This window comes from Salmonella sp. NW177, from assembly GCF_051811585.1.
GTDB lineage: Bacteria > Pseudomonadota > Gammaproteobacteria > Enterobacterales > Enterobacteriaceae > Salmonella > Salmonella enterica.
Genome location: NZ_JAMMZV010000001.1, coordinates 400,904 through 514,346, shown reverse-complemented (window position 1 = coordinate 514,346; position 113,443 = coordinate 400,904). Strand labels below are relative to the sequence as shown.

Below are 113,443 nucleotides of genomic sequence, written 5' to 3'. Positions count from 1 at the left end.
CGGGCGGCGCGGTGGTCAATGGCGACTTTAAAAATGTCATGCCGGTAGATTTGGCCGATCCGCAGCAGATACAGGAGTTTGTGGATCACGCCTGGTACCGCTATCCGGACGATCGGCTGGGGCGTCATCCTTTTGACGGCATTACCGATCCCTGGTACAACCCGGGTGATGTCAAAGGCAGCGATACGCATATCCAGCAGCTCAACGAGCAGGAACGCTACTCCTGGATTAAAGCGCCGCGCTGGCGGGGTCATGCCATGGAAGTCGGCCCGCTTGCCCGAACGCTTATCGCGTACCACAAAGGGGACGCTGCCACCATAGAGTCGGTAGATCGCATGATGTCCGCCCTTAAACTGCCGCTCTCCGGTATCCAGTCTACGCTTGGCCGTATTTTATGCCGCGCGCACGAAGCGCAATGGGCCGTCGGTAAGCTGCAGTATTTTTTCGACAGGCTTATGACCAACCTGAAAAACGGCGACCTGGCCACCGCCAATACCGAGAAATGGGAACCGGCCAGTTGGCCGCAGCACTGCCGCGGCATCGGTTTTACCGAAGCGCCTCGCGGAGCGTTGGGGCACTGGGCGTCAATACGCGATCAGAAGATTGAACTCTATCAGTGCGTGGTCCCCACCACCTGGAACGCCAGCCCGCGCGATCCTAAAAAACAGATCGGCGCCTATGAAGCGGCATTGATGGGAACACAAATGGCGATTCCCGACCAACCGTTAGAAATCCTGAGGACGCTGCACAGCTTCGACCCCTGCCTCGCCTGCTCAACCCACGTGCTCGGCGACGACGGCAGCGAACTGATTGCCGTCCAGGTACGCTAAGCGTTAAGGAAAAGAACGATGACTGGAAAGCTATCTCCACGCGTCGGGGAGGCGCGTGATACTGCCGTCAGCCACTATGTGTTTGAAGCGCCGGTACGCCTGTGGCACTGGCTAACGGTGGCCTGCATGTTGGTACTGATGGTAACAGGCTACTTCATTGGCCGGCCCTTGCCGTCGGTGAGTGGCGAGGCGACCTATCTGTTTTACATGGGCTATATCCGGCTGATCCACTTTGCCGCCGCGATGATCTTTACCGTGTTACTGCTGGGGCGAATTTATTGGGCCTGTGTCGGCAACCGCTATTCGCGAGAGCTGTTTATCGTCCCGGTCTGGCGTCGCAGTTGGTGGCAAGGCGCTTTCTCCGTGGTTCGCTGGTATCTGTTTCTGGAGAAAAAACCGGGGAGCGACATCGGACATAACCCTGTCGCGCAGGCCGCGATGTTCGGCTATTTCCTGTTATCGGTATTTATGATCCTCACCGGTTTCGCTCTGTTTGGCGAGCATAGCCAGTACGCGATCTTTGCGCCGTTCCGCTATGTGGTTGAATTTTTCTACTGGACCGGCGGCAACTCCATCGATATTCACAGCTGGCACCGACTGGGCATGTGGCTGATCGCCGCCTTCATCGTCGGGCACGTTTACCTCGCTATCCGGGAAGACATTATGTCCGACGATACGGTGATCTCCACCATGATCAATGGCTATCGCAGCCATAAATTCCCCAAACCGCACGACAAGGAGCCCTCATGAATGCGCAACGCGTAGTGGTGATGGGGTTAGGAAACCTGCTGTGGGCCGATGAAGGATTCGGTATCCGGGTCGCGGAGCGTTTGTATGCCCGATATCACTGGCCTGAAGAGGTGGAAATTGTGGACGGCGGTACGCAAGGGCTAAACCTGTTAGGTTATGTAGAGCAAGCCAGCCATCTCCTGCTCCTTGACGCGATCGATTACGGCCTGGCGCCGGGCAGCCTGCGAACCTATGCCGGCGAGAAAATCCCCGCGTATCTCAGCGCCAAAAAAATGAGTCTGCATCAAAACAGTTTTTCCGAAGTTCTGGCGCTGGCCGACATCCGCGGGCATCTGCCCTGTCACATAGCGCTGGTCGGTCTGCAACCGGCGCAACTGGACGACTATGGCGGTAGCCTGAGCGAAATAGCTCGCAGCCAGCTACCGGCGGCGGAACAGGCCGCCCTGGCGCAACTGGCCGCCTGGGGGATCGTACCGCAGGCAAACGAGGTCGCACGCTGCCTGAACTATAAATGCCTGTCGATGGAAAATTATGAGGGAGTGCGCATACGTCAATATCAGACACGTCTGGAGGGCAAAAGAAGTGGCGAATGACACCCCGTTCTCTGCGCTATGGCAACGCCTGTTAACCCGGGGATGGCAACCGGTAGAGGCTTCCACGGTAGACGACTGGATCAAACTGGTTGAAGATGGCGTCATCCTGTTAAGTAGCGATCCGCGGCGTACGCCGGAAGTCAGCGATAACCCGGTGATGATTGCCGAACTCCTGCGTGAGTTCCCGCAGTTTGACTGGCAGGTGGCGGTGGCCGACCTTGAACAAAGCGAAGCTATCGGCGATCGCTTTAATGTTCGTCGGTTTCCGGCGACGTTGGTTTTTACAGACGGCGAGCTACGCGGCGCGCTCAGCGGCATTCATCCCTGGGCTGAACTGCTCACGCTGATGCGTTCGATGGTTGACACTCCCGCAGCGCAGGAGACAGTACAATGAGCAACGCCTTTTTTCATCTGCTGGGGCCAGGTACGCAGCCTGATGACGCTAGTTTCTCGATGAATCCCTTACCGCTCACCTGTCAGGTCAATGGCGACCCAAGTATGGCGGCGCTGGAGCGCTGCGCTCACAGCCCGGCGGTGATGGCATTGTTGACCGATCTGCGAGGTCAGCTTGCCCGGCGCATCCCGGAAGTCGGCGACGTGCTGGGATGGGAGTTATCTCCCCTGAATGCCGATGATCTCTCATTCCTCAATACGCTATTGGGCGAAGGCGAAGTCTCGGTACGCATTCAGCATCCGGACGGGAGTGAAAGCGAGATCCAGGAGACCATCTTCTGCGGCCTGTGGCGGGTACGCCATCTGCATAACCGACGTCTGCTGACGGATCGTCTGGAAGCGGGTAGCGCGCCCCTGACATTGTGGCAAGCGGCGACTGCCGATACGCTGCCTGACGACTCTCTGCTGCCTCCGCCTGTCGCTGGCCTGATGAATGGACTGCCGCTGGCCCATGAGTTATTGGCGCACGTACGCGATCCGGCGTTGCAACCTCACAGCATCAATTTGACCCAACTGCCGCTCAGCGAGGCCGATCGTCTTTTTCTGGCGCGTTTATGCGGACACGGGAACATCCAGATTCGCATCTCCGGGTATGGCGAAAGCCAAATCAACGCCACAGCATTGCGCCATCTCTGGTATGTGCGCTGTCTGGACGCCCTTAAAGGGCCGTTGCTCGATAGCTATGAGATTTGTCCTTTGCCGGAGCTGGTACTGGCGGCCCCGGAAGATCTGGCCGATTCGCGCCAGCGCCTGGATGAAGTCTGCCGATGGCTGGAGACGCGCTAACGCTCTCAACAGGAACGTAACCGGTATCCGGTACTGATTAGCTTTTTACTCTCTTTCTGCCTACAGGAGTTAGCATGTGGGATGTCATTGACTTATCGCGCTGGCAGTTTGCGCTGACCGCGCTGTATCACTTTTTATTTGTTCCTCTTACGCTTGGGCTGATTTTTTTGCTGGCCGTCATGGAGACGATCTATGTGGTGACGGGGAAAACCGTCTACCGCGATATGACGCGTTTCTGGGGCAAGCTCTTCGGGATCAATTTTGCTCTCGGTGTGGCTACCGGCCTGACCATGGAATTTCAGTTCGGGACTAACTGGTCGCTCTATTCCAACTATGTGGGCGATATTTTCGGCGCGCCGCTGGCGATGGAAGCGTTACTGGCCTTCTTTCTCGAATCCACTTTTGTCGGCCTGTTCTTTTTCGGCTGGCAGCGGCTGAATAAATACCAACACCTGCTGGTCACCTGGCTGGTGGCCTTCGGCTCCAATATTTCAGCATTATGGATTCTGAATGCCAATGGCTGGATGCAGTATCCTACCGGCGCTCATTTCAACATCGATACATTACGGATGGAAATGAGCAGCTTCAGCGATCTGGTCTTTAACCCGGTGAGCCAGGTGAAATTCGTCCATACCGTCATGTCCGGTTATGTCACCGGCGCCATGTTTATTATGTCCATTAGCGCCTGGTATCTGCTACGTGGCCGCGAGCGTGAGGTGGCCTTGCGCTCGTTTGCTATCGGCTCAGTATTCGGCACCCTGGCCATTCTGGGAACCCTGCAACTGGGGGACAGTTCGGCCTACGAGGTCGCCCAAATTCAGCCGGTGAAACTGGCGGCGATGGAAGGCGAATGGCAAACCGAACCCGCGCCCGCGCCGTTTCATCTGATTGCCTGGCCGCAGCAGGAACAGGAGCGTAATGCATTTGCCGTGAAGATCCCTGCTCTGCTGGGTATTCTGGCCACCCATTCGCTGGATACGCCGGTTCCGGGGTTAAAAAACCTGATGGACGACGCTCTGCCGCGCCTGAAGCGTGGCCGGGAGGCCTGGTTACTCATGCAGGAGATAGCGCAAGGCAATCGCTCGCCGCAGGTACTGAATGCGTTTCACGCCGTTGAGGGCGATCTGGGGTACGGCATTCTGCTGGCGAAATATGCCCCGGATATGAACCATGTGACGCCGGAGCAGTATCGTGCGGCCCAGCGTGGCGCTATTCCTCAGGTGGCGCCGGTGTTCTGGAGTTTCCGTATTATGGTCGGCTGCGGTTCGCTGCTGTTAGTAGTGATGTTGATTGCGTTGATACAGACGCTGCGAATGCGTATCGACCAGCATCGCTGGGTATTGCGTATGACGCTGTGGAGCCTGCCGTTACCGTGGATTGCCATTGAAGCCGGTTGGTTTATGACGGAGTTTGGCCGTCAGCCCTGGGCGATTCAGGACATTCTGCCGACCTGGTACGCTCACTCCGCGCTGACGCCGGGCCAGTTGGCCTTCTCAATGGGGCTTATCCTCGGACTTTACACCCTGTTTTTAATCGCGGAAGTCTATCTGATGCAGAAGTACGCGCGTCTTGGGCCGAGCGCCATGCAACATCAACAACAAGCGCAACAACAGGGATAAAGGAGACAATCATGTTGGATTATGAAACGTTGCGGTTCATTTGGTGGCTGCTGATCGGCGTCATCCTGGTGGCATTTATGGTAACTGACGGGTTTGATATGGGTGTCGGTTGCCTGCTCCCGCTGATAGCGCGCAACGATGACGAACGCCGGGTATTGATCAATAGCGTCGGCGCCCACTGGGAAGGAAACCAGGTATGGTTGATTCTCGCGGGCGGGGCATTATTCGCCGCCTGGCCACGGGTCTATGCCGCCGCGTTTTCCGGTTTTTATGTGGCGATGATCCTGGTGCTGTGTGCCCTCTTCTTTCGCCCGCTGGCCTTTGATTATCGGGGTAAAATCGCCAATGCCCGCTGGCGCGCGCTGTGGGATACCGGTCTGGTTATCGGCAGCCTGGTTCCCCCCGTTGTATTCGGCATCGCGTTCGGCAACCTGTTTTTAGGCGTGCCGTTTGCCTTCACGCCGCAGCTTCATGTTGACTATTTTGGCACCTTCTGGCAGTTACTCTCGCCCTTTGCCCTACTGTGTGGATTATTGAGCCTGTCGTTGGTGATTATGCAAGGAGGCGTCTGGTTACAGTTGAAAACGGAGGGCGTTATTCGTCAACGGGCTCTGTCGGCCACCCGCCACAGCGCGCTGCTGATCGTGATCTGCTTCCTGCTGGCCGGTTACTGGCTATGGGCAGGCGTTGATGGCTTTGTCTTGCTCACGCAGGATGCCAACGGCCCTTCCAATCCGCTCTTAAAAGGCGTGGCGATACTCCCAGGCGCATGGATGAACCACTTTATACGCTCGCCGCTACTGCTCATCATCCCGTTGCTCGGTATGATCCTGCCGATTCTGGCTTTCTATGCCTGCCTTCGCGGTCAGACTATTCGTGGATTTCTGTTCGCTTCCCTGACCCAGGCCTGCGTCATCTTTACCGCCGGCATAACGCTATTTCCTTTTGTGATGCCGTCGAGTGTTAGCCCTCTCTCCAGCCTGACGGTGTGGGACAGCACCTCCAGCCAGATGACGCTCGAAATCATGCTGGTGATTGTGCTGATTTTTCTGCCGATCGTACTGCTCTATACGCTATGGAGCTATTACAAAATGTTGGGGCGTATCAACCTGGAGACCCTCCGCCGCAACGATCATGAACTTTATTAGGGAGCGGGAGCGATGTGGTATTTACTGTGGTTTGTCGGCATTCTGCTGATGTGCTCACTGTCGACACTGGCGCTGGTATGGCTTGAGTCGCGTCAACAATAAAGAGGTAAACCGGGGCCAGCGCCGTCTGACTCCGGTTATTTTTATCTTTTTACGCGCCTGGCGAAGACGTTTCCCCGCCGACAGGACGACATAACATTGATACATTTCGTTATCATAACGTTTACTTTTAGAGGTGCGTCATAATTATGACAAATAGCCGCCTTGCACATATCACGCATATTTAAGCAAATAATTGCATAATTAGCGACATATCACCTCTTACAGCGGATAGTTAACCACTTCCCATCCAAAATCATAACGAAAATCCAACTGCCTGCCATTTTTGATCTGAGTTAATTGTTTAAAAAAGTGTTAAATTTATCGCTACATGGTGTGATCTACTATGTACCACGGTCAATTAAAGAACATATTACTTTTATCACTAAGGTTTATCATGGATAAGTTATCTTACGCTTCAGATAGCAGCACATCTGCCTGGAATACCTACCTGCAACAAATCGAGCGTGTGGCCCCTTATCTGGGCGAGTTATCCCCCTGGGTGGATACTCTGCGCCACCCAAAACGCGCTCTGATCGTCGATATTCCGGTACAAATGGATGATGGCACTATTCGTCATTTCGAAGGATATCGCGTGCAGCACAACCTCTCCCGAGGTCCGGGTAAAGGCGGTGTTCGCTACCATCCTGACGTTGATCTCAATGAAGTGATGGCCCTGTCAGCATGGATGACCATCAAATGTGCCGCGCTGAACCTGCCGTACGGCGGCGCCAAAGGCGGCATCCGCGTCGATCCGTTCTCGCTGTCGGAAGGTGAACTGGAGCGTTTGACCCGCCGCTATACCAGCGAGATCGGCATTATCATCGGGCCGCAGAAAGATATTCCTGCGCCGGATGTCGGCACCAACGGTAAAGTGATGGCCTGGATGATGGATACGTATTCCATGAATCATGGCACGACGGTCACTGGCGTCGTCACCGGTAAGCCTATCCATCTTGGCGGTTCGCTGGGCCGTGAAAAAGCGACGGGACGCGGCGTTTTCGTCAGCGGGCTGGAAGCCGCGCGTCGGGCGAATATCGCCGTTGAAGGCGCTCGCGTTGCGGTTCAGGGTTTTGGTAACGTCGGCAGCGAAGCCGCGCGTCTGTTTGCAGGCGCTGGCGCCCGTGTCGTGGCGATTCAGGATCATACCGCAACGCTGTTTAACGCCACCGGTATTGACATGAAAGCGCTCACGGCATGGCAGACAGAACACAAACAGATAGCCGGTTTCCCGGGCGCGGAAACTATCGCCAGCGATGCGTTCTGGCGTCTGGAGATGGATATTCTGATCCCGGCGGCGCTTGAAGGCCAGATAACTCGTCAGCGCGCGGAAGCCCTGACGTGTAAGCTGGTGCTGGAAGGGGCTAACGGCCCGACCTATCCGGATGCTGATGATGTTCTGGCCAGCCGTGGTATCCTTGTGGTGCCTGACGTGGTCTGTAACGCAGGCGGCGTAACCGTCAGCTACTTCGAATGGGTCCAAGATATGGCCAGCTTCTTCTGGAGCGAAGAAGAGATCAACGCGCGCATGGACAAAATCATGACCGACGCGATCGTCCATGTCTGGGAGAAAGCGGCTGAGAAATCCTGTTCTCTGCGCACCGCAGCCTATATTGTCGCCTGTGAGCGCATTCTGCTGGCCCGTAAAGATCGCGGTATCTATCCGGGTTAAGGCGACAAATCATTACGCTAAAATCCACGTCCCGGCGTGGATTTTTTGTCTGTATACCCCGTTTTCCACGCGCGCACCGATAAATTCTGTCTCAATAAAATGTCTGTTTGTTCGCAAAATAGCGGTTCAATCACGCGTATCTGGTCATCGTAGACTAAGGTTTTGTCATGGTAAATGCCGTTGGCTTTGGCTCACCGCTAAGGAGATAACTTGATGATACCCCCAGAGATTCGCCGTTCTGTTCTACTACAGAAAGCCATAAAACTGGCGCTGGCAGGGACGCTGCTGACGTTTGCATCGTTTTCGGCGACTGCCGCAGACCCGTCTTCCGACACTGAAACTCCGCAGCCGCCGGATATTTTGCTTGGCCCGCTCTTTAATGATGTCCAGAATGCAAAACTCTTCCCCGATCAGAAAACCTTTGCTGACGCCATACCTAATAGCGATCCGCTCATGATTCTTGCGGATTATCGTATGCAGCGGAACCAGTCCGGCTTCGATTTGCGTCATTTTGTTGATGTTAACTTCACCCTGCCGAAAGCGGGTGAAAAATATGTCCCGCCGGCCGGACAGTCATTGCGTGAACATATTGATGGCCTGTGGCCGGTGCTGACCCGTTCAACTAAAAACGTCGAAAAGTGGGACTCGCTCTTGCCGTTGCCTGAATCCTATGTCGTACCGGGTGGGCGATTCAGAGAGATTTACTACTGGGACAGCTACTTTACGATGCTGGGGCTGGCGGAAAGCGGGCACTGGGATAAGGTGGCGGATATGGTAGCGAACTTTGGTTACGAAATTGACGCCTGGGGGCATATTCCTAACGGCAACCGTACCTACTACCTGAGTCGTTCGCAGCCGCCTTTCTTTGCGTTTATGGTTGAGTTACTGGCGCAACATGAAGGTGACGATGCGCTGAAAGAATACCTGCCGCAACTGCAAAAAGAGTACGCCTACTGGATGGAGGGCGTTGAGACATTGCAGCCAGGGCAACAAAACCAACGCGTCGTCAAACTGGAAGACGGCAGCGTTCTCAACCGCTACTGGGATGATCGAGATACGCCCCGCCCTGAATCCTGGGTTGAAGATATCGCTACCGCCAAAAGCAACCCCAACCGCCCGGCAACGGAGATCTATCGGGACCTCCGATCTGCCGCCGCCTCCGGCTGGGATTTCAGCTCCCGCTGGATGGATAATCCGCAGCAGCTCAGTACCATTCGTACCACCACGATTGTCCCTGTCGATCTTAACGCTCTGCTGTATCAGCTGGAGAAAACCCTCGCCCGCGCCAGCGCTGCGGCGGGCGATCGGGCCAAAGCCTCGCAATATGACGCGCTGGCCAACGCGCGGCAAAAAGCCATTGAAATGCATCTGTGGAATAACAAAGAGGGTTGGTATGCCGACTACGATCTGCAGAACAATAAAATCCGTGACCAACTCACCGCTGCCGCGCTGTTCCCGCTCTATGTAAACGCCGCCGCGAAAGATCGCGCCGCGAAAGTGGCGGCGGCGGCCCAGGCGCATCTGCTACAGCCTGGGGGGCTGGCTACCACCTCGGTTAAAAGCGGACAGCAATGGGATGCGCCAAACGGCTGGGCGCCGTTACAATGGGTCGCTGCCGAAGGATTGCAAAATTATGGGCAGGATGACGTGGCAATGGAAGTCACCTGGCGCTTTTTAACCAATGTGCAGCACACCTACGATCGCGAGAAAAAACTGGTCGAAAAATATGATGTCAGCAGTACCGGAACCGGCGGTGGCGGCGGCGAATATCCCCTTCAGGACGGCTTTGGCTGGACCAACGGCGTGACGCTGAAAATGCTCGATCTGATTTGTCCGCAGGAAAAACCGTGCGATAGCGTACCGTCTACTCGTCCGGCATCGTTAAGCGCAACGCCGACAAAAACGCCGTCTGCAGCGACGCAGTAACGCGTGTTTATAGTAGGTTGACCCGGTGCTGACCGGGTCAACGCTTACACGTTCTGCAGCGGTTAGCCGCGTCGCAGAAGGCGGAAAATCACCAGCACCACGATCGCACCCACCACGGCGACCAGGAAACTGTGCAGATTAAAGCCGCTGATACTGCCGCCAATACCAAACATCGTCGCCAGCCATCCGCCAACGACCGCCCCGACGATACCGAGAATACAGGTCAGGATAAATCCCCCGCCATCGCGCCCCGGCATAAGCAATTTGGCGATAACGCCGGCAATCAAACCAAAAACAATCCAGGCGATAATTCCCATTTGCAAACCCTCTTTCCAGTAAAAACGTTTTAAGTATAGGCAAAGTCGAGCGTCGCATTTCTGAACACTGATTTATCTCGCGGACATAAAAATTTATTTATCGCTATTAAGTTCTTTCTACCAATGCCGATAACCCAACGATAGTCTGCGTATCAGGGGTTATTTCGTGTGAGTGGTTACAATGAGCAGTTCCTGAAAAAAAATCCATTAGCGATATTAGGCGTGCTACGGGATTTAAATAAAAATCAGGTTCCACTGCGTATTTCATGGGCGCATGGTCAATTCATCAGTAAAATTTTGGCGGTAGACCCGGAAAAACTCATCGTGGATTACGGCAGCCAGGAATATGAAAATAGCGCCGTATTACGTGCCGGGCAGGTAGCCATTATCGCAGAAACGCAGGGCGCAAAAGTCGAGTTCACGTTGCCGCAACTCGTTACAGGTGAATATCAGCGGCTGCCAGCCTTTATCACGCCCCTGCCGTCGTCACTGTGGTTTGTCCAGCGCCGGGAGTATTTTCGCATTGGCGCGCCGCTGTATCCGCCTTATTACGGCGTCACCACGCTACCGGACACCCGTACGTTACGTTTTCGCCTGTTTGATCTTTCCCTGGGCGGCATGGGCGCGCTACTGGAATCCGCCATCCCCGACGGACTAATCGAAGGCGCACGCTTTTCGCAGGTTGAACTGAACATGGGGCCATGGGGGATTCTTCACGTTGACGCCCAGCTTATCGCCATCAGCGAGCGTAAAGTGATTGATGGGAAAAATGAAACGATCACCACTCCCCGCCTGAGCTTTCGTTTCCTTAACGTTAGCCCGGCGGTGGAGCGGGAGTTGCAGCGGATTATTTTTTCGCTTGAGCGCGAGGCCCGAGAAAGAGCGAATAAAGTGCGAGAATAATCTTCACGCTAAACTACATGGCGTCCAGCGCCTGCTGAAGCTTCCAGATATAGCGCGGCGCCTGCGGCGCGGGATGATTATCAACAACATGTTCAAAAAACTCGTCAGCATCCAGATCGTTAATTTTTTCTATCGCCTTCTTCCTGTCGGATGAAAAAGTACGCAATAACGCGCCTGCGCCGTTAGCATAAGAGACGACCAGCGCATATTGCATCACCTGCGGATCTTTGATGCCGGCCAGCGGCCCATTTTCCAGAATGCTCAGATACGCCGCGCCCATTGAGATGTTACGCTCAGGGTTTTTCAGCTCGCTGGTGGTCGGTTCGCCACGCCAGCCCATACGACGGTAAACGTCGCGCCCGGAGGTCGACGCCTTTAACTGCATCAGGCCAATCGCATTGGACTTACTGACCGCGTTAGGGTTGCCGCCGGATTCAATGGCGATAATCGCGGTGATTAAATGTGGATCAACCCCCCATGCCGCCCCGGCTTTTTCACTGATGGGCATCCACTGCATCGCACGCTTTACAGGCACTTCGGCATTCCACGGCGGATTCCTGTAATCCTGTTTTGAGCTACAGCCAGCCAGTATTACTACCAAAAAAGCAAACCATCTTAATTTCACGTCATCTATCCTTATAGCCGTAACTTATCTGCCGAAGAGGTCATACCGCCCCGGCCAGGTACTTAGGTTGCCTCCCTGGTGCGCATCCAGAAACGTCGCACAACGAGGGACATCGCCTAATATATGCGGCATGATATACATTTGCATTCTATTGTCAGCAAGGAATTACCATGTCTCTGTTTCATTTAATCGCCCCCTCGGGCTACTGTATTAACCAACAGGCCGCGTTACGCGGCGTTCAGCGCCTGACTGACGCGGGTCATCAGGTGGAGAATGACGAGGTGATTCGTCGCCGCTATCAGCGTTTTGCCGGTACGGACGCGGAACGGCTGGCCGATGTTAATTCGCTGGCCTCGCTAACTTCGCCGGATACGATCGTCATGCCGGTTCGAGGCGGCTATGGCGCCAGCCGCTTGCTGGATCGTATCGACTGGCAGGCGCTCGCCTCCCGGCAACAGCGCGATCCCTTACTGATTTGCGGTCATAGCGATTTTACGGCGATTCAGGCTGGACTCCTGGCACAGGCCAATGTCACCACCTTTAGCGGTCCTATGCTGGCGGCAAATTTTGGCGCCGAAACGCTGAATACGTTCACCGAGCAACATTTCTGGCTGGCGCTACGCAAGGCGCAATTTACCGTAGAGTGGCAAGGCGACGGCCCTCAGTGCGACGTACAGGGCACCTTATGGGGCGGAAATCTGGCGATGTTGATTTCCCTTATCGGTACGCCCTGGATGCCGACTATCGATAAAGGAATTTTAGTGCTGGAAGATGTCAATGAGCATCCTTTCCGGGTGGAGCGTATGCTTTTGCAACTGGAGTACGCCGGAATTCTAAACCGTCAGAGCGCCATCGTTCTCGGCAGCTTTAGCGGCGCGGCGCCCAACGAGTATGACGCCGGCTATTCTCTGGAGAGCGTCTACGCGTTTTTACGTTCCCGTCTGTCCGTTCCGCTGATTACCGGTCTCGACTTCGGGCATGAACAGCGTACGGTAACGCTCCCTATCGGGGCAAACGCGACGCTTAAAAATACGCGCCAGGGGACTCAACTCACTTTATCTGGTCATCCTACGCTGCAATTGTAAAAAAAGTCCCCGACAGGCTAAGTAAAACGCTGCCCTGGCCGTTATTATGTTAATGTTAAATAATACGAAGTCGTGTGAGTCAGGAGATATAAAACGTTGGATGCTGCAACAATTATTAGTCTATTTATTTTAGGTTCCATCCTTGTAACCAGCAGTATCCTGTTAAGTTCATTCTCATCGCGACTGGGTATCCCGATTCTGGTCATTTTTCTCGCCATTGGGATGTTAGCGGGTGTGGATGGCATTGGCGGTATTCCTTTCGATAATTATCCTTTCGCTTATATGGTCAGTAACCTGGCGCTGGCGATTATTTTACTCGATGGCGGCATGCGCACCCAAGCCAGCTCTTTCCGGGTAGCGCTGGGCCCCGCGCTGTCGCTGGCGACGCTCGGCGTACTGATCACGTCGGGGTTAACAGGTATGATGGCCGCCTGGCTGTTTCATCTGGATCTTATCGAAGGTCTGCTTATCGGCGCGATAGTCGGTTCCACTGACGCCGCAGCGGTCTTTTCTCTGCTTGGCGGCAAAGGGCTAAACGAACGTGTAGGCTCCACGCTGGAGATCGAATCGGGAAGTAACGACCCGATGGCCGTTTTTCTGACCATTACATTAATTGAGATGATCCAGAAGCATGAAACCGGCCTGGACTGGATGTTTGCCGTCCATATTATCCAGCAGTTCGGTCTCGGTATTGTTTTTGGCCTCGGCGGCGGTTACCTGCTACAGCAGATGATCAACCGTATTTCTCTGCCCAGCGGCCTGTATCCGATGCTGGCGCTCAGCGGCGGTATTCTGATTTTTGCTTTGACGACCGCGCTTGAAGGCAGCGGCATTCTCGCGGTCTATCTGTGCGGATTCCTGTTAGGAAACCGCCCGATTCGCAACCGTTACGGCATCCTGCAAAACTTTGACGGACTGGCCTGGCTGGCGCAGATCGCGATGTTCCTGGTTCTGGGGCTGCTGGTGACGCCTTCCGATCTGTGGCCGATTGCCGTCCCTGCGCTTATTCTCTCCATCTGGATGATTTTCTTCGCCCGCCCACTGTCGGTGTTTACCGGCCTGCTGCCATTTCGCGGCTTCAATCTTCGGGAGCGCATTTTCATCAGTTGGGTCGGACTGCGCGGCGCAGTGCCGATTATTCTCGCCGTTTTCCCGATGATGGCCGGGCTTGAAAACGCTCGCCTGTTCTTTAATGTCGCTTTCTTTGTGGTACTGGTGTCGCTGCTCCTGCAGGGAACATCGCTGTCATGGGCGGCGAAAAGAGCCAAAGTGGTCGTGCCTCCGGTTGGCTGGCCAGTATCGCGCGTGGGGCTTGACATCCATCCTGATAATCCGTGGGAGCAATTCATCTATCAGTTGAGCGCCGACAAATGGTGCGTCGGCGCGGCGTTGCGCGACCTGCATATGCCGAACGAAACCCGCATTGCCGCGCTATTTCGCAATAATGAACTGTTTCACCCCACGGGTAGCACTCGCCTGCAGGAAGGCGACGTACTCTGCGTGATTGGCCGGGAGCGCGATCTGCCAGCGCTGGGCAAATTGTTTAGCCAGTCGCCGCCGGTTTCGTTAGATCAGCGTTTCTTTGGCGATTTTATCCTCGAAGCGAATGCGAAATTCGCCGACGTGGCGCTTATCTACGGGCTGGAAGAAGGAACGGAATACCGGGATAAACAACAAACCCTGGGTGAAATCATACAGCAACTGCTGGGCGCTGCGCCGGTCGTCGGCGATCAGGTGGAGTTTGGCGGCATGATTTGGACGGTAGCTGAAAAAGAAGATAACGTGGTACGCAAGATTGGGGTACGCGTCGCCGAAGACGAAGCAGAATAAGGTCGCCGGACAACGTCGACCCGCCCCCGGTGGACCGGTCGACGCCTTAGCCTGAATTAGGTTACGTTGTCACAAACGGCACGCGCGGCGCTACGGCGCACAGTAGCTCATAGCCCAGCGTGCCTGCCGCAGAGGCGACATCATCGACCTTAATTTCTTTGCCCCATAATTCAACCGGCGTGCCGATTCCCGCCTGCGGACACGGCGTCAAATCCACCGCCAGCATATCCATTGAAACGGTGCCTACTGTTCTGGTACGGATACCGTCCACCAGCACGGGCGTCCCGGTCGGCGCATGGCGTGGATAGCCATCGGCATAACCCGCCGCGACGATGCCAATGCGTTGTTCCTGAGTCACAGAATACCTTCCGCCATAGCCTACCCTTTCACCCACGCTCAACGTCTGCACGCCAATAATTTCGCTACTCAGCGTCATCACGGGTTTTAGTCCGGTATCGGCAATATCCCGCCACTGTCCTGACGGCGACGCGCCGTACAAAATAATGCCCGGCCTGACCCAGTCATAATGCGCCTGGGGATGCCACAGTGTCGCTGCCGAATTTGATAACGAGTATGCACACTGCAGGCCTTCTGTCGCCAGCGCAATACGTCTCATCGCCTCCCCGATACCTTCCGGATGATCGGCCTGAGCAAAATGTGACATCAGGGTCATTTCACCGACATTGCGCATTGCCCGCAATTGCTGCCAGACGGTCTGCGCCCGCTCAGGCTGAAAACCGAGTCGGTTCATGCCGCTGTTGACTTTGACATAGATATCCAGCGGCGCGTTAAGCCGCGCATTTTGCAGCGCTTTCAACTGCCAGTTACTGTGGATGCAGGTGGTCAGCCGATAAGTGTCATACGCCTCCAGGTCTTGCGCATGGAAAAACCCCTCCAGCATTAATATCGGCCCTTTCCACCCGCGCTCACGCAGGGTAATCGCCTCTTCAAGGTTGAGCATAGCGAAACCATCTGTGGCGCCCAGCGCGCTCCAGACGCGTTCAATACCGTGGCCGTAGGCGTTGGCTTTCACTACCGACCAGACGCGCGCCTCTGGGGCCGCCCGGCGCACAATAGCCAAATTTTGTTTCATTACCTGTAAATCAAGGCTGGCCTGTATAGGGCGGGTCATTTCACTTCCTTTATCAGTTATGCGCGCTATGCAAACGTTGCGGGCGGGTGGGCGTAAAATCGGAACGGTATCGCGCCACGCTCAGATCGTCGTAGGGTATCGCTGGCGTACGACCCGACAAGATATCGCTTAACAACTGGCCTGAACCGCAGGCCATCGTCCAGCCTAAGGTACCGTGTCCAGTATTAAGCCACAGATTTTTATAACGGGTGCGTCCTACTACCGGCGTGCCGTCCGGCGTCATGGGGCGCAGGCCGGTCCAGAATGTGGCCTGCTCAATATGACCGCCGCGCGGAAAAAGATCGCGCACAACCATCTCCAGCGTCTCGCGGCGTGGTTGCAGTAAGTCGGTATTAAAGCCCACGATTTCCGCCATTCCCCCCACGCGAATACGCTTATCAAAACGCGTAATAGCGATTTTGTAGGTTTCATCAAGAATCGTCGATACCGGCGCGCCGTCTGGCTCGACGATTGGGATGGTTAATGAATAGCCTTTCAGCGGATACACCGGGATATCAACAATGCCTTTAAGCATCGCCGTCGAATACGATCCAAACGCCATGACATACGCATCTGCTTTAATGATCTCATCGGCGCATTTCACGCCGTAAATCTGATCATTTTCGTACAGTAATTTTTCCACGGGAGTATTAAAGCGAAAGGTTACGCCCGCCTGCTCCGCCATGCGCGCCAGACGCTGGGTAAAGAGCTGACAGTCCCCGGTTTCATCATTCGGTAAGCGCAGTCCGCCGGTTAATTTATGCGCAACCTCAGCCAGAGCGGGTTCAACTTCCGCCAGTCGGCTGGATTCCAGGAGCTGATACGGCACCCCGGCATCTTCCAGCACGGCGATATCACGGGTGGCGTTCTCATACTGTTGCGCGGTGCGGAAGAGTTGTAGCGTTCCCCCCTGGCGGCCTTCATATTCGATACCGGTCGCGGCGCGTAGCGTTTTCAGGCAGTCGCGACTATATTCCGCCAGACGCACCATGCGGCCTTTATTTTCCATATAATGCCGGGTATCGCAGTTACGCAGCATTTGCCACATCCACTTCAGTTGAAACGGGGTGCCATCCAGACGCACCGCCAGCGGCGCATGGCGCTGAAACATCCATTTTATCGCCTTCAGCGGTACGCCAGGGGCCGCCCAGGGCGCCGCATATCCCGGTGAAATTTGTCCGGCATTCGCCGCGCTGGTTTCTTGCGCCGGGCCGGATTCGCGATCGATGACGGTGACATCATGCCCCGCCTGACTCAAATACCAGGCGCTGGTCACGCCAACTACGCCACTCCCCAGGATGACAACTCGCATAGCCACTCCGTTAATAGTAAAAGAACAATCTTCTGATTACATCTTGATAACCCAGATGAAAATATTATTCAACATATGACTTTTTTATGGTGACGTGCTTCACATATACCCTAAAGACAAGCGATCCCACTGGTTTGGGATCTCCTGCTACGCGGCATGGCTATACAGCATAAAATGATGCCAATACCCGTTTTTTTGCCGTTCAGAGTGGAGGAAATCGCAAAGAAAAGTTTTCACGATCAAGTCGTTTTTTAACATGGTGTTCTATGCTTGAAAGGAGGCGCTCCATACAGAGAGCGTCGCCAACAATGAGGGTGCGCGAATGGCAACGATTGATTCCATGAACAAGGACACCACACGTTTGAGCGATGGACCCGACTGGACATTTGATCTGCTGGATGTCTATCTGGCAGAGATAGACCGCGTGGCGAAACTCTACCAACTGGATACTTACCCGCACCAAATTGAAGTCATCACTTCCGAACAGATGATGGACGCCTACTCCAGCGTCGGGATGCCGATCAACTATCCGCACTGGTCGTTTGGCAAAAAGTTCATTGAGACGGAACGTCTGTATAAGCATGGTCAACAAGGACTGGCTTATGAAATTGTGATCAACTCTAATCCCTGCATTGCCTACCTGATGGAAGAAAACACCATCACCATGCAGGCGCTGGTCATGGCGCACGCCTGTTACGGCCACAACTCCTTTTTTAAAAATAATTATCTCTTCCGGAGCTGGACGGATGCCAGCTCTATCGTCGATTACCTGATTTTCGCCCGGAATTACATTACCCGCTGTGAAGAACGCTACGGAGTGGATGAAGTAGAAAAACTGCTCGACTCCTGCCACGCGCTGATGAATTACGGCGTCGATCGCTATAAGCGCCCGCAGAAAATCTCGTTGCAGGAAGAGAAAGCGCGACAAAAAAGCCGGGAAGAGTATCTACAAAGCCAGGTGAATATGCTGTGGCGCACGCTGCCAAAACGCGAGGAAGAAAAAACGGTCGCCGAAGCACGCCGCTTTCCCGCTGAACCACAGGAAAACCTGCTCTATTTTATGGAGAAAAACGCCCCGTTGCTCGAGCCGTGGCAGCGCGAAATTCTGCGCATCGTTCGTAAAGTCAGCCAGTATTTTTATCCGCAGAAACAGACGCAGGTCATGAACGAGGGCTGGGCGACCTTCTGGCACTACACCATCCTGAACCATCTGTATGATGAAGGCAAAGTGACGGAACGCTTTATGCTGGAGTTTTTACACAGCCATACCAATGTCGTATTTCAGCCGCCCTATAATAGCCCCTGGTATAGCGGAATTAACCCCTATGCGCTCGGCTTTGCCATGTTCCAGGATATCAAACGTATTTGTCAGTCGCCCACGGATGAAGATAAATACTGGTTTCCGGATATTGCCGGTTCCGACTGGCTGGAAACGCTGCACTTCGCCATGCGCGATTTTAAAGATGAAAGCTTTATCAGTCAGTTCCTGTCGCCAAAAGTGATGCGTGATTTCCGTTTCTTCACGGTACTTGATGATGACAGGCATAATTATCTGGAGATCTCCGCCATTCATAATGAAGAAGGTTATCGGGAGATTCGATCAAAACTGTCGTCACAGTATAACCTGAGCAACCTGGAGCCGAATATTCAGGTCTGGAATGTGGATTTACGCGGCGACAGATCGCTGACGTTGCGTTATATCCCGCATAACCGCGCACCGCTGGATAAAGGCCGCAAAGAGGTGCTGAAACATGTGCATCGGTTATGGGGCTTTGATGTGATGCTGGAGCAACAAAATGAGGATGGCAGCGTAGAACTGCTGGAGCGTTGTCCGCCGCGCATGAACACGCTGTAATCGAGATGCTGCCCGGTAGTGTTTGCGCTTACCGGGCATCGCGGGATTATCGTCCCTGAATCGCTAAATCGCCGGGCAGATTTTTCTGCATCCGATGCCAAATCTCGCCGCTGTCATGCCCGTAACGTCGCACCGTTTCATACACCTGGTCGTGCGCGCCCTGCTCGCATAACGACGATAATTTATGATAGAAACCCAGTGCCAGACTGCGCGCTTCCGGATTGGCGAAATAGTGGCGACCAATGCGGGTGTATAACCCTTTCATGCCGTTCAGGATCAAGCCGTAAATAGGATTGCCGGAGGCGAATGCCAGACCACGAAAGATGTTATAGTCCAGATCGGCGAATGCATCGGCATGGTCGGCCACTTCGTGGGCAGTGGCCAGTACTTCCTGCGCCTTATCCGGGTGTTGACGCAACGCGGTACGAATAAAGATAGTAGAAATATTGGTACGCACCGACAACAAATTGTCGATCAGTTGCGGAACGCTTTCATGATCAAGGCGGGCCAGCGTTTCAAGGATATTCAGCCCTGACGTTTCCCAAAAATTATTAACCTTTGTCGGTTTGCCATGCTGAATGGTCAGCCAGCCATCTCGCGCCAGCCGCTGTAACACCTCGCGTAATGTCGTGCGCGTCACGCCGATCAGTTCGGAGAGTTCTCGTTCTGCCGGTAAGATCGTGCCAGGAGGAAAGCGGTTATTCCAGATACTTTCAATAATATACTCTTCCGCGAAACCCGCCGGGCTCTGCGCCTTAATGACCATAGTGAGATTTCCATTACACAGCAAAACATAGTTGTACTCATCATACCAGACGGGCGTAACACCTGATAGCGGACGCAATGAAGAAAAAGGGGATCAAGGCACCATTTCTGATATCGCCTGCCAATATCGTTAAGGACTTGCTTGCATTCGTCGCGCTCGCTACTCTCTGTGTTTAAACATAAAAACGCTATTTCATTTTTCTAGGTAAGGAAAAATTTCATGGAGATCTCATGGGGTCGCGCCATGTGGCGCAACTTTTTAGGCCAGTCGCCCGACTGGTACAAACTGGCACTACTTGTCTTTTTAATTGTTAACCCATTTATTTTCTTAGCTAATCCCTTTGTTGCCGGTTGGCTGCTGGTGGCAGAGTTTATCTTCACCCTGGCGATGGCGTTAAAGTGTTACCCCCTGCTGCCCGGCGGGTTACTGGCCATTGAAGCCGTCATCATCGGCATGACCAGCGCCGCCCATGTACGTGAAGAGGTTGCCGCCAACCTGGAAGTCTTGCTGCTGCTGATGTTTATGGTGGCAGGCATCTACTTTATGAAGCAGTTATTGCTGTTTATTTTTACCCGTCTGTTACTCAGTATCCGCTCGAAGATGGTTCTGTCGCTGGCCTTTTGCGTCGCCGCCGCGTTCTTGTCGGCTTTCCTTGACGCGCTTACCGTCGTTGCGGTGGTGATCAGCGTCGCCGTCGGTTTTTACGGGATTTACCATCGTGTGGCCTCATCGCGCGGCGAAGAGAACGATATGCTGGACGACAGCCATATCGATCCGCATTACAAAACGGTGCTGGAGCAATTCCGCGGATTCTTGCGTAGCCTGATGATGCATGCAGGCGTGGGGACGGCGCTGGGCGGTGTCATGACCATGGTCGGGGAGCCGCAAAACCTGATCATCGCTAAAGCGGCTGGCTGGCATTTCGGCGACTTCTTTTTGCGGATGTCGCCTGTCACCGTCCCGGTACTGGTATGTGGACTGTTAACCTGTATGCTGGTCGAGAAAATGCGCTGGTTTGGCTATGGCGAAACGTTGCCCGAAAAAGTCCGCGACGTTTTACAGCAATTCGACGATCAAAGCCGTAAGAAGCGCACCCGCCAGGATAAAATTAAACTAATAGTCCAGGCGATTATTGGCGTCTGGCTGGTTACCGCCCTCGCCCTCCATCTCGCGGAGGTGGGACTGATTGGTCTGTCGGTCATTATTCTGGCCACCGCGTTAACGGGTGTAACCGATGAACACGCCATCGGCAAAGCGTTTACCGAGTCGCTGCCGTTTACTGCGCTGTTAACCGTTTTCTTCTCCATTGTGGCGGTTATTATCGATCAACATCTTTTCGCGCCGATTATTCAGTTCGTCTTGCAAGCCTCTGAACACGCGCAGCTAACGCTGTTCTATCTCTTTAACGGCCTGTTGTCTTCCATCTCAGATAACGTCTTTGTCGGCACCATTTATATCAACGAAGCGAAGGCGGCAATGGAAAACGGCGCAATCAGCTTAAAACAGTTTGAGCTGCTAGCTGTGGCCATCAATACCGGTACTAACCTGCCATCGGTAGCGACGCCAAATGGTCAGGCGGCATTCTTATTCCTGCTGACCTCCGCGCTGGCGCCGTTAATCCGTCTCTCCTATGGCCGTATGGTCTGGATGGCGTTACCGTACACTATCGTACTGACCCTGATAGGGCTACTGTGCGTCGAATTCACTCTTGCGCCGGCCACCGAATGGATGACTCAGGCAGGATGGTTAGCAACGCTTTCGTAACGTTTGGCCGGGCAATACACCGCCCGGCTCCGATTTTTGCCTGATAATTATCCAATTACACATTATTTCATTTCCCGCTAGTGGCGCACGAATTGAATTGGTTTACACTGCGGTCTCTACGCATGTTGCAGGGAAATTATTATGTTGCGATTTTTAAACCAGTGCTCACGGGGTCGGGGCGCATGGTTACTGATGGCGTTTACCGCCCTGGCGCTGGAAATGGTGGCGCTGTGGTTCCAGCACGTCATGTTACTTAAACCTTGCGTGCTATGTATTTACGAACGTTGCGCCCTGTTTGGCGTGATGGGCGCGGGTCTGGTCGGCGCAATAGCGCCGAAAACGCCGCTGCGATACGTGGCAATGGTTATCTGGATTTACAGCGCCTGGCGGGGTCTACAACTGGCGTATGAACATACGATGATTCAGTTGCATCCCTCGCCGTTCATGACCTGTGACTTTATGGCGCGCTTTCCAGACTGGTTGCCGTTGGGTAAATGGCTGCCACAGGTGTTTGTGGCATCCGGTGATTGCGCCGAACGCCAGTGGTCGTTTTTAACGCTGGAGATGCCGCAATGGCTGTTGGGGATCTTTGCCGCTTACCTTGTGGTGGCGATAGCCGTCGTCATAGCCCAGGCATTTAAGCCTAAAAAACGCGACCTGTTCGGTCGTTGATACACACGCTCCTTCGGGAGCGTTTTTTTTGCCCGAAGCGTTGTTTGCCAGTGATTAAAAGGTGTATATTAAATACATCTTTTAATCACCACATCAGGGAGATGTCTTATGTCCCACTTACGCATCCCGGCAAACTGGAAAGTTAAACGCTCTACCCCCTTTTTCACCAAAGAGAATGTTCCGGCGGCACTGCTCTCTCATCACAACACAGCGGCAGGCGTTTTCGGACAACTCTGCGTGATGGAAGGCACCGTGACCTACTATGGCTTTGCGAATGAAACCGCGACAGAACCAGAAGTGAAAGTGGTGATTAATGCCGGGCAATTCGCCACCAGTCCGCCGCAATACTGGCATCGGGTAGAGCTGAGCGATGATGCGCGGTTCAACATTCATTTTTGGGTAGAGGAAGACCATCAGGGCGAGGAAATGTATCAACAGAAAAAAGCCTGACATCGGTAAACCAGTCACCACTGGGCGGCGTCCCGCCCAGTAGCCAGGTGATTAATGGCACTAATTAAACGCTAGAGTAGTTTAATTTTAACGTGGTATCCCTCAAGCCCTTTCATCGTTTCTCGCGGCGCGAACTCTATTTCGGAAACCTCTTGCCCGGTTTTCTTCCGTAGTTCGGCGACCTTTTTGCTAATGAGTGCCGCGATTTCCTCTTCTGCTTTATGTGTCAACTCTTCGCTGTTCATTGATTTCCTCCTTTGAACTCGCAAACGGCTAAGCGCAATAAGACAGTGTCGTCATGGACGCGCTACTATTTTAACGTACAAAAAATTATAGGCTATCTTTCTGAGGATTATCAGGATGTTTCGCTTTAGAAGATGTAAAAAAACCGCCTGGCACAGACGGTGCATCAGGCGGTTGGTTAATAGCACAAGACGCTATCTACGAGGATCTTCAACCTCATTCTGGGTATCCGGGTCGAGAGGATCGTCTCCCTCTGGTGTATCCGGAATATTTTCACCAGGAAGCGGCTCATCCTCTGGTAATGGATCGACTAAATCAGGACGTTCAGACATAAAGCCTCCAACGAACCATAGTTATTAAAGATACCCTACAGCACTACTTTTGGTTTTTCTTTGGATTTTTTCCTTCGTCTTCGGGTGTCTTATCAGGCTTCCTGGGCTGATCCTTTGAAACGCGCAACGGTTGGTTATTCATGGGGTAACTCCTCAGGATAGGCAGCGATATACTGCTTTGAAAGTATAGAGTCGCCGCCATACGTGCGCGAGCGCAGCGACAAGGCGCGTCAGGGAAGAATAGAAGGCAGTGATAACGCCAGGTGACGGAATTTGCACGCAATTCCTGATTTCAGGGGCCGCCCGGCGTAAATTAAAGAATTGTAAACAATCAGCCGTTTTGCCGAAGACTTATTCTGCCCACGACGGTTTATTTAAAATATGATCCTGCCAGTCCCGTACTTCAGATTCTTTAACCGCGATATGACGGACAGAAATTCGCTCGCCATGCATAGCGGCTTTCGATCCAGTCAGCAGCGGATGCCACGTCGGCAAGGGCTTACCTTCCGCCAACAAACGGTAGGCGCAGGTCATCGGCAACCATTCAAAGTCTGGCAAGTTTTCGCGAGTGAGTTTGATACAGTCGGGTTCAAATTCAAAACGGCGTTCATAATGACGGCACTGGCACGTTTTGATATTTAATTGCCTGCACGCCACGTTAGTGAAGTAGATTTCATCTGTATCTTCATCCATCAGCTTATGCAGGCAGCATTGACCGCAGCCATCGCACAGCGACTCCCACTCGGCATCGGTCATTTCATCCAGGGTTTTACGTTGCCAGAAAGGTGTATCGCTCATTAAAGTATCCGCCATTGCACTAAAGCTGCACCTTATAACCAGTCTGGCCTGCAGATGCAAGTTTTACCGCCGCTGAAGGCGGCAAGCAGATTTTACAGAACGCGGGTAGACAACGTTTCGCCATTAAAACGAATGTCCAGCTCATCGCCGCTTAATAATGGCCCCACGCCTGCCGGCGTGCCGGTTAGCACCACGTCCCCGGCTTTGAGCGTAAAATAGCGGCTCATATAGGCGATAAGGGGCACAATAGGATGAATCATATCCGCGGTCGACCCTTGCTGGCGAACCTCGCCATTAACATTAAGCCCGATAACCGTATTTTGCGGATCTCCGCAGAAGGCCGCGACAGGGATGAAGCCTGAAATCGGACATGCGTTATCAAAACCTTTGGCTTTTTCCCAGGGCTGTCCGGCCTTTTTCATTTTCCCTTGAATATCGCGCAGGGTTAAATCAAGCGCCACGCCATAACCGGCTATCGCTTTACGTACATGATCTTCGGTCGCCTGGCGGAGCGTTGCGCCAATCAGCACAGCAAGCTCAACTTCATGATGAACAGCGCCCATATCCGCCGGAATCGCCAGCGGCTGGCGAATATCACACAATGCGGTTTCCGGCTTGATAAAAAGCACGGGTTCTTCCGGCGTCGCGCTGCCCATCTCCTTGATGTGATTTGCGTAATTACTGCCCACGCAGACCACTTTACTTACCGGGTAATCAAGCAAGGCGCCTTGCCAGTTACGATGTTGATACATATTTTCCCCTAAGATCATGATGGAATTCAGGCGCGGCGCCGAATACCGTTTAACGGTCAGCGGGCGACGTATTTTGTCCCACCGAAGAAAGATGTTGTTTCAGCAAATCTTCCGGCGGCGGCGGCAATTGTAAATAATAGCCCTGCTCGCTTAACGCCTGTTTTACTTTTTCGAGCTCGGCATTGACTAATTTTTTACGTCCATCAAGCGGCAGCATCATCGCTAACTGCGGCTGACCGAATCCTTTCATCAACGCTTCAGGCACTCGCGAAAAATCGTCTTTTTTTTCGACATACAAATAGGTTTGATCGCGCTTGCTACTTCTATAGATCACACAAAACATACTTTTACTCTGAATTAACGGGATGGTGACTTGCCTCAATATAATACTGACTATAACATGCCTTCTGGACTTCGGAATATCACTCCGTATCGGAGATGATAAATAGCAAATTGAGTAAGGCCAGGATGTCAAACACGCCAATCGAGCTTAAAGGCAGTAGCTTCACCTTATCAGTGGTTCATTTGCATGAAGCGGAACCAGAGGTTATTCGTCAGGCGTTAGAAGACAAAATAGCGCAGGCTCCTGCGTTTTTAAAACACGCCCCTGTCGTTATTAACGTTAGCGGTCTCGAAAGCCCGGTAAACTGGCCGGAACTGCATAAGATCGTGACCTCAACCGGCTTACGCATTATCGGCGTGAGCGGCTGTAAAGACGCCAGCCTGAAAGTAGAAATCGATCGGATGGGTCTTCCTTTACTGACTGAAGGTAAAGAGAAAGCGGTTCGGCCTGCGCCCGTTGAGCCGGCAACGCCCAGCGAGCCGCCGCAAAACGCTAATCCCATCACAAAAACGCGATTAATTGATGTTCCGGTTCGTTCCGGTCAGCGCATTTATGCTCCACAATGTGATCTGATTGTTACAAGTCACGTCAGCGCTGGCGCAGAGCTTATCGCTGACGGCAATATCCATGTCTATGGCATGATGAGAGGTCGCGCGCTGGCAGGGGCGAGCGGCGATCGGGAAGCGCAAATTTTTTGTACCCATCTGACGGCAGAACTGGTCTCTATCGCAGGTGTTTACTGGCTGAGTGATAAAATCCCGGCAGAATTTTATGGCAAAGCGGCGCGCCTGCGTTTAGCAGACAACGCTTTGACAGTTCAACCGTTGAATTGATCCCTTTTTAACAAGGAATTTTTATGGCACGCATTATTGTTGTTACTTCGGGTAAAGGGGGCGTTGGCAAGACCACCTCCAGCGCGGCCATCGCTACAGGTTTGGCCCAGAAGGGAAAGAAAACTGTCGTCATTGATTTTGATATCGGACTGCGTAACCTCGATCTGATTATGGGGTGCGAACGTCGTGTCGTTTACGATTTTGTAAACGTCATTCAGGGCGATGCGACACTGAATCAGGCGCTGATCAAAGATAAGCGTACTGAAAATCTCTTCATTCTTCCGGCGTCGCAGACCCGGGATAAAGACGCGCTAACGCGCGAAGGCGTCGCTAAGGTACTGGACTCACTGAAAGCGATGGACTTTGAGTTCATCGTTTGCGACTCGCCGGCGGGTATCGAAACCGGGGCGCTGATGGCGCTCTATTTTGCCGATGAAGCGATCATCACGACTAACCCGGAAGTCTCTTCTGTCCGTGACTCGGACCGTATTCTGGGTATTCTGGCATCGAAATCTCGTCGCGCAGAAAATGGCGAAGAACCGATTAAAGAACATCTCCTGTTGACGCGCTACAATCCAGGCCGCGTCAATAAAGGCGACATGCTCAGCATGGAAGATGTACTGGAGATTCTGCGTATTAAACTCGTCGGGGTGATCCCGGAAGATCAATCCGTACTGCGCGCATCGAACCAGGGCGAACCGGTGATTCTTGACGCCACTGCGGATGCGGGTAAAGCCTATGCAGATACCGTAGATCGTCTGTTGGGAGAAGAACGTCCTTTCCGCTTCATTGAAGAAGAGAAGAAAGGTTTCCTCAAACGCCTGTTCGGAGGATAAATTATGGCATTACTGGATTTTTTTCTCTCGCGGAAAAAGAGTACCGCTAATATTGCAAAAGAGCGGTTGCAAATCATTGTCGCGGAACGTCGCCGTAGCGATGCCGAACCGCATTATTTACCGCAGTTACGTAAAGATATTCTTGAGGTCATTTGTAAATACGTACAAATCGATCCGGAAATGGTTACCGTCCAGCTTGAGCAAAAAGATGGTGATATCTCCATCCTTGAACTTAACGTAACGCTGCCGGAAGCCGAAGAGTCAAAATAAGCTCTTTTATGGGAAAATTCCTGGATTAAAAAAGGCAGAAGAATCTGCCTTTTTTATTTTTTTACATTATTCCGAATACGGACATTTATTTCACTGGCCGTTTTCCCGGCAATTACCGTCGTTAACGCGGGTACTCCTGCAACAGAAGAGTTAACTTCTCCGCCATCAGTTCGGCGCGCCAGCCGGAAATCAATTCCGGTTGCCCATTTTGCGGTTTTAATTTCCAGTGCCAGTTAAGCAACTGATTAATCTGCCGACGCGATGCCAGTAGCTCGCCGCTGACGTGATGCGACGCGCTCACCTCCGCCACCAGCGCTTTGATGGCCTTAAACGCTTTGCGATAGCCCGGCATGTCCATCAGATTCAACAGGGGTTCCGGCAATGCCTCTTCCGGTAACGCCTGTGCTTTCGCCACCAGCGATATCAACGTCTTGCCGTGAAAACGAATCTCGCTGCCGGAAAGCCCCAGGCTATCCAGCTCACCGAGACTGCCCGGCATATAACGCGCGACCGCCCACAGGTTTTCTTCACGCACAACAAAGTTCACCGCCATATCGCGCTCACGCGCCTTACGTAGCCGCCAGTCAGCTAAAAGTTGCAGACAGGCTAACTGGCGGGTACGCAGTTGCCAGGCATTAGTGATATCCCGCCATGCTTCTTCCGGCGCCTGAATCTCCTGACGACGCTGCTGCATCAATCGGCATTCATCAAGCGCGGCAGGCAGCCATCCTGCGGCTTCAGTTTCAATCATCAGCTTTTTGGCGATCGGTAACAGATACCAGACATCCGCCGCCGCGTATTCACACTGACGTTCGCTTAAAGGCCGGGCTAACCAGTCGGTACGAGACTCGCTTTTATCCAGCGCCACGCCCGTATACTCTTCTACCATCGCCGCAAACCCCCACGACAGCGGGCGCCCGCAAAACGCCGCCAGAATTTGCGTATCAATCAGGGGTTCCGGCAGTTCGCCAAACGCATTCAGAAATACTTCCAGATCTTCGCTACCCGCGTGCAGAAATTTGGTGATTCCCGTATCGCGCAGCACCGCTTTTAACGGCGACCAGTCGCTGATGCCGAGCGGATCGATCAGGGCGACATTTGCCCCGTCAAATAACTGTATCAATCCTAACTGCGGGTAATAGGTGCGGGTACGGACAAATTCCGTATCTAAAGCAATAGCCGGACATGCGCGGACAGCCTCACACAGGCTCGCCAGCGCATCGTCCGTTTCAATCATTTGGTAATTCAAATCGTGTTCTCTTTGGTTCGCGCCAAAAAAAACGCCGGCTTAACCGGCGTCTCTCGTTAGCTGACTTAACGCTCAGGCTTTATTGTCTACTTTGCCACGGGCTTCGTCACGCAGTTCTCGTCGTAAAATTTTCCCAACGTTAGATTTTGGTAATTCCTCGCGAAACTCTACCTGTTTGGGCACCTTATATCCGGTCAGATGGCGACGGCAGAAGGTGATCAACGCATCGTCAGTCAATGCCGGATCTTTCTTAACCACAAAAAGCTTCACCGCTTCGCCGCTACTACCGGAAGGCACGCCAACCGCCGCGACTTCCTGCACGCCAGAATGCTGCATCACCACATCTTCAATTTCGTTTGGATAAACGTTGAAACCAGAAACCAGAATCATATCTTTCTTACGATCGACAATCCGCAGAAAGCCCTCTTCATCCATAACCGCAATATCGCCCGTATGCAGCCAGCCATCTTTAATGATTTCATCCGTCGCGTCAGGACGCTGCCAGTATCCCAGCATAACCTGCGGGCCTTTCACGCAAAGCTCTCCGGCCTCACCCGGCGCGACTTCGTTATCATCGTCATCCACCAGTTTGGCTTCTGTTGAAGGCACTGGCAGGCCGATACTGCCGCTGTGATAATCAATATCATGCGGGTTGACGCTCACCAGCGGGGCGCACTCGGTCAGCCCGTAGCCTTCCAGCAGGTATTGCCCGGTCAGCTTTACCCAACGTTCCGCAACGACGTTTTGCACCGGCATCCCGCCGCCGGCTGACAGATGCAGCGAAGAAAAATCCAGCTGTTGAAACTCTTTATTATTGAGCAGAGCGTTGAATAGCGTATTAACGCCAGTCATCGCCGTAAATGGATATTTCGCCAGCTCCTTGACCAGGCCGGGGATATCACGCGGATTGGTAATCAGCAGGTTTTGCCCACCCAGCTCGATAAAAAGCAGACAGTTCATGGTTAAGGCAAAAATGTGATACAGCGGCAGCGCGGTCACTACCAGCTCTTTCCCCGGGTGCAGCAGCGGCCCATAGGTCGCTTTCACCTGCTCCAGATTCGCCAGCATATTGCGGTGGGTCAACATCGCGCCTTTCGCCACGCCCGTCGTACCGCCGGTATATTGCAGGAAAGCCAGATCTTCAGCGACAACCTCGGGTTTTACATACTGCATACGGTAGCCATGCTGTAGCGCGCTGCGAAACGAGATCGCATCTGGCAAGTGGTATTTTGGCACCAGACGCTTGATGTATTTCACGACAAAGTTAACAACCGTACCTTTGGCGGTAGAAAGCTGGTCGCCCATCCGCGTCAGAATAACGTGCTGTACCGACGTTTTCTCGACCACTTTTTCCAGCGTATGGGCAAAGTTAGAAACAATAATGATTGCCGCCGCGCCGCTATCGTTAAGCTGATGCTCAAGTTCGCGCGGCGTGTAAAGCGGATTAACGTTCACCACAATCATGCCGGCGCGTAAAATACCAAATAGCGCGACGGGATACTGCAACAGGTTTGGCATCATCAGCGCCACACGGTCGCCTTTTTTGAGTCCCAGCCCTTGTTGTAAATAAGCCGCAAATGCCCGACTACGTTCTTCTAATTTGCGGAAGGTCATTACCTCCCCCATATTGACGAACGCAGGCTGATCGGCATAGCGCGTCGCCGCATGTTCAAACAGTTCAACCAGGGATTGATAACGGTCAGGGTTGATCTCCGCCGGAACATCAGCAGGATAACGGTTAAGCCAAACCTTCTTCAATGCATCACCTCTAAAATGAGTGTTCGTCGTCATCACAACCCCAGTTAATAAACAAGTCGTTAACATTATATTAACTCAGCGTACCAGTTTATTAATTACGCAACTGAAAGGTTGCGAAGCGCGTCACTATTTATTTTTATTATGTCTCTATGAATGCAGAAACAGCGGACCAGCCGCTGTTTCTTTTATTGATAAAACAAAGAGTTACTCTGTTACTATCGTCTGAACCTCTGCGGGTCCAGGGTTATACCACCCCCAACCGCCATAGCCATAAGGCCAGGCGCGTCCGCCGTAAAACCACGGATCGATCGGCTGTGGAGGCATGACGACCTGCTGAACAAGATGCCAGCGTTTATAGCCGGTAGCCTGCATCAGCATAAATTTATACGGCGTATTGCCGATTTTACCGTCAACCGTGCCGGTTATCGGGCCGACAACGGTAACTAACTGGCCACGGAAGTCCACCGGGTCCAGAAAACCGTTCACATCGGCAAAAATTCTGCCGCGCGAGGCTTCGCCCAGAACAGGACGCGCGCCGCTGTCGAGCGGTACGGTCGCGATTTCAAGCCGGGTTTTTCCCTGCTGATTTTGTACCGCCACAACTTTGCCGCCCAAACGCGCCTCTTGCCCGATATAGAGCTGTGGCGCATTCATCACCCGCACCAAATCCTGCTGCGGCGTCGGACTCGAACCTTTAATGGCATCCGGGATAGTCACGCAACCGCTCAGCATAAGCGCAAAAGCGCACGCCAGCGCCCCTTTTATTAACCGTTTTTGAACCGCCATGATGCGACTCCTTTTTCTCGACCTCTATTCCACCCCACAGCATAAAGTATGGGGGGTAATAGTAGTGAGAGTCATTCTTTGCCGGGAAGTTTCTTCCACGCCACTTCGTTACGCAAATAAACCGGCTCGGCATGTTCCACGGCAACGGTCTCTCCTGCCGCCAGCTTTTGACTGGCGATGGGTAACATATCTTCCGCTGCCGGGAGCGACACCTCCCCATAATGAAGCGTCAGGCCGCACTCCTTCGCCAGATCGGGCCACGCGGACCAACCCGTTCCTACGGTCGCCCACTCGCCGGAAAGCTGTTTCAACCGCTCGCCGACCCGTTCCGGTTTCAGCACCGCTTCCGTCTCTTCGCCCTGCCAGACGCCCTGCGCATCACGCTGGTATTCCGCCCAGTACACTTCGCCCATCCGCGCGTCAATCGCAGCGAGTACGCGGGTCGCGCCAGTTTTACGCCATGCGCCCTGCGCCATCGTGGCAAGCGTCGAAACACCGATCATCGGCAGATTTGCCCCTAACGCCAGCCCTTGCGCAATACCAATACCGATACGCACGCCGGTAAAGCTGCCCGGACCGCGCCCAAACGCCAGCGCATCTATCTCATTGAGCGAGGCGCCGCTGGCGGCCAGAATCTCCTGCACCATGGGCAGGATACGTTGAGTGTGTTCTCGTGGACAAAGCTCAAAGTGAGCATTGATAGTACCGTTGTTCCACAGGGCGACAGAACAGGCCTCTGTGGCGGTATCGATAGCCAGAATTCGCATGAGGTTTCGTGCTTAGATCAATAAAATAGCGCGCATCTTACCATACTCCGTAACAAATTACTCGGCGGATGGAATCGCAAGAAAGCGAACGGCACGGGCGATATCACGCGTGCGCGGCGCAGGAGGCAGGCTGGCGAGAAACGTGGCGCCATAGGGCCGCATCACCAGCCGGTTATCACAAATCACTAACACCCCGCGATCGTCCGCATCGCGAATTAGCCGCCCCACCCCCTGCTTCAGCGTAATCACCGCATCGGGCAGTTGAACCTCATCAAACGGATCGCCACCGCGCAAACGACAGTCTTCCATTCGCGCTTTTAACAACGGGTCGTCCGGGGAAGTAAACGGCAATTTGTCGATAATCACCAACGATAACGTATCGCCGCGCACGTCCACCCCTTCCCAGAAGCTGCTGGTGGCGACGAGCAGCGCGTTTCCGGCGCTAACAAATTGCTGTAACAGTTGGCCTTTACTGGTTTCCCCTTGCAATAATACTGGCAGCGTCATGGTGGCGCGAAACTGCTCCGCCAGATCGCGCATCATGGCGTGCGAGGTGCACAGCATAAAACATCGCCCGTTATTGGCTTCGATAATCGGCCTGAGCATAGCCGCCAACTGTCGCGCCGCGCCGGGCTGGTTGGTTTGCGGTAGGTTACGCGGTACGCAGAGTAACGCCTGGCGCGTATAGTCGAATGGGCTGGGCAGTAGCATGGATTCTGCCTGTTCAATTCCCAGACGGGCGGTAAAGTGGTGAAGATCATCATTTACCGACAACGTGGCCGAGGTAAAAATCCAGCTACCGGGCTTCTGTTCCATCACCTCTTTGAATTTGTCCGCCACGGTGAGCGGCGTCAGCGCCAGGGTGAAATGGCGCGAGGTGCACTCATACCAGTAGCTGTATCCCGGCTGATTGATCTCTTTTAAGCGTTTCAGCCGTGAACGGTATAGCGTGGCGCGTTCAAAAGCCGCATCCAGCAGCGCTGAACGACCCAGCGACAGCTTCGCCACGTCGTAACAAAGCTCCAGCGTATCATCCAGCATTAAAAATGCCCGTTGGATACGTGGGTCGGCTAACAGTTCACGCAAATTTCCCCGGTAGCCGGGCTCCCCCAGTTGCAGACGAAAATCCTGGGCGCTCTGGGCAAGGCGATCGGCGCATTTTTGCAACTGTTGAGTGTCTTTCAGTTCCGTCCGGTAGGCGATGGTGATGTCTTTTGCTAAATCCAGCAACTGACGGCTGGAGAGCGATTGTCCGAAATACTGGCTGGCGATGTCAGGCAGTTGGTGGGCTTCATCGAAGATCATTACTTCAGCCTGAGGGATAAGTTCGCCAAACCCGCTCTCTTTAACCACCATATCCGCAAGAAAAAGGTGGTGGTTTACAATCACCACATCCGCGTCCATCGCCTTTTTACGCGCTTTCACCACAAAGCACTCTTTGTAGAGCGGGCAATCGCTGCCAAGGCAGTTGTCGTTGGTACTGGTGACCAGCGGCCAGGCCTGGGAATCCTCCGCCACGCTGACGCAGGTGCTGATATCGCCATCCCGCGTCTGATTTGACCAGGAGCGCAGCAATATCACGTCGCTTAACGTTTGTACCGGTAAATCGCCGCCCGCCAGCGCTTGTTGTTCCAGCCGCTCCAGGCAGAGGTAGTTTGAACGTCCTTTCAACAGGGCCGTCTTACCGGTAAATGCCAACGCTTTTGCTACCGTCGGCAGATCGCGGCTGTAGAGTTGATCCTGCAACGCTTTCGACCCGGTCGAAATAATGACTTTTTTCCCGGCGCGCAACGCCGGAGCGAGGTAAGCATAGGTCTTCCCGGTTCCGGTGCCGGCTTCAACAACCAGAGGCTGCGCATTTTCAATCGCTTGTGTTACGGCAACCGCCATTTGCCGCTGTGGTTCGCGCGGTTTAAAGCCAGTTATCGCTTTGGCCAGTTGGCCATCTGCTGCAAAATCGTCCGTCACACTGCCCCCTGTTAATTTGCACAGGGATTATGTCAGGGTAGAAAGGCTTACGCCAGTTACAGAGGTGACGGCGGCGCCACATTGTGGCAGTCTTGAGCCATTCAAATGGAAAGCAAATGAGGAATAAGTAATGTCTATCGTGCGTATTGATGCCGAAGATCGTTGGTCAGACGTGGTGATCTACAATAATACGCTGTGGTATACCGGCGTGCCGGAAAACCTGGACGCCGATGCTTTTGAGCAAACGGCGAATACTCTGGCGCAAATTGATGCGGTGCTGGAAAAACAGGGCTCCAGTAAGTCACGTATTCTGGATGCCACTATTTTCCTGAGCGATAAAGCGGATTTTGCCGCCATGAATAAGGCGTGGGATGCGTGGGTCGTCGCAGGCCATGCGCCGGTACGCTGTACCGTACAGGCCGGGTTGATGAATCCGAAATATAAAGTTGAGATTAAGATTGTCGCGGCGGTATAAGCCGGTTATTCGTCTTCATCCTCAAAACGCGCCACTATCCGTTCGCCGGTATGGTTGGCGCGAAGTTCGCCCGCCACCTGGGCAATCGCTTCTCCGCTACTCATACCTTGCGACATCAATTCCTGGATACGTTCTACGGCTTTTTGCTGTTGTTCATGACTGAGTGAAGGTAAACCTGCAAACATGATTAACTCCTGCTAAATTGTTAGCGCTAATTATTTCACGCTACCCGGCGGTAAGCCAGTAGTGTTGTAACGAGTCAGGAATGATGAAGACGTTATCTCCCACTGTTATCACCTTACCCTGGCGTCCGGACGCCGCTGAACACTATTTTGCGCCCGTAAACCATTTGCCCTGGGCGATGCTGCTGCATTCAGGTGATGCTATTCATCCCTATAACCGCTTTGATATTCTGGTCGCCGATCCTGTCACCACGCTGACCACGCGCGCGCAGGAAACCACGGTATGTACTGCGCGCACGACTACCGTCACTCTCGACGATCCGTTACACGTTTTGCAGACTCAACTGGAGGCGCTGCCTTTTCATCCTCAGCCTGACCCTGACTTACCCTTTCAGGGCGGCGCGCTGGGTCTGTTTGGTTATGATTTAGGGCGGCGTTTCGAAATTCTGCCCGATACTGCCGCGCGCGATATCGCTTTACCCGATATGGCGATTGGCCTTTACGACTGGGCGCTGATTGTCGATCACCAAAAACAGGTGGTGTCGCTGATAAGCTATCACGATGCAGACGCCCGATATCGCTGGCTCACCAGCCAGCGCGCGCCAACCCGAACGCCCTTCAGGCTTACCTCGGCCTGGCAATCCAATATGACGCGTTGCGAGTATGGCGAGAAGTTTCGTCAGGTGCAGGCCTGGCTGCACAGCGGGGACTGCTATCAGGTCAATCTTTCCCAGCGTTTTCAGGCGAGCTACGAGGGTGATGAGTGGCAGGCATTCGAACGCCTTAACCGCGCAAATCGCGCCCCGTTCAGCGCCTTTCTTCGTTTACATGACGGCGCCATATTGAGCCTTTCTCCCGAGCGTTTTATCCAACTGGAGAATGGTCATATCCAGACGCGCCCGATCAAAGGTACGCTTCCACGGCTTAACGATCCGCAGGCGGATCGTCAGCAGGCGCAGAAACTGGCCAACTCAATGAAAGATCGCGCTGAAAATTTGATGATCGTCGATTTGATGCGTAACGATATTGGCCGGGTCGCCGTACCTGGTTCGGTGAAAGTGCCGGAACTGTTCGTCGTCGAACCATTTCCTGCCGTTCACCATCTGGTTAGCACCATTACCGCCCGTTTACCGGACTCGCTTCATGCTACCGACCTGCTGCGCGCCGCTTTCCCCGGCGGCTCCATTACCGGCGCGCCTAAAGTGCGGGCAATGGAAATTATCGACGAACTGGAGCCGCAGCGACGCAACGCCTGGTGCGGTAGCATCGGTTATCTGAGTTTCTGCGGCAAGATGGATACCAGTATTACTATCCGCACCGTCACGGCAACGCAGGGCCAACTCTATTGCTCAGCCGGCGGCGGTATCGTGGCCGATAGCAAGGAAGAAGCGGAATATCAGGAAACTTTTGATAAAGTTAATCGTATCCTGCACCCACTGGAGAACTAATACGTGGATACCAGCCGTCTGACGCTCGATCATTTCTTATCGCGCTTTCAGCTTTTGCGCCCGCAGATAACTCATGAAACGTTAAACCAACGTCAGGCCGCCGTACTGATCCCTGTGGTTCGCCGCCCCCAACCGGGGCTGCTGTTGACCCAGCGGGCTATTCATCTGCGCAAACACGCCGGACAGGTCGCCTTTCCCGGCGGGGCCGTGGACAGTACCGATGCTTCGCTTATCGCCGCAGCGCTTCGCGAAGCGCAGGAGGAAGTCGCCATCCCGCCGCAAGCCGTGGAAGTGATTGGCGTTTTACCGCCGGTAGACAGCGTGACCGGTTTTCAGGTCACCCCGGTGGTCGGCATTATTCCGCCAAATCTCCCCTGGCGCGCCAGTGAAGACGAAGTGTCTGCGGTGTTTGAAATGCCGCTGGCGCAAGCGTTGCAACTGGGTCGATATCATCCGCTTGATGTTTACCGTCGCGGCAATTCGCACCGCGTATGGCTCTCCTGGTATGAGCATTATTTCGTCTGGGGCATGACCGCAAACATTCTTCGTGAGCTGGCGCTGCAAATCGGCGTAAAGCCCTGACTGTACACAACGCCATTCACGTTGCCTCAAGGCGGTAACAATCGCCTCCCCCAAAGAGGCAGCCTGAAGGGCAACGTGTATATACTTAACTTTACGCGCGCAAGACACGACTTGAGATTACTGTCGCAATATTAGTAAAAACGCGGTTATTCATTAGTTTAATTCATGTGAATAGTTAAGCTGATGCCAGCGTTCCCTCTTACACTATGCGCAGTTATAACATCGTAACCGGAAGCCCCGGTTGCCCTGTCAGGAGTATTATCGTGATTAGCCTATTCGACATGTTTAAGGTAGGGATTGGTCCCTCCTCTTCCCACACTGTTGGCCCGATGAAGGCCGGTAAACAGTTCGTCGATGACCTGGTCGAAAAAGGATTACTGGATAACGTTACCCGCGTCGCTGTCGATGTCTACGGCTCGCTGTCGCTGACGGGGAAAGGTCACCATACCGATATCGCCATTATTATGGGTCTGGCGGGTAATGAACCCGCTACCGTGGATATTGATAGTATCCCCGGTTTTATTCGCGACGTCGAAACGCGCGAGCGTCTGTTACTGGCCCAGGGACGTCACGAAGTCGACTTCCCGAAAGATGACGGAATGCGTTTTCACAACGGCAATTTGCCGCTGCATGAAAACGGGATGCAGATCCACGCCTGGCATGACGACACGGTCATTTATAGCAAGACGTACTATTCCATCGGCGGCGGCTTTATCGTTGATGAAGAGCATTTCGGCCAGGAAGCGACGAATGAGGTTACTGTACCTTATCCGTTTAAATCGGCGAAAGAAATGCTGGAGTATTGCAACAGTACCGGCCTTTCACTCTCCGGCATGGTGATGCAAAACGAACTGGCGCTGCATAGCAAGAAAGAGATTGAAGAGTATTTCGGTCACGTCTGGCAGACCATGCAGGCCTGTATTGATCGCGGTATGAATACCGAAGGCGTGCTGCCGGGGCCGCTGCGCGTACCGCGTCGCGCCTCCGCGCTGCGTCGTATGCTGGTTTCCAGCGATAAGCTTTCCAGCGATCCGATGAACGTCATTGACTGGGTGAATATGTTTGCTCTGGCGGTGAACGAAGAGAACGCCGCAGGCGGCCGCGTCGTGACGGCGCCAACCAATGGCGCGTGCGGCATCGTTCCTGCGGTACTGGCTTACTACGACCATTTTATTGAATCAGTCAGCCCGGATATTTACACCCGCTACTTCCTGGCGGCAGGCGCTATTGGCGCGCTGTATAAGATGAACGCGTCTATTTCCGGCGCGGAAGTCGGCTGTCAGGGAGAAGTCGGGGTCGCCTGTTCGATGGCGGCGGCAGGCCTTGCTGAATTGTTGGGCGCCAGCCCGGAACAGGTTTGCGTTGCCGCTGAAATCGGCATGGAGCATAACCTGGGGCTGACCTGCGACCCGGTTGCCGGTCAGGTGCAGGTGCCGTGTATTGAGCGTAACGCCATTGCTTCGGTTAAAGCGATCAACGCTGCGCGTATGGCCATGCGTCGAACCAGCGCGCCGCGTGTCTCGCTGGATAAAGTCATCGAAACGATGTACGAGACCGGAAAAGACATGAACGCCAAATACCGTGAAACGTCGCGCGGCGGGTTGGCCATTAAAGTCCAGTGTGATTAAACGCCATTTCCCCTCCCTTCGCCCATCTGCTACGGATGGGCGAAATTTTTATCTCTTCCTCGTCGACTCCACATTTCCCCACTACACTTGCTGTGTCGCGGTTGGCTTTTGTCGCCAACGCTTATTGGGCGGCCCGCATGCAAACAGCACAACGGATCATCAATCATTATCGCCGTAATCGTTTCATTGTTTGCACGATTTGTGCACTGGTCACGCTCATTCTTACGCTGAGTATCCGATTTATTTCGGAGCGGAACTTAAATCACCATCGCACGGTTGCATTCGCGAATCATGCCGTTGATGCGCTGGATAATGTGCTGCATCCTCTCCTGGTCGGACGAAACATACTGCTACCCTTGCTTGAGCTTCCGTGCGCGACCGCGCATTTGCCGTTGCGTAAGCAAGCCGCCCGCCTGCAAACCATTCGTTCTATCGGGCTGGTAAAAGAGGGAATTCTCTACTGCTCAAGCATTTTTGGCGCCCGTAATACTCCCATACGCCAGCTTCAACCCGATCTTCCCGCAGCTGGCGATCTGCTGCTACTTTCCACGGATCAATCGTTACTCAAGGGAAGCCCGATCCTCATTCAGTGGTATCCCGCCTCTGCCGATGGCCAGGATGGCGTGATGGAAATTGTGAATATTGACTTGCTGGCGACCATGCTACTTGAGCCACAGCAGCCGCAAATTACCAGCGCCAGCCTGACGGTCGGCAAACGGCACCTGTTATATGGTCGGGGCGTGGTCGATACTCTTCCAGAATTAAAAAAAGATGAAGAGCGTTACCAGCTTTCATCGCGGCATTTCCCTTTTACTATCAGCGTCAGCGGGCCGTCGGCAGGCGTACTGGCGTTCAAACATCTCCCGACGCAGTTACCGCTGGCCGTATTGCTTAGCCTGTTGATCGGTTATATCGCCTGGCTGGCAACGGCCAGCAGAATGAGCTTTTCCTGGGAGATTAATTTGGCCCTTGCCGAACGGGAGTTTGAGCTATTTTGTCAGCCGTTGCTTAATGCCCGCACGCAGCAGTGTACCGGCGTTGAGATCCTGTTACGCTGGAACAACCCGCGCCAGGGCTGGATCTCTCCGGATGTTTTTATTCCTATCGCCGAAGAGCATAACCTGATAGCGCCGCTGACCCGCTATGTGATTGCGGAAACCATTCGGCAGCGGCACTACTTCCCCATCAACCATCAGTTTCATATCGGCATCAATGTGGCGGCAAGCCATTTCCGACACGGCGTGCTTCTCAAGGATCTTAATCAGTACTGGTTTAGTGCGGAACCTGTTCAGCAACTGGTGCTGGAGCTCACGGAACGCGACGCGTTGCTTGACGTTGATTACCGCCTGATGCGCGAGCTGCATCGTAAAGGCGTGAAGTTAGCCATCGATGATTTTGGCACAGGAAACAGCTCGCTCTCCTGGTTGGAAAAACTGCGGCCGGATATTTTGAAAATCGATAAATCCTTCACCGCGGCCATCGGTACCGATGCGGTCAATTCAACGGTGACCGATATTATTATCGCGCTAGGGCAGAGACTGAATATTGAACTGGTGGCGGAAGGGGTCGAAAACCAGACGCAGGCACAGCATTTGCGCCAGCATGGCGTGCAAATGTTACAGGGCTATCTCTATGCGAAGCCGATGCCCATTAGCGAATTTCCACAGTGGCTGGCGGGCAGCGCGCCGCCGCCCACCCGGCATAACGGACAGATTATGTCCGCGATGCCGCATCTATAGACTTGATTCCTGCGTGTGACGTTATTCCTCTTCGTCGTGGGCAGGCTGTTCTTTAACAATCCGAACCAGATCGACACGGTAGTCGTTGGCCTCGACAATGGTGATCCGCAGTGGCGGAACATCAATGACATCGCCTACACGAGGAATATGACCATTAGCGGCGATCACTAACCCCGCGACCGTCGCAATATCGCCCTCTTCGTTCACCAGATGGTCAACTTCCAGCGCCTGCTGTAGCGCATGGAGATCGGTGCCGCCCTTCACTATCCAGCCCTCGGCATCGGCAACGATTTCCGGCGTTTCATCGGCATCCGGGAACTCACCGGCAATCGCTTCCAGCACATCCAGCGGCGTAACCAGCCCCTGCACCACGCCGAACTCGTTCGTGACGATAACGAAACTGCCGCGCGCGCGACGCAAAACGCCTAACAGATTGATAGGATCAAGCGTTTCCGGCACCACTATCGCCGGAGAAGACGCGGCGATAGCCGCAACGTCCGCGCCCTCTTCCAGCGCCACCAGCAACTCTTTCGCCCGAACGATACCGATAATTTCATCCAGCTCGCCCCGACATACCGGGAACAGGCTATGCGGAGAAGAGAGTAACTGCTGACGGATTTCAGCTACGCTGAGATTCGCATCCACCCAACTAATTTCGCCTCGCGGCGTCATAATGCCGCGCAGGGAGCGCGACGCCAGAGTCAGTACGCCGTTAATCATGTAGCGTTCTTCTTCGGCGAAGGCGCCTTCCGACACCGATATCGCGGCCGGGCTATCCGTCTCATGTTGCGTACTCGCCTGGCGTTTACCGCCCATCAGACGCAGGATAGCGTCCGCAGTACGCGCGCGCAGCGGCAACGTGGACTGATGACGAATAAAGTTGCGGCGCGCAATCTGGTTAAACACCTCGATAACGATCGAGAAACCAATTGCCGCGTACAGGTAGCCTTTCGGAATATGGAAACCAAACCCTTCCGCCACCAGGCTCAAGCCGATCATCAGCAGGAAACTCAGACAGAGCACCACCACCGTCGGATGCTGGTTGACAAAACGGGTCAGCGGTTTTGACGCCAGTAGCATCACCGCCATCGCAATCACCACCGCCGCCATCATAACCGGCAGATGGTTTACCATACCTACCGCCGTAATCACGGCGTCCAGCGAGAAGACCGCATCCAGGATGACAATCTGCGTGACTACCACCCAGAAGCTCGCATAGCCTTTACCGTGTCCGGTGTCATGCTCGCGGTTTTCCAGACGTTCATGCAGCTCGGTGGTCGCTTTAAACAGCAGGAATATACCGCCCAGCAGCATAATTAAATCGCGGCCGGAGAAGGTAAAATCCCAGACGGTAAAGAGCGGCTTTGTTAAGGTCACCAGCCACGAAATAATGGACAGCAGCGCCAGACGCATAATCAGCGCCAGCGAGAGCCCGATAAGACGCGCTTTGTCACGCTGCTTTGGCGGCAATTTATCGGCGAGGATCGCGATAAAGACCAGGTTATCGATACCCAGGACAATTTCCAGGACGACGAGCGTGAGTAAACCCACCCAAATTGAGGGATCCATTAATAATTCCATGACAAGCTCCTGCTTAAGGAATGACTAAACGGCGCCCACAACATCTCAAAGGATGCAGGCGGTAACGCAATAAACAAAGTAAGGCTATGGCAAGATATGCCAGATTGACAGGCGCAAAACGGCCAAAGAGTGAAATGACGTCGGTGACGATCCATACAACGGGCTGCTGCCCTATACCCCATTCTAATTAAACGGAAGCTAAACATAACAGAGACAACTGGTTTTTGGCAAAGATTTACCTTCCTTTGCAAAGAGATGTAACCGGGATATTTTACACTTCGAAATTTCTCATTATCGAAAACAAAATTACGGATCTCCATCACACAAAATATTTTTTTCGATATCTAAAATAATTCACGAAAATCATGCGTTTTTCGTTGTAACCCTCATCTGAATCGATTCGCTTGCGGACGGCGATTCAAAAAATACATCTGTCAAGTTGATGTGTTGACAATAATAAAGGAGGTAGCAAGTGACCATTGCTATTGTTATAGGCACACATGGTTGGGCTGCAGAGCAGTTACTTAAAACAGCCGAAATGCTGTTAGGCGAGCAGGAAAACGTCGGCTGGATCGATTTCGTTCCAGGCGAAAATGCCGAAACGCTGATCGAAAAGTACAACGCTCAGTTGGCTAAACTCGATACCAGTAAAGGCGTGCTATTTCTCGTTGATACATGGGGAGGCAGTCCGTTTAATGCTGCCAGCCGCATTGTCGTCGATAAAGAGCGCTATGAAGTTATTGCCGGCGTCAACATCCCGATGCTGGTCGAAACGTTTATGGCTCGTGACGACGATCCGAGCTTTGACGAGCTGGTCGCACTGGCGGTAGAAACCGGTCGTGAAGGCGTAAAAGCGCTGAAAGCGAAACCGGTAGAAAAAGCCGCGCCAGCGCCAGTCGCCGCCGCGCCAAAAGCGGCCGCACCGGCAAAACCGATGGGCCCGAATGATTATATGGTTATCGGGCTTGCCCGTATTGATGACCGCCTCATTCACGGTCAGGTCGCTACCCGCTGGACCAAAGAGACCAATGTCAGCCGTATTATTGTTGTGAGCGATGAAGTCGCGGCGGATACCGTACGTAAAACGCTGCTGACGCAAGTTGCGCCGCCGGGCGTTACGGCGCATGTGGTTGACGTCGCGAAAATGATTCGCGTCTACAATAACCCGAAATACGCCGGTGAACGCGTGATGCTTCTGTTTACCAATCCTACCGACGTCGAGCGCATCGTTGAGGGCGGCGTGAAAGTCACTTCCGTGAACATTGGCGGTATGGCCTATCGTCAAGGTAAAACGCAGGTGAACAACGCCGTTTCCGTCGATGAAAAGGATATCGAAGCCTTTAAAAAGCTCAACGAGCGCGGCATCGAGCTTGAGGTGCGTAAAGTTTCCACCGATCCGAAACTGAAAATGATGGATTTAATTGCCAAAGTGGCGAAATAACCGCCGGCATTTAATTAGCTTTCACACTTAAGATAGCAATAGGAGAAGTACAATGGAGATTACCACTCTTCAGATTGTGCTGGTGTTCATCGTCGCATGTATCGCAGGTATGGAGTCGGTACTTGATGAATTTCAGTTCCACCGTCCGCTGATCGCCTGTACCTTAATCGGCGCCGTTCTGGGGGACATGAAAACCGGTATTATCATCGGCGGTACTCTGGAAATGATCGCTCTGGGCTGGATGAACATCGGTGCTGCCGTTGCGCCTGATGCCGCACTGGCGTCCATCATCTCTACCGTTCTGGTCATCGCCGGGCATCAAAGCATTGGCGCCGGTATCGCGCTGGCGATTCCGCTGGCGGCGGCAGGCCAGGTACTGACCATTATCGTTCGTACCATCACCGTGGCATTCCAGCACGCGGCGGACAAGGCGGCTGAAAACGGCAACCTGACGGCGCTCTCCTGGCTGCACGTTTCTTCTCTGTTCCTGCAGGCAATGCGTATCGCCATCCCGGCGGTTATCGTTGCCATCTCCGTAGGCACCAGCGAAGTACAGGGAATGCTGAATGCGATTCCTGAAGTCGTCACAGGCGGTCTGAACATCGCCGGCGGCATGATCGTCGTGGTTGGTTATGCGATGGTTATCAACATGATGCGCGCAGGCTACCTGATGCCGTTCTTCTACCTCGGTTTCGTCACCGCGGCTTTCACAAACTTCAACCTGGTCGCACTGGGTGTCATCGGCGCAGTGATGGCTATTCTTTACATCCAGCTGAGCCCGAAATACAACCGTGTAGCGGGCGCGCCTGCAGCGGCTGCTGGCAATAACGATCTCGACAACGAACTGGACTAACAGGTGAGCGAAATGGTTGATATGACTAAAACTACCACCGAGAAAAAACTCACTCCGAGCGATATTCGCGGCGTATTTCTTCGTTCTAACCTGTTCCAGGGGTCATGGAACTTCGAACGTATGCAAGCGCTGGGCTTCTGCTTCTCTATGGTGCCGGCGATTCGTCGCCTGTATCCGGAGAATAATGACGCGCGTAAACAGGCGATTAAGCGTCACCTGGAGTTCTTTAACACTCATCCTTACGTTGCGGCGCCGGTACTGGGCGTGACCCTGGCAATGGAAGAAAAGCGTGCGAACGGCGCAGAGATTGACGATGGCGCTATCAACGGTATCAAAGTCGGTCTGATGGGACCGCTGGCAGGCGTCGGCGACCCTATCTTCTGGGGTACCGTCCGTCCGGTATTCGCGGCGCTGGGCGCAGGTATTGCAATGAGCGGCAGCCTGCTTGGTCCGCTGCTGTTTTTCATCCTGTTTAACCTGGTGCGTCTGGCGACCCGTTATTATGGCGTGGCTTATGGCTACCGCAAAGGCGTCGATATCGTTAAAGATATGGGCGGCGGCTTCCTGCAAAAACTGACTGAGGGGGCGTCAATCCTCGGCCTGTTTGTCATGGGGGCATTGGTTAACAAGTGGACGCATGTGAATATCCCGCTGGTGGTCTCCACCATCACCGGTCAGGATGGTCAGACACGCGTTACCACCGTGCAAACCATTCTCGACCAGCTGATGCCGGGTCTGGTTCCGCTACTGTTGACCTTTGCCTGTATGTGGCTGCTGCGTAAGAAAGTTAACCCGCTGTGGATTATCGTGGGCTTCTTCGTCATCGGTATCGCCGGCTACTCCGTAGGGCTGCTGGGCCAGTAAGGCTGTTGTACACTACCGGGGCCAAACGGCCCCGTTTTTTTATTTCTCTGGAGGATAAATGACTATCACGGACCTGGTGCTGATTCTCTTTATTGCCGCATTATTGGCTTACGCTCTCTACGATCAGTTCATCATGCCCCGTCGCAATGGCCCCACTCTGCTTTCTATAGCCCTGCTCCGCCGCGGTCGCGTAGACAGCGTTATCTTCGTTGGGCTGGTCGCCATCCTTATTTATAACAACGTAACCAGCCACGGAGCGCAGATGACCACATGGTTATTAAGTGCGCTGGCGTTAATGGGGTTTTATATATTCTGGATCCGCACGCCACGGATCATCTTTAAACAACGTGGCTTTTTCTTCGCCAATGTCTGGATAGAATATAACCGTATTAAAGAGATGAATTTATCGGAAGACGGCGTACTGGTGATGCAATTAGAACAACGACGCTTGCTTATCCGTGTACGCAATATCGATGATCTCGAAAAAATATATAAACTTCTTATTGAAAATCAATAATCTAAGATATAGCCTCAACTATGTTTTTCGAATTTTATTTCGAATCATAATATAGCTAAGGCTATATTTTCTATTGACCAATTGTTATTTAATTTAACGTTTTATTGATGAATAAATCTAAATGAAAATCGTTTTCAATTAGAAGGCAAATAATATTTTATCGCTGTTGTTTTATATTCTAAAAATATGTTAATGTTGCGCCGTCAATTGGGGAGTAGCCGATTTCCAGACTCCGGAAATGTACGCGTCAACATACTCGTTGCAAAACGTGGCGCGTACGGACCAGCCGCCGCTGGTCAGGCGAGACCATAGGCGCATCAACTGCTGTGTATTTCGTCACAGAATGGCGACATGCATGTTTGCTGGGGGCAGTGATGTGTTTAATGGATACCCCGGTCAGGACGCTGTCATGCACTTTACTGCTACTGTTCTTCTCGCTTTCGGCATGTCGATGGATGCTTTCGCGGCATCAATTGGCAAAGGCGCCACCCTACATAAACCCAAATTCTCAGAAGCGTTGCGTACCGGCCTTATCTTTGGCGCGGTTGAAACGCTGACCCCGTTAATCGGCTGGGGGCTGGGGATATTGGCGAGTAAATTCGTTCTGGAATGGAACCACTGGATAGCCTTTGTTCTGCTGATCTTTCTGGGCGGACGCATGATCATCGAAGGTATCCGCGGCGGTAGTGATGAAGATGAAACACCGTTACGTCGCCACAGCTTTTGGCTATTAGTCACGACGGCTATCGCGACCAGCCTCGATGCGATGGCGGTTGGCGTCGGTCTGGCGTTTTTGCAGGTAAACATCATCGCTACCGCATTAGCTATCGGTTGCGCCACGCTTATCATGTCCACCCTCGGAATGATGATCGGTCGCTTTATCGGCCCAATGCTGGGTAAGCGTGCTGAAATTCTCGGCGGGGTCGTACTGATAGGAATTGGCGTCCAGATCCTCTGGACGCATTTTCACGGTTAACGGTTACGCTGCCAGAGATGAAGGTTGAAATCCGTCTGGCAGCTAAGTCCGGCGCTGGCGGCCAGTTGTTCCCACACGTCTGGCCTGGCGCGCCAGGCAAATGGCGTCATTTGCAACAGTGCTACAGCCGCTTCGGCGGTGAGCTGCATGTGATAAGCAAGGCGGGTACTCTGCAGCAATGTGAATCCGTCGAGCTGCTCGGTATACGGCGCATGTAAACGCACCTCATCATAAATGAGCCCTTTTAGTTCCATCAGATGATGAGGTCCCGGCGTGGCGGTAACGACCCAACCACCAGGTTTCACCACACGCGCCAATTCCTGCGCCTTACACGGGGCGTAGATTCTGATCACCGCATCCATTGACGCATCGGCAAAGGGCAGTCGATGGCTTGACGCCACACAAAACTTCACCTGCGAATAGCGCTTCGCCGCCGCTTTGATCGCCGTTTTAGCAACGTCCAGTCCAAACGTGGTGACTCCCGGCAACGCCTCGGCAAAAGCATGAGTGTAATACCCCTCGCCGCAGCCGATATCCAGAATCGCCGTGGCCGACTGATCCAGCCGCTCGCGCAACAGGTTAATCACGGCATCGCGCAGCGGCTGATAATGGCCTGCATCAAGAAACGCTCTCCTCGCCTGCATCATTTCGGCGCTGTCGCCCGGATCGCGCGAACGTTTATGCTGTACCGGCAGCAGATTGATGTAGCCCTCTTTCGCCACATCAAACTGATGGCGCTGTGGACATATAACGCTGTTATTAATCTGCGTAAGCGGCTGATGGCAAAGCGGACAGGTAAACGACATGACAACAACTCCGGACTGGGGCGCTAAAGGGCGCAAGTGTAACGCGAATTGCGCCCCGGGAAAATCCTTTACGAGCCCGGAACCGCAACGTGGCTGCCATGCATCACCAGAAGGTGATCTGAATCGGCTGGCATACCGTCTGGCTCAACATTTTCCAGCCGCAGCACATCGCCCATGATCTGGCTGAATACGGGCGCAGATACCGCGCCGCCATAATAAGCCCCATTTTGTGGATTATTAATCACCACCACCAGCGCAAACCTGGGGTTACTTGCCGGCGCGACGCCTGCGGTATATGCCACATACTTATCGACGTATTTACCATCATCGCCAATTTTTTTCGCCGTCCCGGTTTTGACCGCAATACGGTAGTCTCTTACTGCGGCTTTTGTTCCGCCGCCGCCAGGCAACGCGACGCTCTCCATCATATGTTCCACCTCGTGCACCAGTTCTTCCGGCATTACTCGCGTGCCGATCACGGGTGGATCAACTTTGGTGATCGATAACGGACGGTAGATACCAAAGCTGCCAATCGTGGCATAAACATGCGCCAGTTGCAGCGGCGTCACCATTAATCCATAGCCAAAAGCGAAGGTAGCGCGATCTAAATCACTCCAGTAACGGCGTTTCGGTAATAACCCGCTGCTCTCTCCGGTGAGACCCAGTCCGGTAGGCACGCCGAAACCAAAGCTTTTATAAGTATCCATTAATTTCTGCACCGGCATCGCCAGAGAAAGGTGAGAAACGCCGGTATCGCTGGATTTTTGCAAAATGCCGGTTAATGTCAGTTCCGGATAGTAACCGACGTCGCGGATACGGTGTCCATCGAGAGTAAAAGGATGGGTATCGATAACGCTGTCCGGCTGCACGATGCCCTGCTGTAACGCAGTCATAATGACCAATGGCTTCACAGTAGAACCGGGTTCGAAAGTGTCGCTAATCGCGCGGTTACGAAAATCGTCCAACTGCGCGCCTTCACGGTTGTTCGGGTTGAAATCCGGATAGCTCGCCATCGAGAGAATTTCACCCGTTGGGATGTTAATCAATACGGCAGCGCCGGATTCCGCTTTGTTCCAGATGACGGCGTTATCCAGCGCATCTTCGGTAACCGTTTGCAGACGTTCATCAATGCTAAGCTGAAGTTCATGAGCAGGAACCGGATTCACTTCCGTAATGTTCTCAATAACGTGACCAAATTTATCTTTACGCACCAGTCGGGAGCCCGGTTTTCCCGTCAGTTGCGCGTTAAAGCTCTTTTCAATACCTTCTATTCCCTGCCCGTCGATATTGGTAAAGCCGATCAAATTGGCCGCTACGTGTCCGGCAGGGTAAAAACGGCGCGACTCTTCCCGCAGGTTAATACCCGGTAGATTCAGTTTATCTATCCATTCGGCTTGCTGGGGTGAAACCTGGCGCGCGAGGTAGATAAAACGGCCAGCCGGGTTACTGTTTACCCGTTCCGCAAGCGTACTGAGAGACAGATGTAAGGCGCTGGCCAGCGCCTGCCAGCGCTCATTGTAGCCAACGCCGCCTTTGCTTATGATAGTCTTCGGATCGGCCCAGACAGCATTAACCGGAACGCTCACCGCTAAGGGCCGCCCTTCTCTGTCGGTGATCATGCCGCGTGGAGAGGCCGTGGTCACTTCACGAAGCGAGCGCATATCTTCTTGTTTCACCAGTTTCGACGGCGTAACAATTTGCAACCATGCCACCCGCCCTAACAACAATGCCATACTGAGCAGAATGGCAGTGCAAAGTAGTGCAAAACGTATGGGCGTAAAATTACGGGTATCGCCGTCGCTTTTCTTTTTCACCTGATCTCCAGCCGAATCATTTTTCAGGTGATTGATTTAACGGGAAACGGCCGGAAAAACCAGAAAAAACAATGCTAATAACATCGCGCCTTTGCAACAAATCGCTAACGAGAGCGCATCCAGACACATTTTGAAGGATATTGAATTAAAAAGCCCCGCTTTTAGCGAGGCTTTATATCTGAGGCTGACGCGACAAACGCATCAAATCAGTGGTGTCGATCAGATAGCTGTTACGTTAACAGCAGCCGGACCTTTCTGGCCGTCCTGAATTTCGAACTCAACATTCTGGCCTTCAGCCAGAGTTTTGAAACCATTGCCCTGGATAGCGGAGAAGTGTACGAATACATCTTTGCTGCCGTCAGCCGGAGTAATGAAGCCAAAACCTTTGGATTCGTTGAACCACTTAACTTGACCTTTAATCTTTGCCATTTGCAAAATTCCTTAGAGTGTTTTCTTTGCCCGTAGGCATAACATAGATAAAACTGAGACATTACTGCTTGAGGCACTAATATAAGGTTCGGCAGAGAAGCGGTATTCAACGTCAACGTGTTTACTCAGGACTTCTTTACTGAAAATGCCACACATAAACAGAACTGTACCTCGTTTAACCCAAAGCCTGTTATCACATACAACGTTAATTATGGCAAGCCATTTTTAAACGTGTCTCGATCCGTCGCACAAATTACGAGAACCTTCACAAATTGACAGCACGTTTATGCAACAAAATTGCGAAAGATATATCCTCACGCGCTGACGGACTTCTGACAACGTCACTGCTGAAAAGCCATTTTTCTACCATAGCTCAATAACTTCGCTTCTTCCAGTGCATCAAATCACATTTAAAAGCTGTATTTTTCATATCACTTTTTATGCTGAGTTATGCATAAATTGTCACAAAGATAAAAAACACCTTTTAATCAAAATAATAGAAAAGAAAAGCGATTTTCGACACCGCTTTTTGTGATGTTCTGCGTCTTTACAGAATGCCTTAAAATAATGAACAAACAATGACAATCCATAAAGAGAGAGAAACGTTTCGCTTTTAATAGAGAATGAGCGGTATCACAAAAATGCCATATGTCCATTTGTTATACATATAAAACTATGTTGCATATAAAGCCATATATTATGTAAGGTGTTGATGCTGTAGTATCAGTTGCAAACGGCAACGCGGAGAGATCCGACGGGGAAATGGGGCGTATGGCACTGGCGCCATTTGCGCCCCGGTAAGCATTATCGTTCTGCAACCAGACGAATGATGTCCTCATCCTCTTTTGGTTCGCTTGCCGCTGTTGCGGGTTCCGCTTCTTTTTCTGGTTCGTTTGCTTCGCAAAGGCGACGTAACAACGCGTTTTGCCGCTTCTGTTGATCCAATAACGCTTCGAGCAGTTCTATCTGCTCGTTGGCACGGGAACTTGCCCGGTTGACAAAGAACCAGAGCGCCAGCCCCACCACCAGAACCACCATTGATACTATTAAAGATGCAAGAGAAAACGCACCAGAGTTTAAAACGTCGTTCATTTCACCACCTCAATGTAGAGACGTCATTCTACCACTGCTACACGGGAAGGAAATCTCTGGTGTAAAACGTTTACCAGGGAATAAATTTATTGATGGCGCAAATACCGCTGAAAAATTGTACATCCTGATCGCACATGATATTAAACACCTGCGCCCACAGCAACAGGCATACTACCACCACGATGCCGAGAACGACCCATCGAAATTTTTTCACTCCACTCTCCGATCTTACATCTTATGTCGCTAAATTATCATGAGTTACTTAAACCAGGAGTAACTGTAGCGGCATTATATGTTTTTAGGAATGATTCACTTGTTTCAATCAATGTACACGCTACTCTTATTCTAACTAAAAAAGAAAAGAGGTAGTAATGCGTTTGATCATTCGCGCAATTGTATTGTTTGCCCTGGTGTGGATAGGCCTGCTGATGAGCGGCTATGGCATCCTGGTGGGAAGTAAAGTGAACGCTGCGGGGCTGGGTTTACAGTGCCATTACCTGACCGCACGCGGCACCAGCACGGCGCAATATCTCCATACCAACAGCGGCATTATTGGCTTTTCCGACTGTCCCATTTTCAGAAAAATCGCCACCGTGGTGGATAATGGCTAAGCGGCAATAAATAATTTCACAGTGAAACTATCACCAATAATTCCCCTATATTGGCTGTTGTTCATAAGTACTGTTAAATAATATTTTAATAACCGTTAAATAAGCCGACAGATATTATCTACTTTTACGATTTCATCCCACCCGATGTTATAAAAAAAGCAGCTACATTTTTCGTAGCTGCTTTTTTTTAACGTCATGCAAATAACGTTGCTTAGAAGGGATAATCGTTGTAACCCATTTGTTCAGAAATTTTACGCGCGGCGGCGTGTAACATAGCCACATATTCCTGTAGGCGTTCTTCTGAAAAACGCAGCGTCGGGAACGAAATGCTTAACCCTGCGATGACTACGCCAAAACGGTCAAATACCGGTACGCCGATACAACGTAACCCTTCTTCCTGTTCTTCGTTATCTTCACCGTAGCCTTGCGCACGCACTTCATCCAACAGCGGCAGCAACGCTTCAGTGCTGGTAATCGTGCGTCCAGTGCTTTGCTTATACTCTACGCCGTCGAGAATCTGCTTAACCTCATCACGGTCGCGCCAGGCCAGAAGCACTTTACCGATGGCCGTACTGTACAGCGGATTACGACGCCCAATACGTGAGTACATCCGCAGATTGTACATAGAGTCAATTTTATGGATATAGACAATGCTGTCTTCATCCAGCGCGCCAAGATGGATAGTTTCTTTTGTCAGACGAGACAGTTCGCGCATCTGAATGTCCGCACTGCGGATGAGATCAACATTTTGCAAAGCTCGCGCGCCCAGCTCAAACAGCTTTAGCGTCAGAGAGTATTTTTCAGACTCCCCCTCCTGAGCCACGTAGCCCAGCGTTTTCATGGTTTGCAAAAAGCGATAAACGGTGCTTTTCGACATCATGACGCGCTGCGATAGCTCGGTAATCCCTATTTCACGCTCTTCACCCAGCGCCTGCAGAATGCCGAAAACTTTCAGCACAGAAGATACAGAATCAGGCTGCTTATCCAGATCTGCGTTTGCCATTTATCACCTCATTACGAGCGTTTTATAAAATTCAGAACGAGTTTTTATTATAATTTCACGCCAGGTCGCCCGCAATCCATCTTTGCTTACTTCGTTACAAATCTGCGACATAACAACTCAGTATTAATGCTAACATTATTATTCAGCTCATAATTCCCCTTATTACAAAATACTTATGGAAAAAACACGGGCCGATGGCCTGCCCCTCCCGCAGAGATACGGCGCTATCCTGACGATTATTATCGGTATTTCGATGGCGGTTCTGGATGGCGCAATCGCTAATGTCGCGCTGCCAACCATTGCGACTGATTTACATGCCTCCCCTGCCAGCTCTATCTGGATTGTCAATGCGTACCAAATCGCCATTGTCGTCTCACTGCTTTCCCTGTCTTTTTTAGGCGACATGTTTGGTTATCGCCGGATCTACAAATGTGGTTTAGTGGTATTTCTGCTTTCATCATTGTTTTGCGCGCTTTCAGACTCGCTACAGATGCTGACGCTGGCGCGTATCGCGCAGGGATTTGGCGGCGCGGCGCTAATGAGCGTAAACACGGCGCTGATTCGTCTTATCTACCCCCAGCGTCATCTGGGACGAGGCATGGGAATTAACTCTTTTATCGTCGCAGTCTCTTCCGCCGCGGGTCCGACGATCGCCGCAGCGATTTTGTCCATCTCATCATGGAAATGGCTGTTTCTGATTAATGTCCCGTTAGGTATCATCGCGTTAATTCTGGCCATACGCTTTTTACCAGCAAACATCGCCCATGACACTAAGCCGCGCTTTGACTTACCGAGCGCGGTAATGAATGCGCTCACATTTGGCCTGCTGATTACCGCATTGAGCGGCTTTGCCCAGGGACAGTCGCTAACGTTGATTGGCGCAGAGCTGCTCGTTCTGGTCGTGGTCGGGTTTTTCTTCGTGCGCCGCCAGCTTTCTTTGCCCGTCCCTTTGTTACCCATCGACTTGTTACGCATTCCGCTTTTTTCACTCTCGATCGGCACGTCAATTTGCTCGTTCTGCGCGCAAATGTTAGCCATGGTCTCGCTACCTTTTTATCTGCAAACCGTGCTGGGCCGTAGCGAAGTAGAAACCGGCCTGTTATTGACGCCCTGGCCGCTGGCAACGATGGTGATGGCGCCGCTGGCGGGATACCTGATAGAACGTCTTCATGCCGGTTTGCTGGGGGCGCTGGGAATGGTGATAATGGCAGCTGGGTTGTTTGCGCTGGTCATGTTGCCAGCCTCCCCCTCCGATCTGAATATTATCTGGCCGATGATCCTTTGTGGCGCAGGGTTTGGCCTGTTCCAGTCGCCGAATAATCACACCATTATCACTTCCGCGCCGCGTGAGCGCAGCGGTGGCGCCAGCGGGATGCTGGGCACGGCGCGACTGTTAGGCCAAAGTACTGGCGCCGCGCTGGTAGCGCTGATGTTGAACCAGTTTGGCGATAGCGGTACGCATCTTTCGCTGCTCGCGGCGGCGATCCTGGCTACTCTCGCGGCGGTGGTGAGCGGTTTACGTATTACGCAACCACGCGTTCAGGCGTAAAAAAAGCGCGTCATTCGACGCGCTTTTCATACTTGCCAGTGGGCTTATTATTTCAGGTACTCACCGCTACGCAGCGCTTCAATGCGTTTATCCAGCGGTGGGTGCGTCATAAACAGCTCGCTTAACGATTTCGATTTACCGTTAATACAAAACGCCATCATGCTGGTCGCTTCTTGCGGTTCGTAGCTGGTTTTCAGGCGCTGCAACGCGGCAATCATTTTTTCACGGCCTACCAGCTTCGCCGATCCCGCATCGGCATGAAACTCACGGTAACGGGAGAACCACATGGTGATAATGCTTGCCAGAATACCGAAGACCAGTTCCAGCACTGTCGCAACGGCGAAATAGATTAGCGGATTACCGTTACTTCCTTCGCCTTCATCACGGTTGCCGCCCAGAAAACCAGCAGCAATTTGCGCGATAATGCGCGAAATAAAGATAACGAAGGTGTTAACCACCCCCTGAATCAACGTCATCGTCACCATATCGCCATTGGCAATATGGCTGATTTCATGCGCAATGACGGCTTCCGCTTCGTCAGGGCTCATGTTTTGCAACAAACCGGTGCTCACAGCGACCAATGAGGCGTCACGGCGTGCGCCCGTCGCAAACGCGTTAATGTCCGGCGCATGGTAGATAGCAACCTGCGGCATGGCGATACCGGCCTGGCGCGCTTGCGTTGCTACGGTGTTCATCAACCAGCGTTCTCTTTCATTGCGAGGCTGTTCAATAACTTCCCCTCCTACGGATTTTAACGCCATCCATTTGGACATCAGCAATGAAATAAAAGAACCGCCAAAACCAAACAGCAGCGCCATGATCAGCAAGCCTTGCACGCTGCTCGACTGTATCCCTGTCAGGCTCAGAACCAGCCCGAAAACGACCATCACGGCCAGGTTCGTCAGCAGGAAGAGCGCGATTCGCATCATAATTTTCTTTTAACCTCAATTTAACAAAGCGCACTATGCGATTACCCACATCGTATGGGTCTTATGGCTATTTTCAAGCATCACCAGGCGGTAAGTCACGAGAAAAACACAACTTTACATTTTGTAGCATTATCCTGACGACTTCTGCGCTTGTTAAAAAAAAACAGGCACAATTTTTTGTGCCTGTTTAGCGTTACTTATTGGCTGCCGCCTGCTCCGCTGGTTTTTCTTTTTCAAGATGCGCCAGGTCCAGAGCAATCTTCACCGTTTCATCAAGGTACGGGTCCGGCTCCTGGTAATCCTTTGGCAGATCGTCCAGTTTCTTCAGCAACGGTTTACCCTCACGTTTAAACCGATCGTTAATACGCGCCAGACGCAGAGCGTCTTCTTCATTGTTCTCTTTCTCACGCTGCGCATAATTCAGAGAGACGATGTTGCGCTTATCCTTCATGGCATTGAAACGTGCGATATCCTTCATGATGTACTGAAACTCAGGATCTTTGGCGATACGCGCGTTGTGTTCTTTCAATAATTCCGGGCCAAACGGGGCCAAATCGTCCGATTTCACGTATTTCGCCGCATCAATGCTATCCCACGGCAAGGCGTTATCTTCAAATTTTTCTCCGGTTTCCGTCTCTTCATTGCCAGTCGGCATGATGATATCCGGCGTGACCCCTTTACGCTGCGTACTGCCGCCGTTGACACGGTAAAACTTCTGAATGGTGTACTGCACCGAACCCAGCGCAGGCCATTCCGGGCGAAGCATCTGATCGTAAATTCGGTTTAGCGAACGATATTGTTGTACCGTCCCTTTACCGAAGGTCGGCTCACCGACAATCAGCGCGCGCCCATAATCCTGCATCGCGGCAGCAAAGATTTCCGATGCCGAGGCACTGAAACGATCGACCAGCACCACCAGCGGGCCTTTGTAGTAGACCACGCCGTCGGTGTCGCTATCCTCACGCACTTTGCCGTTATTGTCGCGCACCTGAACTATCGGACCAGAAGGGATAAACAGACCGGAAAGCGAAACGGCTTCCGTCAGCGCCCCACCGCCGTTTGAACGCAGATCGATAACGATGCTGTTAACGTTCTGTTTTTCCAGCTTCTGAAGCTGAACTTTGACATCATCGGTCAAGCCGACATAGAAGCCTGGAATATCCAGTACGCCAACTTTTTCCTTGCCGACGGTTTTCACCGACATTTTAACCGCGCGATCTTCAAGACGAATCCGTTCACGCGTCAGCGTGATAATACGCGTTTTCGTCCCTTTGCCAGCCGGCAGTATTTCCAGTCGAACCTTGCTGCCTTTTGGCCCTTTGATCAGCGCCACCACATCGTCAAGACGCCAGCCAATGACGTCGACCATCGGCTTTCCGGCTTGCCCTACGCCGACGATACGATCGCCGACGCTAATCGACTTGCTCTTCGCTGCCGGGCCGCCGGCAACCAATGAGTTAATGACAGTATAATCGTCATCCATTTGCAGCACCGCGCCGATACCTTCCAGAGACAGGCTCATTTCGGTATTAAACTGCTCGGTATTGCGGGGAGAAAGATAATTCGTATGTGGGTCGATTTCACGCGCAAAAGCGGTCATCGCCAGCGAGAACACATCTTCACTGTTGGTCTGCGCCAGGCGACGAATAGCGAATTTGTAGCGACGCGTCAGCGTTTCGCGAATTTCTTTGTCGCTCTTGCCGGTGAGTTTCAGGCTGAGCTCATCGAATTTCACTTTGCCATCCCACAGCGCATTTAGCTCAGCCTCATCTTTCGGCCAGGGCGCTTTACTGCGGTCCAGGTTAAACGTATCGTTTCCGGTGAAATCCATTGGCCGTTCCAGCACTTTTAGCGCGTACTGGTAACGTTCAAACCGGCGCTTTTGCGCCAGGTTATAAAGATCGTAAAAAACATCCAGCTTACCCGTGCGCAGCTCATCGCCCAACACGGTTTTCTTTTTCGCAAACTGCTCGACATCGCTCGCCAACAAAACGTTGTGGCTATAGTCGAGAAGATTCAGATAGCGATCAAAAATCTTTGCCGAAAATGCCTCATCCAGATCGAACTGGCGATAATGGGAGCGGGTAAAACGCGACGTTACGCGCTCGCTCACCGTCGCATGTTGCGTCTCTTCCTTTAGTACGGGAATTTGATCGGCACGCGTAATATCTTCCACTGCGAAGGACTGGCCTGCTAATGCAAGCAGGCCAGCTAACGCGGTAAGCCTAAAAAAAGTGTTCATGCCAGGCCTGGCCTCCGTTTCAGAACACCAGGTGTTCTGCGCGTACAATCAAAGACATACCCGAATTCAGCTGTACACGGACACCATCTTTGGTGATTTCTAATACGGTGGCATCCATCGCATTATTACCCGCTTTCACCTTGAGGGACTGCCCTACGGTCAATACTGAAATATCAGAAACCGGCGTGTGCTTCTCTTCGCGAGGCGCACGCGGCGCTTTCGTCGTCGGTTTATCAGCGCGAGGTTTACGTTCAGCGCCTTCTTTACGACGCGCTACCGGGCGAGGTTTACGCTCGCGTCGCGGCGCGTCTTCTTTTTCGCCAGCCGCCGCGGCAGCTTCGCGTTTTTTCGCTTGCTGCTCTGCGCGCTGCGCCTGAACACGGGCTTTGGCTTCTTCAAGCTGCTTACGCGCATGTTCGACATGCTGTTCTTCCAGCTCGCCGCACGGATTGCCATCAAGGTCGACGCGCGTTGCGCCCGGCTTAACGCCGTACAGGTAACGCCAGCTTGAAGTATAAAGACGTAAAGCGGAACGAAGTTGCGTTTTGCTGAGGTTCATTTCGCCCCCAACTCGCTCTACCAGATCCTGAAAAATACCAATTTTCAGCGGGCGAGCTTCGCCTTCCGCACTAAAACAGTGAGGAAAACGCTCGGCCAGAAACGCGATAACTTCTTTACTGCTATTCAACTTAGGTTGATTTTCCATGAAATTTCCTGATTACAACGGACGTAGCCAACAAGCAGCAGGCATGAACAGGCGTCATTATAATGACGCCATCAGTAATTGCTACGTTATCCGTTGATTATCCTGCGACGCTCGCAAAGAATTTTTTGTAATCCGTCGTTGCAAGCACGGTTTCAAGCTGTGCGACCAGCGTACGCAGGCCGTGTTCATCTTCTTCGGTAAAACGGCCAAACGCCGTGCTATCTATATCCAGCACGCCGATAATCCGTTCGCCAACCGTGACAGGCAGCACAATTTCGGCGTTGCTGGCGGCATCACAGGCAATATGGCCGTCAAACGCATGAACATCATCAATACGTTGAACCTTATTCTGCGCTACCGCTGCGCCGCACACGCCGCGACCAACCGGAATCCGCACACAGGCGATTCGCCCCTGAAACGGCCCCAACACCAGCGTATCGCCTTCGAGGAGATAAAATCCCGCCCAGTTCACCTCGGTAAGACGTTCGAACAGTAGCGCGCTGGTATTCGCCAGCGTGGCCAGAAAGCTGGTTTCACCTGCCATTAACGACTGAAAATCGCGGTTTAACGCCGCGTATAGTTCTGTTTTGCTCATTATATAATCACTTCGTGGTCTTACTCCTAAACACAGGCTATTAAAATAAGCATTAAATGCGTTCTTGCTCAAGATTATTCCTGTCATGAGTTAAGATTACATTATTCTAACACTTTGATTCACGATACATGGCTCTGAACACCTCACACGTCACGCCAACAAAAAAGCTAACGATCAGGTCAATTAGCGAAGCGCTGCCGCGCAGCCACTACCAGCGCTGCCCTGAATGCGACATGCTGTTCAGCTTGCCGGAGATGAGCGCTCATCAAAGCGCTTATTGTCCTCGTTGCCAGGCTAAAATTCGCGATGGGCGCGACTGGTCGCTGACGCGGCTGACCGCGATGGCGGTAACCATGCTGCTATTGATGCCGTTTGCCTGGAGTGAACCGCTACTCCATATCTACCTGTTGGGCGTACGCATTGATGCCAATGTGATGCACGGCATCTGGCAAATGACGCAGCAGGGCGATCCGTTAACCGCCGCAATGGTGCTCTTTTGCGTGGTGGGCGCGCCGCTTATTCTGGTTTTTTCAATTGCTTACCTGTGGTTTGGCAGCCTTCTCGGCATGAATCTGCGTCCAGTCCTGCTGATGCTGGAAAAACTGAAAGAGTGGGTGATGCTGGACATCTATCTGGTCGGTATTGGCGTTGCCTCTATCAAAGTGCAGGACTATGCCTTTCTGCAGCCGGGCATCGGGCTTTTAGCGTTCGTCTCGTTGGTGGTTCTTAGCATTCTGACTATGATTCATCTGAATGTGGAGCAACTATGGGAACGATTTTATCCGCAGCGCCCTGCTCAACGTGCGGACGAAAGATTGCGCGTCTGTCTTGGCTGCCACTTTAGCGGCTATCCGGATGCGAAAGGACGCTGCCCGCGTTGTCATATTCCGCTACGGTTACGCAGAAAACAGAGCATACAGAAGTGTTGGGCGGCCTTGCTGGCGTCTATTGTTTTTTTGCTGCCGGCAAACCTGCTGCCTATCTCGGTAATCTACATTAATGGCGGGCGTCAGGAAGATACTATCCTGTCGGGCATTATGTCGCTTGCCAGCAGCAATATCGCCGTCGCCGCCGTCGTTTTTATCGCCAGTATTTTGGTGCCGTTTACCAAAGTCATCGTGATGTTTACGCTACTGTTGAGTATCCATTTTAAATGCCAACAGGGACTGCGGACGCGAATTCTGTTGCTGCGTCTGGTGACATGGATAGGCCGCTGGTCGATGCTGGATCTTTTCGTTATCTCGTTAACCATGTCTCTGATTAATCGCGATCAGATTCTGGCTTTTACTATGGGACCGGCTGCGTTTTATTTCGGCGCAGCGGTAATTTTGACTATTCTTGCAGTGGAATGGCTGGATAGCCGCTTACTTTGGGATGCACATGAGTCAGGAAACGCCCGCTTCGAAGACTGAAGCGCAAATTAAAACCAAACGCCGTATTTCACCTTTCTGGCTGCTACCGCTTATCGCGCTAATGATCGCGGGGTGGCTGGTATGGGATAGCTACCAGGATCGCGGCAATAGCGTGACTATCGATTTTATGTCGGCGGACGGTATCGTACCGGGCCGGACTCCCGTGCGTTATCAGGGAGTAGAAGTCGGCACCGTGGAAGATGTCAGTCTGAGCAAAGATCTGCGCAAAATTGAAGTTCGCGTCAGTATCAAATCAGATATGGAAGATGCGTTGCGCGAAGAGACGCAATTCTGGCTGGTGACGCCCAAAGCCTCGCTGGCGGGCGTTTCCGGCCTGGATGCGTTGGTCGGCGGGAATTACATCGGTATGATGCCAGGTAAAGGCAAGCCCAGGGATCATTTCGTCGCCCTGGATACACAGCCTAAATACCGGCTTAGCAACGGCGATCTGATGATTCATCTCAATGCGCCGGATCTCGGTTCGCTTAATAGCGGTTCACTGGTCTATTTCCGTAAAATCCCTGTCGGACGGGTGTATGACTATTCGATTAACCCTAACAAACAGGGCGTGACGATTGACGTTCTGATTGAGCGACGGTTTACCGATCTGGTGAAAAAAGGCAGCCGTTTCTGGAATGTCTCCGGCATTGACGCCGATCTAAGCCTGAGCGGCGCGAAGGTGAAACTGGAGAGCCTCGCGGCCCTGGTCAATGGCGCGATTGCGTTTGATTCGCCGGACAATTCCAAACCCGCCGCCCAGGATGACACGTTCGGCTTATATAAAGATTTAGCCCACAGCCAACGAGGGGTAATCGTTAAACTTGAGCTGCCCAGCGGAGACGGTCTGAAGGCGGAATCTACGCCGCTCATGTACCAGGGACTGGAGGTGGGTGAGCTTTCTAAACTGACGCTCAACCCTGGCGGTAAAGTCACCGGAGAGATGACCGTCGATCCCAGCGTTGTTCCGCTGATGCGGGAAAATACGCGTATTGAGTTACGCAATCCCAAACTGTCGCTAAGTGACGCGAATATCAGTTCGTTGTTAACCGGAAAAACCTTCGAGCTAGTGCCGGGCGACGGCGAACCGCGCAGTGAATTTGTGGTGGTGCCGGGTGAAAAAGCCCTGCTGCATGAGGCGAATGCCTTAACCCTGACGCTGACGGCCCCGGAAAGTTACGGTATCGAACCGGGCCAGCCGTTAATTTTACATGGTGTAAAAATTGGCCAGGTCATCGAGCGCAACTTATCCAGTAAAGGCGTGTCATTCACCGTCGCGATTGAACCGCAGCACCGGGATTTGGTACAGGGCGACAGTAAATTCGTGGTTAACAGCCGGGTGGATGTCAAAGTCGGCCTTGACGGCGTAGAGTTCCTCGGCGCCAGCGCCAGCGAGTGGATTGACGGCGGAATTCGTATTTTACCCGGTACGAGCGGGAAGATGAAATCCACCTACCCGCTCTATGCTAACCTGGAAAAAGCGCTGGAAAATAGCCTCAGTGACTTACCGACTACCACCTTAACGCTGACGGCCGAAACGTTGCCGGATGTCCAGGCAGGTTCCGTCGTGCTGTATCGAAAATTTGAAGTAGGCGAAGTCATCACCGTTCGCCCACGCGCCAATACCTTTGACATCGACCTGCATATTAAGCCGGAGTATCGCCACCTGTTAACCAGCAATAGCGTGTTCTGGGCGGAAGGCGGCGCGAAAGTGCAACTTAACGGCAGCGGCCTAACGGTACAGGCCTCGCCACTCTCCCGCGCGCTGAAAGGGGCCATTAGTTTTGATAACCTGAGCGGCGCCAGCGCCAGTCGGCGCAAAGGCGATAAACGCATTCTTTATGCTTCAGAAACTTCCGCCCGCGCGGTAGGCGGACAAATTACGCTGCACGCGTTCGACGCCGGAAAATTGGCGGAAGGGATGCCCATTCGTTACCTCGGTATTGATATCGGCCAGATCCAGACGCTGGAATTGATCACCGCACGTAATGAAGTGCAGGCAAAAGCCGTACTTTATCCGGAGTATGTACAGACATTTGCCCGCGCCGGGACACGTTTTTCCGTTATTACGCCACAAATTTCCGCGGCGGGCGTCGAGCATCTGGATACGATTCTCCAGCCCTATATTAACGTTGAGCCAGGACGCGGCGCGGCGCGGCGCGACTTTGAACTGCAGGAAGCCACGATTACCGACTCACGCTATCTGGATGGGTTAAGCATCGTCGTGGAGGCGCCAGAAGCTGGCTCGCTTAATATTGGCACCCCCGTCCTGTTCCGCGGTATCGAAGTGGGAACGGTCACCGGAATGTCCCTGGGGTCGCTCTCCGATCGCGTGATGATCACCTTGCGTATCAGTAAGCGTTACCAATATCTGGTGCGTAATAACTCCGTATTCTGGCTTGCCTCCGGCTATAGTCTCGACTTTGGTCTGACAGGCGGCGTGGTGAAAACGGGGACATTTAATCAATTCATCCGTGGCGGTATCGCCTTCGCTACTCCACCTGGTACGCCGCTGGCGCCAAAAGCGCAAGCCGGTAAGCATTTCCTGTTACAAGAGAGCGAACCGAAAGAGTGGCGTGAATGGGGCACCGCTCTGCCACGTTAAACACCAGGCTCCGGCGTACTCGCGCCGGAGCGTTTTATGCTACACTGCGCGCCTGTTTTTTTGCCGGCGATACACCTGTGGCTCAACACGCTGTCTATTTTCCTGACGCTTTTCTGACGCAAATGCGTGAAGCAATGCCTTCCACGCTCTCTTTTGATGAATTTATTTCGGCCTGCCAACGCCCGTTGCGCCGCAGTATACGCATCAATACGCTTAAAATCTCCGTGGCTGATTTCCTTGCCCTAATCGAGCCCTACGGCTGGTCGCTCACGCCAATTCCGTGGTGTCATGAAGGATTCTGGATCGAGCGCGATGATGAAGAGGCATTGCCGCTTGGCAGTACCGCTGAGCATTTAAGCGGCCTGTTTTACATTCAGGAGGCCAGTTCGATGCTGCCGGTCGCGGCCCTGTTCGCCGATGATAATCATCCGCAGCGGGTCATGGATATGGCAGCGGCGCCTGGCTCCAAAACCACGCAGATCGCTGCCCGCATGGGGAACCACGGCGCCATTCTGGCCAACGAATTTTCGGCCAGCCGCGTCAAAGTTCTGCACGCTAATATCAGCCGATGTGGAATCGCCAATACCGCACTGACGCATTTCGATGGCCGCGTATTTGGCGCTGCGTTACCGGAGATGTTTGACGCTATCCTGCTGGATGCGCCCTGCTCTGGCGAAGGCGTAGTACGTAAAGATCCTGATGCGCTAAAAAACTGGTCGCCAGAAAGCAATCTGGATATCGCGGCGACACAGCGGGAACTGCTCGACAGCGCTTTTCATGCTTTACGACCCGGCGGCACTCTGGTCTACTCCACCTGCACGTTAAATCGCCAGGAAAACGAAGAGGTCTGCCTCTGGCTGAAAGAGACCTACGCCGACGCCGTTGAATTTTTGCCGCTGGGTGATCTGTTTCCTGACGCTGACCGCGCCCTCACCCCGGAAGGCTTCCTGCACGTCTTCCCGCAAATTTACGACTGCGAAGGATTCTTCGTCGCACGTCTGCGTAAAATGTCATCCCTTCCAGCCATGCCCGCGCCGGGGTATAAAGTGGGGACGTTTCCTTTTACCCCCCTCAAAGGCCGCGAAGCATTACACGTTACCCAGGCGGCCAACGCCGTCGGACTGCTATGGGATGAAAATCTCCATCTTTGGCAGCGTGAAAAAGAGGTCTGGCTGTTCCCGGCAGAGATTGAATCACTGATCGGAAAAATCCGTTTTTCCCGGCTCGGCATTAAGCTGGCCGAAAGTCATAATAAAGGCTATCGCTGGCAACATGAGGCGACGATAGCCCTTGCCTGCCCGACTCATGCTCACGCGTTCGAACTTTCTGCGCAAGAGGCGGAGGAGTGGTATCGCGGTCGGGATATTTATCCGCAAACACCCCCTGCCGCTGATGATGTCCTGGTGACGTTCCAGCGTCAGCCGCTTGGTCTGGCAAAACGTATCGGCTCAAGAATAAAGAACAGTTACCCGCGTGAACTGGTACGTGATGGCAAACTCTTTACTGGTAATAGCTAAAAGTGCACAAAAAAACCGCACTTTTTGACTGGCGCTTTTGCGTACGTTGACTACGCTGAAAAATGGACGGCTAAACTGGTCGTACCACAATTAGCGTATTAACGGAGAGCACGATGATGAAAACCAGTGTGCGCATTGGCGCTTTTGAAATCGACGATGCCGAATTACATGGCGAATCGCCGGGGGAGCGAACGTTAACAATCCCCTGTAAATCCGATCCGGATTTATGTATGCAACTGGACGCCTGGGATGCCGAAACCAGCGTTCCCGCCATTCTCAACGGGGAACATTCCGTTTTGTTCCGTAATCATTACGATCCTAAATCTGATGCCTGGGTCATGCGTCTTGCCTGACTCAAAAAGAACCCGTCGCCAGGCGGGTTATTTATTCTTCCTTTTCTCATTTCCCCCCTGCGCTAACCTCTCCTACACTATCGTGTAAAGTAGTTAACATTGAGGATGTAATGTTCGCGCTGGTACTTTTTGTATGTTACCTGGATGGAGGATGCGAGGATATTGTCGTGGACATCTACGATACCGAGCAGCAGTGTCTTTATTCGATGGACGATCAACGGATTCGCCATGGCGGCTGTTTTCCGGTAGAGGATTTTATCGACGGCTTCTGGCGACCTGCGCAGCAATATAGCGATTTTTAACCCTGGTCGCTGATACCGCTATTGTATCCGCGCTAACGTCAATTGCCCGCCAAATACCGCGCCCGTATCAATATAGTGTACGTTGGCAAAATCCATGCGCCGACGCAACGGCGTATGGCCAAACCAAAAATGATCGGCACCGCTAATCCCGCCGCGCTTATTTATGAGTCGTTCGCGGCTCCAGAGAACCTGATGTAAATCGACCTTTTTTTGCCATTGATAGGTTGACGCGGGGTAATCAGCATGAGCGATCACATGCGTGCTATGGCGGCAGCGAACTTCCAGTATCCAGGGCAGTCGCTGACAAAGGATAAAAAGCGCTTCAGCTTGCGCAGCGTGTTCAGCCGTCAGGCGGGTAAACCAGTCGCCACCATTCATCAACCACAGCGTCGACTGCGATGAGGCCCGCGCATCCAGCGCCATTTGTTCATGATTGCCGCGAACCGCCGTCATCCAGGACTCACGCAGTAAAGCCAGGCAACCCAGGCTGTCCGGGCCTCTATCAATGATATCGCCCACAGAAACTAACAAGTCTTGTTGCGGATCAAATCGACACTCACGTAACCTTTTCATTAACATTGAAAAACAGCCGTGAATATCGCCGACCACCCAGACATGCCGCCAATTCTTTGCCTCTATTCGCTGATAAACCTCTTCAGGCCGCATCATGTTTTCCTGTCGTTCATTACCCAGGACAGATATAAAAAGATAGCGTGTGCAGATTTTTTTGCTTAGTAAACGTGATCTGTTGTAAATAGCGAATTTCATCAGTAGTGAGTAAATGCTTTGTTATCATCGCACTAAAATATAACTGACTGCGCCAGGGGAGTGTTATCCCCTGGCGCAGCGAGCTACTCACTATCGCCTGTTCACCTTCAATATTCTTCCTCCTTAAAAGCATGCCAAAAACATAAACCACATATCGACACCACAGACTTCAGCACACTCTTGAGCTGAGTGAGTTGCAAGGCAAACCAGCGCCAATGCAGGTGTCGTTACCGTGGCGACCATCACCCCCACAAACAGGAGCAGCATAATTTTTTTTAAAGGCGGCATAACCTCTCCTGACAGTTAACAGACCATTAATCCTTATCGAGACATCATCCGTGCGCGGGTATCATAGACTTAACAACACGCAGCGTTACAAAAAAAACTGTCTGGTTATGTAGGTATTTAGGGTAATAACAATTATTTTAAGTTTTAAGGGTATCCATTTTATTTTTATATTAAAATAAAGATGGCGACGTTTTGTTAAAAGCGTCGCCATAAAAATGAATATATACTTTCAGAAAATCTGCTATTAATTCATACGGTTAATAGCAGTATTGTGTTTGCTATCTTCAGGAGGCATTCTGAAGATGCTTATTCGCAATATTTTCTATAGTTAACTGAAATTGTTGTGGCGTCGGCATCGTCCCCTTATTAAACAGCGGCGCAACCTCTTTCATAACGATTTTCTCAGCATACGCTTTAAAAGACACCTGCTGATTATGATTTATAAACATATGCGGATATTTAATGCTCGCTGCAGCAATGAGGGGGACGACAAAAGGATTCGCTCCTGCCCCACCTGGAGTAAATACGCCGTTTTTTATCTCCCCAGGTAGCCCCGCATTCTGCGCAGCCTCTCCTATCTCTTTCAGAAAGGGGGTAATACTGACCCCTTTACTGATGAGTAATTTACAACAGTGATCTTTATTATTACTGTACACGGCTGATAACATGGCTTCGCATGTCTGACGAGCATAGGCCGGATCTTTACTCGCATTACCTTTGATATCCAGGCTATTGAGCTTTTGCAGCATAAAATCTTTAACAGTTTTACTGGTTAATACTGCCCTACCCTCAGAGGCGCTCCCACGATGAAAATGGCTAGTCGGTATGTCTGTTTGCAGATGCAGGCTCAAGCGATCTGACAGACTCGTCGACAGGCTGATAAAGCTATTTCTAACGGCAGTAATACTTTTTGCAAAAATGTCCTTCTCCGTTGTTTTTTCTTTTACTGGTTCAACGTCACTTCTATGGATTCTGTAGTGCTGGGTGGATAGTGTTATGTTAGTCACGGTAGTTCTCCTTTTAGATAACTATGCATAGCTACACTTTATTTATATTTCTTGCTTTCAAAAAATAGCCACCTTCGCCACAATCATTTTTATTCATTGATCTGTATAAATTTTATTTTCCTGATGAATTTTGTTCTTCTGTCACTTAGCCCGTTTTTTTTCGGCGCAAGGTGATCGACTTTTATCGAGGAACATTTTTGCCGGGACAATCCTGAACAGGCAAAACATCACTTCAATTCAACTGCTGCGTCACGCAAAAACATTCATGAATATTATTATTTATGCTGATGTTGTTACGATTTTGCCCCCATTCAAACGCTGACTGTCAGTTATCCTGCCAGCGAGTTAGCTGCTTTTTCAAAACCTATAAAGTCGCCACGCCAAACCTCTCCGCCACTGTAATCCTTATCTAAATATCAATTAATTAACTGATTTTTATATATTATGACTTTTCATGGCGTTCAGAAAAACTACAAATGAAATGGATTGACTCATCTATTAGTGGTCAAAAAAATGCGCTACGAGAAATAATCAGTAACAATTGCAACACTATTCCAATCATAACGTAAACTATATGATACCAGACGATTATTATTGCTTTTAGGTAACATCTTTGTATGGCTGCTTTTAAGTAACAATACTCTAACACAACATATAACATTATAACTTACAATAGGTTAACAAATGGAATTACAGCTTATGCTTAACCACTTTTTCGAGCGCGTCAGAAAGGATGCAAATTTCAACGCATTTCTAATCGATCTGGAATATAATAATATCGCTTATTACATCTATTTTGTTGCTACCGGCAATGTGAAAATTATCACTCATGCAGGCCACTTCATTTCTATTAAAAGCAATAGAAAGCTGATTAAAGTCAATTCAACACCGAATACGCAATTAATAAAATTGACTTCAGCCAAACACTTTTCGGGGGAGCATTCCTATGAAAAATACTGTACCGATCTGGCAACAGCAGGCGTTTTTAAATGGATTGTGGAATTAAACCAAAAAACTCGACAATACTGGTCGAAAGACAACCAATTATTATATATAGAAAATGTGGTCATGCCGCTTTAACAAGCCAGGGTAATAATAGCGTCAGTCGTGACATCCGGCGTGTTGCGACTGCGGGTTATCCATTTAGAGACCATAATGAGAGTCTGACTGCGAGAGTTACCCTGTGCAGTCCGACCGACGCAGCAACGTTTGACACGATGCTCGACAATAGCATCTCCTGATGCAGGAGAAATGATATTCAAAGCGATATCGACTAAAAGCTCAAAATATTTGCCTGCTATTTATATTCTATCTAATTAATACCCTCCAGGAAGTGTGGCATAATTGCAGAATCTGTCAGGATTCCGGGAACATACCGGAGCGTAATCGAAAAACCATCTGGAGATGTATGAGCAAGGATGAAATCAGTTATCAAATTCTTTACCGGTACTCTCTGGAAAAGCTGTACAGTACTCTTACCAGAAGAGTAGATAACCTGCTGTCATTCGCCCTCGTTTTTCTCGGGGTCGGCGTCACCATAAACGTCGGGAGTCCCTTTATTCTGGGGCCAGGCATTGTGGGTATCGCCATACTAAAAAGAGTACTCCGCTTCGGCACGCGATCAGCACAGGCCGACCGGCAGTCCCGCGCCTGGCTGAAACTTTTTAATACTCAGCACCGCTTTCCTTCAGATAAAACACTGTTCCTTGCCTTCACATCGCTTGAGCAAGACGCGAGCGAAGTATGGTCCATGCTTATTGGTCCTGCCATCGTCATGACTGAGACCGCCCTCGGAAAAACGCCCATTGAGCCATTGACGGCGTGTGAAAAACTCTGCGCATTTTTGAGTGGCGCGACGAAATCCCAGCCAGCAGCTCGCAATTGACCTGTCTTCTAAACGTCTGTGCCATACCACAGAGATTTAGTACAAAATTAATTACGTTTATGTGGAGTGATCTCCTCCTAATATCGAACTGTACGAGCGCGACATACTGGCGAACGTGGAATGAGCTGCTCCTTGTTGATGGGGAATGTGGAACCGGTGCTGATGTGCGGGGAAAAGCCTGGGGAGTTCTGCCACCGGCAACTGGTTGCACGATGGTTCCGACGTGAGCTGGGAATTGCGGTTGAAGAGTGCGATCCTCGGGCCACGCCGCAGTTTGATTTGTTCTGAGCCTTTTCGGTTTCAGCGGTGCGCTTCTGCCGATAATTTTGGATGAGTCGGTTTTGGTTAATTATTCGCCTTCAGATGAGGTTGTTATTTCACATAAAATAACAAAAAAAGCACGTATAACATTATTTACACATGTACAAGTGAAACATAATCAGAGAAGATACATCATGTTTTATTAATTTACTGCAAATATAAAATTTATGAACATACCATCATCATTATATAAATATACTACGTTTGACAGTGCCACTCGCATTATACAGAATCAGAGTTTCAGATGGTCATCTATCCTCGACTTTAACGATCCATTTGAGTCAAGATTTCACCTCGATGAAAAAAATGAAAGCAACGCAATAAGATTAATGGCTATAGCTTCATCAATCACTTGCAGACTGCTAACACCAAACGACACAAACACCATATATGAACAATTTAAAGAGAAAAGACCGGGTAAACATCAAGAACTAGTGAAAGCAAATAACATCATAAACACTTCAATTCAATTGTTCATTGAAAATAAGACAGTCGATAATTATTTAAATATAGAGAAAGCTATAAGGCATAGCATGTCAATTTCAGACATAATGGAGAAAACCATATATGGATATAAAGGATTTATCGACGCAACTCATAAAATAATCAAAGAAAAATTCGGTGTTTTATGTTTAAGTAAAATACCGAACAACCATTTAATGTGGTCTCATTACGCACAAAACCATACAGGCATTATGTTCGAAATCGATATAGAAAAACTAAAAGAATGCACTGTAATCGCTAACACACTAAAAAAAATAAAGTACACAGAACAATTCCCTGAGATAACCTTTGAAATGATTAAGGGCATGAATAAGGAGTTATTCCCCGAAGAAGCCAAAAAGCTTTTTGAAGTATTGCTTTTGACAAAGCAAGAAATTTGGAATTATGAAAATGAATACAGATCAATAATACCAATAAAAAATCTTGCTGAAAACGGACTATTCTCTCTCCCGAAAGAATGCTTCAAATCAGTTACACTTGGCTGCGCTATGCAGGAACAGGATAGGAATAAAATATTATGTATGATTCATAATCATTTACCCGAAACTAGTATATTCGAAAATAAAATAAACAAAAGAAATTACAGTTTAGACCATCTTAAAGTCTGACGAAATAGGCAAACATTTGGCAAAGAGCGCCAACCCCTGACGCTCTGTAGTGGTTACTGGGCAGTAGTTGTGCTGGTCGTCTGCTGCTCACACACTCCACCACCAGAATTAATACACCCACCGTTCGCTATAACCGCACTGGTTTCCGGCGCCACAGCAACATGCTTCACCGTCGTCCCGTTAGGGCCAGTTGCTTCGGTGTAAGTCGAGTACGCCGATAACGCGCACAGCGAAACCGCTGCGAGTACAGCTAATACGGTTTTTTTCATTTGGATTTCCTCGGTCAGAATTTACAAGATCACTTTTTCGCGATCATCGTCATTACCTTGTGCTCAACAGCCTGAACGAACCGGCCACCGGCCCAGCCAGCGATTGAACAGACACTCCCCGCTGTTTCAGCGCTCCAGTTAAAGCGGATGGCAATGAGGATTGCCAGCAGCCCGGCGAACGACGCGACGATCAGTTGCAGAATGACACCAATGACAGTGACATCATCACCCACGAGCACACAAAACGCTGAATGTGCAATAGAGCCAAGCCAGATACAGCCGAGCCAGAAGTATGCGGCCCAGGGCCAGTTAAGTTCAGGAAGTTTCATTGTCTGTCCGTTGATGGAAAGCGCCTCACCCACGGTGTCAGGGTATGTGATATGTAGGTGGCTGATTGGGCGGATGCGTAATTGAAGTGTGTTCAAAATTAAACCGTTCACATATTGTAAACGGAAAGCATCACTGGTATAATGTTCACATAATGTAAACAGGCAGGTTTAACGCATAATGCATGTCATATCAAAAGAGCCTTTTGATGAAGCGGCAAGACGATATCCCAATGACTCGTTAGCCATAAAAGCCCTGTATCGCTTAGTCCGCGAAAAAGATTTCTCTTCTCCGGCAGAGCTACGAAAGGTCATACCGAGTCTCGATAACTTTAAGTACCGTAACAAGTGGTGGGTACTGGATGTCGGAGGCAACAACCTGAGGGTGATCGCTTACATCAACTTTATAAACAAACGCTTTTATGTGAAACACATCGCCACTCACGCTGAATATGACAAGCTGACCCGCTACTACAGGGAGAATAAAGAATGATTGCCAACACCGCAAAAGCTATCGAAGCCACAAAGGCGCTGGTCGCCGCCGTTCCTTTCCTGGGTGGCAGCGCGTCAGAGAAAGATTATCGTGATGCGCTGGCGCTGGTTGATTATCTTATCGAAAATGACGATGAAAACCCGCTGATTGACTTCCTGGCAAGCAAAATTGCCGAGTACGAAGATAACAGCAAGCAGTTCGCCGAGTTCAACAAATCTGTTGCTGAAATGCCGGTTGGCGTTGCCCTGCTGCGCACGCTAATTGACCAGTACAAACTCTCATACTCAGATCTTAAAGAAGAAATCGGTTCCAAATCACTGGTAAGTCAGATCCTGTCCGGACAGCGCTCGTTAACGATTACGCACATCAAAGCGCTTTCAGCACGATTTGGCGTGAAACCTGAGTGGTTCTTATAAAACAACGCTTAGCAGTGGAAGCTGCTATTTGCCCTCACTTCCATTGGATGGTTTTGATGTGATCTGCAGAAAAAGATTGCCGCCAGGACATTTTCTGGCGGCGTATTACCTCACCTGATATCGTTGCGATGCGAAAGTAACCAGATAAAAGGAGAGATAGATCATGAACGATATACCAGTAGATGGCCCGGTTATTCCTTTGAATATCGACGAAGTTAAAAAGGTAGAATTCTCCCCGGAAACAAAATCACTAACATGTTTTTGAAGAAGCATTATCAGGCGTACCTGCCGGATGCTGATATCGCTATCGTCCCTAATGGTATTGACCTGGAGGTCTATCAGAAAAACGCTGTACCACTGCAAAAGTCTGACCTGGGAATAACTCCGGAGAAAAAACGATTTTCTTTGCAGGCCGTATATCACCGGATAAGGGAGTGACTTTGCTTTTACAGGCGTTCGAACAACTCCTCAAGGAATGCAACGATATAGAGTTAGTTGTCGTTGATAACTATATGAGTAAAAGTAAAGGTGAAAAAGCAACCTATCAGCGTGAGGTGCGGGAATTAGCAGAACGGCTAAAACCACACTGTCATATGGTTGGAGGTGTAACGCCTGAAGAGATATACAACTACTATTGGTTAGCAGATCTGGTTGTTATTCCCTTTCAATTCCAGGAACCGTTCTGCATGGTTGCAATTGAAGCAATGGGGGCAGGAAAGCCTGTACTGGTCAGTACACGCGGCGGGATGACTGAGTTCGTAAAAGAGGGGGATACCGGCTTCCATTTGCAGGAGCCAATGACCCCGGAGACCATTGCCAGGGACATTAATAAAGCGCTGGCATCCCCTGATTTAAACGATATTGCCTTACATGGACAACGTTGTGTGGAAGAGAAATTCCCGTGAGAAAAAGTAACCCCGCGGGTTGAGGAAGTGGTTAATAACTGGTTTAGATAATTAATGTATATTAGCTCAAATGTGAGCTGACATATCTATGGCACAGCGCCAAACCTAATCTGACTGTCCGCCCTGTGCCAGAAGCGGACGCTGATCATAGTGTGTACAGGCCACCAGTACGATATATTATAAAGCCACCAGATTGCAGCTTTCATAAAGCTATGGGTATTCAAATGCAGCAAAGCTATAAATCAGGCTTAATTAAATAATGCCTTTGCGAACCTACTTTAGGAAAGTCCGGTAGCGACATTTGAAGTATATAACCCTGTTTTTCATAAAAAGGGAGAGCCTGGAAGCTAAAGGTATCTACAAGTCCATGAACACAGCCTTTCCGCAAACCTTCTTTTTCGGCCATCTCCATAAGTTTGCTCCCCAGACCGCAGCTCCTTGCAGATTCACTTACCCAAAGATAGTCGATGCAGAGCCACGGACCTTTTCTGTCAGCAATTAATCCGCCTACCATTTCGCCGCTTTCGTTTCTGCAGTAGACCCCAAGCTGCCCATTTTTACTAAAATCGACGAACTGAGCATTGTAGCTTCTTAATCCGGTTAATAGTTCTTCTTTATCAAATTCAGTAACTTGATGTGTGATTTGAATGTCCATACATGCCCAATTGAACAAGTTTGTATTTGGAATATAACGTTATAAATAAGTTAATTAAATGTATCAATAGAAAGTTTGTTTTTACTCCTGGGGGCAGGTCACGTCCGCTACTCGCTTAAAGCAGACCGTCAGTTGGAGTCTGAGCTGGTACAATTAATGTGCCACTGGTTAGAAATCAGTAATACGATTTTATCAGGCTGATGCTCTGGCCTGTCAGGATTTGAGGTATCCACCCGGTTTACCAGCACCCTGTATTTGGCACCAGTGGAACCCACTTCCCGATCCAGGATATCCAGTACCCACCACCGAACCTTTTTCCCCAAAAGACATGAGCAACCTCAAGCGCCTTGTCTGGATGATAACCACGGCATGAAGTTTGATAACGCGTGGAATCAGGGCGTTTGGTACGCTCTCTGTTCAGCAACTGGACGCCCTTCTCCCCAGCCTTTCAGCGTTGAAAATTTGCCAGCGCTGGGTGAAAAGTGTAGGCGAATTATGAAAATCACTTCTGCCGTTTATACTTCGAAAAAGACGTTATCAAAAAGGTGGTTCGCAAGCACGGAGTTATTAAACCTTTACTTAACGAAATACGGTTTAAGTTGCTTGAATTGCAGCAGAAAGAAAACGACGGCTTGCTGATGCTGGACAAATTAAGCGAGCATGGCATCAATGGACTGATACGCCGTCAATAAAAGGAAGGGTGCATGGACGATCCCGTCACATCACCAATCACAACAGAAGAGCACAAAACAACATTTCACAGCGTAAAGGATAAAACACGATGCCATTTTCAATCAAAAACATATGTTCAGGTCCACAAGGACACTACCCAGAAATCTCCGGACCTATACAGAACAAGCCAGTACCGAGGAATTGCACACTGATCTCAACAACATGCAAAATACAGGAGTATACAGTATTCAGCAGATGTTCCTGCAGTTTTGAAATGCGACCACCCGGTACAGAAGAAAGAACCCCACGACTAAAACTCTCAGCAACGGAGCTCTTATGGCTATCTAAAACAATAGAAACAGAGATGCGCAACACAAAAGAATGAGCCTGTCAGTAATTCTGTGTAACTGCCCAGTTATTAAAGGTGATCGCTCAGGCGGTCACCGAACTCGATAATAAAACGGCTCATCGCCAGCCACCAGTTCTGGATCGGCATACTCCATTTTTTTGACGCATCCTTGATTGCCAGATAAATAACTTTTCGTACTGAGTCATCCGTTGGGAACACCTTGCGTTTCTTAATCGCGGCACGGATCACGCAGTTCAGGGATTCGATTGCGTTTGTCGTATAGATGGCCTTGCGGATATCCGGCGGATAACTGAAGAGCGTATTGAGGTTTTCCCGGTGCGCACGCCAGCTTTTGCTGATTTGCGGATATTTATCGTCCCGGACTTTCGCGAACGCATCCATCGCCATCAGTGCCGCCTCTTCGGTCGGGCCTGATAGACCATCTTCCGGCCGCTGGTGACGGCTTTGTAGTCTTTCCAGGCTACGTATTTCAGGCTGTTACGCACCATATGGATAATGCATAGCTGGATATGGGTTTGCGGGAAGACGCTGTTTATCGCATCCGGGCAGCCCTTCAGACCATCCACACAGGCAATCAGGATGTCCTTAACATCAGGAAGAAGCAGGTCTTCATAGCGGGTGGTGTACCGGGGCGAAAGCATTTCTCGCTTCATAGCCCACTGTTGCGGCATCCCCTGCCCGGCGAAGTACAACGTCCCCCATTCGCCTGGCGCGGTGAATATCATGTTCAGTTAAGGCGCTAGATAGCTACCCAGCATCTCCTCCACAAGAGGTCGCAGGCCATCCAAAAATGTCTTTTTCGCGCTCTCCATCGCTCTTGCTCCGATAGTGCGCTCTGCATCGGTATTACCGACAAGCCCAAACGGTCTCAGCTCTGTGTCAGACAGCATCCGGTACGTTTCCTCATAATCCGATATTTGCTTTTCACGAAGCGCGTTAACGCGTTCCGGCGCTTTGCGCTCCAGCACGCTGTGTAACGGCCCCCACTGCAGTATCCACTCCCTGAGCTCGCTTTTTTCAGCGGCTTTCACCTGAAGCTCCGCAGCCTGAAGGTCTGAAACCGTCACGCCGGATACGCCAAAGAAACGCATTTCTGCCGTCACGCTGGTCAGCCCGAGTGCTTTCTTCAGCTTATTCTGATACGCCAGATAGACTTCAACATCATCGGCCAAGGCCAGCGTTCCGGCCTTTTCCCGGGCAATCTGTTCCAGTTTTTCCAGACGGAACATCTCACGCCCCGTGGCAACCAGCGCCGCGAGATTGTTATCGTATTGCCCTTTTTCTGCATCATGTACCAGTTGTACGTTCTTCATCTGGTGCAGAGCAAGTGTGACCCGATCCTGGCAGCTTGCTGTTGCCTCTGTTGCCATGGCAAAGGTTTTTGCTCTCAGCGCCTCATCTTCAGCCAGTTGTACCAGCCAGGACGATATCTGTGCCTTAAACCCCGCGTCCTTCATGAAGTTTTCCGTCTCACTCAGTCTGTCCAGGAAGAGGCTGAAGGCAGCAGCGTTATCTTCCTGTCCGAACATATGCCATCTGTCTGCAGGAGCCGGTTCGCCCTCCCGGGCAGGCACCAGCCAGCCAGCGGCCGCCAGGTGCAGTGCCCGGGCTTCCCGGGGGGCTGAGGCTCCCGCCATATCGAATAGTATCCTGGGGCCTGAATAGCCTGGCGCGCTGGTGATCTCCCGCAGCGCCTGCAGAGTGCGTTCAGACAGAGGATTGCCTTCCAGATTTACGCTTGCCTCTGAAGACAGACCCGTGATGCTTTCCGGCAGGCGGGTCAGTTGGTTATTGCGGGCATACAACCGTTGTAGGCCTGACGGCAGCGCCGGCAGGCGGGTCAACTGTGGGTTAGCATCAACCGACAGCGTCTGTAGTCCTTCCGGCAACGGCGGCAGGCGCACCAGTTGTGGATTGCGCTCGAGCGTCAGCAACTCCAGTCCTGCCGGCAACAGCGGCAGGCTGGTCAGTTGATTATCTGATACCGACAGCACCTGTAGTCCTGCCGGCAACGGCGGCAGGCTGGTCAGTTGGTTACCTGCTACCAACAGCCTCCGTAGTCCTGCCGGCAACGGCGGCAGGCGGGTCAGTTGATTACCTGCTACCGACAGCATCTGTAGTCCTGCCGGCAACGGCGGCAGGCTGGTCAGTTGGTTACGTGCTACCAACAGCATCTGTAGTCCTGCCGGCAACGGCGGCAGGCTGGTCAGTTGGTTACCTGCTACCGACAGCGTCTGTAGTCCTGCCGGCAACGGCGGCAGACTGGTCAGTTGGTTACCTGATACCGTCAGCACCACCAGTCCTGCCGGCAATGGCGGCAGGCTGGTCAGTTGGTTATCTTCGACAGTAAGCACCTCCAGTCCTGACGGCAACGGCGGCAGGCTGGTCAGTTGGTTATCTTCGACAGTAAGCACCTCCAGTCCTGACGGCAGCGTCGGCAGGCTGGTCAGATAATTATTATGAGGAATAACCAATGTTGTTATATGCGCTGGTAAACGGTCTGGTAAGGCGGTAAGGCCTGACTCTCCCACATTAAGCTCTCGACTGCCGTTATTCAGGCAGGTACATATTCTCTGTACCGTCGCAGCACGACCGCGTAACTCTTCTGCTGGCGCAGCCCCCTTCCATTCTGACCAGACAGCATCATACTCTGCTGGTGTCTGTGGAGCCGCCGGAGCCGGAAGGGGGGATACCTGGAGTGTCCCGGATGCCCCTTCCGCATGTTCTGTACATTCCTCTCCCTGTTCTATGTCCATGGTGAAGCGATATGTTTCATTGTGCCCCTGGCAATTCACGGAATAGTTCCCGGCGTCATCAAGGGTGACCGACAATATCTCCTGGTTGTCTGCATCCAGGATACAGAAGTGGCTTTCCCCGTGGCGGCCGGAGTGAATGCTTTCCTCGTATCCGGCATACGCGAGCATCCTGAGCTGTTCAAATCTGCTGACCACATCCTCCCGCGTCGTTCCGACCGAAGGGTGGCAAATCGTCCAGATACATTCCTGCGCTTCAGTCTGGTGCGTTGAGCAGAAAAACTCCTTAATTTTTTCCCATAAGCTCATTTCAGGCGGGGTTGCAGATTGGGCTATACAGTTAATACGAAGGTTAGTAATTGTGGCGGGAAGACATCCGCTTCCAACATGCAAGGGCATAATAAAAAACCTTTATAAATTTACAAATAATGTCTGTCTGGCGGACATCCTCTTTCCCTGGTCTTAATTTCACAATAAGGTTATCGACGGATTCATGGTCGTCCTGCCATGGCGGGCTTCAGTAGGTGCAGAAGAAAAATCCGTTATGATGACCGGATGGCGGGACTGTCATTTTGCAGCTAAAGGTGTCGATTTTTTCAGGGGCGCTTTCTACGATGACCAGATCATCCGGCATCAGCGCCCGGGCGTTCAATTTTGGCAGGCAGATCCCTGACACTTCAGGCGCCAGGGTTACGTCCGGGACGGTTATCGATCGCTGCCGACTGGTAAGCAGAACCGATTTCATGATCAGTGCCGGAATCAGGAAAAATAGCCCGACCGGGAATATTCACCCGGATGGGCTGACAAAGAAATTTGTAAAAGCCAGAAAAATTTCAGACGTTAAATGTAGTGATAACCCACCGACATTTCACGAGATCCGTAGCCTGCCCGGGCGGCTATACAAAGACGAACTCGGCGAGGAATTCGCTCAAAAACTACTGGGCCACACCTCAGAGAACACCACGAAACTCTATCTCGATGAACGCGATAATAAAGCTTACGTGATGCTCTGATTTTGTTGTAAAAGAAATGTTAAACTGGATTTGGATGTGATATAACCAAAAAGACCGGAATACAGAAATTCGAGGAATTTCGAGGGGAAACACATAACCCATTGATTTATAATCTAAATAAAAAGAGACCGAATACGATTCCTGTATTCGGTCCAGGGAAATGGCTCTTGGGAGAGAGCCGTGCGCTAAAAGTTGGCATTAATGCAGGCTAAATCGCCTTGCCCTTTAAGAATAGATGACGACGCCAGGTTTTCCAGTTTGCGACGAAGGTGATTGAAAAAACCTGGCGTTTTGTCTGTTATCAGAGATAAAAAAACCGTAAGCCTTTTCGTGAAGGTTTACGGTTTTTTATTAAAAATCAGTCAGCTATTGGATGGATCACAAAGCTTTTGCGCACGTTCGATAAACGGCGCCAGACTCATTTTCTCACCGGGCTTCGCCGGGTTATCGATTTGAATGACGGCAATAGGCTGAGCGCGCGTTTTACCCTCCGCTACTTGCTGTTCGGCAATGGCATTCAAGGGATACTGCACCAGCGTACTGGGGTTGATCACATAGAGCGCCTGGCCAGGCCGACAGGTCAACATGACCTCTTCCCGATTAAACGCCCACTTGTCTTTTCCTACTTCAAAACGACTTACGGTAATCACCTGCGGCGCCGCCAACGCTACGCCCGAAGTGGCCAGCAGAAGCGCCGGAAGGAGTATTTTTTTCATTCGTTATGCCAGTCCATCAGAAAGGTTCGAGGGTTGCAAACAGGCTGACGATCGCCAGAACTATGCCTCCAACTCCCCATTCAATTTGCGTCATCCTGACAAACCATAGGTCAGTCCGGGGATTTTCCTGTCGCATACGTGGTACGAGAACATACCGATTCGTCAGCGCAATTGCTACCATAAGCACCACCAGCGCACATTTTAACAAAAGCAACTGTCCATAGGTGGTCTGCCAGATAGCGGTAAATCCCGTGATAAATAGCGTGTTGCCAATGCCTGTGAGCAATACGCCCGCCACAAAAAAGTGACCATAACGAGAAAAACGCATCATGGCGCTAATAGCATGTTGACGCCAGCGTCCCTGAGCCATGCGCATACAATAAACCACTGGCAACAGCCCACCAAACCAGGCTGCGGCACAGAGTAAATGCAGAGCATGGTTAATCTGCTGTAATGTTCCCGCTACACCGTCGCGCATCGTCGCATGTCCAACGCCTGCCAGCAGGATAAACTGAGCAACGGTTAGAATAAGAAGCCGTCGTTGCATTTTTACCGGCGCAATGACTACCACCGCCAGCGTGACCAGCGCGAGGATAATTTGCCATATCCAGACCGCGCCAAAGCGGGTTTGCAGTACCGCGCCCCACACCGAGACGGAAAAAACATCGGGCCAGCCGCCGCCCATCAGTCCGCCCTGAATCGCCAGCATGAAAGCCGCGCTGATAACGCTCCAGGCGGCGGCATGTCGTTGCAGATGTAAAAATCGACGCGTCATTAAACGACGAATTGATGCGGGTGCCAGCCAGGCGCCGTAAAGCGCGCAGCCGTAGACCAGCATCAAACTAGCAAAATGAATAAATCGGAGAGTTATCCAGACGAATGTCAGCATCATTTATTTCACGCTGAAGGTGTATTTCCCTTTTGTTTTATGCCCATCCACCGACACAACGTGCCAGTCTACCGTGTAAGCGCCAGATTTTAACGGCTGCTCAAGCGGGATAATCAACTGCGTTTTATCCTGTTCATTTCGCTTTGCCGGGCGCGTTTTGATGAGCTCTTGCTGAGGGCCAGTAATGGTTGCGCCGCTGAACCCTGGCTCAATCCCTTCAGAAAAGTTCAGGGTCAGCGCCTGTGGCGAGGCCGTAACGGCAGCATTCGCCGCTGGATACTGATGCGTCAGGTGCGCATGTGCCCAGGCCGCTGGCGTCGCAAATGTCGATGCCAGCAGCAGTAAAGCTAAACGTCGCGATGGTGCAGAAGAAGCCATATTCACTATTCCTTTTTGTTATACCTACGTTACAAAGAATAACCTTCAACAATCAATGAGTCGAGGATCATCATTTCCATCTTGCCATTACCGCGGACTCTTAGTACCTTCTGGCGGCAACAAAAAAGGAGACGCGTATGAAAACGAATCTGGCTCAGCTTGAACAAGCGGAAATGGATAAAGTCAATGTGGACCTGGCGGCAGCCGGGGTGGCATTTAAAGAGCGCTACAATATGCCAGTTGTCGCGGAGGCGGTCGAACGTGAGCAGCCAGAGCATCTACGCGCCTGGTTTCGCGAGCGGCTGATTGCCCATCGTCTGGCTTCCGTATCACTATCCCGACTCCCTTACGAACCCAAAGTTAAATAAAAATTATATAACGTTACACTTCCTTACATGCAGACGACTACATTATAAGGCGATTCTTAACCTATGCTTTTTAGAATGGCTGTAGAGACTATGAAAAGGAAGTCATTATGTCCTCCTGGAAAATTGCTGCTGCGCAGTATGCGCCCCTGAACGCCTCGCCGGCGGAGCATGTCGCCCATCATCTGGAATACATTGAGCTTGCGGCTCGTCAACAGTGCGAACTGCTGGTCTTTCCGTCACTGTCGCTATTAGGCTGCGACGAAAGAAATAAACCGTTGCCCGCCCCGCCTGACGAGGCGCTTTTACAGCCGCTCACTCATGCGGCCGATACCCACCATATGACTATCATTGTGGGTATGCCTGTTGAGCATAACTGCCGCTTCGTAAAAGGCATCGCTATTTTTGCCCCATGGCTAACGTCGCCGCTCATGTTTCACAAAAGTCATGGCGCCTGTATTGCCAGGCAGCGAAGCGCTATCAACGTGGTGGATGAGCAGCCAGAAGGTGGTGATATAGATCCCTCATTTACGTTATTCACAACCAGTCAATGTCTTAACGAACCTGAACTCCATGCTTCTACCTCACGCTTACAACGTTTTTCGCATAAATATGCGCTGGCCGTACTGATGGCCAATGCCTGTGGCAGTAGCGCGCTGTGGGATGAAAGCGGGCAACTTATTGTTCGTGCCGATTGCGGTTCGCTATTACTGACGGGCCTGCGCACAACGGAGGGTTGGCAAGGCGATATCATTCCATTACGCTAAGGTCTTTCGGTGAGGAATGAATCATGTTGCGGATTATAGACACGGAAACCTGCGGGCTGCAGGGCGGGATCGTAGAGATAGCCTCTGTAGATGTCATTGATGGCAACATTGTCAATCCCATGAGTCACCTGATACGCCCCGATCGCCCTATTACGCCGCAGGCGATGGCGATACACCGTATTACCGAAGCCATGGTCGCCGATAAGCCGTGGATTGAAGATGTCATACCGCTTTATTACGGTAGTGAGTGGTATGTCGCTCACAATGCCAGTTTCGACAGACGCGTATTACCTGAATTGCCGGGTGAGTGGATCTGTACCATGAAGTTGTCGCGACGCCTGTGGCCGGGAATAAAATACAGCAATATGGCGCTCTATAAATCGCGCAAACTAAGCGTACAAACGCCACCGGGGCTGCATCATCACCGGGCGCTTTATGATTGCTATATCACCGCCGCCTTGCTGATTGATATTATGCGAACCACCGGCTGGACCGCGGAAGAGATGGTCAATATCACGGGCCGTCCTGCGCTGTTAACCACTTTCTCGTTCGGTAAATACCGCGGTAAGGCGGTATCTGAAGTCGCAAAACGCGATCCGGGCTATTTACGCTGGCTTTTTAATAACCTTGATAATATGAGCCCGGAGCTTCGCCTGACGCTTAAACACTACCTGGAAGATGTTCAGGCTGGCGAGCAACGCAGCAATGGAACACCACAATAACCCGCGACGCTCACAAGCCGTTGCGGGCGCGCGCGTCTATGCGCTATGTAAGGTTCCCTGCGCCAGGCCGATTAAAAAGGCGAACTCCAGCGCGACGCCTTCGTAGGATTTAAACCGCCCCGACTTACCACCGTGCCCGGAGTCCATATCCGTACATAACAGCAGCAGACGTTGGTCCGTTTTTAGCTCGCGTAATTTTGCCACCCACTTCGCCGGTTCCCAGTATTGCACCTGGGAATCGTGCAATCCTGTCGTCACCAGCAGGTGCGGATAGTCCTGCGCTTTGACATTGTCATAAGGACTATAGCTTTTCATATAGTCATAATACTCACTATCCTGCGGGTTCCCCCACTCTTCAAACTCTCCTGTCGTTAGTGGGATCGACTCATCCAGCATCGTGGTTAATACATCAACAAAGGGTACCTGGGCAATAACGCCGTGGAAAAGCTCGGGGCGTTCGTTGATAGCGACGCCCATTAGCATTCCGCCCGCGCTCCCGCCCATCCCATAACACAGCGACGGCGAACCGTAACCCAGTTTTAATAAGGCATCGCAGGCATCAAGATAGTCATTAAAAGTATTCCGCTTTTTGAGGAATTTGCCATCTTCATACCACTGCTGCCCCAGCTCACCGCCGCCGCGAACGTGTACGATTGCGTAAACAAAGCCACGATCCAGCAAGCTCAGTCGGCTGCTGCTGAAGTCGGCGTCAATACTGGAACCGTAAGATCCGTAGCCGTAAACCAGAAGCGGATTTTGCCCTTTACGAAAATACTTCTGATGATAAACCAGCGATACTGGCACTTCGACGCCGTCGCGTGCGGTGATCCACAGGTGTTCGCTCTGATAACAGCCAGAATCAAACCCAGGCACTTCCGTCTGTTTAAGTACCCGTCGTTCTCCGGTATCCATATCCAGTTCAAACAAGGTATCTGGCGTCGTCATTGAAGAATAGCCGTAACGCAGCCGGGAGGTCTCAGGTTCGGGATTATAGGCAAGCCACGTCACGTAAGCCGGATCGTCAAAGGCGATGCCTATCACTTCACGGGTTTTACGGTTAATTTGCCGCAGGCTGGTAAGCCCCCGTTGACGCTCTTCGACCACTAACCAGTCGGTAAACAGGGTAAACCCTTCCAGCATAATATGCTCGCGCGGAGGGATCAGTTCTTCCCAGGCGTTTTCATTGCGCACGCGGGTACGGTACAACCCAAAGTTTTTACCGTTCCGGTTAGAACGCAGGTAAAACTTATGTTGATAGTGATCGAGACTATATTCATGGTCTTTGCGACGCGGTAAGAATGAAAACGGCTCGGCATCGGCCAGTTCCGCGTCAAGTAATAGCACTTCGCTAGTGGTGGCGCTGGCAAGATGAATCACCACATAATGCTGCGAAGTGGTTTTATGCAGGCTGACATAAAAGGTATCGTCTTTCTCTTCATATACCAGTTCATCTTGCGATGACGGAGTGCCAATCGTGTGTCGCCAAACCTGATAGGGCAGCAGCGTCTTCTTATGCTTACGCACATAGTAAAGGGTCAGGGAATCATTGGCCCAGACAAATTCAGGCGCAACGTTATCCAGCAGTTCCGGATACCAGTTACCGCTTTCGAGGTTACGAAAACGCAACCCATACTGACGACGGGATAAATAATCTTCTGCCAGCGCCATGATGGTATTATCCGGCGTAATGGCAAGTCCACCGAGCGTATAAAATTCGCTGTGCGCGGCCCGCTGGTTCGCATCGAGCAAGGTTTCCCACACATCCCACTCTTCGCTTAACGCCGATTGTCGTTGATAGATGGCATATTCGCAGCCGGGTTCATAGATATAACGGTAGCGATAGCCATTTTTCACATACGGAGCGGAAACTTCTCTGGGCGGGATGCGATCGATAATTTCTTTTAGAATGCGGTCCTGTAACGCCTGCTGAGAGGACATGACCTTCCGGCCATACTCATTTTCCTGATGCAGGTAATCAAGGACTTCCGGCTGCGAGCGAGTGTCATCTCGCAGCCAGTAATAATTATCAATGCGCGTATCGCCATGTACGGTCATGGCATAGGGAATTCGATTGGCTTTTGGCAACATGTCGTTTTTTCTTTTGCGTTAATATTTGTTATATATCACGCGGCAAACACAGCGGCGTAGCATGGTAGTCCCGGTCGGTCACCTCGGTAAACGCCTGAGATGTCACTGCTTCGCCGCTATCCTGCAACATGAATGACGTAAACTATCCATCCTATAAGGGTGGCAAAAGACACGCATGATGCAAGCGAAACATGTTACTTAATGGCAGGTTATCAGCCTGGTAGCGCCTGTTTTTGCTGCTGCAAGTCCTGCTCGATACCGTCCCGAACCTCCTGAGGAATTTTTAGTGCGTCTCCTAACGCATTCAGATAGCTACGTTCCATAAAGTGGTCAATATCAATGGCGGCGCAGCTCAGGAAGTAGATTTCCAGAGCTTCTTCTTCATTGCGAATGCCCTGTGCCAGACGTTGTGGATCAAGCGGCTGCTCAATAGCTTTTTCGATAAACACACGCCCTTGCTCTTCCACGCCTGATTCTCGCAGTTGGTGCTCAATCGCCGCGCGTTCTTTGGCATCAATATGCCCATCGCTTTTTGCAGCAAAAACCAGCGCCAGGATCAGTCGCTCAGTGCGAACATCCAGCGGCGTACTTTGGCTGCCGAATTGCGGCTCCCCCTGATGCGCAGCGCGTACTTTATCTTTGTACTTATTCCACAATACGGAACCCGCTACCGCGCCGCCGCCCACCAGCAAAGCGCCAGTACCGTATTTGGTTAATAATTTGCGCGAAGACTTATTGGCGACCAACAGTCCAGCCAGACCGCCCAGCGCGCCGGGAACCAGCAGTTTATTTAACCCCTGTTCACCGGAAGGCGATGCAGAAGCGCCTTTTTGCCCAAGAAGTGATTGTAATTGGTTCAACCAGTTAGCCATAGTACCCCTCAAATACAGACCAATAATGGTCAAGCGTACCTGAGGGGATGTCAGGAATTGTCTGTTCCGGCAAAAGAAGCGCAAATTACGCTGCTAGCGGGGCTTATATTCCGCCTTGCCGGCTTTGCAATCAACGATGACCTGATAATGAATATCGGCGCTTTTACCGCGAACAGTTAGCGGAACTGTCCATTTATCATTTTGACCTACAACGTCCTGCACATTAACCCACGCGACCGGGTCAGCCTGCCCGACCTTTTTTTGGTCGTCGGCCCACCGCACGATACGATTTTGCTGGTAGTCACGCTTCACGCTTGCCGCAATCCCGGCGGCATCCAGCCCTTCACACTGCGGAAACTTAACCGATTTACTCTCGGTGGATGCCGCAAATGCCGATACGCTGGCGGATAACAGTAGCAGGCTCAACAACGCTCCTCTTTTATTCATACTTTTCTCCTTAGCACAATGATTCAGGAAAAGCATGGTACAAAACGCCGGGAGCGCAAGTACGGGTTCAGGCGGCTTGCTTTTTCGTTTTACTCGCGGCGTCCTTTTCAACCGCCTGCGGAGAAGGCAACTTACCGGTTTTGAGGATAGTACTTAACACCTCTTTATGTTCCGCCAGCCACAGCGACAACGCCTCGCGCTGCCCATCTTCCAGCACGACTGGCGACTGCTCAAGCCAGGTATCAAGAAGATCGGCAGTATCGAGCATTTTGTCCCAGGCGTCGGCTTCCTTTTTACTGGTAAATGACATCTTCTCCTCACCCTCGCGAATGACTACGTATTTAACTTCAACCGCCATTTTGCAGCCCCTTATTTACCTGTGTTTATATACAGTATATTGCAAGACAGCAAGAAAAGCAATCTATTCGAAAAGACATACGCAAACGTTTTCGTATATACTGCGCGCAGGTAAATAAGGGGACAGAAATATGACGCTATTAGGCACTGCGCTGCGTCCGGCAGCAACGCGGGTGATGTTATTAGGGGCAGGTGAATTGGGAAAAGAGGTGGCGATTGAATGCCAACGCCTGGGGATCGAGGTTATCGCCGTCGATCGCTATCCTGATGCTCCCGCCATGCATGTGGCTCACCGTTCACACGTCATTAATATGCTGGACGGCGAGGCGCTACGTCATGTGATTACAGAGGAAAAACCGCATTATATCGTGCCGGAAATAGAAGCGATCGCCACCGATACGCTGCGCGAGCTGGAGGGCGAAGGGCTGAATGTCGTGCCTTGCGCTCGTGCAACGCAGCTCACGATGAACCGCGAAGGGATCCGTCGCCTGGCCGCAGAAGAATTAGGTCTGCCGACATCGACGTATCGCTTTGCCGACAGTGAGGCCAGTTTTCATGATGCGGTAGCCGCGGTGGGTTTTCCTTGCATCGTCAAACCGGTCATGAGCTCTTCCGGCAAAGGCCAGAGCTTTATCCGCTCGGCCGAACAGCTCGCGCAGGCATGGGAGTATGCTCAACAGGGCGGACGCGCTGGCGCGGGTCGCGTGATTGTGGAAGGCGTGGTTAAATTTGATTTTGAAATTACGCTGCTCACCGTTAGCGCCGTCGATGGCGTGCATTTCTGCGCGCCGGTCGGTCATCGTCAGCAAGATGGTGACTATCGCGAATCCTGGCAGCCACAGCAAATGAGCGAACTGGCGCTGAAGCGGGCGCAAGAGATTGCGCGTCATGTGGTACTGGCGTTAGGCGGTCATGGTCTGTTCGGCGTTGAACTCTTCGTCTGTGGCGATGAAGTCATTTTCAGCGAAGTCTCCCCTCGCCCGCACGATACCGGAATGGTCACGTTGATTTCTCAGGATCTCTCTGAGTTTGCGCTGCATGTGCGCGCCTTTCTGGGAATGCCCGTAGGCGCTATTCGCCAGTATGGTCCCGCTGCCTCGGCCGTGATTCTGCCGCAGCTTACCAGTCAAAATGTGACGTTTGATAATGTACACGCGGCGGTAGGAGCCGGAGTGCAGGTACGGCTGTTTGGTAAGCCTGAGATCGACGGCACCCGTCGTCTTGGTGTAGCGTTAGCGACAGGTGAAAACGTTGAAGAAGCGGTGATAAGAGCGAAAAAGGCCGTCAGCCGCGTGACGGTAAAAGGCTAATGCGCCATCGCCTGATGGCGACGTTAGCGCATTTTTATCAGACCTGCCTGATCGCCACTCGTAAGCCCGATAAGCAAGCGCCATCGGGCATTTAACGGCTTACTGCTTCGCGCCTTCTACCGCTTCGCGCGCCAGTTTGGTGATGCGATCGTAATCACCCGCTTCCAGCGCGTCGGCCGGCACCAGCCAGGAACCGCCGATGCACAACACGCTTTTCAGCGCCAGATAGTCACGATAGTTTGCCGGAGAGATGCCGCCGGTTGGGCAGAAACGTACCTGAGAGAACGGACCGGCAATCGCCTGCAACGCTTTAGTGCCGCCATTCGCTTCCGCCGGGAAGAATTTGAACTCTTTCAGACCATAGTCCATGCCCAACATCAGTTCAGAAACGGTGCTAATACCGGGAATCAATGGGATAGTGCCTGCCGTCGCGGCTTTCAGCAGTGGCTCAGTCAGTCCCGGGCTAATCGCAAACTGCGCGCCCGCTTCCGTCACCTCCGCCAACTGCTGCGGATTGAGAACGGTTCCGGCGCCGACAATCGCTTCCGGTACTTCTTTAGCGATAGCGCGAATAGCATCCATCGCGCAGGCCGTACGTAAAGTCACTTCCAGAACGCGAACGCCCCCGGCCACCAGCGCTTTAGCCATCGGCACCGCGTGCTCCAATTTATTGACTACAATGACCGGGACAACCGGGCCGGTGGTCAGGATTGCTTCTGCACTTGTTTTCCAGTTTTTCATCGGAATTCTTCTCTCGCCTGATTACTAGTGTGTCATCTTAAAAAGTGATACAGGTTGCGCCCTGCTCCGCACCCGACAGCTTTTCGCGCAGCGCGCCAAACAACTCACGCCCCGTTCCGACGCGCGACGCGCTCAGGTCCGGAATATGAGGCTGACGAGCGGCAAGTTCCGCCTCGTCGACCAGCAGAGTTAACTCACCTGTCTGCCCATTCACGCGAATGATGTCGCCATCGCGCACTTTTGCCAGTAAGCCGCCATCGTAGGCTTCCGGCGTTACGTGGATAGCTGAAGGCACTTTACCCGAAGCGCCTGAAAGTCGTCCATCAGTAACTAACGCGATTTTGAAACAGCGGTCCAATAATACACCAAGTGGCGGCATGAGTTTATGTAATTCTGGCATTCCATTCGCTTTTGGTCCCTGATGACGCACGACAACGACACAATCCCGGTCAAGCAGGCCCGCGTCAAACGCAGGCAGCACATCATGCTGACTTTCAAATACCATGGCAGGCGCTTCAATGATCTGGTTTTCAACCGGTACCGCAGACGTCTTCATTACTGCGCGCCCCAGATTACCGCTTAGCACCTTAGTACCGCCGTGAGGAGAGAACGGCTTATCAAAAGAGGCAATGACATCGTTATCCAGTGACCTTTCCGCGCCTTCACGCCAGTCCAGCTCGCCGTTGTTGAGCCAGGGCTCCAGCGTATAGCGTTTCAGGCCGAAGCCTGCGACAGTATTAACGTCTTCGTGCAGCAATCCGGCATTGAGCAGCTCACGCATCAATACCGGTACGCCGCCCGCCGCCTGGAAGTGGTTAATGTCCGCCGGACCGTTCGGGTACAGACGCGCCATCAACGGAACCACTTCCGACAAATCCGAGAAGTCATCCCAGTTGATCAGAATGCCCGCCGCGCGCGCCATTGCAACCAGATGCATGGTGTGGTTGGTGGAACCGCCGGTAGCCAGCAGCGCGACAATGCCGTTCACCACGACTTTTTCGTCGATCATTTTACCGAGCGGCATCCACGTATTGCCGTTGCCGGTAAGACGTGTTACCTGACGTGCGGCAGCGGCAGTCAATGCCTCGCGCAGCGGCGCATCCGGATGCACAAACGAGGAACCCGGCAACTGCATTCCCATAAACTCCACCACCATCTGGTTGGTGTTGGCGGTGCCGTAAAATGTACAGGTGCCCGGCGCATGGTAAGAGGCGGCTTCCGACTCCAGCAGCGCCATTCTGTCTACTTTTCCTTCCGCATATAGCTGACGAATACGGACTTTTTCTTTATTCGGCAGGCCGCTCGCCATCGGGCCTGACGGAACAAAAATCGCGGGTAAATGACCAAAAGAGAGCGCGGCCATCGCCAGCCCCGGAACAATTTTGTCGCATACGCCGAGGAATAACGCGCCGTCGAACATATTGTGAGAAAGGCCTACTGCTGCCGACATCGCTATCACTTCGCGACTGAGTAATGACAACTCCATGCCATCCTGCCCTTGCGTAACGCCATCGCACATTGCCGGTACGCCGCCTGCGACCTGACCTACCGCATTCACGGAATGCAGGGCCTGACGAATAATCTGCGGATAATGTTCATACGGTTGATGCGCAGAGAGCATGTCATTGTAGGAGGTAATAATGGCGATATTATTGCGCAACATACTTTTCAGCGAGGCTTTGTCCTCTGGCTGACAGGCGGCGAAGCCATGCGCCAGGTTGCCGCAGGCCAGTTGAGATCGGTGGACCGTGGCGGTTTTCGCCTGCTCAATGCGGGCAAGATAGGCTTCTCGGGTCTGCTGCGAGCGTTCGACAATACGCTGTGTTACGCGTAACAAATTAGGATTCATAGAGGCTCCTGAAATTTATCTGTCCGGCTACCGGGTTTACCATGCGTTTCATCAATGTGGAAAGACAGTGAAATACATGATGTCCGGTGATAATGGGGCAAAATCGTTTCAGGCAGTGTAATAAAAAAAGCCTCGCAGGTGAATCCACACGAGGCTTAAAAGTGCAAAAATGATTCTACAATCTGTGTTAGATCATGTTACCGGTAAAATACCACCTAAGAGTGAGTGGCAAATTTACTCAAACTCATTCCACGAACGACCGTCACGGGTAATCATCGCCACGGACGCTACCGGTCCCCAGGTGCCCGCCTGGTACGGCTTCGGCGCGTCGTTGTCCATCGCCCATGCTTCGGTAATGGAGTCCACCCACTTCCAGGCTTCTTCCACTTCGTCACGGCGGACAAACAGCGCCTGAATGCCACGCATCGTTTCCAGCAGCAGGCGCTCATATGCATCCGCCAGGTGCGTCTGATTAAAGGTCTCGGAGTAGCTCAGATCAAGCTTCGTGATCTGCAGATTATGCTTATGATCCAGCCCCGGTACTTTGTTAAGCACCTGAATATCTACGCCTTCATCCGGCTGCAGGCGAATCGTCAATTTGTTCTGCGGCAGGTCTTGCCAGGACTCTTTAAAGAGATTCAGTTCAGGCGTCTTGAAATAAACCACGACTTCAGAGCACTTGGTTGGCAGACGCTTGCCGGTACGCAGATAGAATGGCACGCCCGCCCAACGCCAGTTATCGATGTCGACGCGGATCGCGACGAACGTTTCGGTGTTGCTGCTTTTATTCGCGCCCTCTTCTTCCAGATAGCCCGGCACCTTTTGACCCTGCGCAAAGCCAGCGGTGTATTGACCACGAACCGTTTTTTCACGCACGTTGGAGCGATCAATACGGCGCAGCGATTTCAACACTTTGACTTTTTCATCGCGAATACTGTCGGCGCTCAGGTCAGACGGCGGTGACATGGCAATCATGCAGAGAATTTGCAGCAAGTGGTTCTGGATCATATCGCGCATCTGACCGGCCTGGTCAAAGTATCCCCAGCGCCCTTCAATCCCCACCTCTTCCGCTACGGTAATCTCAACGTGATCGATAGTGCGGTTATCCCAGTTATTAACGAATAACGAGTTGGCAAAACGCAGCGCCAGCAGGTTGAGAACCGTTTCTTTACCCAGATAGTGGTCGATACGATATACCTGGCATTCTTCAAAGTATTCGCCGACCCGATCGTTAATCTCACGCGAGGTCGCCAGCGAAGTACCCAACGGTTTTTCCATCACGACGCGCGCCGGTTTGGCGTTGAGTTTAGCCTCTCCTAACCCTTTGCAAATAGCGCCAAAGGTGCTGGGCGGCATCGCAAAATAGTTAATGGTGGTGCGGTTTTTTTGATCCAGCATATCGCCCAGGCGACTAAACGCAGGCGTATCGTTAACGTCAAGATTACAAAAATCCAGACGGCCGCTCAGCGTATCCCACAAGCCTTCATCAATTTTTTCCTTCATGAAGGTTTCCAGCGCCTCACGCACGACGTGGGTATAAGCTTCTTTATCCCAGTCCGCGCGCCCCACCCCAATGATCCGGGTATCCGGATGGATCTGGCCGGCTTTCTCAAGCTGATACAGGGAAGGCAGCAGTTTCCGGCGCGCCAGGTCGCCTTTCGCGCCGAAAATGACCAGGTCACATGCCTGGGCTGTTTGCGTTACCGCCATGTCATTCTCCTCAGTTAATCTCCTGGTACTTTAGCCAGGATATCGTTGTAATTTTATTACACAGCACTGTACTGCTTTTACGAGATTACGGAAACCGTAAACGCCTTTTCATAGGTGAACCGGCGTTTGATTGGCAATATAATCGGCAAAACGCCTAATAAAATTGTCGCTTTTCCACACAAGCTGGAACTTAAAATCCGACGTCGGTCATGTAATGAAAAAAAACGACACCTTTTTTAGCCATTTTGCCCCCTTTGACAGCCTCCAGGAGTAATATCTAACAAAACGCGCTCGGTTTCGCGCATCATTGAAATCGCTAATACCCATGAGCCTTGCTAATCATGAATATGCTGGAAAAAGTCCAGTCTCAACTGGAACATTTAAGCAAATCTGAACGAAAAGTCGCCGATGTTATTCTGGCCGCCCCAGGCAGATCGATTCACTTAAGCATTGCCATGCTGGCCCAGGAAGCTAACGTTAGCGAGCCAACGGTGAACCGTTTCTGTCGCAGCATGAATACCCGCGGCTTTCCTGATTTTAAACTGCATCTGGCGCAAAGTCTGGCAAATGGCACCCCCTATGTTAATCGCAATGTGGATGAAGATGACAGCGTCGAGGCCTATACAGGAAAAATCTTCGAGTCCGCCATGGCCAGTCTCGACCATGTTCGTCAGTCGCTGGATAAATCGGCCGTCAACCGCGCCGTCGATTTACTGACCCAGGCAAAAAAAATCGCCTTTTTTGGTCTTGGTTCTTCCGCCGCGGTCGCGCATGACGCCATGAATAAGTTTTTTCGCTTCAATGTGCCGGTGATTTACTCCGACGATATTGTGCTGCAACGGATGAGCTGTATGAATTGTAACGATGATGACGTCGTCGTGCTCATTTCGCATACTGGCAGAACCAAGAGCCTGGTGGAACTGGCGCAGTTGGCGCGGGAAAACGATGCGATGGTGATCGCCCTGACCTCCGCTGGAACGCCGCTGGCGCGCGAAGCCACGCTGGCCATTACCCTCGACGTACCGGAAGATACAGACATTTATATGCCCATGGTCTCTCGACTTGCTCAGCTGACCGTGATAGATGTGCTGGCAACGGGATTTACTTTGCGTCGCGGGGCAAAATTCAGAGATAACTTGAAGCGTGTCAAGGAAGCGCTCAAGGAATCGCGTTTTGATAAAGAATTACTCATCAGGAGTGATGACCGCTAAAAGCAATAACAATGTTCTACCCTTTTCGTCATCCGGGGACGTTCATTTTATACCGTTAAGGTTTCAGAACGACCGGATCAATGTTCACGCAACACCAAGTTGTTTTAGTCAACGGAGTATTACATGTCCAGAAGGCTTCGCAGAACCAAAATCGTTACCACGTTAGGCCCGGCAACTGACCGCGATAACAACCTTGAGAAGGTTATCGCCGCGGGCGCAAACGTAGTACGTATGAACTTCTCTCACGGCTCGCCGGAAGATCATAAAATGCGTGCTGATAAAGTCCGTGAGATTGCCGCCAAATTGGGGCGTCATGTGGCTATTTTAGGCGACCTGCAAGGGCCAAAAATTCGCGTTTCCACTTTTAAAGAAGGCAAAGTGTTCCTCAATATCGGGGACAAATTTCTGTTAGACGCTAACCTGGGTAAAGGCGAAGGCGATAAAGAAAAAGTCGGCATTGATTACAAAGGGTTGCCGGCAGACGTCGTTCCTGGCGATATCCTGCTGCTTGACGATGGTCGAGTGCAGTTGAAAGTGCTTGAAGTCCAAGGCATGAAAGTCTTTACCGAGGTCACCGTCGGCGGCCCGCTGTCTAACAATAAAGGCATTAACAAGCTCGGCGGCGGGCTTTCTGCTGAAGCGCTGACCGAAAAAGATAAAGCCGATATTCAAACCGCTGCGCTGATAGGCGTTGACTATCTGGCCGTCTCCTTCCCGCGCTGCGGCGAAGATCTGAACTATGCACGCCGCCTGGCGCGCGACGCCGGCTGCGACGCGAAAATTGTGGCTAAGGTCGAACGCGCCGAAGCGGTATGCGATCAAAACGCCATGGACGATATCATTCTGGCCTCTGACGTTGTGATGGTCGCACGTGGCGACCTGGGCGTTGAAATCGGCGATCCGGAGCTGGTTGGTATCCAGAAGGCGCTGATTCGCCGTGCGCGTCAGCTAAACCGTGCAGTCATCACCGCAACGCAGATGATGGAGTCGATGATCACCAACCCGATGCCGACCCGCGCGGAAGTGATGGACGTGGCGAACGCCGTCCTGGATGGCACGGATGCGGTTATGCTGTCTGCCGAAACCGCAGCCGGTCAGTATCCTTCTGAAACCGTTGCCGCAATGGCGCGCGTCTGTCTGGGCGCAGAAAAAATCCCCAGCATCAATGTGTCTAAACACCGTCTCGACGTGCAGTTCGACAACGTTGAAGAAGCCATTGCCATGTCTGCGATGTATGCGGCAAACCATCTGAAAGGCGTTACCGCGATCATCACCATGACGGAATCCGGTCGTACCGCGCTAATGACTTCCCGTATCAGCTCCGGCCTGCCGATTTTCGCCATGTCGCGCCATGAACGCACGCTGAACCTGACCGCGCTCTACCGCGGAGTAACGCCGGTGCATTTTGATAGCGCGGCTGATGGCGTTGTCGCGGCGCATGAAGCCGTTAATCTGCTGCGCGATAAAGGGTATCTGGTTTCCGGTGACCTGGTTATCGTGACCCAGGGCGATGTCATGAGCACCGTCGGTTCAACCAATACCACGCGTATTTTGACCGTTGAGTAAAGCTCCCCCTGGCCTGCTCATCAGGTAATACAGGGTTTGTCAGCATAAAGCCTCTCTTACGAGAGGCTTTATTTATTTGATGGGATAAAGATCTTTACGCTTATACGGCTGAATCTCGCCTGGCTTGCGGGTTTTGAGCAGCTTCAGGATCCAGGTGTACTGTTCCGGATGCGGGCCGACAAAAATTTCGACCTCTTCGTTCATCCGTCTGGCGATAGTGTGGTCGTCAGCCGTGAGCAGATCGTCCATTGGCGGGCGAATCTGGATAGTCAGGCGATGCGTTTTACCATTATACACCGGGAAAAGCGGTATCACGCGTGCGCGGCACACTTTCATCAGCCGACCAATCGCAGGCAGCGTCGCTTTGTATGTCGCAAAGAAATCAACGAATTCACTATGCTCCGGGCCGTGATCCTGGTCCGGCAGGTAGTAGCCCCAGTAGCCCTGACGAACAGACTGAATAAAGGGTTTAATCCCGTCATTACGCGCATGCAAACGTCCGCCGAAACGCCGACGCACTGTGTTCCAGATATAGTCAAAAACCGGATTACCCTGATTATGAAACATCGCCGCCATTTTTTGCCCCTGAGAGGCCATCAGCATGGCTGGAATGTCGACGCCCCAGCCATGCGGTACGAGAAAAATGACTTTTTCGTCGTTACGACGCATCTCCTCAATGATTTCCAGACCTTCCCAGTCAACACGCTGTTGAATTTTTTTCGGACCGCGCATCGCCAACTCAGCCATCATCGCCATTGCCTGTGGCGCGGTGGCGAACATCTCATCGACAATCGCTTCGCGCTCAGCTTCGCTACGCTGCGGAAAGCACAACGACAGATTAATTAGCGCCCGGCGACGAGAACTCTTTCCCAGCCGTCCGGCAAAACGCCCCAGCGTCGCCAGCAAAGGGTCGCGGAATGATGCCGGTGTTAATGCGATCCCCGCCATTGCCGCAGCGCCCAACCAGGCGCCCCAATACTGCGGATAGCGAAAGGATTTTTCGAATTCAGGGATATACTCACTATTATTTTTTTTGGTTTCCATGCTTTTCCAGGGTCTGCTGACGCGAAAAGGAATTGTGAATAGTGTAGCGACGTCTGCGTCTCACACAAAACAAAAAAGCCGGCACACATCGCGTACCGGCTCTGTCAGCGCATTTGTTAATCGAAGCGCAGTTGTGGCAGAACCTCTTTCACCTGTGCCAGGTATTCACGACGATCTGACCCCGTCAGACCTTCCGTGCGCGGCAATTTCGCTGTCAGAGGGTTAACGGCTTGCTGGTTTATCCATACCTCATAATGCAGATGCGGCCCTGTGGAACGCCCGGTGTTACCAGAAAGCGCAATACGATCGCCACGTTTCACTTTTTGCCCCGGTTTCACCAGCAGCTTACGCAAGTGCATGTAACGTGTGGTGTAGGTGCGTCCATGACGAATCGCAATGTAGTAACCGGCAGCGCCGCTACGTTTAGCGACCACGACCTCGCCATCCCCCACCGACAGCACCGGCGTACCCTGCGGCATCGCAAAGTCAACGCCACGATGCGGCGCAACGCGTCCGGTAACCGGGTTCAGACGGCGCGGATTGAAGTTGGAGGAGATGCGGAACTGTTTGGCGGTCGGGAAGCGTAAAAAGCCTTTCGCCAGGCCAACCCCGTTACGGTCATAGAATTTACCGTCAGCGGCGCGAATGGCGTAGTAATCTTTACCATCGGAACGCATCCGCACGCCCAACAACTGACTCTGTTCACGCTTGCCATCCAGCATCTCGCGCGACATCAGAACCGAAAATTCATCGCCCTTTTTCAGCTTGCGAAAATCCATCTGCCACTGCATGGCTTTTATCACTGCGCTGATTTCGCTGCTGGTTAAACCGGCCTCTTTCGCGCTGGCGACAAAGCTACCCCCTACCGTGCCTTTCAGCAGACTGTTAACCCAGTCCCCCTGCTGCATTTCACTGCTCATTTTAAAACCGTTGGCAGTGCGATCGTAGGTACGCGTTTCACGGCGGGAGACTTCCCATGTCAGACGCTGTAAATCGCCATCGGCGGTCAGTGTCCAGGAAAGCTGTTGGCCAATTTTCAGATTGCGCAGCTCCTTATCAGAAGCGGCAAGTCGGCTAATATCGCTCATATCGATGCCGTACTGATTCAGAATGCTGCTTAACGTATCGCCTGTGGAGACGACGTATTCATGGACGCCGACTTCGCCTGCGGTTTTATCGTCCAGCTCATCCTGAGGAATAGCTTCATCTTCCTGCGCGGCCTGATCGATGGGTTCGCTGGCCTCCGGTAAGAGGGAACGAATCTCGCTTTTCTCCAGTTCAATAGTTTTAACGATTGGTGCGGATTCTGGGTGGTAAACATAGGGCCGCCATACGGCGACGGCCAGTGTCAGAACGGTAAGTGACCCCAGCATAACGCGGTGGGGTCGGGGCAGATTATTAAATGCCAGGGCGACAGAGCGGGCTATCTGTTGCACGTATTCACTTCCTCGTTAATCTCCTTTCAGGCAGCTCGCATACTGGTTGGCTAATTGGCTTAAAAACGCTGAATAGCTTGTTTTACCCAGTTTAATGTTCGTCCCGAGGGGGTCCAGTGTTCCCATTCGAACGGATGTCCCTCTCGCCACGGCTTCCACGACCGCTGGCCTGAATTGTGGCTCAGCAAAAACGCAGGTTGCTTTTTGCTCAACCAACTGTGTTCTTATTTCATGTAAACGCTGCGCGCCAGGTTGTATCTCAGGGTTCACGGTAAAGTGACCGAGCGGGGTGAGTCCGTAGTGTTTTTCGTAGTAACCGTAGGCGTCATGAAAAACGAAATACCCTTTCCCCTTGAGCGGCGCGAGCTCGTTACCGACCTGTTTATCGGTTGCGGCTAATTGTGCCTCAAAATCCTTCAGGTTGGCGTCGAGTTTGGCTCGACTTTGCGGCATAAGTTCCACTAATTTTTCATGGATTGCAACCGCTGTAGCCCGCGCTATCTCTGGGGAGAGCCAAAGATGCATGTTATATTCGCCGTGATGGTGATGTACGTCACCTTTTTCCTCATCGGCGCCCGTATGCGCATGTTCATCCTCATCATCATCCGCGCCCTTCATGAGTAACGGTTTTACATCGGCAAGTTGCGCAATGGTAACCTGCTTATTATCAGGGATATTCCTGACCGACTTCTCCATAAAGGCTTCCATTTCCGGGCCAACCCAGACGACTAAGTCCGCGCCCTGTAAGCGTTTTACGTCTGATGGACGCAATGAATAATCATGCTCGGATGCCCCATCCGGAAGTAATACTTGCGTATCCGTAACGCCATCAGCAATGGCGGAAGCGATGAACCCAAGCGGTTTAAGCGAAGCGACAACGGCAGCGTCGGCAGCCTGGGTTGCACTCCCCCAAAGCGCGGCGGATAATGCTGCGAAAAGAAGCGTATTTTTCTGTAACATAATGCGACTAATCATCGTAATGAATGTGTGAAATGTGATATTATAACATTCTATCACTTCTGCAAGCCTAAAATTAACATGACAAGTTTAGTTTCACTGGAAAACGTCTCGGTCTCATTTGGTCAACGCCGCGTCCTCTCTGACGTGTCGCTTGAATTGAGCCCCGGAAAAATTTTAACGCTTCTCGGCCCTAACGGCGCGGGGAAGTCAACGCTTGTACGCGTGGTTTTAGGACTGGTAGCCCCTGATGATGGGGTGATCAAGCGCAACGGGCAACTCCGTATCGGCTATGTCCCGCAAAAGCTCTATCTCGATACCACGCTTCCGCTGACGGTAAACCGATTTTTACGTTTACGTCCCGGCACGCAAAAAACGGATATTCTCCCGGCGCTTAAACGCGTTCAGGCCGGACATTTGATTGACGCGCCCATGCAAAAACTCTCCGGCGGCGAGACACAGCGCGTACTGCTGGCGCGTGCTCTGCTTAACAGGCCGCAGTTGCTGGTACTTGATGAGCCGACGCAAGGCGTGGATGTCAACGGCCAGGTCGCGTTATACAACCTTATCGATCAGCTGCGTCGCGAACTCGATTGCGCCGTGTTGATGGTGTCACATGATCTACATCTGGTCATGGCAAAGACGGATGAAGTGTTATGCCTGAACCATCATATTTGCTGTTCCGGCGCGCCGGAAGTGGTGTCTATGCATCCGGAATTTATCTCTATGTTTGGCCCGCGAGGCGCGGAGCAATTAGGGATTTATCGCCATCATCATAATCATCGCCACGATTTACAGGGTCGTATTGTACTGCGCCGGGGAAATGGTCACTCATGATTGAATTATTACTGCCCGGCTGGCTGGCCGGGATGATGCTGGCGTGCGCCGCTGGTCCTTTGGGCTCATTTGTGGTCTGGCGTCGGATGTCCTATTTTGGCGATACGCTGGCTCACGCGTCGCTTCTGGGCGTGGCGTTTGGCCTGTTGCTGGACGTTAACCCCTTTTATGCGGTAATCGCCGTTACGCTGCTGCTGGCCGCCGGTCTGGTATGGCTGGAGAAGCGTCCTCACCTCGCGATTGATACCTTACTGGGCATTATGGCGCACAGCGCCTTATCTTTAGGACTGGTCGTGGTCAGCCTGATGTCCAACGTCCGCGTTGATTTAATGGCTTATCTGTTTGGCGATTTGCTGGCCGTCACGCCGGAAGATCTTATCTCGATCGCTATTGGGGTCGTTATTGTGCTGGCCATTCTCTTCTGGCAGTGGCGCAACTTGCTGTCAATGACTATCAGTCCGGATCTTGCCTTTGTCGATGGCGTGAAGTTACAGCGCGTGAAGCTGCTATTGATGCTGGTAACGGCGTTAACTATTGGCGTGGCGATGAAGTTTGTCGGAGCGCTGATCATTACGTCGCTGCTGATTATTCCCGCCGCAACCGCGCGTCGCTTTGCCCGTACGCCGGAGCAGATGGCGGGCGTCGCCGTTGGTGTAGGTATGATAGCGGTTACAGGTGGACTGACCTTCTCAGCCTTTTATGATACCCCGGCAGGGCCATCCGTAGTGCTGTGTGCCGCGCTGCTGTTTATCTTCAGTATGATGAAAAAGCAGGCAAGCTAAGCATGTGTTGCCCGGTGGCGCTGCGCTTACCGGGCCTACAAAATCGCCCAGGTCTGATGAGCGCAGCGACTTCAGGCGCTAAGGCATCTCTGGCGGCGTGATCCCGAAATGGTTCCAGGCGCGCACCGTTGCCATACGCCCACGCGGCGTGCGCTGCAAAAAGCCTTGCTGAATCAGATACGGCTCCAGCACATCCTCAATGGTTTCACGCTCTTCGCCAATCGCCGCCGCCAGGTTATCCAGTCCCACCGGACCACCGAAGAATTTATCAATAACCGCCAGCAGCAGCTTGCGATCCATATAGTCAAACCCTTCCGCATCGACGTTCAGCATATCCAGCGCCTGCGCGGCAATTTCCGCTGAAATAGCCCCGTCATGCTTCACCTCGGCGAAATCACGCACACGTCTGAGCAGACGGTTGGCTATACGCGGCGTACCGCGCGCCCGACGCGCCACTTCCAGCGCGCCGTCATCGCTCATCTCAAGCCCCATGTGCCTTGCACTGCGCCCGACGATGTGCTGCAGATCGGGCACCTGGTAGAACTCCAGGCGCTGCACAATACCAAAACGGTCGCGTAGCGGCGAGGTCAGCGAACCTGCTCGCGTCGTCGCGCCAATGAGCGTAAACGGCGGCAGATCGATCTTAATTGAACGTGCAGCAGGCCCTTCGCCAATCATAATATCCAGCTGGTAATCTTCCATCGCCGGATAGAGTACCTCTTCCACCACCGGTGAAAGCCGGTGAATCTCATCAATAAACAGCACATCATGCGGTTCAAGATTGGTGAGCATAGCCGCCAGATCGCCTGCTTTTTCCAGCACCGGGCCGGACGTGGTTCGGAGATTGACGCCCATTTCATTGGCAACGATATTCGCCAGAGTCGTTTTACCTAACCCTGGCGGGCCGAAAATCAGCAAGTGATCTAGTGCGTCGCCACGCAGTTTTGCCGCCTGAATAAAGATCTCCATCTGGGAGCGCACCTGCGGTTGGCCGACATATTCCGCCAATAACTTCGGGCGAATGGCGCGATCGGCGACGTCTTCTGCGATCGTGGCGCCTGCTGAAATCAGGCGATCTGCTTCTATCATCCTTTACCTCATAACGCGGCGCGTAACGCGTCGCGAATCAGTGTTTCACTGCTTGCATCCGGACGGGCGATCTTGCTTACCATCCGACTGGCTTCTTGCGGTTTATAACCCAGCGCCACCAGCGCAGCAACTGCTTCTTGTTCTGCATCTTCCGAGGTTGGGCTGGCCGGCGACGTCAATACCAAGTCGACCGCTGGCGTAAAGAGATCGCCATGTAGCCCTTTAAAGCGGTCTTTCATTTCGACAATCAATCGTTCGGCAGTTTTCTTGCCGATACCCGGCAGCTTCACCAGCGCACCAAGCTCTTCGCGCTCAACCGCATTGACGAACTGTTGCGCCGACATGCCGGAGAGGATCGCCAGCGCCAGCTTAGGCCCGACGCCATTCGTTTTAATTAGCTCTTTAAATAGCGTGCGCTCTTGCTTATTGTTAAATCCGTACAGCAACTGCGCATCTTCACGCACCACGAAGTGGGTGAAGACGATTGCCTCCTGCCCGGCCTCCGGCAGCTCGTAAAAGCAGGTCATAGGCATATGTACTTCATAGCCTACTCCCCCTGTCTCCAGCAGCACGATCGGGGGTTGTTTTTCGAGAATAATGCCTCTGAGTCTGCCTATCACATGACGCTCCTGCGTAAAGGGCTGAAAAGATAATGCACTATCATAAAAAAAGACTGGATGTTTATCCAGATGAAAAACACGTTATTCGCCTATCTCAATGGCCTTCCCTTCGAATCGGTCGCGCAACACCACCGGGTGCCGCCGCGCCCCATGATGTGGAGATATAATAAGTATCTATAATAAATATAATTCAATAACATTTTCTGTAAGAATAATAAATAAAAAGTCCAGATACGCATTATCACTATAGCTTGAATTTCCTCCGGTGAAAGCACATCCTTTATAAACATTTTTAATCATCTTGTTATTTAATCATTCAGGACAGAAATTCAATGTTATTGAAAAATATTGTCATAGGTGCATTAATGGCTATTCCTGCGCTGGCGTCAGCTAATAGCCTCACGGAAACACGGGAAAGAATGGCCATTGAGCAACAAGCTATCGCCTATACTGTCAGCCAAAAGTGGGACAAGCTGGACGCTATGTTTCAGGAATACAATACCGGATTCCCGACAACCAGCGGCGGAACTCATAAACTGGTTATCGCATGGGGAGGGATCTATAATCTTTTTTCAGTAGATGTTTCCGACAATGGTATTTCTGGCGTGGCAAAAGAGTGGCTTAAAGCAAACCCCAAATCCACGGGTGCAAGGCTGCTGCAAGCAATGGTTTTTGATGCTAAAGCCGTGAATTTACGCGGTGAAGGTGCGGCCAGCACGGTGGACTCTGATATATGGCCGAAATATAAGAAGCTGATGATTCAGGAAAAAGAGTATCTGTTAAAGAACAAAGATATTGCCGACAAAGATGTGACCTGGTATCAGGAAATGGAAATGGTCGCACGCAATCTTGAGGATAAAGAGCTGCTCTATAGCACTTTGGAAGAAGCCAGCAAAAAATATCCCGCCTATCAAAATATTTATATCGAGGCCATGGTCGCTCGTTTGCCTAAATGGGGTGGTTCTCCGGAAGAAGTCGAAAAAATCGCCAGAATGGCCGCAGAAAAAAACAAAGATCAATCGGGACTTTCTTACTACGCTTATATCTGGAGTAATGCAATCCATTACCAACCTGAATTAATGGCTTTACTGAATAAACGTCAGATTGTCTCCTGGGACGATATGCTGCAAGGTTGGAGAGATCGCTACAAACAGTTCCCATCAACCCGCACGCTTAATAATATTCTGATAACTTCCTGCATTGCCCGCGATAAAGACTCCTTTGTGAAAGCAGATAAAATGATTCAAGGGGAAACGGAGCGGGATACCTGGCCACAAGGGTTGAATTATCGGGAATGCCAGCAGTCCTTCCAATAATTGCCAGATTACCATCACAGTTTAATGCACAGCATTAATTGAATTAAGCCGCCTCAGCCGTTATATGCAGAGGTGGTTTAATGGAAAATGTCCTTCAACCTCTGGACCATGAACGAGATAAACGGTACCGTTGTTAATCACTTCCTTACCCTTTACAACAATAATAATCAGCGATTGATGAACAGTACAAACTCGATATTTTTTGCATTGCAACCTAACCTTTTGCACTTTCGCCTCCTGTTCCCCCTGGCGCTTAATATAACGCAGAGTCAGCCAAATATTTGCGCCAACCACTCTTGCCAGATCACACCTCAAATGCCTATTAAAAACAAAAGCAATAAGCATGAAGAGAAACACAACCAGACAATAACATAGACTCAAGAAAAATATATGGCGATACAAACAATTATATAATATGGAAAGGACAGTCCACTTATTCCCTGCATTCGTCTATTTTCCCTTTCACTTTCACCTCTGGAAAGAGGTAAAAACATTATCACCGTAAATTATAATATTCATGATGGATATTTATTGATAATAATATCTTGTCATTATATGAGTATAATGCTAATTATCCAATAGCGTAAAATAAAGGATATTATTTTAGGTAATAATGGAACGTGAACATGAAAAAACATTATTCTGTCCAATATGAAACCGGGGATATCGTCTTTACCTGTATAGGTGCCGCGCTTTTCGGCCAGATATCCACCGCTTCACAGTGCTGGAGCAACCATGTTGGGATTATTATTGGTCATAATGGTGATGACTATCTGGTGGCGGAAAGTCGCGTCCCCCTCTCAACCGTCACCACGCTGTCACTGTTTATACAACGTTCAGCCGGACAACGTTACGCGGTTCGTCGCCTGTGCGGCGGTCTGACGGTCGAACAGAAACTCGCCATCATGGAACAGGTTCCCGCCCGGCTGAATAAGTTTTATCACACGGGGTTTAAATACGAGTCATCGCGCCAGTTCTGCTCGAAATTTGTGTTTGATATCTATAAAGAAGCATTATGTATTCCGGTAGGCGATATTGAGACATTCGAAGAATTACTTCACAGCAATCCTGATGCGAAACTCGCCTTCTGGAAGTTCTGGTTTTTAGGTTCAATCCCGTGGGATCGTAAGACGGTGACGCCAGCCAGCCTGTGGCAACATCCCAATTTAGAATTAATTAGCGCCTGTGGAATTGAAACCCCTCAACGCGAGGCTGAGGGAGAATGATTTAGCGCAACCTTCCCCGCGCCAGATTGAGTCGGCTCTCGCTCATTTGCATCGCGTTCTGGCTAACGTGGCAATGCGTAATGGCGATAGCCAGCGCATCCGCGGCATCGGCCTGCGGGTTAGCGGGCAGTTTGAGCAACGTGCGCACCATATGCTGAACCTGGCTTTTCTCCGCGCTACCAATACCGACGACGGTTTGCTTCACCTGACGCGCCGCGTATTCAAACACGGGCAGTTCCTGATTGACCGCGGCGACAATCGCGACGCCGCGCGCCTGTCCCAGCTTGAGGGCTGAATCGGCGTTCTTCGCCATAAACACCTGTTCGATAGCAAAATAGTCCGGCTGGAACTGCGTGATGATTTCCGTCACGCCTGCGTATATGAGCTTCAAACGAGACGGCAAATCATCGACTTTGGTACGAATACATCCGCTGCCCAGATAGGTCAGTTGTCTGCCTACCTGGCGAATAACGCCATAACCGGTAATGCGCGAGCCGGGGTCAATACCGAGAATAATCGACACGCTATACCCCCTGCCCGCCGGCGTTTAACAGCACCATTACAGGGTCGCCGCCACCTCATCAGAGATCTCACCGTTATGGTAGACTTCCTGAACATCGTCACAGTCTTCCAGCATATCGATCAGACGTAGCAGTTTCGGCGCGGTTTCCGCATCCATATCCGCTTTGGTTGACGGGATCATGGACACTTCGGCGCTATCCGCTTTCAGACCCGCCGCTTCCAGCGCGTCACGCACTTTGCCCATCTCTTCCCAGGCAGTGTAAACATCAATCGCGCCATCATCATAGGTCACAACATCTTCCGCGCCAGCTTCCAGAGCGGCTTCCATGATGGTGTCTTCATCGCCTTTCTCAAAGGAGATGACCCCTTTCTTACTGAACAGGTATGCCACTGAGCCATCGGTACCCAGATTACCGCCGCACTTGCTGAAAGCATGACGCACTTCCGCTACGGTACGGTTACGGTTGTCACTCAGACACTCAATCATAATGGCCGTGCCGCCAGGACCATAACCTTCATAGATGATGGTTTCCATGTTCGAGTCTTCATCACCACCCACACCGCGAGCGATGGCACGGTTCAGAGTGTCGCGGGTCATGTTGTTGGCCAGCGCTTTATCTACAGCCGCGCGCAGACGCGGGTTGGCATCCGGATCGCCGCCGCCCAATTTAGCTGCCGTTACCAGTTCACGAATAATTTTAGTGAAGATTTTACCGCGCTTGGCATCCTGCGCAGCTTTACGATGTCTGGTGTTGGCCCATTTACTATGACCTGCCATAAATATTTCCTCAAAAAAAGCGCGCCTTTTCAGGCGACGTTAATGACAAACTCTTCAATCGCTTGCCGGTTACTCCAGGACTTGGTAAGCGCCGCCGCGTCAGGCGCATCAAGCCACTGGTACGTCAGATGTTCAGTGAATATCACCTGCCGCTCATGCGGTAACGCAAGGCAGAACCAGAATTCTGTATTGTGCATGACGCCCGGCGCATAGCGATGACGTAAATGTGAAAAAATTTCAAACTCCACCGTACGTTGGCAGTCGATTAAGGTCAGTTGCTCTGCCGCAACATCAATCGTGACCTCCTCTTTGACTTCACGTACGGCGGCCTGCAACGCGGTCTCCCCTTCTTCTATGCTGCCAGTCACTGACTGCCAAAAATCCGGGTCGTCGCGTCGCTGCAACATTAGCACCCGTTTCGTATCCTGCGCGAAAATAACCACCAGGACCGAAACGGGGCGCTTGTACACTTTATCCTTCACGCGACCTCGTTGTTGGCTGTTGGGTGACGGATGAGACTCGCCCCTGCGGGCCGCCGCGATATCACGCGAATGATGTCGTGTACATTGTTCATATCAGTTATTCTCGGCTTTCTTTACAACCTGAATCCCCAACTCCGTCAACGCTGCCTGGTTGGCGAAACTCGGCGCTTCGGTCATCAGACACGCGGCGGCGGTCGTTTTCGGGAAGGCGATAACATCACGAATATTATCGGTGCCGGTCAACAGCATGGTCAGACGGTCCAGACCAAACGCCAGGCCCGCATGCGGCGGCGTACCGTATTTCAACGCATCCAACAGGAAGCCGAACTTCTCGCGCTGCTCCTGCTCATTGATACCGAGAATACCAAATACGGTTTGCTGCATTTCACCGTTGTGAATACGCACCGAACCGCCGCCCACTTCATAGCCGTTAATCACCATATCGTAAGCGTTAGCGACGGCTTCTTCCGGCGCAGTTTTCAGTTCAGACGCCGTCATGTCACGCGGGGCGGTGAACGGATGGTGCATCGCGGTCAGACCGCCTTCGCCGTCGTCTTCGAACATCGGGAAGTCAATCACCCACAGCGGCGCCCATTTGTCTTCGTCGGTCAGGCTCAGGTCTTTGCCCAGTTTCAGACGCAGCGCGCCCAGCGCATCAGCAACCACTTTTTTGTTATCTGCGCCGAAGAAGATCATGTCGCCGTCCTGCGCGCCGGTACGTTCAAGGATAGCCTCGACGATGTCGGCGGTCAGGAACTTGGCCACCGGACTGTTAATCCCGTCCAGACCTTTCGCGCGCTCGTTAACTTTGATATACGCCAGGCCTTTCGCGCCGTAGATCTTAACAAAGTTACCATAATCGTCGATCTGCTTACGGCTAAGCTGTGCGCCGCCAGGCACACGCAGCGCTGCCACGCGGCCTTTCGGATCGTTAGCCGGGCCCGCGAAGACCGCGAACTCTACCGATTTCAGCAGGTCAGCGACATCTACCAGCTCCATCGGGTTACGCAGGTCTGGCTTGTCGGAACCGTAGCGACGTTCCGCTTCGGCAAACGTCATGACCGGGAAATCCCCCAGATCCACGCCTTTCACTTCCAGCCACAAATGGCGCACCAGCGCTTCCATCACTTCGCGCACCTGTGGCGCGGTCATGAAGGAGGTCTCGACGTCGATCTGAGTAAACTCCGGCTGACGGTCAGCACGTAAGTCTTCATCACGGAAGCATTTGACTATCTGATAGTAACGGTCGAAACCGGACATCATCAGGAGCTGTTTGAACAGCTGCGGCGACTGCGGCAGCGCGTAGAATTTACCTTTGTGCACGCGCGAAGGCACCAGATAGTCGCGCGCGCCTTCCGGCGTGGCTTTGGTCAGCATCGGCGTTTCAATATCAAGGAAACCGTGATCGTCCATAAAACGACGCACCAGGCTGGTAATTTTGGCGCGGGTTTTCAGGCGCTGCGCCATTTCCGGACGACGCAAATCCAGATAGCGGTACTTGAGACGCGCCTCTTCGGTATTAACGTGGTTAGCGTCAAGCGGCAGTGAGTCTGCGCGGTTGATGATAGTGAGAGAGGACGCCAGCACTTCAATTTCGCCGGTCGCCATATCCGCATTGACGTTTTTCGCGTCACGCGCACGCACGGTGCCCGTAACCTGAATGCAGAACTCATTACGCAGTTCAGAGGCCAGCTTTAACGCGTCCGCACGATCCGGATCGAAGAACACCTGCACAATACCTTCGCGGTCGCGCATATCGATAAAGATCAGGCTGCCAAGATCACGACGACGGTTGACCCAACCACACAGAGTCACCTGCTGCCCCACGTGGGACAGACGTAGCTGTCCGCAATATTCTGTACGCATGAGATATCCCTTAACTTAGCCGCAGGCGGATTGTTGCCTGCCATGCAGGCGACGAAGTCGCAGCTTTAGCTGTATGTCACAACTGGATGAAAAAAGGCGGCTATTATACTGGAAATTCTGCCGCACGATAAGAGTCAATCCAGCATGGGAGCGATAACTTGCCCGTTTCATGCGGTATCGACGCCTGGTTCATACTGACTGTACCCGGCTTTTTCACGCGGGTATTGCGTATGCTCACAAAAATTAACAATATTTGTCGCCGCTTTCCTCTTTAATCGCGCTTAAGGTGTAGTGAAATCCGCTATTTTTAGGAGAGTGATTATCATGCTGAAACTCAACGCGACCACAACCGCCCTGGTGGTTATTGATTTACAGGAAGGAATTCTTCCGTTTGCCGGCGGCCCGTATACGGCAAATGAGGTGGTCGCCCGCGCCGCGCGGCTGGCGGAAAAGTGTCGCGCCAACGGCTCGCCCGTGGTTATGGTACGCGTTGGATGGTCTGATGATTATGCCGAAGCGTTAAAACAGCCGGTGGATGCCGCAACGCCTGCGCACGCGTTGCCGGAAAACTGGTGGACCTGGCCTACGGCATTGGGTAAAAAGGACAGCGATCTGGAAGTGACTAAACGCCAGTGGGGCGCGTTTTACGGCACCGACCTGGAATTACAGCTTCGCCGCCGGGGTATCGACACCATCATATTGTGCGGAATCTCAACCAATATCGGCGTCGAATCCACAGCGCGTAACGCCTGGGAGTTGGGATTTAACCTTATTATTGCCGAAGATGCCTGTAGCGCCGCCAGCAGTGAGCAGCATCAGAGCAGTATGACGCATATTTTCCCGCGCATTGGCCGGGTACGCAGCGTAGAGGATATTTTAAACGCCTTATGATCTACATTGGCTTGCCGCAATGGTCGCACCCGAAATGGGCGCGGCTCGGCATCACCAGTCTGGAAGAGTATGCCCGCCACTTTAATTGCGTGGAGGGCAACACCACGCTTTACGCGCTGCCGAAAGCGGAAATTGTCGATCGCTGGTATGCGCAAACTACGGACGATTTCCGTTTTTGCTTTAAATTTCCCGCCACCATTTCTCACCAGGCCGCGCTGCGCCATTGCGACGATCTGGTACAGGCGTTTTTTACCCGCCTGGCGCCGCTGGAAACGCGTATTGGCCAATACTGGCTGCAGTTGCCCGCCGCCTTTGGACCGCGCGATCTCCCCGCCTTATGGCAGTTTCTTGATGCGCTCCCCGCCACGTTTACCTATGGCGTAGAAGTTCGTCATCCGTGTTTTTTTGACAAGGGTGAGGATGAACAGCGGCTCAATCGCGGGTTACACGCGCGCGGCGTAAACCGCGTGATCCTGGATAGTCGTCCGGTACATGCCGCCCATCCCCACAGCGAGGCCGTCCGTGACGCGCAGCGAAAAAAACCCAAAGTCCCGGTACATGCGGTCGTGACGGCCAGCCATCCGATGGTGCGTTTTATCGGTAGCGATAATATGGCGCAAAACCGTGAGTTTTTCGCCGCCTGGTTGCAGAAACTCCCGCAGTGGCGGCAGACCACCACGCCTTTTCTGTTTTTACATACTCCGGATATCGCGCAGGCGCCGGAACTGGTGAATACGCTTTGGCATGATTTACGCAGCGTCTTACCGGAAATCGGCACTGCTCCGTCCATTCCACAGCAATCTTCTCTTTTCTGAAAATGCCCCCTATCATAGACAGTGCCATCAGCCATTTTAAAAGGGAGTTTGTATGGTAAGCGCGCTGTATGCCGTTTTGGGTGCGTTATTATTAATGAAGTTCTCTTTTAATGTCGTTCGCTTGCGAATGCAGTACCGTGTCGCCTATGGCGACGGCGGTTTTAGCGAATTACAAAGCGCCATCCGTATTCATGGCAACGCGGTGGAATATATTCCTGTCGCGCTGGTGCTGCTGCTGTTTATGGAAATGAACGGCGCCGAAACGTGGATGGTGCATATCTGCGGCATCATTTTAATCGCCGGTCGGCTGATGCATTATTACGGTTTTCACCACCGCCTGTTCCGCTGGCGGCGGGCGGGGATGAGCGCGACCTGGTGCGCATTGTTGCTGATGGTGCTGGCAAACCTGTGGTATATGCCCTGGGAGTTGGTTTTCTCCCTGTATTAGCGCACAATATGCGCCTTTATTTTTCCCGGATGTATACGTTATGTCTCACCGCGACACGCTTTTTTCTGCGCCTATCGCCCGTCTCGGCGACTGGACTTTTGATGAACGAGTAGCCGAAGTTTTCCCCGACATGATTCAGCGTTCGGTACCAGGCTACTCCAACATCATCTCCATGATCGGCATGTTAGCTGAACGCTTTGTGCAGCCGAACACGCAGGTCTACGATCTGGGCTGCTCGCTGGGCGCCGCGACGCTGTCTGTTCGGCGTAATATCCGCCATGAGCATTGTCGCATTATCGCCGTCGATAACTCCCCGGCCATGATTGAACGCTGCCGCCGTCATATTGATGCGTATAAAGCGCCTACGCCGGTTGAAGTCGTTGAAGGCGATATCCGCGATATCACTATTGAAAACGCCTCGATGGTGGTGCTGAATTTTACCCTGCAATTCCTTGAACCTGCCGAACGCCAGGCATTGCTGGATAAGATTTACCTGGGGTTGAATCCCGGCGGCGCGCTGGTACTGTCGGAAAAATTTAGCTTTGAAGATGCGAAAGTGGGCGAGCTGTTATTCAACATGCACCACGATTTTAAACGCGCGAATGGGTACAGCGAACTGGAGATCAGCCAGAAGCGCAGTATGCTGGAAAACGTGATGCTCACCGACTCGGTGGAAACACATAAAGCGCGCCTGCGTCAGGCGGGTTTCGAACACAGTGAACTGTGGTTCCAGTGCTTTAATTTCGGGTCGCTTGTCGCGTTAAAAGCCGGAGTTGCCGCATGATCGAGTTTGGTAACTTTTATCAGCTCATTGCTAAAAATCACCTCTCCCACTGGCTGGAAACATTGCCCGCGCAGATTGCCGCCTGGCAACGCGAGCAGCAGCATGGCTTGTTTAAACAGTGGTCGAACGCGGTAGAATTTTTACCGGAAATTACGCCCTGGCGGCTGGATTTACTGCACAGCGTCACGGCGGAAAGCGAAACGCCGCTCAGCGAAGGTCAGCTAAAGCGTATTGATACATTGCTGCGTAATCTGATGCCGTGGCGTAAAGGCCCGTTCTCGCTTTATGGCGTAGATATTGATACCGAATGGCGCTCCGACTGGAAGTGGGATCGCGTACTGCCGCATCTGTCAGATTTAACCGGCCGGACGATCCTTGATGTCGGCTGCGGCAGCGGCTATCACCTGTGGCGGATGATTGGCGCGGGCGCACATCTGGCGGTCGGCATCGATCCTACACAGCTTTTCCTCTGCCAGTTTGAGGCGGTGCGTAAACTGTTGGGTAACGATCAGCGCGCGCATCTGCTGCCGTTGGGCATTGAACAACTCCCGGCGCTGAAAGCATTTGATACCGTCTTCTCGATGGGGGTGCTTTATCACCGTCGCTCGCCGCTGGAGCATCTGTGGCAGTTAAAAGATCAGTTGGTCAACGAGGGTGAACTGGTACTGGAAACGCTGGTCGTCGACGGCGACGCAAATACCGTTTTGGTGCCCGGGGATCGCTACGCGCAGATGCGTAACGTCTATTTTATTCCTTCCGCGCCGGCATTAAAAAAATGGCTGGAAAAATGCGGCTTTATTGATGTGCGTATCGCTGACGTTTGCGTCACTACCACCGAAGAGCAGCGCCGTACCGAATGGATGGTTACCGAGTCGCTGGCCGATTTTCTTGACCCGAACGATCGCAGCAAGACGGTGGAAGGCTATCCCGCCCCGCAGCGCGCGGTGCTGATTGCGCGTAAACCGTGATGGATTGCCGAATGACCGTTACGTATAGCACCGTTTCTCCAAAATAGTTCAAGTTGCAGCAAGGCGGCAACGCAGCAAATCCCCGGGAACGTAGGTAGCTACGTGACCGGGGTGCGCGAGGCGGCCAATGCTGCTGCGGCTTGAAATATGAAGGAGAAAAAAAGGCCCCTGTTGAATTGGCAGGGGCCTGGTACGAGCAAGCATCATATTGGGCGACATGATGCAACGGTAAAAATCATTTGGCCTGATGGCGAACAATGATTCCTTTCATTTCAGCGACCGCCGCACCCTCTACTCTATAGCGAGAATACTCGTCCGCCTGAATATCGGCAGACATCGATAACCCCTGATTGCGATAGCGCATCGGCGAAGGCAGTAAGACTCCGGCGGAACTGTGTACTTCCCGTACTCCGGCATCGAGGAAATTCTGCAGGTTATTTGCACGAACCCCCGCACCAGCCATAATGGTTGGAGCATCCCCCTGGGCAATAAGTTCCATAATTATTGATAAACCTTGCGCCGCATCGGCTTTTTGCCCGGAAGTCAGTACTCTTGCTACGCCTGCGTCAGCCAGATTCTTTAGCGCATTGAAGGGATTAGCGCACATATCGAAGGCGCGGTGGAATGTCACCGCCAGCGGCCCGGCCGCCGCCATTATTTTTTCCATTCGCGACATATCGACATCCCCATCAACGGTCAACACGCCAGTAACCAGCCCGGGAAACCCCAACTCTCTGACGAGGCGGATATCTTCCAGCATGGCGGCAAATTCGCCGTCAGTGTAATAAAAATCCCCGCCGCGAGGACGAATAATCGGATGTACGGGAATCGTAATATGCTCACGCACGCTGCGTAAGACACCCAGCGAAGGCGTAAGCCCCCCTTCTTTCGGCGCGGCGCACAGTTCGATACGATCCGCGCCGTTTCGCTGCGCGGTGAGCGCGCATTCCATGCTGTAACAACAGATCTCAAGTAACGCCATATTCACTCCGCTCGGCAGGTTAATGGGCCGCCTGTTCGCTGGCGACAATCGCTTCAATCGACCATGGATGAAATTTTACCGTGACGCGGCCATCGGTCACAGCCAGCGTAGGGTTTGGCAAACGTTCATGCTCGCCCTGTGGCGAACTGGTTTTAACCACGATCCCCGGCTGACTAAGCCCCTCATCCGACAACAACGCCAGAGCCCTCGCGTTCAAGGTCTCCGGCTCGCCGGGCAGCACGATTTCAATATGCTCCCACCCTTCGTGTGGATAGCGTTTTTCTCCCGGCCACGGTAATTCAATAACAGAAAACCGCCAGTGTTCCACACATACCGGTTCATGCAGTTTAAACAGACAAATCGGCCTACCGTTGATGATATTTTCCGACAGTAGCTCGCCGCATTGTTCAAAACCGCGACGCCAACGCTCCGCCGTCGTATTCTGGTGACAGCGCAATGAAATGTGATCGGCCTCAAGGGCGCTAATCTGCAGACCAAGGCGAGTGGAAAGTTCTCTGAACGCCAGAGTGAATCGCGGTAAATCTGCGGAAATATCATGCAGTTCATCAATGTGTTGCCAGTTCGCCATATCAGGACGCTCTTCTTGCTGTGAAAACCGCTAATTTACGCTGTTGCGCCCCGGCAACCAACCTTTGATTTGATTGGGCGTTTATTGAATGCTTATGCAGATTATTGTTGCGTATATTTCAGGCGACGCGCCGCGCGCGCAATGCTGACGCCAACGGGCATTTGCAGTATACTCCCGCCCTAATTCTTAAACTGGCGCGGGCAATACAGTCCGCTTCATAAACGTAAGGTATTCCGGTGAATATTCAGGCTCTTCTCTCAGAAAAAGTTAGTCAGGCCATGATTGCTGCAGGCGCGCCTGCAGATTGCGAGCCCCAGGTTCGTCAGTCAGCCAAAGTTCAGTTCGGCGACTATCAGGCCAACGGCATGATGGCAGTTGCGAAAAAACTGGGTATGGCCCCCCGACAACTTGCAGAGCAGGTGCTGACTCATCTGGATCTCAGCGGCATCGCCAGCAAGGTTGAAATCGCCGGCCCTGGCTTTATCAATATTTTCCTCGAACCGGCTTTTCTCGCTGAACAGGTGCAACAGGCGCTGGCCTCCGATCGTCTGGGCGTTTCTCAGCCGACTCGTCAGACAATTGTCGTCGACTACTCCGCGCCCAACGTCGCGAAAGAGATGCACGTCGGTCATCTACGCTCCACGATTATCGGCGATGCGGCAGTACGCACGCTGGAGTTTCTGGGCCATCATGTTATTCGCGCTAACCACGTCGGCGACTGGGGCACCCAGTTCGGTATGCTTATCGCCTGGCTGGAAAAACAGCAGCAGGAAAACGCGGGCGACATGGCGCTGGCGGATCTCGAAGGATTCTACCGCGATGCGAAAAAGCATTATGACGAAGATGAAGCGTTTGCCGCGCGCGCGCGTAACTACGTCGTCAAATTGCAGAGCGGTGATGCCTATTTCCGTGAGATGTGGCGTAAGCTGGTTGATATCACCATGACGCAAAACCAGATCACCTATGATCGCCTGAACGTCACTCTGACGCGTGACGATGTGATGGGCGAAAGTCTGTATAATCCGATGCTGCCGGGCATTGTCGCCGATCTGAAAGCCAAAGGCCTGGCGGTTGAAAGCGAAGGCGCAACGGTGGTTTTCCTTGATGAGTTTAAAAACAAGGAAGGCGATCCGATGGGCGTCATTATTCAGAAGAAAGATGGCGGTTATCTGTATACCACTACCGATATCGCCTGCGCCAAATACCGTTACGAAACGCTGCACGCCGACCGCGTGCTCTACTACATTGACTCCCGTCAGCACCAGCACCTGATGCAAGCCTGGACCATTGTGCGCAAAGCCGGTTATGTACCGGATTCCGTTCCGCTGGAACACCACATGTTCGGCATGATGCTGGGTAAAGACGGTAAACCGTTTAAAACTCGAGCGGGCGGTACGGTGAAGCTGGCGGACCTGCTGGATGAGGCGCTGGAGCGCGCGCGTCGTCTGGTGGCGGAGAAGAACCCGGATATGCCGGCTGACGAGCTGGAAAAACTGGCTAACGCCGTCGGTATTGGCGCGGTGAAATACGCCGATCTGTCAAAAAACCGCACCACTGACTATATCTTCGACTGGGATAATATGTTGGCTTTCGAAGGCAATACCGCTCCTTATATGCAGTATGCCTATACGCGTGTGCTGTCTGTTTTCCGTAAAGCGGACATCGACGAGCAGGCGCTGGCGAGCGCGCCGGTTATCATTAGCGAAGATCGCGAAGCGCAGCTCGCTGCCCGTCTGCTGCAGTTTGAAGAAACCCTGACGGTGGTCGCGCGTGAAGGTACGCCGCACGTCATGTGCGCGTATCTGTATGACGTCGCCGGGCTGTTCTCCGGCTTCTACGAGCACTGCCCTATTCTCAGCGCCGAGAATGACGCGGTTCGCAATAGCCGCTTAAAACTGGCGCAACTGACGGCGAAGACGCTGAAACTGGGTCTGGATACGCTGGGTATCGAAACCGTAGAACGCATGTAAACGCGCCGTCGTTAACATCATCAGGCCTGA

Annotated in this window: 119 protein-coding genes, 5 pseudogenes and 1 riboswitch (1 of these 125 only partly in view); of the genes and pseudogenes, 63 read left to right on the top strand and 61 right to left on the bottom strand. The window is 52.0% G+C overall.

Going from position 1 to position 113,443, the window contains the following annotated elements; genetic code table 11:
* The 10 genes from hyaB to NA986_RS02715 form a co-directional block, all read left to right on the top strand.
* Positions 1–830: the final stretch of a Ni/Fe-hydrogenase large subunit gene (hyaB, locus tag NA986_RS02760; protein ID WP_000070982.1), read on the top strand. The gene continues 964 nt to the left of window position 1, outside the view; the window shows 830 of its 1,794 coding nt (coding positions 965–1,794); its start codon lies off the left edge, out of view; it ends in the stop codon at positions 828–830.
* Between the two features lie 18 nt (positions 831–848).
* On the top strand, positions 849–1,580 hold the full coding sequence (gene hyaC, locus NA986_RS02755) for a Ni/Fe-hydrogenase b-type cytochrome subunit (protein WP_000147031.1): 732 nt from the start codon (positions 849–851) through the stop codon (positions 1,578–1,580).
* Positions 1,577–2,173 carry a hydrogenase 1 maturation protease gene (gene hyaD, locus NA986_RS02750; RefSeq protein ID WP_000993809.1) on the top strand — a complete coding sequence of 199 codons (597 nt, stop codon included), beginning with the start codon at positions 1,577–1,579 and terminating at the stop codon, positions 2,171–2,173. The genes hyaC and hyaD overlap by 4 nt, the downstream gene beginning before the upstream one ends.
* Positions 2,163–2,567 carry a hydrogenase-1 operon protein HyaE gene (gene hyaE, locus NA986_RS02745; RefSeq protein WP_001525159.1) on the top strand — a complete coding sequence of 135 codons (405 nt, stop codon included), beginning with the start codon at positions 2,163–2,165 and terminating at the stop codon, positions 2,565–2,567. Before hyaD ends, hyaE begins: the two co-directional genes overlap by 11 nt.
* A complete protein-coding gene (locus tag NA986_RS02740) occupies positions 2,564–3,412 on the top strand; it encodes a hydrogenase expression/formation protein (RefSeq protein WP_023216851.1) in 849 nt (282 codons plus the stop codon). The genes hyaE and NA986_RS02740 overlap by 4 nt, the downstream gene beginning before the upstream one ends.
* Positions 3,413–3,486: 74 nt before the next feature.
* Positions 3,487–5,031: a cytochrome bd-II oxidase subunit 1 gene (appC, locus tag NA986_RS02735; RefSeq protein ID WP_000263613.1), complete on the top strand. Its 1,545-nt coding sequence runs from the start codon at positions 3,487–3,489 to the stop codon at positions 5,029–5,031.
* Between the two features lie 11 nt (positions 5,032–5,042).
* Positions 5,043–6,179, top strand: coding sequence for a cytochrome d ubiquinol oxidase subunit II (appB, locus tag NA986_RS02730; protein WP_000888110.1), 1,137 nt, complete (start codon positions 5,043–5,045; stop codon positions 6,177–6,179).
* A gap of 12 nt (positions 6,180–6,191) precedes the next feature.
* Complete coding sequence (gene cbdX, locus NA986_RS02725) at positions 6,192–6,281, top strand: cytochrome bd-II oxidase subunit CbdX (RefSeq protein WP_000270301.1); 90 nt, start codon at positions 6,192–6,194, stop codon at positions 6,279–6,281.
* Positions 6,282–6,675: 394 nt separating this feature from the next.
* A complete protein-coding gene (locus tag NA986_RS02720; RefSeq protein ID WP_001526439.1) occupies positions 6,676–7,950 on the top strand; it encodes a Glu/Leu/Phe/Val family dehydrogenase in 1,275 nt (424 codons plus the stop codon).
* Positions 7,951–8,163: 213 nt separating this feature from the next.
* Positions 8,164–9,876 (top strand): alpha,alpha-trehalase, encoded by a 1,713-nt coding sequence (locus NA986_RS02715; protein WP_000612829.1) that lies wholly within the window; start codon positions 8,164–8,166, stop codon positions 9,874–9,876.
* Positions 9,877–9,938: 62 nt separating this feature from the next.
* On the opposite strand, the gene NA986_RS02710 is transcribed toward NA986_RS02715, so the two are convergent.
* Complete coding sequence (locus NA986_RS02710; RefSeq protein WP_000511323.1) at positions 9,939–10,193, bottom strand: GlsB/YeaQ/YmgE family stress response membrane protein; 255 nt, start codon at positions 10,191–10,193, stop codon at positions 9,939–9,941.
* 168 nt (positions 10,194–10,361) lie between these two features.
* Here NA986_RS02710 and ycgR point away from each other — a divergent pair, with 168 nt between their 5' ends.
* Positions 10,362–11,096, top strand: a complete 735-nt coding sequence (ycgR, locus tag NA986_RS02705; RefSeq protein WP_000017418.1) for a flagellar brake protein YcgR — start codon at positions 10,362–10,364, stop codon at positions 11,094–11,096.
* Between the two features lie 13 nt (positions 11,097–11,109).
* Here the strand turns inward: ycgR and emtA are convergent, their stop codons facing one another.
* Positions 11,110–11,721, bottom strand: coding sequence for a membrane-bound lytic murein transglycosylase EmtA (emtA, locus tag NA986_RS02700; protein ID WP_000776974.1), 612 nt, complete (start codon positions 11,719–11,721; stop codon positions 11,110–11,112).
* A gap of 170 nt (positions 11,722–11,891) precedes the next feature.
* Between emtA and ldcA the strand changes: the two genes are divergently transcribed.
* Together ldcA and NA986_RS02690 are read left to right on the top strand one after the other, a co-directional pair.
* Entirely contained in the window at positions 11,892–12,806 is a 915-nt protein-coding gene (ldcA, locus tag NA986_RS02695; RefSeq protein ID WP_023216855.1) for a muramoyltetrapeptide carboxypeptidase, read from the top strand.
* Positions 12,807–12,902: 96 nt separating this feature from the next.
* A pseudogene (locus tag NA986_RS02690) lies at positions 12,903–14,618 on the top strand (potassium/proton antiporter); the annotation flags it as partial.
* Here the strand turns inward: NA986_RS02690 and NA986_RS02685 are convergent.
* From NA986_RS02685 to NA986_RS02675, 3 genes and pseudogenes are all read right to left on the bottom strand, one after another.
* A pseudogene (locus NA986_RS02685) lies at positions 14,574–14,693 on the bottom strand (hypothetical protein); the annotation flags it as partial. The pseudogenes NA986_RS02690 and NA986_RS02685 overlap by 45 nt on opposite strands.
* 4 nt (positions 14,694–14,697) lie before the next feature.
* Positions 14,698–15,768, bottom strand: coding sequence for a catabolic alanine racemase DadX (gene dadX, locus NA986_RS02680; RefSeq protein ID WP_000197906.1), 1,071 nt, complete (start codon positions 15,766–15,768; stop codon positions 14,698–14,700).
* Between the two features lie 13 nt (positions 15,769–15,781).
* Positions 15,782–17,080, bottom strand: coding sequence for a D-amino acid dehydrogenase (locus NA986_RS02675; RefSeq protein WP_001266938.1), 1,299 nt, complete (start codon positions 17,078–17,080; stop codon positions 15,782–15,784).
* A gap of 322 nt (positions 17,081–17,402) precedes the next feature.
* Between NA986_RS02675 and NA986_RS02670 the strand changes: the two genes are divergently transcribed.
* Positions 17,403–18,935 (top strand): SpoVR family protein, encoded by a 1,533-nt coding sequence (locus NA986_RS02670; RefSeq protein ID WP_000190832.1) that lies wholly within the window; start codon positions 17,403–17,405, stop codon positions 18,933–18,935.
* A 46-nt stretch (positions 18,936–18,981) separates the two neighbouring features.
* On the opposite strand, the gene fadR is transcribed toward NA986_RS02670, so the two are convergent.
* Positions 18,982–19,701 carry a fatty acid metabolism transcriptional regulator FadR gene (gene fadR / locus NA986_RS02665; RefSeq protein ID WP_000234826.1) on the bottom strand — a complete coding sequence of 240 codons (720 nt, stop codon included), beginning with the start codon at positions 19,699–19,701 and terminating at the stop codon, positions 18,982–18,984.
* Positions 19,702–19,920: 219 nt separating this feature from the next.
* Between fadR and nhaB the strand changes: the two genes are divergently transcribed.
* The 3 genes from nhaB to NA986_RS02650 all read left to right on the top strand — a co-directional run bounded on the left by nhaB (position 19,921) and on the right by NA986_RS02650 (position 22,587).
* Positions 19,921–21,465 (top strand): Na(+)/H(+) antiporter NhaB, encoded by a 1,545-nt coding sequence (gene nhaB / locus NA986_RS02660; RefSeq protein WP_000406444.1) that lies wholly within the window; start codon positions 19,921–19,923, stop codon positions 21,463–21,465.
* Between the two features lie 141 nt (positions 21,466–21,606).
* Positions 21,607–22,137: a disulfide bond formation protein DsbB gene (gene dsbB, locus NA986_RS02655; protein ID WP_000943475.1), complete on the top strand. Its 531-nt coding sequence runs from the start codon at positions 21,607–21,609 to the stop codon at positions 22,135–22,137.
* Positions 22,138–22,245: 108 nt separating this feature from the next.
* On the top strand, positions 22,246–22,587 hold the full coding sequence (locus tag NA986_RS02650) for a DUF1971 domain-containing protein (protein WP_000018967.1): 342 nt from the start codon (positions 22,246–22,248) through the stop codon (positions 22,585–22,587).
* A gap of 71 nt (positions 22,588–22,658) precedes the next feature.
* On the opposite strand, the gene NA986_RS02645 is transcribed toward NA986_RS02650, so the two are convergent.
* From NA986_RS02645 to NA986_RS02625, 5 genes are all read right to left on the bottom strand, one after another.
* On the bottom strand, positions 22,659–22,832 hold the full coding sequence (locus NA986_RS02645; protein WP_001083582.1) for a GnsA/GnsB family addiction module toxin: 174 nt from the start codon (positions 22,830–22,832) through the stop codon (positions 22,659–22,661).
* 192 nt (positions 22,833–23,024) lie between these two features.
* Positions 23,025–23,162: a hypothetical protein gene (locus NA986_RS02640; RefSeq protein ID WP_001519337.1), complete on the bottom strand. Its 138-nt coding sequence runs from the start codon at positions 23,160–23,162 to the stop codon at positions 23,025–23,027.
* 351 nt (positions 23,163–23,513) lie between these two features.
* Positions 23,514–23,960 carry a YcgN family cysteine cluster protein gene (locus tag NA986_RS02635; RefSeq protein WP_001285703.1) on the bottom strand — a complete coding sequence of 149 codons (447 nt, stop codon included), beginning with the start codon at positions 23,958–23,960 and terminating at the stop codon, positions 23,514–23,516.
* Positions 23,961–24,052: 92 nt separating this feature from the next.
* Positions 24,053–24,712: a fumarylacetoacetate hydrolase family protein gene (locus tag NA986_RS02630; protein ID WP_001519895.1), complete on the bottom strand. Its 660-nt coding sequence runs from the start codon at positions 24,710–24,712 to the stop codon at positions 24,053–24,055.
* A 49-nt stretch (positions 24,713–24,761) separates the two neighbouring features.
* The gene (locus tag NA986_RS02625) at positions 24,762–25,055 is read right to left on the bottom strand and encodes a YcgL domain-containing protein (RefSeq protein WP_001525604.1); all 294 of its coding nucleotides are present in this window, start codon (positions 25,053–25,055) and stop codon (positions 24,762–24,764) included.
* 125 nt (positions 25,056–25,180) lie between these two features.
* Between NA986_RS02625 and minC the strand changes: the two genes are divergently transcribed.
* Genes minC through minE form a run of 3 tightly spaced genes read left to right on the top strand, consistent with a single transcriptional unit; the run spans position 25,181 to position 26,994 of the window.
* Positions 25,181–25,888 carry a septum site-determining protein MinC gene (gene minC / locus NA986_RS02620; protein WP_000072527.1) on the top strand — a complete coding sequence of 236 codons (708 nt, stop codon included), beginning with the start codon at positions 25,181–25,183 and terminating at the stop codon, positions 25,886–25,888.
* A gap of 23 nt (positions 25,889–25,911) precedes the next feature.
* Positions 25,912–26,724: a septum site-determining protein MinD gene (gene minD / locus NA986_RS02615; RefSeq protein ID WP_000101047.1), complete on the top strand. Its 813-nt coding sequence runs from the start codon at positions 25,912–25,914 to the stop codon at positions 26,722–26,724.
* Between the two features lie 3 nt (positions 26,725–26,727).
* Entirely contained in the window at positions 26,728–26,994 is a 267-nt protein-coding gene (gene minE / locus NA986_RS02610) for a cell division topological specificity factor MinE (protein ID WP_001185666.1), read from the top strand.
* Positions 26,995–27,115: 121 nt separating this feature from the next.
* Here minE and rnd read toward each other — a convergent pair whose 3' ends face one another.
* The 5 genes from rnd to NA986_RS02585 form a co-directional block, all read right to left on the bottom strand.
* Positions 27,116–28,243, bottom strand: a complete 1,128-nt coding sequence (gene rnd / locus NA986_RS02605; RefSeq protein WP_001109124.1) for a ribonuclease D — start codon at positions 28,241–28,243, stop codon at positions 27,116–27,118.
* Positions 28,244–28,315: 72 nt separating this feature from the next.
* Positions 28,316–30,001: a long-chain-fatty-acid--CoA ligase FadD gene (fadD, locus tag NA986_RS02600; RefSeq protein WP_001532413.1), complete on the bottom strand. Its 1,686-nt coding sequence runs from the start codon at positions 29,999–30,001 to the stop codon at positions 28,316–28,318.
* A 204-nt stretch (positions 30,002–30,205) separates the two neighbouring features.
* The gene (locus NA986_RS02595; protein ID WP_023216509.1) at positions 30,206–30,787 is read right to left on the bottom strand and encodes a Slp family lipoprotein; all 582 of its coding nucleotides are present in this window, start codon (positions 30,785–30,787) and stop codon (positions 30,206–30,208) included.
* 71 nt (positions 30,788–30,858) lie between these two features.
* Positions 30,859–31,554, bottom strand: coding sequence for a tRNA (adenosine(37)-N6)-threonylcarbamoyltransferase complex dimerization subunit type 1 TsaB (gene tsaB, locus NA986_RS02590; RefSeq protein WP_023216510.1), 696 nt, complete (start codon positions 31,552–31,554; stop codon positions 30,859–30,861).
* 57 nt (positions 31,555–31,611) lie between these two features.
* Entirely contained in the window at positions 31,612–33,522 is a 1,911-nt protein-coding gene (locus tag NA986_RS02585; RefSeq protein ID WP_023216511.1) for an ATP-dependent DNA helicase, read from the bottom strand.
* Positions 33,523–33,652: 130 nt separating this feature from the next.
* On the opposite strand from NA986_RS02585, the gene NA986_RS02580 reads away from it, so the two are divergent.
* Entirely contained in the window at positions 33,653–33,997 is a 345-nt protein-coding gene (locus NA986_RS02580) for a RidA family protein (protein WP_000029550.1), read from the top strand.
* 5 nt (positions 33,998–34,002) lie between these two features.
* On the opposite strand, the gene NA986_RS02575 is transcribed toward NA986_RS02580, so the two are convergent.
* Positions 34,003–34,182, bottom strand: coding sequence for a YoaH family protein (locus tag NA986_RS02575; RefSeq protein ID WP_000457328.1), 180 nt, complete (start codon positions 34,180–34,182; stop codon positions 34,003–34,005).
* A gap of 80 nt (positions 34,183–34,262) precedes the next feature.
* Here NA986_RS02575 and pabB point away from each other — a divergent pair, with 80 nt between their 5' ends.
* The 4 genes from pabB to NA986_RS02555 all read left to right on the top strand — a co-directional run bounded on the left by pabB (position 34,263) and on the right by NA986_RS02555 (position 39,576).
* On the top strand, positions 34,263–35,627 hold the full coding sequence (gene pabB / locus NA986_RS02570) for an aminodeoxychorismate synthase component 1 (RefSeq protein WP_077911547.1): 1,365 nt from the start codon (positions 34,263–34,265) through the stop codon (positions 35,625–35,627).
* A 3-nt stretch (positions 35,628–35,630) separates the two neighbouring features.
* Positions 35,631–36,209 (top strand): CoA pyrophosphatase, encoded by a 579-nt coding sequence (locus tag NA986_RS02565; protein ID WP_000381531.1) that lies wholly within the window; start codon positions 35,631–35,633, stop codon positions 36,207–36,209.
* 263 nt (positions 36,210–36,472) lie between these two features.
* Positions 36,473–37,837, top strand: a complete 1,365-nt coding sequence (sdaA, locus tag NA986_RS02560) for an L-serine ammonia-lyase (protein ID WP_000624277.1) — start codon at positions 36,473–36,475, stop codon at positions 37,835–37,837.
* Between the two features lie 137 nt (positions 37,838–37,974).
* Positions 37,975–39,576, top strand: a complete 1,602-nt coding sequence (locus NA986_RS02555; protein WP_023206803.1) for an EAL domain-containing protein — start codon at positions 37,975–37,977, stop codon at positions 39,574–39,576.
* Between the two features lie 21 nt (positions 39,577–39,597).
* Here the strand turns inward: NA986_RS02555 and yoaE are convergent, their stop codons facing one another.
* The gene (gene yoaE, locus NA986_RS02550; protein WP_000421815.1) at positions 39,598–41,157 is read right to left on the bottom strand and encodes a CNNM family cation transport protein YoaE; all 1,560 of its coding nucleotides are present in this window, start codon (positions 41,155–41,157) and stop codon (positions 39,598–39,600) included.
* The gene (locus NA986_RS02545; protein ID WP_370739650.1) at positions 41,145–41,312 is read right to left on the bottom strand and encodes a protein YoaL; all 168 of its coding nucleotides are present in this window, start codon (positions 41,310–41,312) and stop codon (positions 41,145–41,147) included. The genes yoaE and NA986_RS02545 overlap by 13 nt, the downstream gene beginning before the upstream one ends.
* Before the next feature lie 317 nt (positions 41,313–41,629).
* Between NA986_RS02545 and manX the strand changes: the two genes are divergently transcribed.
* The 5 genes from manX (at position 41,630) to mntP (ending at position 45,808) form a co-directional block, all read left to right on the top strand.
* Positions 41,630–42,598: a PTS mannose transporter subunit IIAB gene (gene manX / locus NA986_RS02540; RefSeq protein WP_000150521.1), complete on the top strand. Its 969-nt coding sequence runs from the start codon at positions 41,630–41,632 to the stop codon at positions 42,596–42,598.
* 52 nt (positions 42,599–42,650) lie between these two features.
* Complete coding sequence (gene manY, locus NA986_RS02535) at positions 42,651–43,451, top strand: PTS mannose transporter subunit IIC (RefSeq protein ID WP_000406918.1); 801 nt, start codon at positions 42,651–42,653, stop codon at positions 43,449–43,451.
* Positions 43,452–43,463: 12 nt separating this feature from the next.
* The gene (locus NA986_RS02530; protein ID WP_001518647.1) at positions 43,464–44,315 is read left to right on the top strand and encodes a PTS mannose transporter subunit IID; all 852 of its coding nucleotides are present in this window, start codon (positions 43,464–43,466) and stop codon (positions 44,313–44,315) included.
* Positions 44,316–44,373: 58 nt separating this feature from the next.
* Positions 44,374–44,832 (top strand): DUF986 family protein, encoded by a 459-nt coding sequence (locus tag NA986_RS02525; protein WP_000156280.1) that lies wholly within the window; start codon positions 44,374–44,376, stop codon positions 44,830–44,832.
* A gap of 196 nt (positions 44,833–45,028) precedes the next feature.
* Positions 45,029–45,130, top strand: a riboswitch (yybP-ykoY riboswitch).
* A 111-nt stretch (positions 45,131–45,241) separates the two neighbouring features.
* Positions 45,242–45,808, top strand: coding sequence for a manganese efflux pump MntP (gene mntP / locus NA986_RS02520; protein ID WP_001518359.1), 567 nt, complete (start codon positions 45,242–45,244; stop codon positions 45,806–45,808).
* Here mntP and rlmA read toward each other — a convergent pair.
* The 6 genes from rlmA to mgrB form a co-directional block, all read right to left on the bottom strand.
* Positions 45,805–46,614 (bottom strand): 23S rRNA (guanine(745)-N(1))-methyltransferase, encoded by an 810-nt coding sequence (gene rlmA, locus NA986_RS02515; protein WP_000010920.1) that lies wholly within the window; start codon positions 46,612–46,614, stop codon positions 45,805–45,807. The two genes, mntP and rlmA, sit on opposite strands and share 4 nt — an antisense overlap.
* A gap of 68 nt (positions 46,615–46,682) precedes the next feature.
* Positions 46,683–48,428 (bottom strand): peptidoglycan glycosyltransferase FtsI, encoded by a 1,746-nt coding sequence (gene ftsI, locus NA986_RS02510; RefSeq protein WP_000730322.1) that lies wholly within the window; start codon positions 48,426–48,428, stop codon positions 46,683–46,685.
* Positions 48,429–48,647: 219 nt separating this feature from the next.
* Complete coding sequence (cspE, locus tag NA986_RS02505) at positions 48,648–48,857, bottom strand: transcription antiterminator/RNA stability regulator CspE (RefSeq protein ID WP_001062678.1); 210 nt, start codon at positions 48,855–48,857, stop codon at positions 48,648–48,650.
* A gap of 12 nt (positions 48,858–48,869) precedes the next feature.
* Positions 48,870–49,013: a DUF2627 domain-containing protein gene (locus NA986_RS02500; protein WP_001537930.1), complete on the bottom strand. Its 144-nt coding sequence runs from the start codon at positions 49,011–49,013 to the stop codon at positions 48,870–48,872.
* 648 nt (positions 49,014–49,661) lie between these two features.
* On the bottom strand, positions 49,662–49,949 hold the full coding sequence (locus NA986_RS02495; RefSeq protein ID WP_001000660.1) for a YebO family protein: 288 nt from the start codon (positions 49,947–49,949) through the stop codon (positions 49,662–49,664).
* Positions 49,950–50,019: 70 nt separating this feature from the next.
* On the bottom strand, positions 50,020–50,163 hold the full coding sequence (mgrB, locus tag NA986_RS02490; RefSeq protein WP_000714547.1) for a PhoP/PhoQ regulator MgrB: 144 nt from the start codon (positions 50,161–50,163) through the stop codon (positions 50,020–50,022).
* Between the two features lie 157 nt (positions 50,164–50,320).
* Between mgrB and yobH the strand changes: the two genes are divergently transcribed.
* A complete protein-coding gene (yobH, locus tag NA986_RS02485; RefSeq protein WP_001236777.1) occupies positions 50,321–50,560 on the top strand; it encodes an invasion protein YobH in 240 nt (79 codons plus the stop codon).
* Positions 50,561–50,771: 211 nt separating this feature from the next.
* Here the strand turns inward: yobH and kdgR are convergent, their stop codons facing one another.
* Positions 50,772–51,563, bottom strand: coding sequence for a DNA-binding transcriptional regulator KdgR (gene kdgR / locus NA986_RS02480; protein ID WP_001262195.1), 792 nt, complete (start codon positions 51,561–51,563; stop codon positions 50,772–50,774).
* A 175-nt stretch (positions 51,564–51,738) separates the two neighbouring features.
* On the opposite strand from kdgR, the gene NA986_RS02475 reads away from it, so the two are divergent.
* The gene (locus NA986_RS02475; protein ID WP_000416139.1) at positions 51,739–53,112 is read left to right on the top strand and encodes an MFS transporter; all 1,374 of its coding nucleotides are present in this window, start codon (positions 51,739–51,741) and stop codon (positions 53,110–53,112) included.
* A gap of 47 nt (positions 53,113–53,159) precedes the next feature.
* On the opposite strand, the gene htpX is transcribed toward NA986_RS02475, so the two are convergent.
* From htpX to NA986_RS02455, 4 genes are all read right to left on the bottom strand, one after another.
* Positions 53,160–54,041: a protease HtpX gene (htpX, locus tag NA986_RS02470; RefSeq protein ID WP_000984498.1), complete on the bottom strand. Its 882-nt coding sequence runs from the start codon at positions 54,039–54,041 to the stop codon at positions 53,160–53,162.
* A gap of 193 nt (positions 54,042–54,234) precedes the next feature.
* On the bottom strand, positions 54,235–56,283 hold the full coding sequence (prc, locus tag NA986_RS02465) for a carboxy terminal-processing peptidase (protein ID WP_001091237.1): 2,049 nt from the start codon (positions 56,281–56,283) through the stop codon (positions 54,235–54,237).
* Between the two features lie 19 nt (positions 56,284–56,302).
* Complete coding sequence (gene proQ, locus NA986_RS02460) at positions 56,303–56,989, bottom strand: RNA chaperone ProQ (RefSeq protein ID WP_000431401.1); 687 nt, start codon at positions 56,987–56,989, stop codon at positions 56,303–56,305.
* 97 nt (positions 56,990–57,086) lie between these two features.
* Positions 57,087–57,584: a GAF domain-containing protein gene (locus tag NA986_RS02455; protein ID WP_001518229.1), complete on the bottom strand. Its 498-nt coding sequence runs from the start codon at positions 57,582–57,584 to the stop codon at positions 57,087–57,089.
* A gap of 128 nt (positions 57,585–57,712) precedes the next feature.
* Between NA986_RS02455 and yebS the strand changes: the two genes are divergently transcribed.
* The 5 genes from yebS (at position 57,713) to NA986_RS02430 (ending at position 63,770) form a co-directional block, all read left to right on the top strand.
* Positions 57,713–58,996 carry a membrane integrity lipid transport subunit YebS gene (gene yebS / locus NA986_RS02450; RefSeq protein WP_001207294.1) on the top strand — a complete coding sequence of 428 codons (1,284 nt, stop codon included), beginning with the start codon at positions 57,713–57,715 and terminating at the stop codon, positions 58,994–58,996.
* Positions 58,965–61,598 (top strand): PqiB family protein, encoded by a 2,634-nt coding sequence (locus NA986_RS02445; RefSeq protein ID WP_001529852.1) that lies wholly within the window; start codon positions 58,965–58,967, stop codon positions 61,596–61,598. Before yebS ends, NA986_RS02445 begins: the two co-directional genes overlap by 32 nt.
* A gap of 77 nt (positions 61,599–61,675) precedes the next feature.
* Positions 61,676–63,115 (top strand): 16S rRNA (cytosine(1407)-C(5))-methyltransferase RsmF, encoded by a 1,440-nt coding sequence (gene rsmF / locus NA986_RS02440; RefSeq protein WP_023216513.1) that lies wholly within the window; start codon positions 61,676–61,678, stop codon positions 63,113–63,115.
* Between the two features lie 116 nt (positions 63,116–63,231).
* Positions 63,232–63,468 (top strand): YebV family protein, encoded by a 237-nt coding sequence (locus NA986_RS02435; protein ID WP_024131167.1) that lies wholly within the window; start codon positions 63,232–63,234, stop codon positions 63,466–63,468.
* Between the two features lie 110 nt (positions 63,469–63,578).
* Positions 63,579–63,770 carry a YebW family protein gene (locus NA986_RS02430; RefSeq protein ID WP_000457838.1) on the top strand — a complete coding sequence of 64 codons (192 nt, stop codon included), beginning with the start codon at positions 63,579–63,581 and terminating at the stop codon, positions 63,768–63,770.
* Positions 63,771–63,788: 18 nt separating this feature from the next.
* Here NA986_RS02430 and pphA read toward each other — a convergent pair whose 3' ends face one another.
* The 4 genes from pphA to sopE2 all read right to left on the bottom strand — a co-directional run bounded on the left by pphA (position 63,789) and on the right by sopE2 (position 65,833).
* Positions 63,789–64,439 carry a protein-serine/threonine phosphatase gene (gene pphA / locus NA986_RS02425; RefSeq protein WP_023216514.1) on the bottom strand — a complete coding sequence of 217 codons (651 nt, stop codon included), beginning with the start codon at positions 64,437–64,439 and terminating at the stop codon, positions 63,789–63,791.
* A gap of 16 nt (positions 64,440–64,455) precedes the next feature.
* Complete coding sequence (locus tag NA986_RS02420; RefSeq protein ID WP_024147196.1) at positions 64,456–64,671, bottom strand: hypothetical protein; 216 nt, start codon at positions 64,669–64,671, stop codon at positions 64,456–64,458.
* Complete coding sequence (locus NA986_RS02415) at positions 64,662–64,826, bottom strand: hypothetical protein (RefSeq protein WP_001134854.1); 165 nt, start codon at positions 64,824–64,826, stop codon at positions 64,662–64,664. The genes NA986_RS02420 and NA986_RS02415 overlap by 10 nt, the downstream gene beginning before the upstream one ends.
* 284 nt (positions 64,827–65,110) lie before the next feature.
* Positions 65,111–65,833 (bottom strand): SPI-1 type III secretion system guanine nucleotide exchange factor SopE2, encoded by a 723-nt coding sequence (gene sopE2, locus NA986_RS02410; RefSeq protein WP_058820973.1) that lies wholly within the window; start codon positions 65,831–65,833, stop codon positions 65,111–65,113.
* A 684-nt stretch (positions 65,834–66,517) separates the two neighbouring features.
* Between sopE2 and NA986_RS02405 the strand changes: the two genes are divergently transcribed.
* From NA986_RS02405 to NA986_RS02390, 4 genes are all read left to right on the top strand, one after another.
* Positions 66,518–66,913, top strand: coding sequence for a DUF1398 domain-containing protein (locus tag NA986_RS02405; RefSeq protein WP_000422887.1), 396 nt, complete (start codon positions 66,518–66,520; stop codon positions 66,911–66,913).
* 328 nt (positions 66,914–67,241) lie between these two features.
* Positions 67,242–67,718, top strand: a complete 477-nt coding sequence (locus NA986_RS02400; protein WP_023138823.1) for a hypothetical protein — start codon at positions 67,242–67,244, stop codon at positions 67,716–67,718.
* Positions 67,719–67,838: 120 nt separating this feature from the next.
* The gene (locus tag NA986_RS02395; RefSeq protein ID WP_165850592.1) at positions 67,839–68,006 is read left to right on the top strand and encodes a hypothetical protein; all 168 of its coding nucleotides are present in this window, start codon (positions 67,839–67,841) and stop codon (positions 68,004–68,006) included.
* A 362-nt stretch (positions 68,007–68,368) separates the two neighbouring features.
* The gene (locus NA986_RS02390) at positions 68,369–69,151 is read left to right on the top strand and encodes a DUF2971 domain-containing protein (protein WP_240890580.1); all 783 of its coding nucleotides are present in this window, start codon (positions 68,369–68,371) and stop codon (positions 69,149–69,151) included.
* Positions 69,152–69,204: 53 nt separating this feature from the next.
* On the opposite strand, the gene NA986_RS02385 is transcribed toward NA986_RS02390, so the two are convergent.
* Together NA986_RS02385 and NA986_RS02380 are read right to left on the bottom strand one after the other, a co-directional pair.
* A complete protein-coding gene (locus NA986_RS02385; RefSeq protein ID WP_070793957.1) occupies positions 69,205–69,420 on the bottom strand; it encodes a hypothetical protein in 216 nt (71 codons plus the stop codon).
* A gap of 29 nt (positions 69,421–69,449) precedes the next feature.
* Entirely contained in the window at positions 69,450–69,749 is a 300-nt protein-coding gene (locus NA986_RS02380) for a hypothetical protein (protein ID WP_000775226.1), read from the bottom strand.
* Positions 69,750–69,927: 178 nt separating this feature from the next.
* On the opposite strand from NA986_RS02380, the gene NA986_RS02375 reads away from it, so the two are divergent.
* The 3 genes from NA986_RS02375 (at position 69,928) to NA986_RS02365 (ending at position 71,560) form a co-directional block, all read left to right on the top strand.
* Complete coding sequence (locus NA986_RS02375) at positions 69,928–70,239, top strand: type II toxin-antitoxin system HigB family toxin (protein WP_000558157.1); 312 nt, start codon at positions 69,928–69,930, stop codon at positions 70,237–70,239.
* A complete protein-coding gene (locus NA986_RS02370) occupies positions 70,236–70,655 on the top strand; it encodes a helix-turn-helix domain-containing protein (protein WP_000561389.1) in 420 nt (139 codons plus the stop codon). Before NA986_RS02375 ends, NA986_RS02370 begins: the two co-directional genes overlap by 4 nt.
* 434 nt (positions 70,656–71,089) lie before the next feature.
* Positions 71,090–71,560 (top strand): glycosyltransferase, encoded by a 471-nt coding sequence (locus NA986_RS02365; protein WP_023216651.1) that lies wholly within the window; start codon positions 71,090–71,092, stop codon positions 71,558–71,560.
* Positions 71,561–71,795: 235 nt separating this feature from the next.
* Here NA986_RS02365 and NA986_RS02360 read toward each other — a convergent pair whose 3' ends face one another.
* A complete protein-coding gene (locus NA986_RS02360) occupies positions 71,796–72,215 on the bottom strand; it encodes a GNAT family N-acetyltransferase (RefSeq protein WP_023216650.1) in 420 nt (139 codons plus the stop codon).
* Positions 72,216–72,584: 369 nt separating this feature from the next.
* Here NA986_RS02360 and NA986_RS02355 point away from each other — a divergent pair, with 369 nt between their 5' ends.
* Entirely contained in the window at positions 72,585–72,854 is a 270-nt protein-coding gene (locus tag NA986_RS02355) for a hypothetical protein (protein ID WP_077909686.1), read from the top strand.
* Between the two features lie 165 nt (positions 72,855–73,019).
* The gene (locus NA986_RS02350; RefSeq protein WP_001640444.1) at positions 73,020–73,160 is read left to right on the top strand and encodes a hypothetical protein; all 141 of its coding nucleotides are present in this window, start codon (positions 73,020–73,022) and stop codon (positions 73,158–73,160) included.
* 145 nt (positions 73,161–73,305) lie between these two features.
* Here NA986_RS02350 and NA986_RS02345 read toward each other — a convergent pair.
* The 3 genes and pseudogenes from NA986_RS02345 to sspH3 form a co-directional block, all read right to left on the bottom strand.
* A pseudogene (locus NA986_RS02345) lies at positions 73,306–73,847 on the bottom strand (IS256 family transposase); the annotation flags it as partial.
* A 9-nt stretch (positions 73,848–73,856) separates the two neighbouring features.
* Positions 73,857–73,955: pseudogene (locus NA986_RS02340) on the bottom strand (DUF4113 domain-containing protein); the annotation flags it as partial.
* Positions 73,956–73,988: 33 nt separating this feature from the next.
* Entirely contained in the window at positions 73,989–76,409 is a 2,421-nt protein-coding gene (gene sspH3 / locus NA986_RS02335) for a type III secretion system effector SspH3 (RefSeq protein WP_024146377.1), read from the bottom strand.
* A gap of 261 nt (positions 76,410–76,670) precedes the next feature.
* Here sspH3 and NA986_RS02330 point away from each other — a divergent pair.
* A pseudogene (locus NA986_RS02330) lies at positions 76,671–77,023 on the top strand (tyrosine-type recombinase/integrase); the annotation flags it as partial.
* A 362-nt stretch (positions 77,024–77,385) separates the two neighbouring features.
* On the opposite strand, the gene NA986_RS02325 reads toward NA986_RS02330, so the two are convergent.
* The 3 genes from NA986_RS02325 to yobA are packed head-to-tail and all read right to left on the bottom strand — an operon-like array spanning position 77,386 to position 79,006.
* A complete protein-coding gene (locus NA986_RS02325; RefSeq protein ID WP_000722368.1) occupies positions 77,386–77,739 on the bottom strand; it encodes a YebY family protein in 354 nt (117 codons plus the stop codon).
* 16 nt (positions 77,740–77,755) lie between these two features.
* Positions 77,756–78,631, bottom strand: coding sequence for a copper homeostasis membrane protein CopD (gene copD / locus NA986_RS02320; protein WP_017441953.1), 876 nt, complete (start codon positions 78,629–78,631; stop codon positions 77,756–77,758).
* A complete protein-coding gene (gene yobA / locus NA986_RS02315) occupies positions 78,632–79,006 on the bottom strand; it encodes a CopC domain-containing protein YobA (RefSeq protein WP_000168393.1) in 375 nt (124 codons plus the stop codon). It lies immediately after the preceding gene.
* A gap of 137 nt (positions 79,007–79,143) precedes the next feature.
* Between yobA and NA986_RS02310 the strand changes: the two genes are divergently transcribed.
* From NA986_RS02310 to exoX, 3 genes are all read left to right on the top strand, one after another.
* Positions 79,144–79,374, top strand: coding sequence for a DNA polymerase III subunit theta (locus NA986_RS02310; RefSeq protein ID WP_000856224.1), 231 nt, complete (start codon positions 79,144–79,146; stop codon positions 79,372–79,374).
* 107 nt (positions 79,375–79,481) lie between these two features.
* Positions 79,482–80,138 (top strand): carbon-nitrogen hydrolase family protein, encoded by a 657-nt coding sequence (locus NA986_RS02305; protein ID WP_000100249.1) that lies wholly within the window; start codon positions 79,482–79,484, stop codon positions 80,136–80,138.
* A 23-nt stretch (positions 80,139–80,161) separates the two neighbouring features.
* Entirely contained in the window at positions 80,162–80,860 is a 699-nt protein-coding gene (gene exoX / locus NA986_RS02300; protein ID WP_000944285.1) for an exodeoxyribonuclease X, read from the top strand.
* A 36-nt stretch (positions 80,861–80,896) separates the two neighbouring features.
* Here exoX and ptrB read toward each other — a convergent pair whose 3' ends face one another.
* The 4 genes from ptrB to yebG all read right to left on the bottom strand — a co-directional run bounded on the left by ptrB (position 80,897) and on the right by yebG (position 84,625).
* Positions 80,897–82,948, bottom strand: coding sequence for an oligopeptidase B (gene ptrB / locus NA986_RS02295; RefSeq protein WP_001604737.1), 2,052 nt, complete (start codon positions 82,946–82,948; stop codon positions 80,897–80,899).
* A gap of 212 nt (positions 82,949–83,160) precedes the next feature.
* Positions 83,161–83,820: a tellurite resistance TerB family protein gene (locus tag NA986_RS02290; protein ID WP_000024706.1), complete on the bottom strand. Its 660-nt coding sequence runs from the start codon at positions 83,818–83,820 to the stop codon at positions 83,161–83,163.
* Positions 83,821–83,913: 93 nt separating this feature from the next.
* The gene (gene yebF, locus NA986_RS02285; RefSeq protein WP_001042123.1) at positions 83,914–84,267 is read right to left on the bottom strand and encodes a protein YebF; all 354 of its coding nucleotides are present in this window, start codon (positions 84,265–84,267) and stop codon (positions 83,914–83,916) included.
* Between the two features lie 67 nt (positions 84,268–84,334).
* The gene (yebG, locus tag NA986_RS02280) at positions 84,335–84,625 is read right to left on the bottom strand and encodes a DNA damage-inducible protein YebG (protein ID WP_000257723.1); all 291 of its coding nucleotides are present in this window, start codon (positions 84,623–84,625) and stop codon (positions 84,335–84,337) included.
* Between the two features lie 130 nt (positions 84,626–84,755).
* On the opposite strand from yebG, the gene purT reads away from it, so the two are divergent.
* On the top strand, positions 84,756–85,934 hold the full coding sequence (gene purT, locus NA986_RS02275; RefSeq protein WP_000173431.1) for a formate-dependent phosphoribosylglycinamide formyltransferase: 1,179 nt from the start codon (positions 84,756–84,758) through the stop codon (positions 85,932–85,934).
* A gap of 99 nt (positions 85,935–86,033) precedes the next feature.
* Here purT and kdgA read toward each other — a convergent pair whose 3' ends face one another.
* From kdgA to zwf, 3 genes are all read right to left on the bottom strand, one after another.
* On the bottom strand, positions 86,034–86,675 hold the full coding sequence (kdgA, locus tag NA986_RS02270) for a bifunctional 4-hydroxy-2-oxoglutarate aldolase/2-dehydro-3-deoxy-phosphogluconate aldolase (protein ID WP_000800497.1): 642 nt from the start codon (positions 86,673–86,675) through the stop codon (positions 86,034–86,036).
* A 37-nt stretch (positions 86,676–86,712) separates the two neighbouring features.
* Positions 86,713–88,524 (bottom strand): phosphogluconate dehydratase, encoded by a 1,812-nt coding sequence (edd, locus tag NA986_RS02265; RefSeq protein WP_023216647.1) that lies wholly within the window; start codon positions 88,522–88,524, stop codon positions 86,713–86,715.
* 234 nt (positions 88,525–88,758) lie between these two features.
* A complete protein-coding gene (gene zwf / locus NA986_RS02260; protein WP_000301711.1) occupies positions 88,759–90,234 on the bottom strand; it encodes a glucose-6-phosphate dehydrogenase in 1,476 nt (491 codons plus the stop codon).
* Between the two features lie 341 nt (positions 90,235–90,575).
* Here zwf and NA986_RS02255 point away from each other — a divergent pair, with 341 nt between their 5' ends.
* Positions 90,576–91,445: a MurR/RpiR family transcriptional regulator gene (locus NA986_RS02255; protein WP_001056719.1), complete on the top strand. Its 870-nt coding sequence runs from the start codon at positions 90,576–90,578 to the stop codon at positions 91,443–91,445.
* Between the two features lie 123 nt (positions 91,446–91,568).
* Positions 91,569–93,011 carry a pyruvate kinase gene (gene pyk, locus NA986_RS02250; protein WP_000091156.1) on the top strand — a complete coding sequence of 481 codons (1,443 nt, stop codon included), beginning with the start codon at positions 91,569–91,571 and terminating at the stop codon, positions 93,009–93,011.
* Between the two features lie 72 nt (positions 93,012–93,083).
* Here pyk and lpxM read toward each other — a convergent pair whose 3' ends face one another.
* From lpxM to znuA, 3 genes are all read right to left on the bottom strand, one after another.
* Entirely contained in the window at positions 93,084–94,055 is a 972-nt protein-coding gene (gene lpxM / locus NA986_RS02245) for a lauroyl-Kdo(2)-lipid IV(A) myristoyltransferase (RefSeq protein WP_000448401.1), read from the bottom strand.
* A gap of 116 nt (positions 94,056–94,171) precedes the next feature.
* A complete protein-coding gene (gene mepM / locus NA986_RS02240; protein WP_001184028.1) occupies positions 94,172–95,491 on the bottom strand; it encodes a murein DD-endopeptidase MepM in 1,320 nt (439 codons plus the stop codon).
* 15 nt (positions 95,492–95,506) lie between these two features.
* The gene (gene znuA, locus NA986_RS02235; RefSeq protein WP_000939597.1) at positions 95,507–96,451 is read right to left on the bottom strand and encodes a zinc ABC transporter substrate-binding protein ZnuA; all 945 of its coding nucleotides are present in this window, start codon (positions 96,449–96,451) and stop codon (positions 95,507–95,509) included.
* Between the two features lie 78 nt (positions 96,452–96,529).
* On the opposite strand from znuA, the gene znuC reads away from it, so the two are divergent.
* Both znuC and znuB read left to right on the top strand, forming a co-directional pair.
* Entirely contained in the window at positions 96,530–97,285 is a 756-nt protein-coding gene (gene znuC, locus NA986_RS02230; RefSeq protein WP_023216869.1) for a zinc ABC transporter ATP-binding protein ZnuC, read from the top strand.
* Complete coding sequence (gene znuB / locus NA986_RS02225) at positions 97,282–98,067, top strand: zinc ABC transporter permease subunit ZnuB (RefSeq protein WP_000571508.1); 786 nt, start codon at positions 97,282–97,284, stop codon at positions 98,065–98,067. Before znuC ends, znuB begins: the two co-directional genes overlap by 4 nt.
* A 78-nt stretch (positions 98,068–98,145) precedes the next feature.
* Here the strand turns inward: znuB and ruvB are convergent, their stop codons facing one another.
* Positions 98,146–99,156: a Holliday junction branch migration DNA helicase RuvB gene (gene ruvB / locus NA986_RS02220; protein ID WP_000568504.1), complete on the bottom strand. Its 1,011-nt coding sequence runs from the start codon at positions 99,154–99,156 to the stop codon at positions 98,146–98,148.
* A gap of 8 nt (positions 99,157–99,164) precedes the next feature.
* Positions 99,165–99,776 carry a Holliday junction branch migration protein RuvA gene (gene ruvA / locus NA986_RS02215; protein WP_000580335.1) on the bottom strand — a complete coding sequence of 204 codons (612 nt, stop codon included), beginning with the start codon at positions 99,774–99,776 and terminating at the stop codon, positions 99,165–99,167.
* 419 nt (positions 99,777–100,195) lie between these two features.
* On the opposite strand from ruvA, the gene NA986_RS02210 reads away from it, so the two are divergent.
* Positions 100,196–101,092 carry a DUF4034 domain-containing protein gene (locus NA986_RS02210; RefSeq protein WP_001597478.1) on the top strand — a complete coding sequence of 299 codons (897 nt, stop codon included), beginning with the start codon at positions 100,196–100,198 and terminating at the stop codon, positions 101,090–101,092.
* 626 nt (positions 101,093–101,718) lie between these two features.
* The gene (locus NA986_RS02205; RefSeq protein WP_000716750.1) at positions 101,719–102,318 is read left to right on the top strand and encodes a YebB family permuted papain-like enzyme; all 600 of its coding nucleotides are present in this window, start codon (positions 101,719–101,721) and stop codon (positions 102,316–102,318) included.
* Between the two features lies 1 nt (position 102,319).
* On the opposite strand, the gene ruvC is transcribed toward NA986_RS02205, so the two are convergent.
* The 4 genes from ruvC to aspS all read right to left on the bottom strand — a co-directional run bounded on the left by ruvC (position 102,320) and on the right by aspS (position 105,966).
* Complete coding sequence (gene ruvC / locus NA986_RS02200) at positions 102,320–102,841, bottom strand: crossover junction endodeoxyribonuclease RuvC (RefSeq protein WP_000022509.1); 522 nt, start codon at positions 102,839–102,841, stop codon at positions 102,320–102,322.
* 36 nt (positions 102,842–102,877) lie between these two features.
* Positions 102,878–103,618 (bottom strand): YebC/PmpR family DNA-binding transcriptional regulator, encoded by a 741-nt coding sequence (locus NA986_RS02195; RefSeq protein WP_000907242.1) that lies wholly within the window; start codon positions 103,616–103,618, stop codon positions 102,878–102,880.
* Between the two features lie 29 nt (positions 103,619–103,647).
* Entirely contained in the window at positions 103,648–104,100 is a 453-nt protein-coding gene (gene nudB, locus NA986_RS02190; protein ID WP_000653693.1) for a dihydroneopterin triphosphate diphosphatase, read from the bottom strand.
* Positions 104,101–104,193: 93 nt separating this feature from the next.
* Positions 104,194–105,966, bottom strand: a complete 1,773-nt coding sequence (gene aspS, locus NA986_RS02185; protein ID WP_001258633.1) for an aspartate--tRNA ligase — start codon at positions 105,964–105,966, stop codon at positions 104,194–104,196.
* Positions 105,967–106,290: 324 nt separating this feature from the next.
* On the opposite strand from aspS, the gene NA986_RS02180 reads away from it, so the two are divergent.
* From NA986_RS02180 to cmoB, 5 genes are read left to right on the top strand one after another with little or no spacing between them, the layout of a single operon-like run.
* Positions 106,291–106,857, top strand: a complete 567-nt coding sequence (locus NA986_RS02180) for a hydrolase (RefSeq protein ID WP_000916144.1) — start codon at positions 106,291–106,293, stop codon at positions 106,855–106,857.
* Positions 106,854–107,672 carry a DUF72 domain-containing protein gene (locus NA986_RS02175; protein ID WP_000639226.1) on the top strand — a complete coding sequence of 273 codons (819 nt, stop codon included), beginning with the start codon at positions 106,854–106,856 and terminating at the stop codon, positions 107,670–107,672. The genes NA986_RS02180 and NA986_RS02175 overlap by 4 nt, the downstream gene beginning before the upstream one ends.
* Before the next feature lie 52 nt (positions 107,673–107,724).
* A complete protein-coding gene (locus NA986_RS02170; protein ID WP_000252975.1) occupies positions 107,725–108,120 on the top strand; it encodes an MAPEG family protein in 396 nt (131 codons plus the stop codon).
* A gap of 40 nt (positions 108,121–108,160) precedes the next feature.
* A complete protein-coding gene (gene cmoA / locus NA986_RS02165) occupies positions 108,161–108,904 on the top strand; it encodes a carboxy-S-adenosyl-L-methionine synthase CmoA (RefSeq protein ID WP_000019609.1) in 744 nt (247 codons plus the stop codon).
* Positions 108,901–109,872: a tRNA 5-methoxyuridine(34)/uridine 5-oxyacetic acid(34) synthase CmoB gene (gene cmoB, locus NA986_RS02160; RefSeq protein WP_023216868.1), complete on the top strand. Its 972-nt coding sequence runs from the start codon at positions 108,901–108,903 to the stop codon at positions 109,870–109,872. Before cmoA ends, cmoB begins: the two co-directional genes overlap by 4 nt.
* 235 nt (positions 109,873–110,107) lie before the next feature.
* On the opposite strand, the gene cutC is transcribed toward cmoB, so the two are convergent.
* A complete protein-coding gene (gene cutC / locus NA986_RS02155) occupies positions 110,108–110,854 on the bottom strand; it encodes a copper homeostasis protein CutC (protein ID WP_001185780.1) in 747 nt (248 codons plus the stop codon).
* Positions 110,855–110,873: 19 nt separating this feature from the next.
* Positions 110,874–111,443: a VOC family protein gene (locus NA986_RS02150; protein ID WP_000024796.1), complete on the bottom strand. Its 570-nt coding sequence runs from the start codon at positions 111,441–111,443 to the stop codon at positions 110,874–110,876.
* A gap of 236 nt (positions 111,444–111,679) precedes the next feature.
* Here NA986_RS02150 and argS point away from each other — a divergent pair, with 236 nt between their 5' ends.
* Positions 111,680–113,413: an arginine--tRNA ligase gene (gene argS, locus NA986_RS02145; protein ID WP_020898900.1), complete on the top strand. Its 1,734-nt coding sequence runs from the start codon at positions 111,680–111,682 to the stop codon at positions 113,411–113,413.
* Positions 113,414–113,443: the final 30 nt, after the last annotated feature.

Excerpts from the sequence above, each read along its gene's own strand:
- hyaC (WP_000147031.1), top strand. The coding sequence starts at position 849 with ATGACTGGAAAGCTATCTCCACGCGTCGGGGAGGCGCGTGATACTGCC.
- hyaD (WP_000993809.1), top strand. The coding sequence starts at position 1,577 with ATGAATGCGCAACGCGTAGTGGTGATGGGGTTAGGAAACCTGCTGTGG.
- NA986_RS02740 (WP_023216851.1), top strand. The coding sequence starts at position 2,564 with ATGAGCAACGCCTTTTTTCATCTGCTGGGGCCAGGTACGCAGCCTGAT.
- appC (WP_000263613.1), top strand. The coding sequence starts at position 3,487 with ATGTGGGATGTCATTGACTTATCGCGCTGGCAGTTTGCGCTGACCGCG.
- appB (WP_000888110.1), top strand. The coding sequence starts at position 5,043 with ATGTTGGATTATGAAACGTTGCGGTTCATTTGGTGGCTGCTGATCGGC.
- cbdX (WP_000270301.1), top strand. The coding sequence starts at position 6,192 with ATGTGGTATTTACTGTGGTTTGTCGGCATTCTGCTGATGTGCTCACTG.
- NA986_RS02720 (WP_001526439.1), top strand. The coding sequence starts at position 6,676 with ATGGATAAGTTATCTTACGCTTCAGATAGCAGCACATCTGCCTGGAAT.
- NA986_RS02715 (WP_000612829.1), top strand. The coding sequence starts at position 8,164 with ATGATACCCCCAGAGATTCGCCGTTCTGTTCTACTACAGAAAGCCATA.
- NA986_RS02710 (WP_000511323.1), bottom strand. The coding sequence starts at position 10,193 with ATGGGAATTATCGCCTGGATTGTTTTTGGTTTGATTGCCGGCGTTATC.
- ldcA (WP_023216855.1), top strand. The coding sequence starts at position 11,892 with ATGTCTCTGTTTCATTTAATCGCCCCCTCGGGCTACTGTATTAACCAA.
- dadX (WP_000197906.1), bottom strand. The coding sequence starts at position 15,768 with ATGACCCGCCCTATACAGGCCAGCCTTGATTTACAGGTAATGAAACAA.
- NA986_RS02675 (WP_001266938.1), bottom strand. The coding sequence starts at position 17,080 with ATGCGAGTTGTCATCCTGGGGAGTGGCGTAGTTGGCGTGACCAGCGCC.
- NA986_RS02670 (WP_000190832.1), top strand. The coding sequence starts at position 17,403 with ATGGCAACGATTGATTCCATGAACAAGGACACCACACGTTTGAGCGAT.
- fadR (WP_000234826.1), bottom strand. The coding sequence starts at position 19,701 with ATGGTCATTAAGGCGCAGAGCCCGGCGGGTTTCGCGGAAGAGTATATT.
- nhaB (WP_000406444.1), top strand. The coding sequence starts at position 19,921 with ATGGAGATCTCATGGGGTCGCGCCATGTGGCGCAACTTTTTAGGCCAG.
- dsbB (WP_000943475.1), top strand. The coding sequence starts at position 21,607 with ATGTTGCGATTTTTAAACCAGTGCTCACGGGGTCGGGGCGCATGGTTA.
- NA986_RS02650 (WP_000018967.1), top strand. The coding sequence starts at position 22,246 with ATGTCCCACTTACGCATCCCGGCAAACTGGAAAGTTAAACGCTCTACC.
- NA986_RS02645 (WP_001083582.1), bottom strand. The coding sequence starts at position 22,832 with ATGAACAGCGAAGAGTTGACACATAAAGCAGAAGAGGAAATCGCGGCA.
- NA986_RS02640 (WP_001519337.1), bottom strand. The coding sequence starts at position 23,162 with ATGTCTGAACGTCCTGATTTAGTCGATCCATTACCAGAGGATGAGCCG.
- NA986_RS02635 (WP_001285703.1), bottom strand. The coding sequence starts at position 23,960 with ATGAGCGATACACCTTTCTGGCAACGTAAAACCCTGGATGAAATGACC.
- NA986_RS02630 (WP_001519895.1), bottom strand. The coding sequence starts at position 24,712 with ATGTATCAACATCGTAACTGGCAAGGCGCCTTGCTTGATTACCCGGTA.
- NA986_RS02625 (WP_001525604.1), bottom strand. The coding sequence starts at position 25,055 with ATGTTTTGTGTGATCTATAGAAGTAGCAAGCGCGATCAAACCTATTTG.
- minC (WP_000072527.1), top strand. The coding sequence starts at position 25,181 with ATGTCAAACACGCCAATCGAGCTTAAAGGCAGTAGCTTCACCTTATCA.
- minD (WP_000101047.1), top strand. The coding sequence starts at position 25,912 with ATGGCACGCATTATTGTTGTTACTTCGGGTAAAGGGGGCGTTGGCAAG.
- minE (WP_001185666.1), top strand. The coding sequence starts at position 26,728 with ATGGCATTACTGGATTTTTTTCTCTCGCGGAAAAAGAGTACCGCTAAT.
- NA986_RS02595 (WP_023216509.1), bottom strand. The coding sequence starts at position 30,787 with ATGGCGGTTCAAAAACGGTTAATAAAAGGGGCGCTGGCGTGCGCTTTT.
- tsaB (WP_023216510.1), bottom strand. The coding sequence starts at position 31,554 with ATGCGAATTCTGGCTATCGATACCGCCACAGAGGCCTGTTCTGTCGCC.
- NA986_RS02580 (WP_000029550.1), top strand. The coding sequence starts at position 33,653 with ATGTCTATCGTGCGTATTGATGCCGAAGATCGTTGGTCAGACGTGGTG.
- NA986_RS02575 (WP_000457328.1), bottom strand. The coding sequence starts at position 34,182 with ATGTTTGCAGGTTTACCTTCACTCAGTCATGAACAACAGCAAAAAGCC.
- pabB (WP_077911547.1), top strand. The coding sequence starts at position 34,263 with ATGATGAAGACGTTATCTCCCACTGTTATCACCTTACCCTGGCGTCCG.
- NA986_RS02555 (WP_023206803.1), top strand. The coding sequence starts at position 37,975 with ATGCAAACAGCACAACGGATCATCAATCATTATCGCCGTAATCGTTTC.
- yoaE (WP_000421815.1), bottom strand. The coding sequence starts at position 41,157 with ATGGAATTATTAATGGATCCCTCAATTTGGGTGGGTTTACTCACGCTC.
- NA986_RS02545 (WP_370739650.1), bottom strand. The coding sequence starts at position 41,312 with ATGGATCGTCACCGACGTCATTTCACTCTTTGGCCGTTTTGCGCCTGT.
- manY (WP_000406918.1), top strand. The coding sequence starts at position 42,651 with ATGGAGATTACCACTCTTCAGATTGTGCTGGTGTTCATCGTCGCATGT.
- NA986_RS02530 (WP_001518647.1), top strand. The coding sequence starts at position 43,464 with ATGGTTGATATGACTAAAACTACCACCGAGAAAAAACTCACTCCGAGC.
- NA986_RS02525 (WP_000156280.1), top strand. The coding sequence starts at position 44,374 with ATGACTATCACGGACCTGGTGCTGATTCTCTTTATTGCCGCATTATTG.
- mntP (WP_001518359.1), top strand. The coding sequence starts at position 45,242 with ATGCACTTTACTGCTACTGTTCTTCTCGCTTTCGGCATGTCGATGGAT.
- rlmA (WP_000010920.1), bottom strand. The coding sequence starts at position 46,614 with ATGTCGTTTACCTGTCCGCTTTGCCATCAGCCGCTTACGCAGATTAAT.
- cspE (WP_001062678.1), bottom strand. The coding sequence starts at position 48,857 with ATGGCAAAGATTAAAGGTCAAGTTAAGTGGTTCAACGAATCCAAAGGT.
- NA986_RS02500 (WP_001537930.1), bottom strand. The coding sequence starts at position 49,013 with ATGTGTGGCATTTTCAGTAAAGAAGTCCTGAGTAAACACGTTGACGTT.
- NA986_RS02495 (WP_001000660.1), bottom strand. The coding sequence starts at position 49,949 with ATGAACGACGTTTTAAACTCTGGTGCGTTTTCTCTTGCATCTTTAATA.
- yobH (WP_001236777.1), top strand. The coding sequence starts at position 50,321 with ATGCGTTTGATCATTCGCGCAATTGTATTGTTTGCCCTGGTGTGGATA.
- kdgR (WP_001262195.1), bottom strand. The coding sequence starts at position 51,563 with ATGGCAAACGCAGATCTGGATAAGCAGCCTGATTCTGTATCTTCTGTG.
- NA986_RS02475 (WP_000416139.1), top strand. The coding sequence starts at position 51,739 with ATGGAAAAAACACGGGCCGATGGCCTGCCCCTCCCGCAGAGATACGGC.
- htpX (WP_000984498.1), bottom strand. The coding sequence starts at position 54,041 with ATGATGCGAATCGCGCTCTTCCTGCTGACGAACCTGGCCGTGATGGTC.
- prc (WP_001091237.1), bottom strand. The coding sequence starts at position 56,283 with ATGAACACTTTTTTTAGGCTTACCGCGTTAGCTGGCCTGCTTGCATTA.
- proQ (WP_000431401.1), bottom strand. The coding sequence starts at position 56,989 with ATGGAAAATCAACCTAAGTTGAATAGCAGTAAAGAAGTTATCGCGTTT.
- NA986_RS02455 (WP_001518229.1), bottom strand. The coding sequence starts at position 57,584 with ATGAGCAAAACAGAACTATACGCGGCGTTAAACCGCGATTTTCAGTCG.
- yebS (WP_001207294.1), top strand. The coding sequence starts at position 57,713 with ATGGCTCTGAACACCTCACACGTCACGCCAACAAAAAAGCTAACGATC.
- NA986_RS02445 (WP_001529852.1), top strand. The coding sequence starts at position 58,965 with ATGAGTCAGGAAACGCCCGCTTCGAAGACTGAAGCGCAAATTAAAACC.
- NA986_RS02435 (WP_024131167.1), top strand. The coding sequence starts at position 63,232 with ATGAAAACCAGTGTGCGCATTGGCGCTTTTGAAATCGACGATGCCGAA.
- NA986_RS02430 (WP_000457838.1), top strand. The coding sequence starts at position 63,579 with ATGTTCGCGCTGGTACTTTTTGTATGTTACCTGGATGGAGGATGCGAG.
- pphA (WP_023216514.1), bottom strand. The coding sequence starts at position 64,439 with ATGATGCGGCCTGAAGAGGTTTATCAGCGAATAGAGGCAAAGAATTGG.
- NA986_RS02420 (WP_024147196.1), bottom strand. The coding sequence starts at position 64,671 with ATGCTTTTAAGGAGGAAGAATATTGAAGGTGAACAGGCGATAGTGAGT.
- NA986_RS02415 (WP_001134854.1), bottom strand. The coding sequence starts at position 64,826 with ATGCCGCCTTTAAAAAAAATTATGCTGCTCCTGTTTGTGGGGGTGATG.
- NA986_RS02405 (WP_000422887.1), top strand. The coding sequence starts at position 66,518 with ATGGAATTACAGCTTATGCTTAACCACTTTTTCGAGCGCGTCAGAAAG.
- NA986_RS02400 (WP_023138823.1), top strand. The coding sequence starts at position 67,242 with ATGAGCAAGGATGAAATCAGTTATCAAATTCTTTACCGGTACTCTCTG.
- NA986_RS02395 (WP_165850592.1), top strand. The coding sequence starts at position 67,839 with ATGAGCTGCTCCTTGTTGATGGGGAATGTGGAACCGGTGCTGATGTGC.
- NA986_RS02390 (WP_240890580.1), top strand. The coding sequence starts at position 68,369 with ATGGCTATAGCTTCATCAATCACTTGCAGACTGCTAACACCAAACGAC.
- NA986_RS02385 (WP_070793957.1), bottom strand. The coding sequence starts at position 69,420 with ATGAAAAAAACCGTATTAGCTGTACTCGCAGCGGTTTCGCTGTGCGCG.
- NA986_RS02380 (WP_000775226.1), bottom strand. The coding sequence starts at position 69,749 with ATGAAACTTCCTGAACTTAACTGGCCCTGGGCCGCATACTTCTGGCTC.
- NA986_RS02375 (WP_000558157.1), top strand. The coding sequence starts at position 69,928 with ATGCATGTCATATCAAAAGAGCCTTTTGATGAAGCGGCAAGACGATAT.
- NA986_RS02370 (WP_000561389.1), top strand. The coding sequence starts at position 70,236 with ATGATTGCCAACACCGCAAAAGCTATCGAAGCCACAAAGGCGCTGGTC.
- NA986_RS02360 (WP_023216650.1), bottom strand. The coding sequence starts at position 72,215 with ATGGACATTCAAATCACACATCAAGTTACTGAATTTGATAAAGAAGAA.
- NA986_RS02355 (WP_077909686.1), top strand. The coding sequence starts at position 72,585 with ATGAAGTTTGATAACGCGTGGAATCAGGGCGTTTGGTACGCTCTCTGT.
- NA986_RS02350 (WP_001640444.1), top strand. The coding sequence starts at position 73,020 with ATGTTCAGGTCCACAAGGACACTACCCAGAAATCTCCGGACCTATACA.
- sspH3 (WP_024146377.1), bottom strand. The coding sequence starts at position 76,409 with ATGCCCTTGCATGTTGGAAGCGGATGTCTTCCCGCCACAATTACTAAC.
- NA986_RS02325 (WP_000722368.1), bottom strand. The coding sequence starts at position 77,739 with ATGAAAAAAATACTCCTTCCGGCGCTTCTGCTGGCCACTTCGGGCGTA.
- copD (WP_017441953.1), bottom strand. The coding sequence starts at position 78,631 with ATGATGCTGACATTCGTCTGGATAACTCTCCGATTTATTCATTTTGCT.
- yobA (WP_000168393.1), bottom strand. The coding sequence starts at position 79,006 with ATGGCTTCTTCTGCACCATCGCGACGTTTAGCTTTACTGCTGCTGGCA.
- NA986_RS02310 (WP_000856224.1), top strand. The coding sequence starts at position 79,144 with ATGAAAACGAATCTGGCTCAGCTTGAACAAGCGGAAATGGATAAAGTC.
- NA986_RS02305 (WP_000100249.1), top strand. The coding sequence starts at position 79,482 with ATGTCCTCCTGGAAAATTGCTGCTGCGCAGTATGCGCCCCTGAACGCC.
- exoX (WP_000944285.1), top strand. The coding sequence starts at position 80,162 with ATGTTGCGGATTATAGACACGGAAACCTGCGGGCTGCAGGGCGGGATC.
- ptrB (WP_001604737.1), bottom strand. The coding sequence starts at position 82,948 with ATGTTGCCAAAAGCCAATCGAATTCCCTATGCCATGACCGTACATGGC.
- NA986_RS02290 (WP_000024706.1), bottom strand. The coding sequence starts at position 83,820 with ATGGCTAACTGGTTGAACCAATTACAATCACTTCTTGGGCAAAAAGGC.
- yebF (WP_001042123.1), bottom strand. The coding sequence starts at position 84,267 with ATGAATAAAAGAGGAGCGTTGTTGAGCCTGCTACTGTTATCCGCCAGC.
- yebG (WP_000257723.1), bottom strand. The coding sequence starts at position 84,625 with ATGGCGGTTGAAGTTAAATACGTAGTCATTCGCGAGGGTGAGGAGAAG.
- purT (WP_000173431.1), top strand. The coding sequence starts at position 84,756 with ATGACGCTATTAGGCACTGCGCTGCGTCCGGCAGCAACGCGGGTGATG.
- kdgA (WP_000800497.1), bottom strand. The coding sequence starts at position 86,675 with ATGAAAAACTGGAAAACAAGTGCAGAAGCAATCCTGACCACCGGCCCG.
- edd (WP_023216647.1), bottom strand. The coding sequence starts at position 88,524 with ATGAATCCTAATTTGTTACGCGTAACACAGCGTATTGTCGAACGCTCG.
- zwf (WP_000301711.1), bottom strand. The coding sequence starts at position 90,234 with ATGGCGGTAACGCAAACAGCCCAGGCATGTGACCTGGTCATTTTCGGC.
- NA986_RS02255 (WP_001056719.1), top strand. The coding sequence starts at position 90,576 with ATGAATATGCTGGAAAAAGTCCAGTCTCAACTGGAACATTTAAGCAAA.
- pyk (WP_000091156.1), top strand. The coding sequence starts at position 91,569 with ATGTCCAGAAGGCTTCGCAGAACCAAAATCGTTACCACGTTAGGCCCG.
- lpxM (WP_000448401.1), bottom strand. The coding sequence starts at position 94,055 with ATGGAAACCAAAAAAAATAATAGTGAGTATATCCCTGAATTCGAAAAA.
- znuA (WP_000939597.1), bottom strand. The coding sequence starts at position 96,451 with ATGTTACAGAAAAATACGCTTCTTTTCGCAGCATTATCCGCCGCGCTT.
- znuC (WP_023216869.1), top strand. The coding sequence starts at position 96,530 with ATGACAAGTTTAGTTTCACTGGAAAACGTCTCGGTCTCATTTGGTCAA.
- znuB (WP_000571508.1), top strand. The coding sequence starts at position 97,282 with ATGATTGAATTATTACTGCCCGGCTGGCTGGCCGGGATGATGCTGGCG.
- ruvB (WP_000568504.1), bottom strand. The coding sequence starts at position 99,156 with ATGATAGAAGCAGATCGCCTGATTTCAGCAGGCGCCACGATCGCAGAA.
- NA986_RS02210 (WP_001597478.1), top strand. The coding sequence starts at position 100,196 with ATGGCCATTGAGCAACAAGCTATCGCCTATACTGTCAGCCAAAAGTGG.
- NA986_RS02205 (WP_000716750.1), top strand. The coding sequence starts at position 101,719 with ATGAAAAAACATTATTCTGTCCAATATGAAACCGGGGATATCGTCTTT.
- NA986_RS02195 (WP_000907242.1), bottom strand. The coding sequence starts at position 103,618 with ATGGCAGGTCATAGTAAATGGGCCAACACCAGACATCGTAAAGCTGCG.
- aspS (WP_001258633.1), bottom strand. The coding sequence starts at position 105,966 with ATGCGTACAGAATATTGCGGACAGCTACGTCTGTCCCACGTGGGGCAG.
- NA986_RS02180 (WP_000916144.1), top strand. The coding sequence starts at position 106,291 with ATGCTGAAACTCAACGCGACCACAACCGCCCTGGTGGTTATTGATTTA.
- NA986_RS02175 (WP_000639226.1), top strand. The coding sequence starts at position 106,854 with ATGATCTACATTGGCTTGCCGCAATGGTCGCACCCGAAATGGGCGCGG.
- NA986_RS02170 (WP_000252975.1), top strand. The coding sequence starts at position 107,725 with ATGGTAAGCGCGCTGTATGCCGTTTTGGGTGCGTTATTATTAATGAAG.
- cmoA (WP_000019609.1), top strand. The coding sequence starts at position 108,161 with ATGTCTCACCGCGACACGCTTTTTTCTGCGCCTATCGCCCGTCTCGGC.
- cmoB (WP_023216868.1), top strand. The coding sequence starts at position 108,901 with ATGATCGAGTTTGGTAACTTTTATCAGCTCATTGCTAAAAATCACCTC.
- cutC (WP_001185780.1), bottom strand. The coding sequence starts at position 110,854 with ATGGCGTTACTTGAGATCTGTTGTTACAGCATGGAATGCGCGCTCACC.
- NA986_RS02150 (WP_000024796.1), bottom strand. The coding sequence starts at position 111,443 with ATGGCGAACTGGCAACACATTGATGAACTGCATGATATTTCCGCAGAT.